The sequence below is a fragment of the Bacteroides sp. An51A genome (assembly GCF_002161565.1).
Lineage (GTDB): Bacteria > Bacteroidota > Bacteroidia > Bacteroidales > Bacteroidaceae > Phocaeicola > Phocaeicola intestinalis.
This window is the reverse complement of sequence record NZ_NFIC01000002.1, coordinates 403,700-519,042: the sequence shown is the minus strand read 5'-3', so window position 1 is coordinate 519,042 and position 115,343 is coordinate 403,700. Positions and strand designations below refer to the sequence as shown.

Annotated in this window: 85 protein-coding genes, 3 tRNA genes and 2 pseudogenes (2 of these 90 running past the window's edge); 54 read left to right on the top strand and 36 right to left on the bottom strand. The window is 48.7% G+C overall.

Annotated elements, in window-relative coordinates:
* Positions 1 to 1,406 carry the beginning of a TonB-dependent receptor gene (locus tag B5G04_RS05815; protein WP_087396239.1) on the bottom strand. 1,837 nt of this gene lie to the left of the window's left edge, so 1,406 of the gene's 3,243 nt are visible here — the first part of the coding sequence; its start codon is at positions 1,404 to 1,406; its stop codon lies beyond the left edge, outside the window.
* Positions 1,407 to 1,433: 27 nt separating this feature from the next.
* Positions 1,434 to 3,914: a glycoside hydrolase family 95 protein gene (locus B5G04_RS05810; protein ID WP_143270432.1), complete on the bottom strand. Its 2,481-nt coding sequence runs from the start codon at positions 3,912 to 3,914 to the stop codon at positions 1,434 to 1,436.
* A gap of 243 nt (positions 3,915 to 4,157) precedes the next feature.
* Here B5G04_RS05810 and B5G04_RS05805 point away from each other — a divergent pair, with 243 nt between their 5' ends.
* Entirely contained in the window at positions 4,158 to 5,261 is a 1,104-nt protein-coding gene (locus B5G04_RS05805) for a pectinesterase family protein (protein ID WP_087396236.1), read from the top strand.
* A gap of 10 nt (positions 5,262 to 5,271) precedes the next feature.
* Positions 5,272 to 6,657 carry a glycoside hydrolase family 28 protein gene (locus B5G04_RS05800; protein WP_087396233.1) on the top strand — a complete coding sequence of 462 codons (1,386 nt, stop codon included), beginning with the start codon at positions 5,272 to 5,274 and terminating at the stop codon, positions 6,655 to 6,657.
* A gap of 260 nt (positions 6,658 to 6,917) precedes the next feature.
* Here B5G04_RS05800 and B5G04_RS05795 read toward each other — a convergent pair whose 3' ends face one another.
* Both B5G04_RS05795 and B5G04_RS05790 read right to left on the bottom strand, forming a co-directional pair.
* Complete coding sequence (locus B5G04_RS05795; RefSeq protein WP_087396231.1) at positions 6,918 to 11,231, bottom strand: hybrid sensor histidine kinase/response regulator transcription factor; 4,314 nt, start codon at positions 11,229 to 11,231, stop codon at positions 6,918 to 6,920.
* An 84-nt stretch (positions 11,232 to 11,315) separates the two neighbouring features.
* A complete protein-coding gene (locus B5G04_RS05790; RefSeq protein ID WP_013618596.1) occupies positions 11,316 to 11,780 on the bottom strand; it encodes a MaoC family dehydratase in 465 nt (154 codons plus the stop codon).
* A 303-nt stretch (positions 11,781 to 12,083) separates the two neighbouring features.
* On the opposite strand from B5G04_RS05790, the gene B5G04_RS05785 reads away from it, so the two are divergent.
* The 6 genes from B5G04_RS05785 to B5G04_RS05760 all read left to right on the top strand — a co-directional run bounded on the left by B5G04_RS05785 (position 12,084) and on the right by B5G04_RS05760 (position 21,994).
* Complete coding sequence (locus B5G04_RS05785) at positions 12,084 to 14,585, top strand: heavy metal translocating P-type ATPase (protein ID WP_087248913.1); 2,502 nt, start codon at positions 12,084 to 12,086, stop codon at positions 14,583 to 14,585.
* 105 nt (positions 14,586 to 14,690) lie between these two features.
* A complete protein-coding gene (locus B5G04_RS05780) occupies positions 14,691 to 15,497 on the top strand; it encodes a hypothetical protein (protein WP_140406894.1) in 807 nt (268 codons plus the stop codon).
* A gap of 2 nt (positions 15,498 to 15,499) precedes the next feature.
* Positions 15,500 to 19,753 carry an AAA domain-containing protein gene (locus tag B5G04_RS05775; protein WP_087248909.1) on the top strand — a complete coding sequence of 1,418 codons (4,254 nt, stop codon included), beginning with the start codon at positions 15,500 to 15,502 and terminating at the stop codon, positions 19,751 to 19,753.
* The gene (locus tag B5G04_RS05770; protein WP_239414033.1) at positions 19,734 to 20,513 is read left to right on the top strand and encodes an SDR family NAD(P)-dependent oxidoreductase; all 780 of its coding nucleotides are present in this window, start codon (positions 19,734 to 19,736) and stop codon (positions 20,511 to 20,513) included. Before B5G04_RS05775 ends, B5G04_RS05770 begins: the two co-directional genes overlap by 20 nt.
* Positions 20,514 to 20,569: 56 nt before the next feature.
* Positions 20,570 to 20,734, top strand: a complete 165-nt coding sequence (locus B5G04_RS05765; RefSeq protein ID WP_158100059.1) for a hypothetical protein — start codon at positions 20,570 to 20,572, stop codon at positions 20,732 to 20,734.
* 102 nt (positions 20,735 to 20,836) lie between these two features.
* Positions 20,837 to 21,994: a glycosyltransferase gene (locus tag B5G04_RS05760; protein WP_087250471.1), complete on the top strand. Its 1,158-nt coding sequence runs from the start codon at positions 20,837 to 20,839 to the stop codon at positions 21,992 to 21,994.
* A 53-nt stretch (positions 21,995 to 22,047) separates the two neighbouring features.
* On the opposite strand, the gene B5G04_RS05755 is transcribed toward B5G04_RS05760, so the two are convergent.
* The gene (locus B5G04_RS05755; protein WP_087250470.1) at positions 22,048 to 24,249 is read right to left on the bottom strand and encodes a DUF5686 family protein; all 2,202 of its coding nucleotides are present in this window, start codon (positions 24,247 to 24,249) and stop codon (positions 22,048 to 22,050) included.
* A 118-nt stretch (positions 24,250 to 24,367) separates the two neighbouring features.
* Here B5G04_RS05755 and B5G04_RS05750 point away from each other — a divergent pair, with 118 nt between their 5' ends.
* Positions 24,368 to 25,069 carry a Crp/Fnr family transcriptional regulator gene (locus tag B5G04_RS05750; RefSeq protein ID WP_087207713.1) on the top strand — a complete coding sequence of 234 codons (702 nt, stop codon included), beginning with the start codon at positions 24,368 to 24,370 and terminating at the stop codon, positions 25,067 to 25,069.
* A 530-nt stretch (positions 25,070 to 25,599) separates the two neighbouring features.
* Here B5G04_RS05750 and B5G04_RS05745 read toward each other — a convergent pair.
* The 8 genes from B5G04_RS05745 to gltB form a co-directional block, all read right to left on the bottom strand.
* Positions 25,600 to 26,010 (bottom strand): DUF1893 domain-containing protein, encoded by a 411-nt coding sequence (locus B5G04_RS05745; RefSeq protein WP_087207715.1) that lies wholly within the window; start codon positions 26,008 to 26,010, stop codon positions 25,600 to 25,602.
* A 200-nt stretch (positions 26,011 to 26,210) separates the two neighbouring features.
* A complete protein-coding gene (locus B5G04_RS05740; RefSeq protein ID WP_087250466.1) occupies positions 26,211 to 27,587 on the bottom strand; it encodes an aldo/keto reductase in 1,377 nt (458 codons plus the stop codon).
* A 91-nt stretch (positions 27,588 to 27,678) separates the two neighbouring features.
* Entirely contained in the window at positions 27,679 to 29,184 is a 1,506-nt protein-coding gene (locus tag B5G04_RS05735) for a 4Fe-4S binding protein (RefSeq protein WP_087250464.1), read from the bottom strand.
* A gap of 371 nt (positions 29,185 to 29,555) precedes the next feature.
* Entirely contained in the window at positions 29,556 to 30,782 is a 1,227-nt protein-coding gene (locus B5G04_RS05730; RefSeq protein ID WP_087250462.1) for an LL-diaminopimelate aminotransferase, read from the bottom strand.
* A gap of 114 nt (positions 30,783 to 30,896) precedes the next feature.
* Entirely contained in the window at positions 30,897 to 31,697 is an 801-nt protein-coding gene (gene dapF / locus B5G04_RS05725; protein ID WP_022041060.1) for a diaminopimelate epimerase, read from the bottom strand.
* 145 nt (positions 31,698 to 31,842) lie between these two features.
* Positions 31,843 to 33,534: an asparagine synthase B gene (asnB, locus tag B5G04_RS05720; RefSeq protein WP_022041061.1), complete on the bottom strand. Its 1,692-nt coding sequence runs from the start codon at positions 33,532 to 33,534 to the stop codon at positions 31,843 to 31,845.
* A gap of 182 nt (positions 33,535 to 33,716) precedes the next feature.
* Positions 33,717 to 35,063: a glutamate synthase subunit beta gene (locus B5G04_RS05715; RefSeq protein ID WP_087396227.1), complete on the bottom strand. Its 1,347-nt coding sequence runs from the start codon at positions 35,061 to 35,063 to the stop codon at positions 33,717 to 33,719.
* 108 nt (positions 35,064 to 35,171) lie between these two features.
* Positions 35,172 to 39,689 carry a glutamate synthase large subunit gene (gene gltB / locus B5G04_RS05710; protein WP_022041063.1) on the bottom strand — a complete coding sequence of 1,506 codons (4,518 nt, stop codon included), beginning with the start codon at positions 39,687 to 39,689 and terminating at the stop codon, positions 35,172 to 35,174.
* Positions 39,690 to 40,275: 586 nt separating this feature from the next.
* Between gltB and B5G04_RS05705 the strand changes: the two genes are divergently transcribed.
* From B5G04_RS05705 to B5G04_RS05650, 12 genes are all read left to right on the top strand, one after another.
* Positions 40,276 to 40,695: a SoxR reducing system RseC family protein gene (locus B5G04_RS05705; RefSeq protein WP_087396225.1), complete on the top strand. Its 420-nt coding sequence runs from the start codon at positions 40,276 to 40,278 to the stop codon at positions 40,693 to 40,695.
* A 23-nt stretch (positions 40,696 to 40,718) separates the two neighbouring features.
* The gene (locus B5G04_RS05700; protein WP_022041065.1) at positions 40,719 to 41,591 is read left to right on the top strand and encodes a Fe-S cluster domain-containing protein; all 873 of its coding nucleotides are present in this window, start codon (positions 40,719 to 40,721) and stop codon (positions 41,589 to 41,591) included.
* 14 nt (positions 41,592 to 41,605) lie between these two features.
* Positions 41,606 to 42,943 carry an electron transport complex subunit RsxC gene (rsxC, locus tag B5G04_RS05695; RefSeq protein WP_087396223.1) on the top strand — a complete coding sequence of 446 codons (1,338 nt, stop codon included), beginning with the start codon at positions 41,606 to 41,608 and terminating at the stop codon, positions 42,941 to 42,943.
* A 35-nt stretch (positions 42,944 to 42,978) separates the two neighbouring features.
* Complete coding sequence (locus tag B5G04_RS05690; protein WP_087396220.1) at positions 42,979 to 43,986, top strand: RnfABCDGE type electron transport complex subunit D; 1,008 nt, start codon at positions 42,979 to 42,981, stop codon at positions 43,984 to 43,986.
* Positions 43,983 to 44,588: an RnfABCDGE type electron transport complex subunit G gene (locus tag B5G04_RS05685; RefSeq protein WP_022041068.1), complete on the top strand. Its 606-nt coding sequence runs from the start codon at positions 43,983 to 43,985 to the stop codon at positions 44,586 to 44,588. The genes B5G04_RS05690 and B5G04_RS05685 overlap by 4 nt, the downstream gene beginning before the upstream one ends.
* 17 nt (positions 44,589 to 44,605) lie before the next feature.
* Entirely contained in the window at positions 44,606 to 45,193 is a 588-nt protein-coding gene (locus B5G04_RS05680; RefSeq protein WP_022041069.1) for an electron transport complex subunit E, read from the top strand.
* Positions 45,194 to 45,277: 84 nt separating this feature from the next.
* Complete coding sequence (rsxA, locus tag B5G04_RS05675; RefSeq protein WP_022041070.1) at positions 45,278 to 45,877, top strand: electron transport complex subunit RsxA; 600 nt, start codon at positions 45,278 to 45,280, stop codon at positions 45,875 to 45,877.
* A 316-nt stretch (positions 45,878 to 46,193) separates the two neighbouring features.
* The gene (locus B5G04_RS05670) at positions 46,194 to 47,666 is read left to right on the top strand and encodes a TolC family protein (RefSeq protein WP_087396218.1); all 1,473 of its coding nucleotides are present in this window, start codon (positions 46,194 to 46,196) and stop codon (positions 47,664 to 47,666) included.
* A gap of 10 nt (positions 47,667 to 47,676) precedes the next feature.
* Complete coding sequence (locus B5G04_RS05665; RefSeq protein ID WP_022041072.1) at positions 47,677 to 48,669, top strand: HlyD family secretion protein; 993 nt, start codon at positions 47,677 to 47,679, stop codon at positions 48,667 to 48,669.
* A 97-nt stretch (positions 48,670 to 48,766) separates the two neighbouring features.
* Positions 48,767 to 49,945, top strand: coding sequence for an ABC transporter permease (locus tag B5G04_RS05660; RefSeq protein ID WP_087396216.1), 1,179 nt, complete (start codon positions 48,767 to 48,769; stop codon positions 49,943 to 49,945).
* A gap of 12 nt (positions 49,946 to 49,957) precedes the next feature.
* Complete coding sequence (locus tag B5G04_RS05655; RefSeq protein ID WP_087396214.1) at positions 49,958 to 51,208, top strand: ABC transporter permease; 1,251 nt, start codon at positions 49,958 to 49,960, stop codon at positions 51,206 to 51,208.
* A 124-nt stretch (positions 51,209 to 51,332) separates the two neighbouring features.
* Complete coding sequence (locus tag B5G04_RS05650) at positions 51,333 to 51,956, top strand: ORF6N domain-containing protein (protein ID WP_022041075.1); 624 nt, start codon at positions 51,333 to 51,335, stop codon at positions 51,954 to 51,956.
* 7 nt (positions 51,957 to 51,963) lie between these two features.
* On the opposite strand, the gene B5G04_RS05645 is transcribed toward B5G04_RS05650, so the two are convergent.
* Positions 51,964 to 53,856 carry an AAA domain-containing protein gene (locus tag B5G04_RS05645; RefSeq protein ID WP_087396331.1) on the bottom strand — a complete coding sequence of 631 codons (1,893 nt, stop codon included), beginning with the start codon at positions 53,854 to 53,856 and terminating at the stop codon, positions 51,964 to 51,966.
* Between the two features lie 117 nt (positions 53,857 to 53,973).
* Between B5G04_RS05645 and B5G04_RS05640 the strand changes: the two genes are divergently transcribed.
* Together B5G04_RS05640 and B5G04_RS05635 are read left to right on the top strand one after the other, a co-directional pair.
* Positions 53,974 to 54,798: an ATP-binding protein gene (locus tag B5G04_RS05640; RefSeq protein WP_022041077.1), complete on the top strand. Its 825-nt coding sequence runs from the start codon at positions 53,974 to 53,976 to the stop codon at positions 54,796 to 54,798.
* 12 nt (positions 54,799 to 54,810) lie between these two features.
* Positions 54,811 to 55,812 carry a DUF4435 domain-containing protein gene (locus B5G04_RS05635; protein WP_022041078.1) on the top strand — a complete coding sequence of 334 codons (1,002 nt, stop codon included), beginning with the start codon at positions 54,811 to 54,813 and terminating at the stop codon, positions 55,810 to 55,812.
* A 400-nt stretch (positions 55,813 to 56,212) separates the two neighbouring features.
* Here B5G04_RS05635 and B5G04_RS05630 read toward each other — a convergent pair whose 3' ends face one another.
* Both B5G04_RS05630 and B5G04_RS05625 read right to left on the bottom strand, forming a co-directional pair.
* Positions 56,213 to 57,670, bottom strand: a complete 1,458-nt coding sequence (locus tag B5G04_RS05630; protein ID WP_087207744.1) for an aminoacyl-histidine dipeptidase — start codon at positions 57,668 to 57,670, stop codon at positions 56,213 to 56,215.
* Between the two features lie 5 nt (positions 57,671 to 57,675).
* Entirely contained in the window at positions 57,676 to 58,677 is a 1,002-nt protein-coding gene (locus tag B5G04_RS05625; RefSeq protein WP_087207780.1) for a lysylphosphatidylglycerol synthase transmembrane domain-containing protein, read from the bottom strand.
* A 98-nt stretch (positions 58,678 to 58,775) separates the two neighbouring features.
* Here B5G04_RS05625 and rsmA point away from each other — a divergent pair, with 98 nt between their 5' ends.
* The 3 genes from rsmA (at position 58,776) to B5G04_RS05610 (ending at position 62,992) form a co-directional block, all read left to right on the top strand.
* Positions 58,776 to 59,591 (top strand): 16S rRNA (adenine(1518)-N(6)/adenine(1519)-N(6))-dimethyltransferase RsmA, encoded by an 816-nt coding sequence (gene rsmA, locus B5G04_RS05620; RefSeq protein WP_022041082.1) that lies wholly within the window; start codon positions 58,776 to 58,778, stop codon positions 59,589 to 59,591.
* 122 nt (positions 59,592 to 59,713) lie between these two features.
* On the top strand, positions 59,714 to 61,054 hold the full coding sequence (gene mgtE / locus B5G04_RS05615; RefSeq protein ID WP_022041083.1) for a magnesium transporter: 1,341 nt from the start codon (positions 59,714 to 59,716) through the stop codon (positions 61,052 to 61,054).
* Positions 61,055 to 61,180: 126 nt separating this feature from the next.
* Entirely contained in the window at positions 61,181 to 62,992 is a 1,812-nt protein-coding gene (locus B5G04_RS05610) for a DUF349 domain-containing protein (protein WP_087396212.1), read from the top strand.
* A gap of 82 nt (positions 62,993 to 63,074) precedes the next feature.
* Here the strand turns inward: B5G04_RS05610 and B5G04_RS05605 are convergent, their stop codons facing one another.
* From B5G04_RS05605 to B5G04_RS05595, 3 genes are all read right to left on the bottom strand, one after another.
* Positions 63,075 to 64,496, bottom strand: a complete 1,422-nt coding sequence (locus B5G04_RS05605) for a sialate O-acetylesterase (RefSeq protein WP_087396210.1) — start codon at positions 64,494 to 64,496, stop codon at positions 63,075 to 63,077.
* Between the two features lie 5 nt (positions 64,497 to 64,501).
* Positions 64,502 to 65,611, bottom strand: a complete 1,110-nt coding sequence (locus tag B5G04_RS05600; protein ID WP_087396208.1) for an SGNH/GDSL hydrolase family protein — start codon at positions 65,609 to 65,611, stop codon at positions 64,502 to 64,504.
* A 98-nt stretch (positions 65,612 to 65,709) separates the two neighbouring features.
* A complete protein-coding gene (locus tag B5G04_RS05595) occupies positions 65,710 to 65,997 on the bottom strand; it encodes a hypothetical protein (protein WP_087396206.1) in 288 nt (95 codons plus the stop codon).
* Positions 65,998 to 66,281: 284 nt separating this feature from the next.
* On the opposite strand from B5G04_RS05595, the gene B5G04_RS05590 reads away from it, so the two are divergent.
* The 4 genes from B5G04_RS05590 to B5G04_RS05575 all read left to right on the top strand — a co-directional run bounded on the left by B5G04_RS05590 (position 66,282) and on the right by B5G04_RS05575 (position 70,318).
* Positions 66,282 to 68,000, top strand: coding sequence for a hypothetical protein (locus B5G04_RS05590; RefSeq protein ID WP_087396204.1), 1,719 nt, complete (start codon positions 66,282 to 66,284; stop codon positions 67,998 to 68,000).
* 293 nt (positions 68,001 to 68,293) lie between these two features.
* The gene (locus B5G04_RS05585) at positions 68,294 to 68,530 is read left to right on the top strand and encodes a hypothetical protein (RefSeq protein ID WP_087396202.1); all 237 of its coding nucleotides are present in this window, start codon (positions 68,294 to 68,296) and stop codon (positions 68,528 to 68,530) included.
* Positions 68,531 to 68,609: 79 nt separating this feature from the next.
* Positions 68,610 to 69,650 carry an IS630 family transposase gene (locus B5G04_RS05580; protein WP_087213269.1) on the top strand — a complete coding sequence of 347 codons (1,041 nt, stop codon included), beginning with the start codon at positions 68,610 to 68,612 and terminating at the stop codon, positions 69,648 to 69,650.
* Between the two features lie 95 nt (positions 69,651 to 69,745).
* The gene (locus B5G04_RS05575) at positions 69,746 to 70,318 is read left to right on the top strand and encodes a hypothetical protein (RefSeq protein ID WP_087251344.1); all 573 of its coding nucleotides are present in this window, start codon (positions 69,746 to 69,748) and stop codon (positions 70,316 to 70,318) included.
* Between the two features lie 283 nt (positions 70,319 to 70,601).
* On the opposite strand, the gene B5G04_RS05570 is transcribed toward B5G04_RS05575, so the two are convergent.
* A complete protein-coding gene (locus B5G04_RS05570; protein ID WP_087251341.1) occupies positions 70,602 to 71,510 on the bottom strand; it encodes an IS982 family transposase in 909 nt (302 codons plus the stop codon).
* Positions 71,511 to 71,627: 117 nt separating this feature from the next.
* On the opposite strand from B5G04_RS05570, the gene B5G04_RS19700 reads away from it, so the two are divergent.
* The 8 genes and pseudogenes from B5G04_RS19700 to B5G04_RS05535 all read left to right on the top strand — a co-directional run bounded on the left by B5G04_RS19700 (position 71,628) and on the right by B5G04_RS05535 (position 79,024).
* On the top strand, positions 71,628 to 71,777 hold the full coding sequence (locus tag B5G04_RS19700; protein ID WP_158100058.1) for a hypothetical protein: 150 nt from the start codon (positions 71,628 to 71,630) through the stop codon (positions 71,775 to 71,777).
* Between the two features lie 285 nt (positions 71,778 to 72,062).
* Positions 72,063 to 74,333 carry an outer membrane beta-barrel family protein gene (locus B5G04_RS05565; protein ID WP_158100057.1) on the top strand — a complete coding sequence of 757 codons (2,271 nt, stop codon included), beginning with the start codon at positions 72,063 to 72,065 and terminating at the stop codon, positions 74,331 to 74,333.
* Positions 74,334 to 74,337: 4 nt separating this feature from the next.
* Positions 74,338 to 74,955, top strand: a pseudogene (locus tag B5G04_RS05560) (cysteine peptidase family C39 domain-containing protein); the annotation flags it as partial.
* Between the two features lie 169 nt (positions 74,956 to 75,124).
* A complete protein-coding gene (locus B5G04_RS05555) occupies positions 75,125 to 75,319 on the top strand; it encodes a hypothetical protein (RefSeq protein ID WP_087251337.1) in 195 nt (64 codons plus the stop codon).
* Positions 75,320 to 75,543: 224 nt separating this feature from the next.
* Positions 75,544 to 75,942 (top strand): DUF4870 domain-containing protein, encoded by a 399-nt coding sequence (locus tag B5G04_RS05550; RefSeq protein WP_087251336.1) that lies wholly within the window; start codon positions 75,544 to 75,546, stop codon positions 75,940 to 75,942.
* Between the two features lie 95 nt (positions 75,943 to 76,037).
* Positions 76,038 to 77,141, top strand: coding sequence for an aminoglycoside phosphotransferase family protein (locus B5G04_RS05545; protein WP_087251361.1), 1,104 nt, complete (start codon positions 76,038 to 76,040; stop codon positions 77,139 to 77,141).
* 95 nt (positions 77,142 to 77,236) lie between these two features.
* Positions 77,237 to 77,416 carry a hypothetical protein gene (locus B5G04_RS05540; protein ID WP_158100056.1) on the top strand — a complete coding sequence of 60 codons (180 nt, stop codon included), beginning with the start codon at positions 77,237 to 77,239 and terminating at the stop codon, positions 77,414 to 77,416.
* A gap of 87 nt (positions 77,417 to 77,503) precedes the next feature.
* Complete coding sequence (locus B5G04_RS05535; protein WP_087396198.1) at positions 77,504 to 79,024, top strand: Gfo/Idh/MocA family oxidoreductase; 1,521 nt, start codon at positions 77,504 to 77,506, stop codon at positions 79,022 to 79,024.
* A gap of 100 nt (positions 79,025 to 79,124) precedes the next feature.
* Here the strand turns inward: B5G04_RS05535 and B5G04_RS05530 are convergent, their stop codons facing one another.
* The gene (locus B5G04_RS05530; RefSeq protein ID WP_087396196.1) at positions 79,125 to 81,431 is read right to left on the bottom strand and encodes an outer membrane beta-barrel family protein; all 2,307 of its coding nucleotides are present in this window, start codon (positions 81,429 to 81,431) and stop codon (positions 79,125 to 79,127) included.
* A 457-nt stretch (positions 81,432 to 81,888) separates the two neighbouring features.
* Here B5G04_RS05530 and B5G04_RS05525 point away from each other — a divergent pair, with 457 nt between their 5' ends.
* The 5 genes from B5G04_RS05525 (at position 81,889) to B5G04_RS05505 (ending at position 86,289) form a co-directional block, all read left to right on the top strand.
* Positions 81,889 to 83,277, top strand: coding sequence for a HAMP domain-containing sensor histidine kinase (locus tag B5G04_RS05525; protein ID WP_087396195.1), 1,389 nt, complete (start codon positions 81,889 to 81,891; stop codon positions 83,275 to 83,277).
* The gene (locus B5G04_RS05520) at positions 83,274 to 83,966 is read left to right on the top strand and encodes a response regulator transcription factor (RefSeq protein ID WP_013617635.1); all 693 of its coding nucleotides are present in this window, start codon (positions 83,274 to 83,276) and stop codon (positions 83,964 to 83,966) included. The genes B5G04_RS05525 and B5G04_RS05520 overlap by 4 nt, the downstream gene beginning before the upstream one ends.
* A 168-nt stretch (positions 83,967 to 84,134) precedes the next feature.
* On the top strand, positions 84,135 to 84,635 hold the full coding sequence (locus B5G04_RS05515; protein WP_087210732.1) for an NUDIX domain-containing protein: 501 nt from the start codon (positions 84,135 to 84,137) through the stop codon (positions 84,633 to 84,635).
* A 79-nt stretch (positions 84,636 to 84,714) separates the two neighbouring features.
* On the top strand, positions 84,715 to 85,794 hold the full coding sequence (locus B5G04_RS05510; protein ID WP_087396193.1) for a TIGR04133 family radical SAM/SPASM protein: 1,080 nt from the start codon (positions 84,715 to 84,717) through the stop codon (positions 85,792 to 85,794).
* Positions 85,795 to 85,806: 12 nt separating this feature from the next.
* On the top strand, positions 85,807 to 86,289 hold the full coding sequence (locus B5G04_RS05505) for a radical SAM-associated putative lipoprotein (protein WP_087250872.1): 483 nt from the start codon (positions 85,807 to 85,809) through the stop codon (positions 86,287 to 86,289).
* Positions 86,290 to 86,654: 365 nt separating this feature from the next.
* Here B5G04_RS05505 and B5G04_RS05500 read toward each other — a convergent pair whose 3' ends face one another.
* The 7 genes from B5G04_RS05500 to B5G04_RS05470 all read right to left on the bottom strand — a co-directional run bounded on the left by B5G04_RS05500 (position 86,655) and on the right by B5G04_RS05470 (position 97,429).
* Positions 86,655 to 88,136: an MBOAT family protein gene (locus B5G04_RS05500; RefSeq protein ID WP_087250870.1), complete on the bottom strand. Its 1,482-nt coding sequence runs from the start codon at positions 88,134 to 88,136 to the stop codon at positions 86,655 to 86,657.
* Positions 88,114 to 89,064, bottom strand: coding sequence for a GDSL-type esterase/lipase family protein (locus B5G04_RS05495; RefSeq protein ID WP_087396191.1), 951 nt, complete (start codon positions 89,062 to 89,064; stop codon positions 88,114 to 88,116). The genes B5G04_RS05500 and B5G04_RS05495 overlap by 23 nt, the downstream gene beginning before the upstream one ends.
* Complete coding sequence (locus tag B5G04_RS05490) at positions 89,051 to 90,430, bottom strand: hypothetical protein (RefSeq protein WP_087396189.1); 1,380 nt, start codon at positions 90,428 to 90,430, stop codon at positions 89,051 to 89,053. The genes B5G04_RS05495 and B5G04_RS05490 overlap by 14 nt, the downstream gene beginning before the upstream one ends.
* Positions 90,431 to 90,564: 134 nt before the next feature.
* Positions 90,565 to 91,332 carry an acyl-ACP--UDP-N-acetylglucosamine O-acyltransferase gene (lpxA, locus tag B5G04_RS05485; RefSeq protein WP_013617643.1) on the bottom strand — a complete coding sequence of 256 codons (768 nt, stop codon included), beginning with the start codon at positions 91,330 to 91,332 and terminating at the stop codon, positions 90,565 to 90,567.
* Positions 91,333 to 91,360: 28 nt separating this feature from the next.
* On the bottom strand, positions 91,361 to 92,752 hold the full coding sequence (locus B5G04_RS05480; RefSeq protein WP_204246995.1) for a TolC family protein: 1,392 nt from the start codon (positions 92,750 to 92,752) through the stop codon (positions 91,361 to 91,363).
* Between the two features lies 1 nt (position 92,753).
* Positions 92,754 to 96,182, bottom strand: coding sequence for an efflux RND transporter permease subunit (locus B5G04_RS05475; RefSeq protein ID WP_087210748.1), 3,429 nt, complete (start codon positions 96,180 to 96,182; stop codon positions 92,754 to 92,756).
* Positions 96,183 to 96,223: 41 nt separating this feature from the next.
* Positions 96,224 to 97,429 carry an efflux RND transporter periplasmic adaptor subunit gene (locus B5G04_RS05470; protein ID WP_022041105.1) on the bottom strand — a complete coding sequence of 402 codons (1,206 nt, stop codon included), beginning with the start codon at positions 97,427 to 97,429 and terminating at the stop codon, positions 96,224 to 96,226.
* 301 nt (positions 97,430 to 97,730) lie between these two features.
* Here B5G04_RS05470 and B5G04_RS05465 point away from each other — a divergent pair, with 301 nt between their 5' ends.
* From B5G04_RS05465 to B5G04_RS19695, 6 genes are all read left to right on the top strand, one after another.
* On the top strand, positions 97,731 to 100,019 hold the full coding sequence (locus B5G04_RS05465; protein ID WP_087210751.1) for an NADP-dependent malic enzyme: 2,289 nt from the start codon (positions 97,731 to 97,733) through the stop codon (positions 100,017 to 100,019).
* 118 nt (positions 100,020 to 100,137) lie between these two features.
* The gene (locus tag B5G04_RS20395) at positions 100,138 to 100,320 is read left to right on the top strand and encodes a hypothetical protein (RefSeq protein ID WP_087250885.1); all 183 of its coding nucleotides are present in this window, start codon (positions 100,138 to 100,140) and stop codon (positions 100,318 to 100,320) included.
* Between the two features lie 152 nt (positions 100,321 to 100,472).
* A complete protein-coding gene (locus B5G04_RS05455; RefSeq protein WP_087396187.1) occupies positions 100,473 to 101,807 on the top strand; it encodes an NADP-specific glutamate dehydrogenase in 1,335 nt (444 codons plus the stop codon).
* A 160-nt stretch (positions 101,808 to 101,967) separates the two neighbouring features.
* Complete coding sequence (locus B5G04_RS05450; protein ID WP_087396185.1) at positions 101,968 to 103,092, top strand: PCMD domain-containing protein; 1,125 nt, start codon at positions 101,968 to 101,970, stop codon at positions 103,090 to 103,092.
* Positions 103,093 to 103,111: 19 nt separating this feature from the next.
* Positions 103,112 to 103,894 carry a porin family protein gene (locus B5G04_RS05445; RefSeq protein WP_022041109.1) on the top strand — a complete coding sequence of 261 codons (783 nt, stop codon included), beginning with the start codon at positions 103,112 to 103,114 and terminating at the stop codon, positions 103,892 to 103,894.
* An 81-nt stretch (positions 103,895 to 103,975) separates the two neighbouring features.
* Positions 103,976 to 104,119: a hypothetical protein gene (locus tag B5G04_RS19695; protein WP_158100055.1), complete on the top strand. Its 144-nt coding sequence runs from the start codon at positions 103,976 to 103,978 to the stop codon at positions 104,117 to 104,119.
* Here B5G04_RS19695 and B5G04_RS05440 read toward each other — a convergent pair.
* Positions 104,104 to 104,487 (bottom strand): L-rhamnose mutarotase, encoded by a 384-nt coding sequence (locus B5G04_RS05440; protein ID WP_087396183.1) that lies wholly within the window; start codon positions 104,485 to 104,487, stop codon positions 104,104 to 104,106. The two genes, B5G04_RS19695 and B5G04_RS05440, sit on opposite strands and share 16 nt — an antisense overlap.
* A gap of 104 nt (positions 104,488 to 104,591) precedes the next feature.
* Positions 104,592 to 106,226: an alpha-L-fucosidase gene (locus B5G04_RS05435; protein WP_162612715.1), complete on the bottom strand. Its 1,635-nt coding sequence runs from the start codon at positions 106,224 to 106,226 to the stop codon at positions 104,592 to 104,594.
* Between the two features lie 211 nt (positions 106,227 to 106,437).
* Between B5G04_RS05435 and B5G04_RS05430 the strand changes: the two genes are divergently transcribed.
* Positions 106,438 to 107,295, top strand: coding sequence for an AraC family transcriptional regulator (locus B5G04_RS05430; protein ID WP_087396179.1), 858 nt, complete (start codon positions 106,438 to 106,440; stop codon positions 107,293 to 107,295).
* 267 nt (positions 107,296 to 107,562) lie between these two features.
* On the opposite strand, the gene B5G04_RS05425 is transcribed toward B5G04_RS05430, so the two are convergent.
* Positions 107,563 to 107,859, bottom strand: a complete 297-nt coding sequence (locus tag B5G04_RS05425; RefSeq protein WP_087396177.1) for a hypothetical protein — start codon at positions 107,857 to 107,859, stop codon at positions 107,563 to 107,565.
* A 265-nt stretch (positions 107,860 to 108,124) separates the two neighbouring features.
* Between B5G04_RS05425 and B5G04_RS05420 the strand changes: the two genes are divergently transcribed.
* The 4 genes from B5G04_RS05420 (at position 108,125) to B5G04_RS05405 (ending at position 109,513) form a co-directional block, all read left to right on the top strand.
* Positions 108,125 to 108,198: transfer RNA gene (locus B5G04_RS05420), tRNA-Asn, on the top strand.
* A 26-nt stretch (positions 108,199 to 108,224) separates the two neighbouring features.
* Positions 108,225 to 108,298 (top strand) — tRNA-Asn (locus tag B5G04_RS05415).
* Between the two features lie 26 nt (positions 108,299 to 108,324).
* Positions 108,325 to 108,398: transfer RNA gene (locus tag B5G04_RS05410), tRNA-Asn, on the top strand.
* Between the two features lie 188 nt (positions 108,399 to 108,586).
* Positions 108,587 to 109,513, top strand: a complete 927-nt coding sequence (locus B5G04_RS05405; protein WP_087209546.1) for a magnesium transporter CorA family protein — start codon at positions 108,587 to 108,589, stop codon at positions 109,511 to 109,513.
* 82 nt (positions 109,514 to 109,595) lie between these two features.
* On the opposite strand, the gene B5G04_RS05400 is transcribed toward B5G04_RS05405, so the two are convergent.
* The 5 genes and pseudogenes from B5G04_RS05400 to B5G04_RS05380 form a co-directional block, all read right to left on the bottom strand.
* Positions 109,596 to 111,533, bottom strand: coding sequence for a protein-disulfide reductase DsbD domain-containing protein (locus B5G04_RS05400; RefSeq protein WP_225226266.1), 1,938 nt, complete (start codon positions 111,531 to 111,533; stop codon positions 109,596 to 109,598).
* Positions 111,534 to 111,560: 27 nt separating this feature from the next.
* Positions 111,561 to 111,974: pseudogene (locus B5G04_RS05395) on the bottom strand (TlpA disulfide reductase family protein); the annotation flags it as partial.
* A 132-nt stretch (positions 111,975 to 112,106) separates the two neighbouring features.
* On the bottom strand, positions 112,107 to 113,261 hold the full coding sequence (locus B5G04_RS05390; protein ID WP_087396174.1) for a TlpA disulfide reductase family protein: 1,155 nt from the start codon (positions 113,259 to 113,261) through the stop codon (positions 112,107 to 112,109).
* Between the two features lie 101 nt (positions 113,262 to 113,362).
* Positions 113,363 to 114,820 (bottom strand): RagB/SusD family nutrient uptake outer membrane protein, encoded by a 1,458-nt coding sequence (locus B5G04_RS05385; protein WP_087396171.1) that lies wholly within the window; start codon positions 114,818 to 114,820, stop codon positions 113,363 to 113,365.
* A gap of 39 nt (positions 114,821 to 114,859) precedes the next feature.
* A protein-coding gene (locus B5G04_RS05380; RefSeq protein ID WP_158100052.1) for a SusC/RagA family TonB-linked outer membrane protein crosses the window boundary here: on the bottom strand, positions 114,860 to 115,343 show its final stretch. The gene runs 3,041 nt beyond the window's last position; the window shows 484 of its 3,525 coding nt (coding positions 3,042-3,525); the start codon falls outside the window, past its right edge; the stop codon is at positions 114,860 to 114,862.

The window sequence follows — 115,343 nt, the reverse complement described above, 5'->3', positions numbered from 1 at the left end:
GTATATCCGTATGTTCCTTCTGCCCGCCATGACAAACCTTTAATAATATCCCATGTCAAAGCCACATTATAACTATTATTAAACTTCGTCTGTTTCTTATACTCATTGGTAATATTAAACCACGGGTCATTCAAGGTATTGATATTCTCCAATTCCAACGCATCGTCACCCGCCAAGTCTTCATCCGACAATTCGGTCAACGTCTTTACAGGAGGATATTTTACAGCATCACGCAACTTATTACCGCTTGACACACTCGGACCATCTATTACCCGGTGTGTCATCTTGGCATTAAAATCCAAACGCACTTTATCATTAAACAATTTCTTCGACAATTTCACATTCAAGTTATCACGCTTGAAATTGGAAGTCTGCATGATATAACTTTCATCATCATGTGTATAGCTGATGCTGTAAATCAAACTTTCACTACCTCCGTTAATGTTCAGGTTGTAGTTCTGCTTGATGCCTGTATCGCCAAACAACATGTCTTGCCAGTCAGTGCCTTGCTTCGCCTTATAGATATCGATATCTTCCCAACGTCCGAAACGGCTGAAAAAGCCCGCATTTTCCGAAGAATCAAGCTCGCGTTGCAAATATACATATTCATAAGGAGACAGCACTTCCGTTTCATTATAGAAGCGATTGAATCCGACCGATGCATTAAACGAAACTTCTGTCTTTCCTGAACGTCCGCTCTTTGTCGTCACTAAAATTACGCCATTAGCACCTTTTGCACCATAAATTGCGGTAGAAGAAGCGTCCTTCAACACGTCAATACTCTCAATATCAGTAGGAGGTATATCATCAATATTGCTAACCTCGAACCCGTCAACAATGAATAACGGGTCATTGCTCTGCGTGATAGAGCCTCCTCCACGTACACGGATACTTACCGATGCATCCGGCGAGCCTTGTGTCGTAACAACGCTTACACCCGCCAATCGACCGGTAATCGCACTCGAAGCCGAAGTGACCGGAATATTCTTCAGCGTACCTTCTCCTACCGATGAAATCGCACCCGTCAAGTCCCGTCTGCGTGCGTTTCCATAACCCACGGCTACCACTTCCACTTCATCCAGCACTTGCGAATCGTCTTCCAACGTGATTCTCATTGTGCGTCCCGCCACTGCATCCACTTCTTTTGTTTGCATTCCTACAAAAGAAACAACAATTTTTCCTGCTTTAGAAAGAGATAAAGAAAAACTTCCATCTAAATCAGTAATAATCGCATTCGTTTTACTGCTCTTTTCCGAAACAGTAGCACCGATTATCGGTTCTCCACTCGAATCCACTACGATACCCTTCACCGTAATGCCTTGTGCGAATACTTCTATCGGTATCATGCAACACAATACCCAAAAAAGAAGCAATCTGCCACTCATGTTTTTCATTTTCTTTTTCATGTAAATAAATTTTGGTTAAACATTAAGTTAATATATAGTAACAACTATTGTCTCTCCCGCTTTGGTCTCCACATCATACAAATAAGTATCCCGAAGCTCTATGCCTTTCAGCGGAGCTTTTTCGCTTATCATCGGACGGGAAACCTGCTGCACGCAGAACAAGGGATTCGGGTTTGGAGTCCCTTCCTCTACCGGACTTAATGACTTGCCTGACGCAACCAGCTTCGAATAGGAACGTAAGCGCAAGTTACCGCCGATAACGGAACGGATAACCGCTTTCTTCAGCTTTCCATTCTCCCATGACAACTCTTCCAACAAAAAGCCGCCACGCACACGCAACCCTTTTATCGTTCCGCTCTTCCATTCCGAAGGCAAAGCGGGAAGCAATTGCACCGCTCCGTCATGGCTTTGCACCAGCATTTCGGCTATGCCTGCCGTACATCCGAAATTACCGTCTATCTGGAAAGGCGGATGCGCATCGAACAAATTAGGATAGGTGCCTCCTCCCTGCCCTTTTTGACTTTCAGGGCTAACGTAAGTAAGCTGATTCTTTATCAACTTATAAGCATGGTCTCCGTCAAGCATACGTGCCCAAAAGCATACTTTCCAGCCCATTGACCAACCGGTGGACGGATCGCCACGCTGAATTAACGTATTGCGTGCCGCCTCAAACAATACCGGAGAACGATAAGGCGATATTTGATACCCCGGGAACAATCCCCATAGATGAGAAATGTGTCGATGATGGTCGTTCGGCTGGTCCCAATCCTCGAACCATTCTTGCAACTGACCGTATTGCCCGACTTGCATCGGGGGCAACTGGCGGCGCATTGAACGCAAAGTGTCACAAAACAACGTATCTTCATTCAACACAGAAGCCGCACGGCATGTATTCGAAAACAAATCGAAAACCAACTGATTGTCCATCGTGATTCCGGCAAACAAGTTCGCTTTCTTCTTAATCCAGCGGGGAGCGTTTTCCGGAGAATTAGAAGGGGTTACAACCAAATAGCCTGTATTGGGGTCACGCACCAAGAAATCGACAAAGAACTGAGACGCGCTTTTCATAATCGGATATACTTCTTTCAAGTATTGTTTGTCACCCGAATACAGATAACGGTCCCACAGGTGCTGGCACAACCAAGCATTACAAACAGGCCACGTGCCGCAATACGCATAATCTACGGCACCGGTCATGCGCCACAAATCGGTATTGTGATGAAGCACCCACCCACGGCAACCATACATTTTGCTTGCCGCTTCTTTTCCGTTTTCACTCAGTTCACGTATCATCTGAATCAACGGTTCATGCAATTCCGGCAAATTCGTAACCTCGGCGGGCCAATAATTCATCTCTGTATTGATATTGGTGGTATAATTGCAATTCCATGCCGGTTTGGTCTTTGCATTCCATTTCCCTTGCAAGTTAGCAGGCTGGCAACCGGGTTGCGAACTGGATATCAGCAGATAGCGCCCATACTGGAAATACAATGCAATCAAATGCGGATCGTATGAAGAAGCAAACTCCTTGATGCGCACATCCATCGGCTTATCGGCTTGCGAGGTAGTACCCATATCCAACGTCACACGGTCAAACTGTTCCCGATAAGCGGCAATATGAGCCGATTTGGCTTTCTCATACTCCTTGCCTGCATTTTTCAGATAAGCGCGGTTCCTGACGTATGGGTCGGCCGAAACGTCTTTATAATTCACAAAATTGGTGGCCATCGAAATATACAAAGTCAACTCGGTAGCCCCTTTCACACTCAATAACGTATCGTTGGAAGTTTCCGCCTTCCCTCCTTTCAGCTTCACTTGCAAATCCGCACAATAATGCACTTTTCCCGGGAAGAACGTTGTCCCGTCGGCCATGCCTTCCAAACGCAACCCTTTCTTCCCGATTACAGAACGTTGGGGACGTTTCATCGGCGTATCGAAAAACACGTCACAATCAATGGCTCCCGCTTTCGATGCCTTGATGTGTTTCACGATTAGCTGGTCGGTAAAGGAAGCGAATGTTTCTTCTGTATATTCCGTGCTTCCGACACGATACCGGGTAGTGGCAACCGCACGGCTTATATCCAAATCACGGTAATAATCGCTTACATTTTCATGATTCTTATAACGGATATTCAAGTTTCCTACCGTTTGATACGGCATCTCGTTCCCTACCTGCGAAATGATAGCCTTGCCTGCCAACAACTGCGCTTCTTCGTTTTTTCCTTCAAATATCAACCGCCGGATCTCGGGCAAGGCGGCTTTTGCCTTAGGATTGTAGTTCTGATAAGGAGAACCGGCAGATACGGTTTCCTCGTTCAACTGAAGACGTTCCATTTGCGCATTGCCGAAAACCATTGCGGCAATACGGCCGTTGCCGACCGGCAGTGCTTCTTCCCAATAAGCAGCCGGTTTGTCATACCATATTTTATATGACTCTTGCGCACATAAACCTGTTGCTTTACAAGCCAAGACACATACGCATCCCAACAATACTTTTAATGTTTTCATGTATATCAAATGCAATTAATTAATTCAAACATCCAAAATTACCACCATCACATGAATCATGTTTGCATTATTTCGCTAATAACGTACACATATTCGTCATTCGACAAAGATTCTATGGAGATTGTACACATTTTTCTCCCTTTCGTCAAATAATACACATGAACAACTAAAAAATACACTTATCTTTCCATTTCCCGGCGTAAGTTTGCAGAAAAGACATCATCTTATAAAATTAATCATTTTATGAAACACAATCTATTAACCTGTATTCTACTATGTGGTACAATGCTTACCGCCTGCGCGCAGCAAAAAGAAGCTGACGCATACCAAGCCATAGTCGCCCAAGACGGAAGCGGAGACTATACAAATGTACAAGCCGCCATTGATGCGGCTCCAGACAGTTGCCTACAACCCTGGCGCATCTTCGTGAAAAACGGCTCGTATGAAGAACAAGTCATCGTGCCCCAATCCAAACCATACATTCATCTCATCGGACAAGACAAAGACAGCACCGTCATCCACATGCGGCTTAACGTCGGCGGGAAACCGGAAAAGCCGGAAGATGACCCGTCCGGTTATTGGGCATGTTCGGTGCACAATCCGGATGCCCAGGCTTATCAGCATGAAGGTTCTGTCGTTTTGGTCAAAGGCGACCATTTCTATTCCGAAAACATTTCCTACATTAATGACTATGGCACAGAAGCGCACAATGGTCCGCAAGCGTTGGCAATGAAAATACAAGGCGATTGCGCCGCTTTTTACAATTGCAGCTTCCGTTCATTCCAAGATACATGGATGACATCCACCAAAGACGAGCACCGTCTGTACGTAAAAGATTGTTATATTGAAGGAGCCGTAGACTATTTCTATGGCGGAGGTGACGCATTATTGGAAAACTGCACGTTGTACAACGTCCGCGACGCTTCGGTCATTGTAGCTCCCTGCCATACTTCCCCCCGTTTCGGATATGTCTTCTTAAACTGCATTGTAGACGGAAACGCCGAAGCCGCCAAAGGCAATGTCAAGTTAGGGCGCCCCTGGCATAACTCTCCGCGTGCCGTCTACCTTCACACCACGATGCGCATCCCCATCGCCGAAGAAGGCTGGACCAACATGGGAGCCATTCCGGCACTGTTTGCCGAATATGATAGCCGTGACGCGGAAGGGAACATACTTGACTTAAGCCATCGCAAGACAGAATACGAAGGACGTGGCGATAATCCCGCCAAAGGCTCTTGCCCGGCAACCATCAGTGCCGAAGATGCCAAACGCTATACGTATGAAAACATCATCATGGCTGATGACGGCTGGAATCCGCGCGCATACATGACAGAACCCTCTAAATAAAACGAGAACGATGAAAACAAGGAGTATTTTCCCAGCCACTTTACTATTAGCCGCCTCTTTATTGGCATCGTGCCAATCCAAAGAAGCCAATCCTTGGGAAGAGATGAATGAAGCGCTCAGCCAGCTTACGATTCCCACCTTCCCCGACAAAACATTTATCATTACCGAATATTACAACGGTACAGACTCACTTTATACAGAAGCCATATCCCGCGCCATTGACACATGCTCCGCGCAAGGGGGAGGCACCGTCCTCATCCCCAACGGAACATACCGCACGGCACCTATCCGGTTAAAGTCGAATGTGAACCTACACTTATCAGACAGCACGGTCCTGCAATTCGTCACCGACCCTGCCTTGTTTCCGACGGTACTCACCCGCATCGAAGGCATCGACTGCCATAATGTCTCCCCGTTGATTTATGCATACGGCGAAACCAACATTGCCCTGACCGGAAAAGGGATTTTAGACGGACAAGCGGATACAAGCAACTGGTTCTCTCCGGCAAGGCTGAAGAGCATCGATGAAAACGGAAAGGAAATCAACGAAAAAACCTTGCTTTATCAAATGATGAAAGACTCCATACCTGCCAGCCGGCGCGTCTTTGCCGGCGAAAAAGGAATCCGCCCCCAGTTCATCAACTTGTACAAATGCAAGAATATCCTGCTGGAAGGCTTCACCCTGCACCGTTCTCCGTTCTGGCTCATCCATCCCTTGCTATCGGAAAACATTACGGTGAGAAAAGTCATCCTGCAAAGCCACGGAAGAAACAACGACGGATGCGATCCGGAATCGTGCAAAAACGTATTGATAGACAGCTGCTCCTTCGATACAGGCGACGATAGCATCGCCATCAAATCCGGACGGGATGAAGACGGACGTTATTGGAACATTCCCAGCGAAAACATCATCGTACGGAATTGCCTGATGAAAGACGGACACGCCGGTGTAGCCATAGGAAGCGAAATTACCGGAGGATGCCAAAATGTATGGGTGGAGAACTGCCGCATGGATAGTCCCGAACTCGACCGGATTATCCGCATCAAGTCGAACTCCGAACGTGGCGGAGAGGTGAAAAACATTTTTGTGCGCGACATCACCGTCGGCGAATGCAAAGAATCCATATTAGGCATAGAACTCAACTACTGGCACGTGGAAGACGGACCTTATCCTCCCTATTTCCACAACATACATCTGGAAAACATCACCAGCCAAAAAAGCAATTATCTTTTGCATATTGACGGTACCGAAGGCAAAATCCAGGCACGGGATATCTTTATCAAGAACTGCACGTTCAACGGAATCGCCCGACCCGCCATTAACTACGTTTCCGGTGCGGAAGGCATTCATTTCGAAAATGTCACAGCCAACGGAAAAGAGATAAAAAGCCGCTAAAAACGAACAGCCTATATTCATCACCCAACAAGGGTGTATCAAAATAGAAATCAGCTTTCATTTTGTCATCCTAAACGCAGTGAAGGATCTCGAAAACATAAGCTGTTGTATACGAGATTGACTTCGTCGAACGTTGTTTCTTCGCTTTGCTACCAATGACGAATTTACAATTGTCATAACCGAATGGATTTTCCGCAGGAAATGGGCACTCAGAATGACATTACTTTTTGATAGCCGTTTTTTATTTTGATACACCCTTATTAACGATCGTGTCCGCCCGCCTTTTCCTCCTGAACCATCTTTTCCTTATACTCTGTAGGGGTGCATCCTTTGGCCGACTTAAACACACGGCTAAAATACTGGGGAGAAGAAAATCCGCACATATACGCCACTTCCGACACCGTATACTCACTCATCTCCAAGAGCTGGACCGCACGCTTGACACGCATGTCTTTCACCAAATCAATCGGCGTGCATCCCAATATGGACTTCAGTTTCCGATAGAACATCGTGCGTCCCATTTTCATGAAATCCGCCAAATCATCTATCTTAAACTCCGGATTTTCCAAATTCTCTTCCACCTTTTGAAGCACTCCCCGGATAAACTCCTCATCAAAACGGGTGATTTTCGGAAGCGAAGGAGACAAACCGTCAGACAGCTTCTTTCCGGCCAACAAGAAATTCTTCAGATTCTCCTTTTGCCGCATCAATGACTTTATGCGTGCCAGCAGGTAAGCGGAACTGAAAGGTTTCGTAATGTATCCGTCCGCCCCATACTCCAGCCCCTTAATCCGGTCTTCCAACGATGCTTTTGCCGATAAAACAACAACCGGTATGTGACAAACAGAAGGGTTGTGCTTAATGATGTCCAACAATTCAATGCCATCCATTTCGGGCATCATCACATCACTGATGATAATGTCGGGGATTTCTTTCAAAGCCATATCCAAGCCGGCCCGTCCGTTTTCCGCTTCCAATACCCGATATTCGTGCCGCAAGACACGTCCCGTAAACTTGCGCAATTCCTCATTGTCCTCAACGAGCAATATCGTCACGCTTTTATCCTGAGCATCATCCTCCGCGCATTCTTCCTCTCCGGCAAGCTCTTTCGCCTGAAGAGCACAGTCATTCAATATAAACTCCGCCCCTTTATCGTTGCGGTAAACCTTATCTTCCGCCGGAAGAGAAACGGTAAATTCGCTTCCTTTCCCCAATTCGGCGGAGACGTCTACCGTCCCATGCAGCAAATCCACCAGTTCATGCACCAATGAAAGCCCGATGCCGGTAGAAAAAGACGCACGTTTGCTTCCCGCCGTTTCAAAGCGTTCAAACAGTTTGCTGATTTTCCCGATGTCTATTCCCTGCCCTTCGTCTTTCACCTTTATGACAAAACGATTGTCCTGCCCCTCTGCCGAAAGCGTAATACCTTTGCCTTTGGGCGTATATTTAAAGGCGTTCGAAAGCAAGTTAATCACAATCTTTTCCAACTTATCCACATCGGTAAACACGTTCAGTTCTTTTTCTTTCACCACATACCGGAAATCTATTTCCATGGCAGATGCCATCGCGAGAAAGTCATCGTATATCTTCCGCAATAATTCTACGGCATTTACCTGCTCGATGTACAGCTTCATCTTGTTGTTTTGAATCTTCCTGAAATCTAATATCTGATTGATCAGCGCCAACATCCGTTCCGTATTATGCCGGGCTATCCGCATATTGGCTTGCCCTTCCGGAGAAAGCGTTTCATGCCTCAGCACTTCTTCGATAGGAGCTTCTATCAAGGTAAGCGGCGTGCGCAATTCGTGAGAAATATCCGTAAAGAAACGCAACTTCATATTCGTCATCTCCTGCTCAAAGCCTATCTTCTTCCGAAGTCCCCAAATGTACGTGACAATCCCTGCAGCAAACGCCAACAACAAAAAAAACAGCAAAACGTAGAGCAAAACAGCCCAGCCCGTTTCCCAAAACTTAGGCTCCACATTTATGTATAACACACGCACATTATCAGTCCATACACCATCTCCATTTGTAGATTTCACCTCCAAGGCCAGCTTGCCGGCAGGAAGATTCGCAAAACTGACCGATCGGTTTTCGCCTAAACCGGTCCACCCTTCTCCCATGTCTTTAATCCGGTACGCATACTGAATATGCGACGGACGCATAAAGTCAATAGCTGCAAAAGAAACCGTCACGTTCCGTTCGTCTTTATCCAGCAAAAGCGTATCGTTCGCTATCATGACCGTTTGAGAAATTCCTTTATCCGACCGGATATCCGCTTCGACAAACACAAGATTAGGCACATAAAGGCTTTTCTTAAGCTGATCCAACTGAAGGCAAAGCGCCCCTTCGTTACATCCTACATACATTTTCCCTTCTGAATCAATGCACGGCGCAGCCTCTGTAAACACCAGGTTCGAATTCTGATTAAAATAATCATATACCTCAAAGCCTACTCCCAAAGGAAAGAAACGGCAAATCTTATTCTCTAAAACGACCCATAACCGATGGCTGCTATCTTCCGTCATAGACAAAACGAAATCAGACGGCAAACCGTTCTTCCGGTTATAATGCGAAAAAGCCACATTCTCTGACAGAAGATCGGAAGACAAGACTTTGCTGATTCCTCCGCTGAACATAGCAATATAAACCTCCTTACCGGAAGTTTCCAATATATCCATTACATCATTGTCGCTCAGACTATTTTCGCGGATCGTTTCACATCGGTTCACATAAAAACGAATTTGTCCGGGCTGGTCGAAACGAGAAGAAAAAGATATCAATCCACCCGTAGTCACCACCAAAATGACACCGTTCGAAAGCGGACACACAGTGCGCACACGCAGATATTCCTTGCCCGGATAATTCCGCCTCAACAGGTTCTCTACATTGATAAAACGCAAATCATCCGGATCACCTTCCGCCAAGTTCAACCCTCCGCCGTAAGTGGCAATCCACATTCTTCCAGAAGCGTCCTGCGCTATCTGATAAACAGCATTGCAATTCAGTCCGCTATTCTGCCCTTGCTTATAATGCTTGAAACGGTATTTCCCTCTCCCATCCGGCATGCCGATAAAAAGACCGTTCTCACGTGTACCCATCCACAGATTGCCTTTATTATCCTCGAAGAAAGCATAAACATTTTCACCGAACTTGACCGAATGGTCTTTCACCAATTTTCCGTCAGGACTCAAATTTCCGCAATAAACCCTCTCTTTATCATAGACTTGCACCACATTGCCTTTATCAGCTACCCAGAGCCTTTCCGAACGGTCAATATACAATCCCCTCACCACGCTTCGGTCAAGCGTATGGATATAATCAAAATTCCAATCTGAGAACATAATGCAGTCTATGCCCGAATCCTGACAAAGCCACACATTTTTATGATTATCGATGTAATAGTTCTTATTCACTCCATTATACACTTCCTTAATGGCATTGTTCACCACACAACCTTGCTCAAAGACATGCTTGTCCGGATGGTAATACGAAAGCACGCCATCGGGCGGGTAAGCCCAAATGCCTCCATGTTCATCTTCCAACATAAAACAAGGAACATTTTTCCCTTTCACATGAAGATAATCAATGTAAGAAAACCGCCCCGACGCAACATCGATATGCACAACATGCTTTCTTCCGCTTTGAAGCCAGATATCCCCTTTCGAGTCTTGAAAAGCGGTTATAGGATGCAGAATCTCCTGCGCTTCGTCTATAAAACGAGAAACGGTATTTCCTTTTTCCGGACCATAGACCGTAAATCCCCGCTGAGATATGATTCCCAAGTGTCCGCCGTCCAACAAAAGCAACCAATTCACCGCTCCTAAACGCTCCGGCAATTCCACATCACACATCGCCTGATCCGTGTCGGAATATGTCATCAACCGCTTTTCTTCATTAATAAAGAATAACTTGCCTCCTGCTTTTACAGTCTGAATGATTCCCACATTCCCTCTTATGGACGGATTTCCATAAACAAAATATCCTTTGTCGGTTAACACCCATTCATGTCCAGCGTCATCCGACAAGGCCTCAAAATAGCCTACATCCCCTGTACGGACAAAATGGTCAAAATAAGTGATGCCTCCTTTTTCCGCATAATGCTCGCAATCAATCCGCCAAAGCTCGTTCGTCTCACTTAACACCCAAACAATCCCATTCCCGACCGAACACATTTCAACTGCATTCTGGCAACGCTTCACCTCAGGATTACCCACATAAATATCTTCAAAACATTCCTTTTGAGTGTCAAACACATACAAACTATGGTCATAGCTTTGACACAAAAGGGTATGCTTCCCTCCCACTGCTGCGCAAAGCAAACGATTATGTTTGAGCCTCACTTTATCAGTCGGATAAGACTTATAATTCGTAAACGAATAACCATCGAATTTCTCCAAGCCGTTCCACGTTGCCATCCAAATAAACCCGTCCGCATCTTGCAACACGCTTTGCACCATGTTTTGCGACAAGCCGTCACGCGAAGAATAATGCTTGATACTCAATAAACCTTGCGCCCCGACAAACACAAACGTCAAACAGACAAACAACAAGAAGATCAAAAGCCTTTTCATAGTATTCAGAGAAAAAATAAGAAACGGGAACACAAAGGCATCCTTAAAGACGAAAAAGGATGTGCCTTCGTGTCCTCATTTTTTTCAACAGAAATAATACAAGAACGTGGCGATGCCTTCCAAGGCTTTCTTCTTCTGTCCCTCGATTTCGATGAAGAACTTAATTTCGGCCTTTGCCGTGCCGCGCAAGTTGACCAGCGAATGGAGTTCAGCCGTCATGCGGATGCGTTGCCCCGACAATACAGCCTGGCCGAAACGCATCTTGTCCATCCCATAGTTTACCATCATCTTCAGGTTGTTCACTTCGATAATCTGATTCCAGAAATACGGAAGCAGGGAAAGGGTCAGATAACCGTGTACAATGGTGCTCTTGAAAGGGCTTTCCGTTTTCGCACGTTCCACGTCCACATGAATCCATTGATGATCCAGCGTAGCGTCGGCAAACTGGTTGATACGCTCTTGCGTCACTTCCAGCCAATCGGACACGCCGATTTGCTGGCCTAACAATCTCTCAAATTCTTCGTACGAATTAATTACTACTTTGCTCATACACCTTATGTTTAAAAACTTGTTATGAAGAACAAAGGTAAATAAAAAAACAGATAAGATTGCATGAGTTTAGAAGTATTTTGCCGATAAATGTCGGATTTTGTGGGCTTTTTGTCTGTTTGTAGCAAATAGTTGCTTGTGCCGGATTTTATTGCGGAGTCAAGTCGTACATGACTCCGAATTTCCAGTCAAGAATTTTTCGCAAACCAATTTTGTTTTACTATAAAATATATCCATAATAATATAAAGGTATATCCGAAAGGCTTGTTAACTTTGTAACCAAACTATAAAATGCGAATTGATATGAGTCAATCTACAATCCATAAACAGACGTTTCCCGTATTGGGTATGAGTTGCGCTGCTTGTGCCGCACGGGTGGACAAGACCCTGAACCGCCAGCCTGGCGTATGTGAAGCAAGTGTGAATTATGCAGCGGCTACGGCCACCATAACTTATGATGAAACGCAATGTTCGCCCGGACAGTTGAAGAAAGCTGTGCAAGATGCGGGTTATGACCTGGTGACTGATACGGAAAAGAATAGTGTTGAAGTGGCTGAAAATGCTCATACCGAGCGTTACAAGCATTTGCGTTTCCGTACCTTGTGTGCCATAGCCCTGGCTTTGCCTGTTGCTGTTATCGGCATGTTCTTCATGGATATGCCCTATGCCAACTGGATTATGTGGATTCTTTCCACACCCGTGATTTTCTGGATGGGGAGTGAGTTCTACATCAATGCCTGGAAGCAATTGAAACATCGTTCTGCCAATATGGACACGCTGGTGGCAAACAGCACCGGCATCGCTTACCTGTTCAGCCTGTTCAATCTGTTCTTTCCTGATTTCTGGTTAGAGCGTGGCGTGATGCCTCACGTCTATTTTGAGGCGTCAAGCGTGATTATTGCCTTTATCTTGCTGGGACGTATGCTGGAGGAACGTGCCAAGGGACAGACGTCCAACTCTATTAAGAAGCTGATGGGCTTGCAACCCCGTACCGTGACCCTCGTCCATGCCGACGGGACGATGCAGGTGGTTGGTATTGATGAGGTGAAGGCAGGGGATATGCTGGTGGTAAAACCGGGCGAACGTATCGCTGTAGACGGAAAGGTGACCGAAGGAAACTCGTATGTTGACGAGAGTATGCTAAGCGGCGAACCCGTGCCGGTATGGAAAAAAGAAGCCGACAATGTCTATGCCGGAACCATCAATCAAAAGGGAAGTTTCCGTTTCCGTGCTGAAAAGGTGGGAGCCGATACGATGCTGGCACACATCATCCGTGCCGTGCAAGAGGCGCAGGGAAGCAAGGCACCGGTACAGAAGCTGGTTGATAAGATAGCTGGTATTTTTGTTCCTGCCATTATGGGGATAGCCCTGCTTACGTTTATTCTGTGGCTGGTATTGGGCGGGACAAATGGTTTTACCCACGGTTTGCTGTCTGCCGTAACGGTGCTGATTATCGCTTGTCCTTGTGCATTGGGGCTTGCCACTCCTACCGCCATTATGGTGGGTATAGGCAAGGGGGCTGAACAAGGCATTCTCATCAAAGATGCCGAGAGCCTGGAGGTAGCGAAAAAGATAGACACGATTGTGCTGGACAAGACCGGTACCATTACCGAAGGGAAACCCGTCGTAACCGATGCCGTATGGAATACGCAGGACAAATATCTGCAAGCCGTTTTCTATGCATTAGAAAGATGTTCCGAGCATCCGTTGGCAAATGCGGTTGTACAGTATGCGGAAAGTCTTGCTGATGCCGGAGCACGCATTGTTATCGAGCATGCGGAAAGTGTGACAGGGCAGGGCATTAAAGGTACATCGAACGGCAAAGCTTATTATGTGGGTAATTCCCGCTTGCTGGCAGAACATCATATCCGTATTGCTGATGAATTACAGAAACAGGCGGATGTCTTTGCTTCCGAAGCCAAAACGGTTGTATGGTTTGCCGACGCCGAAGTAGCGTTGGGGGTATTTGCCATAGCCGACCGTATCAAGCCCACTTCGAAAGCTGCCGTCGAAAACCTGCAACGCCAAGGCATATCGGTGATGATGCTTACCGGTGACAATCGGGTGACGGCGCAAAGTATAGCCCGCCAGGTAGGTATCAATGATTTCCGTGCAGAGATGCTTCCGCAAGACAAGGCAGAGGTTATCAGGCATCTTCAGGCAGAAGGCAGGCACGTGGCGATGGTGGGCGATGGCATCAATGATAGTTCGGCACTGGCACATGCCGACCTCAGCATTGCGATGGGGCAAGGAAGCGATCTGGCGATGGATGTGGCAAAGATGACTTTGATTTCGTCCGATTTAGGTAAGATAAGCGATGCCATCCGGCTTTCGGTCTTCACCACCCGTACCATCCGCGAGAACCTGTTCTGGGCATTTATTTATAACCTGATAGGTGTGCCCATTGCTGCCGGTATCCTTTATCCGATAAATGGTTTTCTGCTCAATCCCATGCTGGCTGGGGCGGCAATGGCTATGAGTAGTGTTAGTGTAGTGACTAATAGCCTGCGCCTGCACCGCAAGCGCATCGGAAAACCGGTAGAGGCTGTATCTGTGGAGCCTGTTCCCGGGCAGGTCGTTTCGCATGCCTTAAGCCGTACCTATCGTGTAGAGGGAATGATGTGCAATCATTGCCGCACGTATGTGGAAAAGGCGTTGAATTCGATAGCAGGAGTAGAAGCACAGGTGACACTGGAACCTCCTGTCGCTACTCTTACTTATGCTGATGGCAAAGCATTGCCATTGGATGCTTTGCAACAGGTAATTACCGAAAAGGCTGGAGACTATACCATTAGCGAGGAATGAAAAAGGAGTTAACGCCTTTTAACTCCTTTATCCCCTGCAGAGGAGTATTTTGGAAAAATAAAAATCGTATCTTTGTCTCATTGTATAACATTAGGAAATGAAGATATGAAAAAGACTCTTGTAAGAAGTTTATTATACATTGTCCTGCTGGCTGGAATTGTTTCGTTTGCTTCGTGTAAGGACGATGATTATGGAGCTATTTTTTTGTCGCTTTCATCAGAGGCAGACTTGGATTTTACCGACAGTGTCCTGACGCTCAGCCCGTACAGCGCAGGGGCTACGTTTCATATTTCGGGTGGTGACGGGATGTATGTCATTACCAATCCCGATACCACTGTTATCGACTATCGGTATGATGGGAATGTATTGACCGTGATACCTGTAGGACTGGGCAGTGCCGAACTGAACATTACCGACCGGGCATGGAACCGGTATACCCTGCAGGTTACCGTGGCTTATCCCGAAACAACCTATACGATAAGCCGCATTGAAGGCGTGGTGCAAGGTGCAGAGCTTACACAAAGCCAGACACTTGCCATTCAACGTGATATTGAGAGCGCCCCGTTGGTGCAGGCAGGTGGAAAATATGTGTTCACCTATACCGATAAGGAGGCTGCGTCGGGTATTGTCACCATCTATCCTTCGGCTTCGACCAGTAATATGTTGCATGGTATCTTTACGCAGACAGAGGATACGGATCAGACTCGGATACATATCGTACTGACCAACGGAAGTACTTATGAATTTATATTGGGTATGACTTCTGTACTATTACCCGGATATGATGACAGCCGGACGGAGACGAGTCCTGCGCGAGTCTTGATGCAGGATGTTACCGAGACCTACCGTTCACTGTATCCGGCATTGGAGAAAGCATATTGTGTGCAGCATATTCCTGGTGAAGCCCTCTGAACATGGCAGAACGCATCGAACTTCAGGCGTTTGATTTGTACCGGCGAATCGAACAGATACATCATAGACCTCCAGTTGCTCCCGAAAATATAAAGCCTAAATACGCCGCCCTTTACAAGGTGTTGGAGGAGGCTTGTTACGAGTTGACGCAAGGCATTACCCTTTCGTTTTCCAACTTGTTTTCCAGGCTGGACTATGTATGCAAGGAAAAGGGGATGACACCATCCGACCGTTATGCCGTCCAGACCATGCGCCGGAATGCTAAGGAAGCGATGCACAAGGGATTCTCTCCCGATAAAGAAACCTATCTTTCCGATTTGCGTGCACTTTGCCGTTTTGTGTCGGTGGCGTTCGGTGAAGATATTCCGGTATCACTGATAGCAGACCTTCCTCATCAGAACCGTCCGTATCACGTCTCTTCTTTGAAGCATGTACCGTATGTGCGTGCGGTGGTCTCCAGCTGGACCGATGAACGTATTTATGCAGCTACCGATAACGGAGAAGACCCGTTTATCATCATCAATTACAGGGAAGGCGGATATAACGGTGATATGGCTTATTTGTCCGGGCTTCTGACTGAAAACATGCAGCTCAATCTGCTGGATGTACGTATCGACGAACATCACGAGTATGTTCCGAAACTGATTGTGGTACACCCTGATTACCTGATAGATATCAGTTCACTTGCCGTTTGCTTCCGTGAGTACGGGCATCATCCGCTCAATTATTTCATCAACAAAATCAGGCCGAAAGCCAATACATACCATATCCTATTGGGAAACCTTGCCGGACAGTTTCTCGATGATTACATCAACGAGCAGGAGGATATTCCTGTCACTTATGCCCAAACGGTGAAGAAATTCTTCGCTACATCGGCATTGGAGTTCTGTACGTGTGAGATTCCCAATGATTTCCACTCCTTGGCACAGACACAGATGATGAACATACGTTCGTTTGTTCACGACCTTTTGCCGCATAACCTGGAAGCGTTCGAGCGGCGGGAGGCTTGGCTGGAAGCATCTTTCATTTGCGAAAGTCTCGGCCTTCAAGGGCGTGCCGACCTGTTGCAAAAGGACCTGAAGGTGCTTATCGAACAGAAATCGGGCAAACGGGATGAGTACAATCATCGTCATAAAGAAGACCATTATGTGCAGATGATGCTTTATCAGGGGGTACTGATGTACGGTTTCGGCAGGAGTGCCGATGATACGCAAACTCTTCTGTTGTATTCGAAATACCAGGACGGGCTGATGCTGGAACACTTTTCGGAAAGCTTGTTTCGCGAATGTATCCGTTTGCGCAATCAGATTGTGGCAAACGAAATGATATTGGCAAACGGGGGTATCGCTGCAATCATAGACCAACTGGATGTGGAGGTACTGAATGAGAAGAAAGACCACGGCAAGCTTTGGACCCGTTATCAGGAACCTGAATTGTGCAGTCTGATTCACCTCCTCAAGCAGGGAGACCCGTTGGAACAAGCTTATTTCCGCCGTTTTTTCACTTTTGTATCCAAGGAGCAATTATTGGGAAAGACGGGAGGGAATACCGGTTCATCGCAAGGGTTTGCCGGTTTGTGGCATACGCCCCTTGCCGAAAAAATAGAGGCGGGTAACATCCTGTTGGGCTTGAAGATTCTTTCCCGCCGTCAGAGTGCACCGGGTAAAGGATACGATCGGATAGAATTGAGTGTTCCTCGGCAGGGAGATGATTTCCTTCCTAATTTCCGTACGGGAGATATAGTCGTGCTGTATGCTTATCGTGGTCAACCTGATGTGCGCCGGCATATCCTGATGAAAGGTAATCTGGTAGAGATTTATCCCGACAGGATACTTGTCCAGTTACGTAACGGACAACAGAATCCCGACATCATCGGAACGGATACAGATACTTTTGCCATTGAGCACGATTTCTCGGATGCTTCTGCCGGCAATGCCATCCGTGGACTGTATGCTTTCCTTTCCGCTTCTACCGACCGAAAGGACTTATTGCTGGGCAGGCGTGTGCCCGGACGGGATACTTCACGTACATTGAACGGTTCGTACGGAAGGTTTGATGAACTGGTCTTGAAAGCAAAGCAATGCGATGATTATTTCCTGCTGGTTGGTCCACCGGGAACGGGCAAGACTTCGTGTGCCCTGCGCTATATGGTGGAAGAAGCATTGACCGACCCGGCGTGTTCTTTGTTGCTTTTGTCTTATACCAATCGTGCTGTAGATGAAATCTGCAATATGCTGACCAGTTCGGGCATTGCCGGACGGCATCCCTTTATCCGCATCGGGAACGAACTGGCCTGCGATAAGCGGTTTGTGCCTTATCTGTTGAATAATAGTCTTGCCGATTGTCCTAAACTGGCAGATATCCGTGGGAAGATACTCCGCACCCGTATTTTCGTGGGAACTACTACCGCCATTAACGGACGTCCTTACCTCTTCCAGTTAAAACGTTTCACCCTTGCTATCATCGATGAGGCTTCGCAGATATTGGAGCCCGACCTTATAGGCATTCTTTCTGCGCGTCACAAAGACGGGAATGCCATTGGCAAGTTTGTCCTGATAGGCGATTACAAGCAATTACCTGCCATTGCTTTGCAAAGCGAGGAAGAAGCCCGGGTGACCGACCCGTTGCTGCTGGAAATCGGATTGAATGATTGCCGTAATTCTTTGTTCGAGCGCTTGTACCGTGGGTGCAAACCAGAGTTTTGCAGTATTTTGCACAAGCAAGGACGGATGCATCCTTTAATTGCAGAGTTTCCTGACCATGCGTTTTATTCCCGCGAACAATTGGAACCGGTACCGCTTCCGCATCAGCAAGAAGCGTTGCCTTACGTCCTTCGTGAACCCGAAGACAACCTTGACCGGCTGATGTTGTACCGGCGTATGGTGTTCATTGCATCCGATACGCCGGCAGATACGGCTCATTCCGAAAAGAGTAATCTTTACGAAGCACGCATTGTCGCTACTTTGCTTTGTCGCATCTACCGGTTTATGGGAACGGCTTTTGATGCTGGCAAGACTGTAGGGGTTATTGTGCCTTATCGCAATCAGATAGCCATGATACGGCGGGAAGTGGCACACCTGGATATCCCTGAGCTGGAGAAAGTAACCATCGATACGGTAGAGCGTTATCAGGGAAGCCAGCGTGATGTCATTATCTATTCGTTTACCGTACGCGATTTCAATCAGCTAAACTTCTTGACTGCCAATACGTTTCGTGAAGGCGATGCGATAATCGACCGTAAGCTGAATGTGGCAATCACCCGTGCCCGTAAGCAACTTTTCCTGACCGGAAACCCACGAATATTGGGAGCCAGCCTTACGTTTTACAAGCTGATGGAGTATATCCGTATGCATAACGGTTATATCCACGTGCCACTCGACCGGTTTTGCCAAGGTGATTTCGAATTGCCTGACCTCAAATCGGGATGGGACTTGTGTTCTGATAATTATCCCTTGTCGCAGCCTTTTGGGCAAACATTCGATGCAGTAGTCGCAGATTTGTTTCCCAAGATACCTGTCAATGTCAACGATGATACACAGGTACGTGAACAGATAGCTTACGGACGTTGCGATTTTCAGTTTGCCGGGTATCCTGACCGGCTGGTACAACTGTATACCTATTATTATATGCGGCGCAGTTATTGTGCGGCCCGCGCTTTCTACGAACTGGTAGGAGGATGGCTTTTCCCTGCTGTCCGCAACGTGTCGGCAAGGGTGGTTTTTTGCGACCTTGCCTACGAGGGTGGAGCTTCGGGACTGGCATTTGCCGATGTGTGCAAACGTTTGCCGCACATCGACCTTGCCTATCTGGGGGTGTGTCCGGTAGAAGAAATGCTTGATATTGCGCGTCTGATGTTTCGTTCGGATGCTTACCGTCTGGTACAGACAAATTTCTATACTCAAGCAGAGAAAGTGCCTCCGGCTTTCTGGAAAATGCATGCAAAAGTATCGGAACTGATAGTTTTCAATGTGTCGAACCTGTTCGACCGCATTACGCCCGGAAAGGCACGCGGCTGGGCCGAATACCTGAACCGGTTGATTGCGGATTACCCGCTCAACCATTATGCCGTGTTTTATCGGGATGATACGGGTGAACGTGCCAACCGTCATTCTTACGATGTGTTCTGTGCACACCTTTCTCCGGCATTTGCCATGCTTAATGAACGTATGCCCCTGAATGGAGACTTTTATTATAACCGGCATGCCGGAAGTGTTCCTGCATCAGAATCTTTTATCTATGAAGTACGAACTACTTAACTTCTTGACTTTTATGAATCTACAGAATCAGAAACGTGCAGTCATTGTAGGAGCTACCTCCGGCATCGGATATGAAACCGCCTATCTTTTGCTGAAAGAAGGCTGGATACTGGGCATAGCCGGACGTCGTGAAGGGTTGTTGAAGGCATTTCAGCGTAAGGCTCCTGCGCGCATTTATTACCGTGTAATAGACATCCGGAAAGAAAATGCCCCTATCGAACTGGAGGCGTTGATAACTGATTTAGGTGGTATGGACTTGTATCTGCATTGTTCCGGTATCGGACATCAGAATTACAACCTCGATGCCGATATCGAGACTGATACGGTACAGACCAATGTAGTAGGGTTCACCCGTATGGTAGATGCGGCATTCCGTTATTTCGGAAACCGGGGCGAAGGGCACATTGCTGTAATCAGCTCCATTGCCGGCACCAAGGGACTGGGCATCGCTCCTGCTTATTCGGCAACCAAAAGATATCAGAATACCTACATCGACGCCCTTGAACAGCTTGCCTGCATGCATGGCTGGACAGGTATATGTTTTACCGATATCCGTCCAGGGTTTGTCCAGACAGATTTGTTGAACGACGGAAAACATTATCCGTTCCTGATGCGTCCCGGTAAGGTGGCACGTTGCATTGTCCGTGCTATTCACAGCAAGCAGCGTATGGTAGTCATCGACTGGCGTTACCGTCTGCTGGTAGGAGCCTGGCGTTTGCTTCCCCGCTGGTTATGGAAACGTCTGCCGGTTAAGAATTGAGAAACGGTTTTGAGAAGCTGTTTTGAATTTATCGTGCGCTGATTTGGGATGAGTTTTTGAGGCATTTTCGCTTCTGTGATGAGGAAGATAGCGGGCTATCTGACGAAGAACAGGAGCGAAAAGGACCAAAAAATCGCCCAAAGCACACACGAAAAAAGATACATCAAGCCAAGAAAAACTTTTTGGAGAAATTCAAAACAGCTTCTGAATTCAGTTTCTGAATACGGTTGCGTTCTTATAGATTATGTGGTGAAAAAATCAGCGTATGTTGCTATCGAATGAAGATTTGCCCTATTTTTGCACCGTTATTTAGAAGAGATGATATGATGACGATAGACTTTACTTCGATTGCTGCCCTGTTGGCGGGTATATGTGTCGTATTCTTTGTGGTTCAAATGAGTGTGATGTGCGGCTTTTACAGCAGGATTCACCGCCATTTCCGGAAAGATGCTGGAACGGATCCCGTAGAATATCCTCCGCTTTCGGTGATTGTCGTGACCAAAGATACGGGCGAGCTGCTGCACGATAGCCTGGCAGCTATTCTGGAACAGGACTATCCGGCATTTGAAGTGATTGTAGTGAACGATTTGTCGGCTGGTGAAGACGAACTGATATTGAAACGTCTGGCAAACATATATCCGAATTTGTATCATACGTTTATTCCAGAAACGGCACGTTATGTGAGCCGGAAGAAACTGGGAGTGGCGATGGGTATACGTGCCAGTCATTACGAATGGGTGGTAGTGACCAGTCCTTATGCCAGACCCGAAAGTAAGGAATGGCTGCGCAGCCTTGCCCGCGAGATGACACCCGAAACCGATATCGTGCTGGGTTACAGCAACTATGTGTACGGGAAAGGAATGTTTGCCTTGCGTGTCAGGACAGATGCTTTTTTCCGTTCGCTGCGTTACCTCGGCATGGCACTTGCCGGGCATCCTTATATGGGACTTGGGCATAATCTGGCATATCGCAAGCGTGCCTATCTGGAACACAAGGGCTTCAGCAGTCATTTGCAGTTGCAGCGTGGTGAAGACGATTTGCTGGTGAATGCCATTGCCGACAGGTATAACACACGGGTAGCACGGGGAAAGGAAAGCATTGTACGTCTGCCATTGCCTGTTTCCCGGAAAAGCTGGAGGGAAGAGATGTTGGGAAGCGTATTGACGGGACGTTTCTACCAGGGTGTGGCACCGTTGCTGAATGCGTTGGAAACGTGGACATGTTTCTTGTTTCATCTGGGATGTGCCGTTGCTTTTGCTGTAGGCCTGGTAAGCGGGCAATGGATATGGGCAGGTATGGCTGCAGGGCTGTGGCTGGTCCGTTTGCTGGCGGTGATGCATATATGGTATCATACAGCGTGGGATTTGGGCGAGAAGTTCGGCGTGTTTTTACCAATCTTCGATGTGCTGCGCCCGTGGTGGAGTCTGGCACACCATATCCGCTTCTGGTTTTGCCGGAAGGATGCTTTTCTCAGGAAATAGTTTTATTTTGAACACGGACCACACAGAATGTGCAGGGAGAGGCACTAGAATGATTAACGGTTGAATAGTTCGAAAGTGAATTTACATCCTACCGAAGTGAATTTGCCTTGCTCATTGCCTATGAAAATGCCGAAATCGAAGATGTGCGTGCCTATGCCATACCCTAATTCGATATAGGGGTTAAGGTGTGGCATAAAGAGGATGCCCCCATACAGCCGTTCTTTCTGGATGAAGGACAGCAGACTGCCTACCGGATAGAGTAGCAAGAACGGTGTTTCGTAAGTCATATTACCCCGGATGTAATGGCGTGAGGCATTGTACCAGCGTGAATCAAGCATCTGGAAGGTGCCGCCGATATCATCGTTCCAGCCTTGTGGCAGGTTGCGGTTGGCAAAATTGACATAATCTACAAAATACATGTCATCCTGGTTGGTAAAAAAACCTCCTCCTACGTGGTAGGCAATGGTATGCATACCACGTATCCGGATTTTCTGTTCGGCAGAGAACTCGAAACGTTCGTAGGCTCCAGAGTTGTTCAGTACTTTGATGCCCCGTTCATAGTCGATAAGGAAAGTAGGATAGCGTGAACCTATATTTACTTTGCGGTTGCCGTTGGTATAATAATGGTACATGCATGGGGTCCATTCGATGCGCAGCCGGGGGGCGAAGCTATTGTAGCGTAACCTTACCCGCTGTGCCACTTCGGGAGTGCCGTTGACAGCATGACGCCAATGCATCGATACACCAGTCCATAACGTCAGCCCGTTGATGATTTCGATGTTGTGCGAAACGTTGAGATACACATCCTTGAAGTAATCCAGTTCCAGTCCGTCAAAGCTGAATGTACTGTCGGGCTGAGCCTGAAGCTGGTCGAGCACGATACTGCTGTAGATGCGGTTACCGTTTCCTACACTTACAGAAATGGCTCCGTGTTTTCGGGGATTGTAGACATATTCTCCGTCAAGTTTGGCATAAAATTCTTTTTTCGTGAAGTTATAGCCGATTTGCGGCACCAGATGAAGCAGCCGTCCGTTATGAAACAGTTTGTTGTATTTGAATTCTTGCCGGTAAGAGATTCCGTTACGGTGGCTATAGCTGATTAACAACGGGTTGATAAGCGGCGAACAGGAGATATTTCCTATTTTGTTGATGTCAATGTTATAGCTGCTTATCAAGGCATCGCCCATCTGCCCCAGAAGTACCAGATTTTTGCGGAGTTTGGTAGGAGGAGCTTTCAGTGTATCTTCCGGACTTATTCTACGGCGTTCGTTATAAGCTTGGTAAAGGCTGTCTTCCATATCGCTGAGTGGTAGCGGACGGATACGTGCGAAAGAATCACGGTCGTGCATGAGCCGGGTGGTGTCGCAGGTTAGTGTGTACGAGTCGGTCAGGTTATATCGCTGTTGGTCTTTTGTCAACCATTTGTCGGGCAGGTCCGACTTTTTATGAAATTTTACCTCTTCGTAATTGAGCCAGCCAGTACAATTCATTTCCAGATCGTTGCGCAGGAACTTGAAGCGGATGTCGAGGTTCATCATGTGTGGCAGGTACTTGGTTTCTGGCGTGTCGCCCATATACATGGTGATGTGGAAGGTTATCAGGTCATATTTCCCTTGAAAATCGAGGTAGCGGATGGTCCAGTCACTGGAAGAAATCCAGCACGACCCTTCCAATAGCTGGGTACTGGGATAGCGTGGGATGATACGCAGCTTGTAGATTTTTCCGTTACGGCGGTAGGCGACCGAGTCGAGCAGGTAATTGTAATGGATGCTTGATTCCTTGCTGAGTGGGGAAAGTACTTTGTCTTCCATGATGGAAGGAGCATAGAGGTTGAACTTCAGGAAGTCGGCTATATCGAAGAAACGGCTTTCGCTTCCCGGAAACGTGCTCGATATCGACTGTACCTTCCGGTCGTAGATACTGGGAGCTGTATAGTGAAGCTTGCTGATGGACTCGTGGATGTATGAGTTCACTCCTTTCTCCAAACGGAACATCGAAGGGATGTACTTGATGATACGGTTTCGTTTGTGGATTTTCAGCAGGCCTTTCAAGTATAATTCAGCCTTGTATTCTTCCACTTCAGAGGCATAGAAGTTGGCGGCATTGAATATATGTGTCAGGATGGAATCGGGCACATCAGTCTTGTGAGGTAAAGATTTCTGAAACGAGCCTATCTCTCCCCGTGCCGGACATATTGCCAGTAAGAGCAGGACAATCCAGCATATAAAACCCTGTACAATTTTCATATTTGCCATTCTAAAGGCAAATATATAATAAATCCTCGTGTCACGGAGGCAATTTTTAGGGTTTGAAATAAAGATTTTCATTTTTTCTTACTACCTTTGTGCTCCACAACATCGTTTTATAGCACCTATGGTAAAGAAGGAACTGACAGAAGCCGAGATTGCCGAAAGTATCCCCGATTTATGGCAACCTCTTACAGAGGCGCAACGTGAATATCTTGCGCAGAACTTTACAATTCAAAAATACAAGAAAAATGAGGTTATTTATTGCGAAGGCGAAACTCCGCAGTATATGATGTGTCTGTTGAATGGCAAGGTAAAAATTTATAAGGACGGAGTAGGTGGGCGCAGCCAGATTATCCGGGTTGTGAAGAACAAGGAATATTTTGCCTATCGTGCCTATTTCGCGCATGAAAACTTTGTGACGGCGGCGGCGGCTTTCGAACCTTGTACGATGTGCCTGATTCCGATGGCTGTTATTGAAGAATTGGTGGTCCAAAATGCGGAGTTGGCGATGTATTTCATCCGTCAGCTGTCGAAAGATCTGGGTATTTCGGATGCGCGTACGGTAAACCTGACGCAAAAGCATATCCGTGGACGCCTTGCCGAATCGCTCTTGTTCCTGAAAGATACGTACGGATTGGAGGAAGACCAATGTACGCTGAGTATTTATCTTTCGCGTGAAGACCTTGCCAATTTGTCGAATATGACGACATCGAATGCTATCCGTACTCTGTCGAACTTTGCCGCCGAGAAACTGATTATCATCGACGGGCGTAAAATCAAGATTGTGGACGAAGAAAAACTGAAGAAAATCAGTAAAATCGGATAACTCTCTCTTTAGGGGCACGATTGCCTCAAAAAACTTTCCCGCCACAGATTACACCGATTCCCATTCCATCGAACCTCCATTCAGACCGGTGTAATCCGTGGCTTTTCTTTTTCCCTGTCCGGTTGGTCCGCGCAGGCATATAGCTTCATTGGGCGCATCAGCCGGAAGCCTTTGGCAAAGCAGCCTGGTTTCAGCCTGGTTTTATTATACTGAAACTATAGTTTATTTACATTGAAACTATAGTTTATATATCTTGAAACTTCAGTTTCAGTGCATTGAAACTGCTGATACTTATAATTCCTTCTGGAAAGGCAATGTAGCTGTCTTTCTCACTACGGAGGACACAGGTACACAGATTTAATGTGTCAATGAATAATAGGGCAATGTGCTAATTTATTTTCGCATTAGCATATTGTTTATTGACCTATTCTTCTGTGGCACTCTGTGGTGAATAGTTATGTTTCATTAAAATCATAAATCTATACCGCATATAGTATAAGAAACTTTTTGGAGAAATTCAAAACAGTTTCTCATTTGTGCGCCATAACGAAATCGGTGATAATCTGGTAAAGCCGTTGCAGGTCGGTTTCTTCTCCGCATGCTGTTTCCAATGGGCAATATCCGGTCTGCTGGCGGTTGATGATGTGAGGCACTTCCTGTGCGCAAGACACTTTTACTCCATATTGTTCGAATAACTTTCGTGCGGGGGTGCTTAACACATCGGCATAGACTTCCGTCATTCCGCCCAATATCATCAGGGCGGCGGCTCCCTTGCCGATGACTTTGTCGGCTATGGTGGCACCTTGCATAAAAGCAGGGTCATTATTATATAAGGTATAAAGATCGGCTACGCCACGTTGCGTAAACGTGCGCGTCTCACCACGGTTGGCAATGACGCACGAATAACCTCCTGCATGGAGGAGGGAGATAAGTTGGTTCATCTTTTTAATTTACGATTTTGCGATTTACTATTTACGGTTTATGCCAATCAGGAGTTAAGGAGTTAAAAGGAGTTATCACTCCGCTCCGCTTCGTTAGGAGTTAAGCCAATAGTTTTGTTGGTGGAAGCAGGAGTGAAGGTATTGGCTTAACTCCTTAACTCCTTAACTCCTTAACTTCTTAACTCCCTCTAACTCCTGATTCACAATGTTTCCTGCTTCAATTTTTCCACATACTGGTCGATGCGTTGCATTTCGCGTGGGATATCGATGTACTGCGGGCAATGCGGATTGCATTGCTCACACCCGATGCAGTGGGATGCCTGGCGCAACTTCGGCACGCTGCGGTCGTAGCCTATCAGGAAGGTGCGGCGTGCCTCGGCGTAGTTGGGGTCGAGCTTGCTTTGCGGCATATTGCCTTCGTTCACACATTTGTTGTAGTGGAGCAATACCCCCGGAATGTCGATGCCATAGGGGCAAGGCATGCAGTATTGGCAGTTGTTGCATGGGATGGTGGGGTATTTGAGCATCAGCTCGGCGGTATCGAGCAGGAATTGCTGTTCCTCCTGGGTGAGCGGTACCAGCGGCGAATAGGTGCGGATGTTGTCTTGCAGATGCTCCATGTAGGTCATGCCGCTCAGTACGGTGAGCACCATGGGCGGTGTGCCGGCAAAGCGGAATGCCCACGAAGCGACGCTGTTTTCGGGGTTGCGTGTCTTCAGACGTGCTACGATGTGTTCGGGCACTTTCGACAGGCGTCCTCCCTGCAGGGGTTCCATGATAACCATCGGAATGTTCCGCTTGGAGATTTCGGCATACAGGTAGTCAGCGTTGACGTTTCTGCCCGATGCGTGCTTCCAGTCGGAATAGTTCAGCTGGATTTGGATGAAATCCCAGTGCACCTGCTCGTGGTATGCCAGTATCTTGTCGAACTCTTCCTTGCTTCCGTGGAACGACCAGCCCAGGTGACGGATGCGTCCTGCCTCACGCTCCTTGATTAAGTAATCGAGCAGGCCGTTGTCGATGAAGCGGTTCTGGAAGCTGCGCTTGCCGGTGTTGCCCAGCGAGTGGAGCAGGTAGTAGTCGATGTAGTCCGTCTGGAGCTTCTTCATCGAGTCGTGGTACATTTCTACGCTCGACTTGAAGTCCGTAAGGTCGAAGTTCGACATCTTGGTGGCGATGAAGTATTTTTCTCTCGGGTGTCGTTTCAGGGCGATGCCTGTCGAGGTTTCCGACCAGCCCTGCACATATACGGGTGCCGTATCGAAGTAATTCACTCCGTGTTCGATGGCGTAGTCTATCAGGCGGTTCACCTCTTCCTGGTCGATGACGTTTCCGCCTTTCTCGGGTGCGGGGAGCGTAGGCCAGCGCATACATCCGTAGCCCAGAATGGAGACTTGGTCTTTTGAAGGCGGGAAGTTGCGGTAAGTCATCTTGCCCGTTGGCACAGGGCTTTGTGCAGATGTCTCGGCTGATTCTTTGGGGGAGCATCCCGTCAGGGCTGCGGCGGTACCGGCGGTGCTGATGCCTACTATTTTCAGGAAATCCCTGCGGTTCATGCGGTTATCTTGTTTGTTCATAATAGCAGTGTAATTTGTTGATGTAATTTTTCACCACAGATTACACGGATTTAAATAATTGATTTAATCTGTGTAATCTGTGGTGTATGTTTTAAATGATTCGGTGGACTTCGTGGCCTTCTACGTAGATGGCGCTGAGCGGGCGTGCCGGACACAGGTTCTCACAGGCTCCACATCCGATGCACTTCTCGGTGTCTATCGCCGGAATCTTGAGCGACTCGGGATCAGACGGGTCGGAAGGAATCATCAGAATAGCTCCTGTGGGGCAATGGCGTGCACAGTTTCCACATGCTTGTCCATCGGTGAGCGGGATGCAGCGTTCTTTCACCCATACGGCATGGCCTATCTGGATGGCAGACTTTTCGGCTTTATCTATCAGGTGAATGGCACCCGTCGGACAGACTTCCGAACATTTCGTGCATTCGGGGCGGCAATAACCGCGTTCGTACGATGCGGTAGGTTGCATGAACGTGTCAAGCGAAGAAGAAGGACGGAGCACTTCGTTGGGGCAGACCGATACGCAAAGCTGGCAAGCAGTGCAATGTTGCTGCATATTGCGTGCGCTTTGCGAACCCGGAGGAGTAATCGGAGTCTGGCGTTTCGGTGCCTGCTTGTCGATGATGTCAGCAAGCCCGCCGTCCAGTTTAACGATTTCGGCTTTCTTTACAGCCTGTGCCTTGGCTGCGGAGGCAAGGAGCAACAACGACCCTGCCAGTACCTCACGCCGTCCCTTATCCTTGGGTTGCGAAGTAGGTTGTGACGGAGTGGCTTCTTTCTTTCCGTAGGCAAAACGATAGTGGATGGCATCGTGCTTGCATTGCTTCAGGCAGTCGAAGCAAGTCACGCACCGGCTATGGTCTACAGCTGCGTTCGGAATATCAATGCAAGCCGCCTTGCAACGGCGTGCGCACAAGTTGCATTTCCTGCATTTCTCTTTATCGATTTCGATTCGGAACAACGAAAATTTAGAGATAACCCCCAACACGGTCCCTACAGGACAGATGGTGTTGCAATACGTACGTCCGTTCCGCCACGCCAATACACCTATTATTATAAAGGTAAGCAGGGCGATGAGGAATGTCGGAAGGCTCTTCAGCCACACCTCGGTTTCATAGAAAGCGTAGCTGTCGGCACGTTCTGCAAAATAGGCCAGCAGGTTGTTTCCCCATTGATAGACGGGAGCAAACAGGTTGTTGGCGATTCTTCCGTAGGCGCTATAAGGGGCAATCAGTGCGGCAATCGAAGTGAGTCCGCCTGCCATCAACGCCAAGAACACGACCAATACGCTATAACGCAACACGTTTTTCGCTTTCGAATACGTATAAGGAAGTTTTTTCTTCCCTCGTCCTATCCGCGCCACGATGTCTTGAAAGACTCCCAACGGGCAGATAACGGAACAGTAAATGCGTCCGCATACGAAAGTAAGCACTATAAGAAGGAGCACAACGCCGGCATTGAGTGCCAATACAGCCGGCAAGAACTGAATCTTAGCCATCCATCCGAACCATGCATGCAATGTCCCTGTAAAGTCGAGGAACAAAAGCGTGACGATGCAAAAGAATAGGAAAGCTATTACTTGTCTGATTTTTTGCAACATAATGAGTAGTCTTTTGTTATTTCATGTCACAAAATTAGAAGAAAATGTTTTTTATGGTATCAGGCAGATAACAAAACTTTCTTAATGCCGATAATTTATATCAGGTCTAAGTTTATTCTTAATTTGTCATGCTAGATTTTGTCACGCTGGATTTGTAATCCAGCGTAATGAAAGGCACAGAGGCACACAGAAAAAAAATAAAATTTGAATATCCGCATTTCACCCAATTGCCTTGTAGGGGCGTATCGCATACGCCCGAATACGTCAACTAATCCACGTGGATGTCTTCAGGGCGTATGCGATACGCCCCTACATGGGATGTTTGCGGATATTCAATAAATAAAAACTCTGTGTGCCTCTGTGGTGAAATATCAGAGCTTGCCGATACGCCGGATGGCTTCCTCGCAATCCTCGCGCTTGCCGAAGGCGGTGAGGCGCAGGTAGCCTTCGCCGCTGGGGCCGAAGCCTACGCCGGGCGTGCTGACGATGTGGGCACGGTAAAGCAGCTCGTCGAAGAACTTCCACGAGGTCATCCCTTCGGGAGCCTGCACCCACAGATAAGGCGCGTTTATGCCTCCGAACACCCGGTAGCCGGCACGGGTCAGACCTTCGCGCATCGTACGGGCGTTTTCCATATAGTAGGCGATGGTTTCCTTCACCTGTGCCCTGCCTTCGGGCGAATAGACCGCCTCGGCACCACGCTGGGTGATGTAGCTGGTGCCGTTGAACTTGGTGCACTGGCGCCGGTTCCACAAGGGATTGAGCGGGACGCGCTCGTCATCGAGGGTAGCGGCGGTCACTTCCTTGGGCACCACGGTATAGCCGCAACGCACGCCCGTAAAGCCGGCGGTTTTCGAGAAGCTGCGTATCTCGATGGCTACTTTTTTCGCCCCGCGTATCTCGTAGATGGAATGGGGAACATCGTCATCGTGGATGTAAGCCTCGTAGGCGGCATCGAAGATGATGAGCGTATCGTTAGCCAGCGCATAGTCGACCCATTGCTTCAGCTGGTCGCGCGTGAGCGTGGTGCCTGTAGGGTTATTGGGATAGCACAGGTAGATCAGGTCGATGCGGTGGTCGGGGATGGCTGGGACAAAGCCGTTTGCGGCGGTGCAGGGCAGGTAAGTAATGTTGCTCCAGCGTCCGTCTTCGCCCAGCGTACCTGCACGCCCGCACATCACGTTGCTGTCGATATAGGCAGGATAGACCGGATCGGTGATGCCCATACTGTTATCCCAACGCAAGAGTTCGCCGATATTGCCCGTGTCGCTCTTCGCCCCGTCGCTGATGAATACTTCGGAGGGGCTGAGCTGGATGCCGCGCGGCGCGAAGTCGTGCTTGATGATGGTTTCGATGAGGAAATCGTATCCCTGCTCGGGACCGTAGCCGTGGAAGGTCGCAGATGATGCCATTTCGTCCACGGCGCGGTGCATTGCCTCGATGGATGCCTGCGGCAGGGGACGGGTCACGTCGCCGATGCCCAGGCGGATGATTGGTTCGCCCGGATGGGTTACTTGATAAGCCTTTACTTTTTTCGCTATATCGGAGAAGAGGTAGCTCCCCTTCAGTTTCAGGAAATGTTCGTTGAGTAGTGCCATATTGAGTTTTTGAGTTTTCTCACCACAGATTACACAGATTATTAAAATAAATTCTTCTGTGTTTCTGTGGTTCTGTGTTCAATAAAAATCTGTGTAATCTGTGGTGAAGCAGATTCACACGGTTATCACACCGTCGAATACTTTCTCGGCGGGGCCGGTCATGAAGAGGCGGGTGCCTTCGCCTGCCCAGCGGATGCGGAGCGTGCCCCCGTCCATGATGATGTCCGATTCTCCGGGGCAACGGTGGGTGTATGCCGATGCCACGGCGGTGGCGCACGCTCCGGTGCCGCATGCCATCGTGATGCCCGAACCGCGTTCCCATACACGCATGCGGACACGGCCGGGAGCCAATACCTGCGCGAACTCCACGTTCACACGGTCGGGGAAGAGCGGATGATGTTCCAGTACCGGTCCCACACGGGGCAAATCCACCTGCTCCATATCGTCTACAAAAATCACCAGATGCGGGTTGCCCATCGATACGGCAATGCCTTCGCGATAAGGATACCCCTCGCCCAAATCGACGGGATGAATATCCGCCGGGATGCCCATATCCACCGTCACGGCGTCCACCTTGCCGTCTTCCACATGCAGGCGGAGGGTCTTGATGCCCGAAAGCGTGTCGAGAGTCACTTCGGTCTTACGGGTCAGACCGTACTCGTACACATACTTTCCGATGCAGCGGCTGGCGTTGCCGCACATCTTGGCTTCCGAACCGTCGGCGTTGAAGATGCGCATGCTGAAATCCGCCTTGCCAGACGAGCCTATCAGCACCAGCCCGTCGCTTCCGATGCCCGTATGGGGGCGGCTCCACGCCACCGCCAGCTCTTCGGGATTCGGCAGGGGATATATCAGGGTGTTGACGTAGATGTAGTCGTTGCCTGCCCCTTGCATTTTGGTAAATTCTATCTTCATCAGTTAATAATTAATAGTTAACAATTAATAATGCCAATCAGGAGTTAAAAGGGAGTTATCACTCCGCTACGCTCCGTTAGGAGTTAAGCCAATAGTTTTGTTGGTGGAAGCATTAGTAAAAGTATTGACTTAACTCCTTAACTTCTTAACTCCTTAATTCCTGTGAAACTTTGGCGTATGCCTCCTCGTGCACCCCTGCTACGGCGCGTCCGCTCGGCTCGTTCATGTTCTTGAAAGCCTCGTCCCAGGCAAGCGCCTCGGCGGTGGAGCAAGCCACGCTGGGCACGCTGGGCACGCTTCGGGCGGCACTCTCGCTGGGGAAATATTCCTCGAAGATGCTGCGGTAATAATACTCTTCCTTGTTCATCGGAGTGTTGACGGGGAAACGCTCGGCGGCATGTGCCATCTGTTCGTCGCTTACGGCTTGCGAAGTGACGGCTTTCAGCGTATCTATCCAGCTGTAGCCCACCCCGTCGCTGAACTGCTCTTTCTGGCGCCATGCCACTCCTTCCGGGAGCATATCCTGAAATGCCTCGCGCACGATTTTCTTTTCGATGGTCTTTCCGGGGCACATCTTGGCGGCAGGGTTGAGCCGCATCGCCACGTCGAGGAACTCCTTGTCGAGGAAAGGCACGCGCCCTTCCACGCCCCATGCCGCGAGCGACTTGTTGGCACGCAGGCAATCGTAAAGGTAGAGCTTGGAGAGCTTGCGGAGGGTTTCTTCGTGGAACGCACGCGCATCGGGTGCCTTGTGGAAGTAAAGGTATCCGCCGAACACTTCATCGGCTCCTTCGCCGCTCAGCACCATCTTGATGCCCATGCTCTTGATGACGCGTGCCAGAAGATACATCGGCGTAGAGGCGCGCACGGTGGTTACGTCGTAGGTCTCGATGAAATAAATCACATCGCGCACGGCGTCCAGCCCCTCCTGAATGGTGTAGTTGATTTCGTGGTGCACGGTGCCGATGTGGTCTGCCACCTCGCGTGCCTTCGCCAGGTCGGGCGCACCTTTCAGCCCCACGGCGAACGAGTGCAGCTGAGGCCACCATGCCTCCTGTTTCCCGTTGCTTTCCACGCGGCGGGAAGCGTATTTCTTGGCAACGGCGGAAATGACCGAGCTGTCCAGCCCTCCCGAAAGCAGCACACCGTAGGGCACGTCGCTCATCAGCTGGCGGCGTACGGCGGCTTCGAGTGCCTCACGCAGTTCTTCCACGGATGCCGGATTATCCTTTACGGCATCGTACGACATCCAGTCGCGGGTGTACCAGCGCGTCATCTTTCCCTCCTTGCTATCGTAATAGTGTCCGGGCAGGAAAGGTTCGTAGCGGTCGCAAAAACCTTCGAGTGCCTTCAGTTCGCTGGCACAATACACCTTGCCGTCGGCATCATAGCCGATGTAAAGGGGGATGACGCCGATGGGGTCACGGGCAATAAGGAAGGTGTCCTGCTCTTCGTCGTAGAGGGCGAAGGCGAAAATGCCGTTCAGTTCTTCCAGGAAATGGATGCCCTTGTCGCGGTAGAGGGCGAGAATCACCTCGCAATCACTTCCCGTCTGGAACTGGTACTTGCCCGCATACCGCTTGCGGATGTCCAGGTGGTTATAGATTTCGCCGTTTACGGCAAGTATTTGTTTATGGTCGGGCGAGAAAAGGGGTTGCTTTCCGCTTTGGGGGTCGACAATGGACAAACGCTCGTGGGCAAGGATAGCGGTCCGCCCGCAATAGATTCCGCTCCAGTCGGGTCCGCGGTGACGTATTTTCTTTGCCATGGCAAGTGCCTTGTCGCGGAGCGGTTTGGTTTGTTCCTTGATATTGAATATGCTGACTATTCCACACATAAGTTTGTGAGTTTTTAAGTTTATGAGTTTTTGGGGGTTGAGGTTGAAACACAGATTTTCGCAGATTAACACAGATTATTTTGATTTACTATTTTTCGATTTACGAAGTACGATTTAATGCCCAATAGTAGATAGTAAATTGTCAAATCGTAAATTAAAATAATCTGCGTTTCAATGCATCCTTAATTTTTAGGTGAAAGGAAACGGTCGATGCTTTCGGCGGCTTTCCGTCCTCCGGCGATGCATTTCACTACGAGGCTGGCGCCGGTAGCGGCATCCCCTGCCAGGAAAGCATTCGGGGGAAGCTGGGGAGCTTCCGGCTTCAGGAATCCCATGGCGAGCAATACCAAGTCTGCCTTGATGACTTCCTTCTTGCCGGTGGGTTTCATTACAGGGCGTCCTCCGCCTTCCGCAGGCACCCATTCCACTTCTTCCACTTCCACACCACACACGTGTCCGTTCTTCCCGATGAATTTAGTGGACGACAAACTCCAGCGGCGTGTGCATCCTTCTTCATGGCTGCTGCTGGTTTTCAGCACTACGGGCCATTGGGGCCAAGGCGTGGCTGGATTATCTCCTACGGGCGGCTTGGGCATAATCTCGATTTGTGTCACGCTTGCTGCTCCTTGGCGGTTGCTTGTGCCGATGCAATCACTTCCGGTATCGCCTCCGCCTATCACCAGCACGTGTTTGCCTCGGGCATCGATGCGCTCTTCTTTTGTGAAGGTCTGTCCGGCAAGTACCCGGTTTTGTTGTGCCAGCATCTCCATTGCGAAATGGATGCCTTTCAGGTCTCGTCCGGGGATGGCGAGGTCGCGTGCCTGGGGGGTGCCGGTGCATACGCAATAAGCGTCGAAGCCTTCGGGCAGCTTCTGCACGTTGATTTCAGTATTGGGCTTGAACGTCACCCCTTCTGCTTCCATCAGCCTGATGCGCCGGTCGATGATGTTCTTTCCCAGTTTGAAGTTGGGGATGCCGAAGCGTAGCAATCCGCCGATGTATTCCAACTTCTCGAATACGGTTACTTCATATCCTTTCTTGTTCAGCTGGTTGGCAGCGGCAAGCCCGGCAGGTCCCGACCCGATAACCGCCACTTTCTTCTCGTTGCGCGGATAGTGTTTCGGCTTGATGTAGCCTTCGCGGAACGCCGCTTCGATGATGGCGGCTTCATCTTCGCGGATGGTGACCGGCGCATGAATACTCAGTTGCAGCACGCAGCTCTTCTCGCACAAGGCGGGGCAGATGCGTCCGGTAAACTCCGGAAAGTCATTGGTGCGGCTCAGTATCTGGAAGGCTTCTTCCCACTTTCCTTTATACATTGCGTCTTGAAATTCGGGCGGACGGTTACCCAGCGGGCATGCCCAATGGCAGAAGGGTACGCCGCAATCCATACAGCGCGAGGCTTGCAATTTGCGGTCGCTGGTATTGAGTGTCTGTTCTACTTCACTGAAGTCAGTAATCCGTTCGTGTATCGGCCGGTAGCCGGCTTCCTGACGGGGTATGGTTAAGAATGCTTTAGGATTTCCCATAATATATTAAATGAAGAATTAAGAATGAGGAATGAAGAATCAGGAACGAGGAATGAAGAGTGACATCTGCCCATTCTTCATTCTTAATTCTTCATTCTTAATTTATATTTAGTAGTCTCTTTGCACTTCGGCAATCTTTTGCTGGAGTTTGCGCATCTGCTCTTCGGCAAGCACCTTCTTGTATTCAATCGGCGTCACCTGAATGAACTCGTCTACGTAACGGCTCCAGTTGTCGAGCATGGTGCGTGCCAATTGCGACCCCGTGTAGAGGTAATGCTGGCGTACCAGTTCGTGCAGTTCCTTGCGGGCGGTGGAGTCTTCCAGCAAGGAGAGTTCCACCATTTCCATGTTGCAGAAATAGTCGAAGTTGTGGTTCTTGTCCCACACGTAAGCCACGCCTCCGCTCATACCGGCGGCAAAGTTACGTCCGGTTTCTCCCAATACGACCACCCGACCGCCGGTCATGTATTCGCAACAATGGTCGCCTACGCCTTCTACTACGGCTATGGCACCCGAATTGCGCACCGCAAACCGCTCTCCGGCACGTCCGTTAATATACACTTCGCCGCTTGTAGCACCATAGAGCAGGGTATTGCCCACGATGGTATTCTTCTCGGCATCGAAATTGCTCCGTACAGGAGGCTGTACTGAAATGTGGCCTCCGCTCAAGCCCTTGCCCAAATAATCGTTGGCTTCCCCTTCCAGCTTGAAGCTGATGCCGTGGGTCAGGAAAGCGCCGAAACTCTGTCCTGCCGAGCCTTTGAACTTCACGTTGATGGTCTGGTCGGGCAAGCCTGCCTCACCATACTTCAACGCTACGGCTCCCGAGAGCATCGTGCCTACTGCACGGTCGGTATTGGCAATGGCATATTCCAGCGATACTTCTTTCTTGCTCTCCAACGCCTCACGGGCAGCGGCAAGCATCGCTACGTCTTTCACATTATCTATATCGTGCTTTTGTGTAGTGACATTGTGCAGTGCCGACCCGTTGTTCACCTGATGCAGGATGCGGCCGAAGTCGAGTAGGGCTGCCTTGCTTCCCATTTGACGGGGCTTGATTTCGATGAGGTCGGTACGTCCTACAATGTCATCGAGGTGCTTAAAGCCCATTTCGGCAAGATACTCGCGCACCTCCTGTGCCAGGAAGCGGAAGAAATTGACTACATATTCGTATTTCCCGCGGAAATGGTCGCGTAACTCCGGATTCTGGGTAGCTACGCCCACCGGGCACGTGTTGGCATGGCACTTACGCATCATCACACATCCCAAGACAATCAGTGCCGCCGTACCGAAACCGAACTCTTCGGCTCCCAGCAATGCCATGCTGATAACATCCCGTCCGGTCTTCAGTTGTCCGTCGGTCTGCAGGCGTACCTGTCCGCGCAAGCCGTTCAGCACCAGTGTCTGCTGAGTCTCGCTCAACCCTATTTCGGGCGGGATGCCCGCATAGCGCATTGATGAGGCGGGCGAAGCCCCTGTGCCTCCTTCGGCTCCCGAAATCACAATCAGGTCGGCTTTCGCCTTCGCTACGCCGGCGGCTATGGTTCCGATACCGCTCTCTGCCACCAGTTTCACGCTGATTTGGGCTTTCGGATTCACGTTCTTCAAGTCAAAGATGAGCTGAGCCAAATCCTCGATGGAGTAGATATCGTGATGGGGCGGAGGTGAAATCAATGAGATGCCCGGAATGGAATGGCGCGTACGGGCGATGACCTCGTTCACCTTGAAGCCCGGAAGCTGTCCGCCTTCACCGGGCTTGGCTCCCTGCGCCACCTTGATTTGTATCTCTTCGGCATTCACCAGGTATTCGGCGGTCACTCCGAAACGCCCCGATGCCACCTGCTTGGTCTTGCTACAGAGCGAGATGCCGTCGAACGTATCGTGAAAGCGGTCCGAATCCTCGCCTCCCTCGCCCGTATTGCTCCGTGTGCCCAGCTTGTTCATCGCAAGCGTCATTGCCTCGTGGGCTTCCTTGCTGATGGCGCCGAACGACATGGCTCCCGTCACGAAATGTTTCACTATATCCTCTACCGGCTCCACTTCTTCTACCGGAATGGGGTTGCGCTTGAAGGAGAAGAAGTCGCGCAAGAAAATGGGATGCTCTTTCTCGTCCGCCTTGCGGGTGTATTCCTTGAACTTGGCATAGCTTCCCGTGCGTGTGGCGAGCTGAAGGGCACTGATGGTTTCAGGGTTCCAGGCATGTTTCTCTCCGTCTTTCCGGTAAGAGAACTGTCCGATATGCGGCAATAAAGGCTCTACTTCATCCGGCATGAACCCGTTGTCGTGGAACGTGATATAGTCTTTGGCTATCTCTTCCAGCCGGATGCCTCCCACCGAAGACGTTCCGGTGCCGAAATAAGCCTTCAGCAATTCTTCACTCAGCCCGACGGCTTCGAATATCTTGGCGCCGCGGTACGAACGGATGGTACTGATGCCCATCTTGCTCATCACCTTATACAATCCCTTGCAGATAGCCTTGATGTAGTTCTTTTCCGCGGTTTCATAGTTCATTTGGATTTCGTTGCGTTTCACCAGTTCGTCCAATACCGCAAATGCCATGTACGGATTGAAGGCACTTGCCCCGTATCCCAGAAGCAGGGCGGCATGCATCACCTCGCGCACCTCTCCGCTTTCTACAATCAGCGCGGTCTGTACACGTTTCTGCACGCTGATAAGGTGATGGTGCACGGCACTTACGGCAAGCAGGGACGGGATGGCGGCGTGTTCCGTATCGATGCCTCTATCCGACAGGATGATATAGTTTACGCCATCATCTACCGATTGTTCGGCTTTCTTGCACAACTGGGTCAGGGCTTCCTGCAATCCTGCCTTCCCTTTGCTGACTTCGAAGAGCGCAGGAAGCTTCACGGTATTGAAGCCCTTATAGCGGATGTTGCAGAGAATGTCCAGTTCGGTATTGGTAAGGATGGGATGCGGAAGGCGTACCATCTTGCAATGGCTTTCGCTGGGCAAGAGGATGTTGGTGCCCACCGCCCCGATGTATTCAGTGAGCGACATCACCAGTTCCTCGCGTATCGGGTCGATAGCAGGGTTGGTCACTTGTGCGAACTGCTGGCGGAAATAGTTGAATAGCAACTGAGGCATGTCGCTCAGCACCGCCAGCGGGGTATCGTTTCCCATGGATGCCGTAGGTTCGGCACCGTTGGTGCACATCGGTGTCAGCGTGCGTTCGATGTCCTCGCGCGTGAAACCGAAGGCACGGAGCTTACGCTCGAAGTCGGGCACGGTATTTTCCACCTTCCGCCCGCTCTTCAGGGTGTTCAGCTCGATGCGGTTGGCAGAAAGCCATTGGCGGTACGGGCGTGCCGATGCAAGCTGTTCTTTCAATTCCCCGTCGTAATAGATTTTGCCTTCCTGGGTATCGATAAGCAATATCTTTCCCGGCTGGAGGCGTCCTTTTTCCTTGATGGTCTCCGGCTCGAAGCTGATGACACCAGCCTCGCTTGCCACCACCATCATGTCATTTTTCGTAATGAGGTAGCGTGCCGGACGCAAGCCGTTACGGTCCAACATACCTCCGGCATACCTTCCGTCGCTGAAAAGCAGGGCGGCAGGCCCGTCCCACGGTTCCATCAAGATGGAATGGTATTCGTAGAATGCCTTCAGGTCTTCGCTGATAGGATTCTTGTCGTTGAACGATTCGGGCACCAGCATCGCCATGGCATGAGGCAGGCTCAAGCCCGACATCACGAAAAACTCCAATACATTGTCCAGCGAGGCGCTATCGCTCATGCCCGGCTGGATGATGGGACGGATATCCTTTACATTGCCCAGAGTAGGCGTAGAAAGCACACTTTCCCGGGCTTCCATCCATGCACGGTTTCCCCGGATGGTATTGATTTCGCCGTTATGCGCCAAGAGGCGGAAAGGCTGGGCAAGGCTCCACGTGGGGAAGGTGTTGGTGCTGAAGCGGGAATGCACGATGGCAAGCCCGCTGGTGAAGTAAGGTTGTGTCAGGTCCTGGAAATACTCGCGTACTTGCACCGACGAGAGCATACCTTTATAAATAATGTTCTTGCTGGACAATGACACTATGTAGAAGTCTTTGTGTTGTATCCGCTTCTCGATTTTCTTGCGTATGATATACAAGGTACGTTCCAGGTTTTCCACGTCCGTGGCACCGGTGATGAACACTTGCTTGATAGCCGGCTCCGTCTCCTGTGCGCTTTGCCCCAGGATGGAAGAGTTGACCGGTACGCTCCGCAGGTGCATCAGGGTAAGCCCTTCACGCTCTATTTCCTCTATCATGATGCTCAGGATGCGTGCCTGTTCCTGCTCGTCCTTGGGCAGGAAGACCAACCCTGTGCCGTACTTTCCTTTTTCAGGCACCGGTATGCCTTGCAACAAGATAAACTCATGAGGAATCTGTACCATGATGCCGGCACCGTCTCCGGTCTTGTTGTCGGCACCTTCCGCCCCGCGGTGTTTCATATTCTCCAGCACTTTCAGTGCCGAGTCCACCAGTTCGTGCGACTTGTTGCCATGAATGTCTACAATCATTCCCACACCGCAAGCATCGTGCTCGTATGCAGCATCGTATAATCCCGTTTGTTGTACGTCTGTAGCTGCGCTGCTCTCCATTCTGATAAAAGTTTCCTCTTTCATTGGTGTTTGCTTTCTTTTTACTACTGTTTAGTCGTTTGTATCTATCTCTTTGCTCGCAAAGATACAGATACTACGTTCATCGTGTACACCTACAGGCCGTTTTTGTTTCAAGAAATATCAAGTGCCCGCCGCTGCACTTTCAATCTGCTCGAATAACCCTTGCCAATCAAACATATCATAAGCAAAACAAATTGTTTTAATTACAATATAAAAGAATAAGGCTTTTTATAGCTCAACATTCCATCGGCTTCTATTGCCACAGACATACTGTCAATAAGACAGTCCACATGACTGCATTGCTTGTAAGATTATTAATCTTCAAGCCGAAAGATTATTAATCTTCACGCTGTAAGATTAATAATCTTACAAACGATGCAGCATATGGCGGAGAGATACAGATACACCGGCACTACTTATCCACCGAGGTCATCCCCTAATCGTCTATGCATTCTGATGCAATCAGAGGGAGAAAGACACATATCCGTTGGATTTTGCTTTTTTTAGCAGATAAATTCACCGTTAACGTTACCAGCGACTGAAAATTTATAGTATTTTTGCCTCGTATTGCAAAGTACAGATTACAAATATGCCAAGTAACATTAAACATCTAGGTATTGTGGAAAGCATCAACGGAACTCGCCTGAAGGTGAGAATCGAACAAACATCAGCTTGCGCGGCATGTAGCGTCAAGCAACATTGCCACGTGCCTGAATCAAAAGAAAAGATAATCGATGTGTGTAACCCACAAGGAGTGGTGTGTGCCGTCGGACAAAAGGTATTGATTTCGGGCACCACCGCGATGGGCATGAAAGCCGTCCTGCTGGCTTTTGTCTTTCCTTTTTTGGTTTTACTCTTGGCACTTGCTTCCGTCCTTCACCTTACGCACAATGAGTTGGTTTCCGCCCTTGCCGCACTAGGTGCACTGGTTCCTTATTACCTTATTATATATATTTGCCGTAAGCGACTGAACCGTTCGTTTATCTTCCGGCTGGAAAATGTAGTCTAATCAAATAAACTAACTTTATACGTATGAATATGATTTTAATTGCGGTCGTTTCATTGGGAGCCATCGGACTGGTATCTGCCATCGTCTTGTATGTGGCTTCGAAGAAATTTGCCGTGTACGAAGATCCACGTATTGCCCAGGTAGCCGAAGTGCTTCCACAGGCAAATTGCGGTGGATGCGGATTTCCGGGATGTTCGGGCTTTGCCGCAGCATGTGTCAAGGCAGGCTCGCTCGAAGGGAAACTCTGTCCCGTAGGTGGACAACCCACGATGGAGAAGGTAGCTGCCATCTTGGGGCTGAAGGCAGAAGCCTCCGAGCCTAAAGTGGCTGTAGTAAGATGCAACGGCACATGCGACAATCGTCCCCGGCTCACGCAATACGACGGTGTGCGCTCGTGCGTAGTGGCAAACGCCACCGGAGGTGGAGAGACGGGATGTTTCTTCGGATGCCTGGGTTATGGTGATTGCGCCAATGCCTGCCAGTTCGGGGCCATCCGCATCAATCCTCAGACTGGACTGCCCGAAGTGGACGAGACAAAATGTACCGCGTGTGGAGCCTGTGCGAAAGCCTGCCCACGAAACATCATCGAAATCCGCCCACGTGGAAAGAACAACCGCCGTGTGTATGTGCAATGCGTCAACAAAGACAAAGGTGCCCTTGCCCGTAAGGTGTGCGATGCCGCCTGCATCGGATGTGGCAAATGCGTGAAAACTTGTCCATTCGAAGCCATTACACTCGAAAACAACCTTGCCTACATCGACCCTGCCAAATGCAAGGCGTGCCGCAAGTGCGAAATGGAATGTCCGCAAGGAGCCATCGTGGCGGTCAACTTCCCTCCCCGTAAGCAACGGGAAACCGTTTCAGCCGAAATAGAACAACCCGAAGTAAAACCTTAAAAACAACAGATAAAGTGAAGACATTCAGAATTGGTGGAGTACATCCAGCAGCTAATAAATTGTCGGCGGGCAAAGCCATTGAACCCCTTGCCCTCCCCCGGCAGGCGGTGTTCCCTTTGTCACAACACATCGGCGCACCTGCTACCCCCCTCGTAAAAAAAGGTGATACGGTAAAGGTGGGCACCCGGATAGCAGAAGCAGGAGGATTTGTCTCAGCCCCCATCTTCTCGTCCGTATCTGGCAAGGTGAACAAGATAGATAGCGTCATTGATGCCAGCGGCTATCGTAAGCCCGCCATCTATATCGATGTGGAAGGTGATGAATGGGAGCCGGACATCGACCGCAGCACCACTCTCCTAAAAACATGCGACCTCAGCCCCGAGGAAATCGTGTCACGTATTAAAGAAGCCGGCATCGTAGGCATGGGCGGTGCCTGTTTTCCCACACACGTCAAGCTCAGCCCTCCGGCAGGATGCAAGGCAACGTGCGTCATTATCAACGGCGTGGAATGTGAACCTTATCTGACCGCCGACCACCGGCTGATGCTGGAAAAGCCCGATGAAATATTGGTAGGCATCTGCATCCTGATGAAGGCCGCCAAGGTAAATCGTGCTTACATCGCCATCGAAAACAACAAGCCAGATGCCATCCGCCTGCTTTCCGAAAAAGCCAAGGCTTATGCAGGTATCGAAGTGGTTCCTCTGCAAGTAAAATATCCCCAAGGGGGCGAAAAGCAATTGATTGACGCTGTTATCCGCCGGCAAGTGCCAGCTCCTCCTGCATTGCCCATCCATGTAGGTGCCATCGTGCAAAACGTAGGCACGGTATTTGCCATCTACGAAGCAGTACAAAAACATAAGCCCCTCTTCGAACGCATTGTAACCGTCACAGGTAAGTCGCTCAAGACTCCTTCCAATTTTCTTACCCGACTGGGCACTCCGATGAGCCAGTTGATAGAAGCAGCCGGAGGTATGCCCGAAGATACCGGCAAGGTAATCGGAGGAGGTCCGATGATGGGAAAAGCACTGATGAGCACCGACATACCTATATGCAAAGGAAGTTCGGGCGTACTGCTGATGAACGAACATGAAGCACGCCGTGCAACTCCTCAACCTTGTATCCGTTGCGCCAAATGTGTAAGTGTATGCCCAATGGGACTGGAACCTTACCTGCTTGCCACCTGTTCGGCACATGGCGATTGGGACCACGTGGAACACGAACAGATTATGTCGTGCATCGAATGCGGATCGTGCCAGTTCACCTGTCCCTCACACCGCCCGATACTCGATAATATCCGGTTGGGAAAAGGCAAAGTCGGCGCCATCATCCGCGCACGCAACACCAAAAAGTGAATTATAAGTTGAAAATGATAAATTGTAAAATATAAATGGAAAATAAACTCATCGTATCTTTATCGCCTCACGTGCATAGCGGCGACAGCATCCAACGCAATATGTATGGCGTGCTGATAGCGCTCATCCCCGCCTTGCTCGTATCGTTCTTCGTGTTCGGACTAGGGGCTATCATTGTCACGCTCACTTCGGTAGCAGCCTGCCTCTTCTTCGAATGGGCCATCACAAAATACATCCTGAAGCGCGATGGAAACACCCTTTGGGATGGTTCCGCCGCCATCACCGGCATCTTACTGGCATTCAATCTACCTTCCAACCTGCCTGTATGGATTGTCGTCATCGGTGCCCTCGTGGCTATCGGTATCGGCAAGATGACTTTTGGCGGACTAGGGTGCAATCCGTTCAATCCGGCACTCATCGGTCGTGTATTCCTGCTCATCTCTTTCCCCGTACAAATGACCTCGTGGCCTCAAGCCGGACAATGGGGAGCTTACCTTGATGCCGAAACCGGAGCAACTCCGCTTGCCCTGATGAAGCAAGCCATCAAGTCGGGCGACCCTTCCGTATTGAACGACCTGCCCAGCAGCCTGCTCCTGTTAATAGGTTTTCCTGAAAATTGTCAGGCAGGAGCCGGATGTCTGGGAGAAATCTGTGCCCTTGCCCTGCTTCTCGGACTGGCTTATATGTTGTGGAAAAAAATCATCTCGTGGCACATACCGATATCCATCCTTGCTACCGTATTCGTTTTTTCGGGACTGATGCACCTGGCGAATCCCGTCTATGCCTCGCCCGTACAACATCTGCTCACCGGAGGATTGATGTTGGGAGCCATTTTTATGGCAACCGATTACGTAACCTCGCCGATGAGCCATAAAGGAATGCTCGTCTACGGCGTGTGCATCGGTTTCCTTACGGTAGTCATCCGCACCTTCGGAGCATATCCCGAAGGCATGTCATTCGCCATCCTGATTATGAATGCATTCACTCCGTTAATCAACACTTATTGTAAACCCAAACGCTATGGGGAGGTAGCAAAAAAATGAAAAAACTGGAATCGTCATTGAAAAATATGATCCTGTCGCTGACTGGATTTTCTATTGTAGCCGGTGGATTGCTGGGCTGGGTCAATGCAGCTACTGCCGAGCCTATTGCCCAGGCCAATGCCAAAGCTCTGAGCGATGCCATAGCCGTGGTGATACCGGGATTTGACAACAATCCTGCCGAAGAAGCGGAAACAGTAGAAGTAGAAGGCACCACCTACAAGATATATCCTGCCACGCAAGGGGGCAAGCCCATCGGAGCAGCCGTAGAAGCTTCGGCAAATGGATTCGGCGGTACCCTCACCGTACTGGTAGGTTTCGATACCGAAGGCAACATCATCGACTATTCCCTGCTCAGCCATGCAGAAACTCCGGGACTAGGTTCGAAAGCCTCCGACTGGTTTAAGAAAGGAGCCAAAGGAGACATTACCGGTAAAAACCCCGGCACCCAATCCCTCACAGTAAGCAAGGATGGAGGCGAAATAGATGCCATTACCGCTTCCACCATCACTTCACGTGCCTTCCTGCAGGCAGTAAACAATGCCTGGTCTGCCTATATGAACGGCCAAGTAGATGCCACCAGTGGAGCTTCCCAACAACATTAACAAGAAAGGAGAACATTATGAACAATTTTAAGATACTGATAAACGGAATCGTCAAGGAAAACCCCACGTTCGTGCTCCTGCTAGGCATGTGTCCTACGCTGGGAACAACCTCATCCGCCCTCAATGGAATGGGTATGGGACTCGCCACAATGTTCGTGCTCATCTGTTCCAACTTTGCTATCTCCGGCATCAAAAACCTTGTGCCCGACATGGTACGCATTCCCATCTTTGTCGTGGTTATTGCTTCCTTCGTTACCATCTTGCAAATGCTGATGCAGGCTTATGTACCCGCACTCTACGCCACACTGGGACTGTTCATTCCCCTTATCGTAGTCAACTGTATCCTGCTGGGACGCGCCGAAGCTTTTGCCTGCAAGCATACTCCGATAGCCTCTCTTTTCGATGGACTGGGCATCGGCCTGGGCTTCACCATTGCACTTACCTTACTAGGCGGTGTGCGTGAATTTTTAGGCACAGGCAAACTGTTCGGCATTTCCATCCTGCCCGAACAATATGGCATGCTGGTCTTCGTTCTGGCTCCGGGTGCTTTCATCGCCTTGGGATATCTCATTGCGATTGTAAACAGATTAAAAAAGAATAATTAAAGAGTTCAGAGAGCCCATACTCCGCAGATGCAGCTCGACCATCGGCATTAACTTCTTAAACTCTAAAATAAAAAACAACAAACCATGGAATATATCCTTATATTTATCACCGCTATCTTTGTGAACAACATCGTGTTGTCGCAATTCCTCGGAATTTGTCCTTTCCTGGGTGTATCGAAGAAAGTAGAAACAGCAATGGGTATGGGAGCTGCCGTAGCCTTTGTGCTCACGCTTTCCACCATCGTCACTTACGTCATCCAGAAATTCGTACTCGACCCATTCGGACTAGCTTATCTGCAAACCATTGCTTTTATCCTTGTCATCGCCGCGCTGGTACAGATGGTCGAAATCATCTTGAAAAAAGTGTCACCGGCACTCTATCAGGCATTGGGCGTGTTTCTGCCGCTTATCACCACCAACTGTTGCATCCTGGGTGTAGCCATTCTGGTCATCCAAAAAGATTTCGACCTGCTGACAGGCGTGGTCTATGCTTTCTCTACAGCCTTGGGATTTGCCCTTGCCCTGATAGTTTTTGCCGGCATCCGCGAACAGCTTAGTCTGGTCAATATCCCGAAAGGAATGCAAGGAATGTCTATTGCGCTGATTACTGCCGGCCTGCTGGCAATGGCATTTATGGGTTTTTCGGGTGTCGACAAAGGACTTGCTGCCCTGATGGGACTCTGACACAGGTTTTACATATAAGCTAATTGTCCCTATTACAAAATACAATGTCTACCATTTGTCTGCCCAAGCAGAATCAAAATGAAAGGCACTTCCTTTGCCTGCATATCATATATTCATCGGTCATTGCAAATATATGCAACGGCCGGTGAATATACCTTCGTTTTGAGAATAAGCCTCCTGACCAAATGAGAACATTTTACAAGACCAAACAAAAAAAGCTAAGGTTTTTTTAAACCAAATCGTTTGCCTGTTTGTTTTATTGTCAGTACATTTGTTCTGCTTGCACAAGTAAGCAGAAAACCTAAACAAATTGGCAATGAAAAAAATTCTGACCATCATCCTGCTGGGCACACTTGTCACAGTGGCACAAGCCCAACGCATACTCACACTGGACAGCTGCAGAAACCTTGCCCTAGCAAACAACAAGGAGCTGCGCATCGCACAGGAAAAAATAAACGCGGCACATTATCAACAAAAAGCCGCTTTCACCAATTTCCTGCCCAAAATAAACGTGACGGGCACTTATATGCGCACGCAAAAGGAAATCTCCCTGCTCAGCAATGAACAACAGCAAGCCATCGGAAACATGGGAACAGCTCTTGTCCCTCAACTCCAACAACTGGGTGCACAGATGCAACAGATAGCAGCCACACATCCCGAACTGCTCCCCTTGCTCACCCCCCTTTCGGGCGTAATGGGGCAGATACCCGATGCACTGAATGGCGTAGGTGGAAGCATCGTAGACGCGTTCCGCACAGACACACGTAACCTCTATGCTGGTGCTGCCACCCTGACCCAACCCCTCTTCATGGGCGGAAAAATCATTGCATACAACAAAATCACCCGCTATGCCGAACAGCTTGCCGCCTCGCAACACGCCACAGGAATGCAAGACGTCATCCTGAATACTGACCAGGCTTACTGGCAAGTAGTCTCGCTGGCAAATAAAAAGCATCTCGCTGAAAGTTTTGTGAAACTGGTTCAAAGGCTCGACTCGGATGTAACAAAAATGGTAGAGCAAGGCGTTGCCACTACTGCTGATGCTTTAAGCGTCAGAGTAAAAGTGAACGAAGCAGAAATGACACTGACTCAAGTAGAAGACGGACTTGCCCTGGCAAAAATGGTACTTTGCCAATTGTGCGGAGTTCCGCTCGACACCGATATCCGTCTGGCGGACGAGGATATGAAAGACCTTGCCTTACCAACCACCTATACCGAAAGCAACGTGGGTACAGCACTTGCCAACCGCGAAGAATTGAAAAGTCTGGAACTTGCCGAGAAAATCTACCGGCAAAAGGTAAACGTGGCACGAGCCGAATTTCTACCCTCCATAGGACTAACCGCCAACTACCTGTTTACCAACCCTTCATTAGTAAATGGATTCGAGAACCGCTTTCGCGGCATGTGGGGCATAGGTGTAGTGGTCAGTATACCGGTATTCCATTGGGGAGAAGGTATTTACAAAGTACGTGCCGCCAAAGCTGAAGCCAACATTGCCCGCTACCGGCTGGACGATGCAAAAGAAAAAATCGAATTACAGGTCACTCAAAGTTCATACAAGGTAAACGAAGCCACCAAGAAACTGGTTATGGCAGAAAAGAATATGGAAAAGGCAGAAGAGAACCTGCGCTACGCCAATTTGGGTTTCCGTGAAGGAGTCATCCCCACCAGCAACGTACTGGAAGCACAGACCGCCTGGCTCTCGGCACAATCGGGAAAGATTGACGCACAAATCGACCTGAAAATGAGCGAAATCTATTTGAACAAATCAATGGGAACACTAAAATAAGACAAACAATATGGCAGAAAGAACGCAACGCAACAACATCATGCTGGCATTCATTACACTCGTAGCAGTGGTATTGATTGTAAGCATTATCGGCTTCATCACTTTCCGGAAAGGTACTGAAATCATACAAGGACAAGCCGAAGCCAACGAATATCGTGTATCGAGCAAAGTGCCCGGACGTATCCTGAAAATTTTCGTAGACGAGGGAGATGCAGTGAAAGCTGGTGATACCCTTGCTATCCTCGAGGCGCCCGATGTAATGGCGAAACTCTCGCAAGCGGAAGCCTTGGAACAGGCTGCCCAAGCGCTGAATGAAAAAGCCGAACGTGGCACCCGTGCCGAACAATTGCAAGCCGCCTACGAAATGTGGCAAAAAGCCAAAGCAGGCCTGGAAATCGCCGAAAAATCATACCAACGGGTAAACCGCCTGTACGAAGAAGGAGTGATGTCGGCACAAAAGCGCGATGAAACCAAAGCACAATATGACGCAATGGTAGCCACCGAACGTGCTGCCAAAGCTCAATATACAATGGCAAAAAACGGAGCACAACGGGAAGACAAGTTGATGACTGCCGCCAAGGTGCGCCAAGCGGAAGGTGCTGTGGCTGAAGTAAATTCATATGTCAGCGAAACGTATCTCACGGCATCTGCCGATGGAGAAGTGACGGAGATATTCCCTAAGGTAGGCGAACTGGTCGGCACCGGAGCACCCATCATGAATGTAGCCCAACTGGATGACATGTGGGTGACGTTTAACGTGCGTGAAGACTATCTGAAAGATTTCCATGTAGGGGGCGAGATTTCGGCGTTTATCCCGGCATTGGAAAAAGACGCCACATTTAAAGTGACCTATATGAAAGACTTAGGAACTTATGCCGCATGGAAGGCGACCAAGACCACCGGCGGTTTCGACCTGAAGACATTCGAAATTAAAGCCAAGCCCGTACAGCCGGTGGAGAACCTGCGGCCGGGCATGTCGGCGATAGTCAAAGGGTTGGAATGAGTGTTTTTTCACCACAGATTACACAGATTATTTTATTTAATCAATTATGAAAATCTGTGTAATCTGTGGTGAAAAAAGGAACAAGAAAGGAAGGATTATGCAATACACAACCATTCATAAACGCCTGTACCGTATAGCCGTACGCGAACTGCGGCACATCGCGACCCGGCCGATTTACCTCTTCTGCATGGTAATAGCACCGGTATTCTGCTACGTGTTCTTTACCACGCTGATGGCAAACGGCTTGCCTACAAACATGCCCGCAGGTGTTGTGGATATGGACAATACGGCGACTACGCGAAGCATCATCCGCAATTTGGATGCATTCCAGCAAACGCATGTCACGGCTCGTTATGCAAATTTCCACGAAGCACGCAAGGCGGTCCAGCGTGGCGAGATTTATGCTTTTTATTACATACCCGAAGGCACCACCGAGGAAGCTATCTCCGGAAGGCAGCCCCGCGTGTCGTTTTACATCAATTACGCGTACCTCATCGCAGGGTCGTTGCTGTACCGCGACCAGCGCACGATGTCGGAACTTGCTTCGGGTGCCATCGGGCAGAGCACGCTTTTAGCCAAGGGGGCTACCGAAGAGCAGGCAATGGCGTTTCTCCAGCCCGTCGTTATTGACACCCATGCGTTGAACAATCCGTGGCTGAATTATTCGGTGTATTTGTGCAATACCTTATTGCCGGGCATCCTGATGTTGCTCATTTTCCTGACCACCTCGTATGCGTTAGGCATGGAGCTGAAGGAAAATACGGCACACGTCCTGATGCGTCTGGCAGACAATTCCATCAGCACGGCATTGGTGGGGAAACTCTTGCCGCATACGGTTATCTTCTTTATCGTGACCGTATTCTATAATGTCTATCTGTACGGGTTCTTGCATTATCCTTGCAATAGCGGCATTTTCCCGATGCTTCTTGCGGGATTGTTGCTGGTGCTGGCTTCGCAGGCGGTCGGCATCTTTTTCTTTGGCATGTTCGGCACCCTCCGCCTTGCCTTGAGTGCGGCTTCGTTATGGGGAGTCATTTCATTTTCCATCTCCGGCTTTACCTTTCCGGTCATGGCGATGCATCCCGTCTTGCAAGGGCTGGCGGTTTTATTCCCCTTACGGCATTATTTCCTGATTTATGTAAACCTTGCCTTAAACGGTTATCCGCTCGTCTACGTATGGCAACCCATAGTGGCGCTTTTGCTTTTCTTGCTTCTTCCGTTCTTTGTGCTGAAGAAGTTGCGCACGGAAATGTTGCACTATGTATATATCCCCTAAAACCGATGGATTATGAAAAAATATTCGTTCAGACATACTATAAAGCAGGGCATCGCCGGATTGTTCCATATCTGTAAGGAAGAGCTGAAGATGACCGTCAAAGACCAGGGCGTAGTGATTTTTTTCCTCCTTGTGCCTTTGGCGTATCCGCTGGTCTATGCATTCATCTATACCAATGAAGTGGTGCGTGAAGTGCCCGTGGCTGTGGTCGATGCCGACCGTTCTTCCGTGAGCCGCGAATACCTCCGCCGGGTAGACGGAGGTCCGGATGTCCGTATCGTGTCTTATTGTTCCGATATGGAAGAAGCCCGGCTTTTGCTGAAAAAGCAAAAAATATACGGCGTGGTTTATGTTCCCGAAGATTTTAGCCGCGACTTGGCTTCGGGAGAGCAGGCGCATGTTTCCATCTTTGCCGACATGAGCGGCATGCTTTATTATAAGGCGCTTTTGCTTGCCAATACCGAGGCTTCGCTGGAGATGAACAAGGATATCCAAATCCGGCGTGCGGGCAATACCACCGGGCGGCAGGATGAGATTACGGTCCGCCCGATAGATTACGAAGCGGTATCGCTCTATAATCCGCAGGACGGATTCGCCAGCTTTCTTATCCCTGCCGTGCTTATCCTGATTATCCAGCAGACCTTATTGCTCGGGATAGGTCTGTCGGCGGGTACGGCGCGCGAGAACAACCGTTTCCGGGATTTGGTGCCCATGGTACGCCATTATCAGGGTGCCATCCGCATTATTTTCGGGAAGTCCTTGGCTTATCTTTTGGTCTATCTTGCCGTGGCGGCATATATCCTTTGTGCGGTGCCCAAGATGTTCCGGCTGGTCTTTCTTGCTTCGCCGGATACATTGGCAGCCTTTGTCCTGCCCTACCTGCTGGCATGCATTTTCTTTGCCATGGCATGTTCATGTCTCATCCGGAGGCGTGAAGACTGCATGATGATATTCGTGTTCACATCGTTGCCTTTGTTGTTCATCTCAGGCATTTCATGGCCTGGAGCGGCAATCCCGGATTTCTGGAAAGCGGTGTCGTGGATATTCCCTTCTACTTTCGGCATCAACGGATATATCCGCATACAGACGATGGGAGCCACACTGAACGATGTCTTGCCCGAATACCGGGCATTATGGATGCAGGCAGGCATTTATTTCCTTCTTACATTCTTCCTCTACCGGAGGGAAATCCTGTTGAGCCGGAAACATGCCTTAAAACGCTTGCATGAGTTCCGGAAGAAGCGGCAGGCGGTGTTGCGGTAAGGTTTATCCTATTTTAATGGGGCACAGATTTTTTTATTTATTCCGTTTGTGTTTTGTGATGTACTTATGATACGGTTTGCGTTATTGTCTATAAAGAACTTCAATAAATGACATAAACTTTATCATGGATAAAAACAACGGTTTAAACGAAAGGGCAGAACGCATCCCTCAGCGTACAGTCAATCTATTTGAACAGGTACGGCAAAAAATCATCCTGATTAGAGATTGTCAGGTGATATTAGATGTGGATGTTGCCGAATTATATGGGGTGGAAACAAAACGGGTGAATGAAGCGGTCAGAAATAATCCGGATAAATTTCCTCAAGGTTACGTATTCCAATTATCGGATGAAGAGATGGAATATTTGCGGTCGAAAAATTCGACCGCAAATCTATCACCCAAGACCCGTGTTCTCCCCAAAGCGTTCACGGAGAAAGGATTGTATATGCTTGCCACTATCCTGAAAAGTCCGCAAGCTACGCAAGCCACCCTTGCTATCATAGAGACATTTGCCTCTGTGCGCCAGCTCAAGCGTGAATTGCACGCCTTACACGGTGAAACGGATGGCAAATCGCAGCAATCCAAGATGCAACACATTGGAGAAATGCTTTCAAGCATAGTCATGCCTGACCTGGAAACATCCGAAACAGAATCAAGCCTTGAACTCAATTTCCTGATAGGCAAAATCAAGCATACGGTAAAACGGGTGAAAAGGCAAAATGATGCAGACCATACCGAAGTGGAATGACCACTTGTCATGCTTCATGCAGCCCCTTGATATACTCATACAGCTTCCGGTAGAAGGCGTGGCGCGTCAGGGTGGAGGCATCGCCCAAGATGATGAGCTTCATGCGGGCACGGGTGATGGCTACGTTCATCCGGCGCAAGTCGTTGAGAAACCCGATCTGGCCGTCCTCGTTGGCACGCACCAGACTGATGAGGATTACATCACGCTCCTGTCCCTGGAAACCGTCGACCGTATTGACCGTTATCGAGGAACGGAAGGGCTTGAAGAACGCGTCGCGCCGGAGCAGCTGGCGGAGGTATTGCACTTGTGCCTTGTAAGGGGAAATCAATCCGACATCGATGCGTTCTTCGAGGAACCGTTCCCTGCCGATGCGGGTGATGTAGGATTTCAGCTGGCCGATGGAGAGTTCAGCTTCGGCTTTGTTGATGCGCCCGTAGCTTTCGCCTACAAACTCTTCGCCGGCATCCATTCCTTCTGTGTTTATCCATTCGATGGGTGTATCGAAATCGAGTATGCTGCGGTATTTCACTTCGGGAGCCGACTGGAGCATGCCTCCGTAGAACCATTCGGACGAGAAACGCATAATCTCGTCATTCATCCGGTACTGCACTTTCAGGAGCGAAACCGTTTCAGGTTTTTGACGCACGATACATTGCATCAGCGTGTCACCCAAACCTCCACGCAAAGCGTCCAAACATTTCACTGTAGGCGGAAGCTGACAATGGTCGCCTGCCAGAATGACGCGGTCTGCCTTACGGATAGCTATCCAGCAGGCAGCCTCCAGTGCCTGCGCTGCCTCATCAATGAACAAAGTACCAAATTTCTGCCCCATCAGCAAACGATTAGCACTACCTACAAGCGTACAAGCTATCACCCGTGCCTCAGAAAAAAGAGCGGTATTGATACGCACCTCCAGTTCAGTAGCACGGTCTTTCAACGAATTAATTTTCGTACGGACATCTTCACGATTGCTTGCCTTACGTATCCGGGCATAGAGATCACGAATAGCACGACGGATACCCCACAGTTGCGGATAGTCAGGATGTGACTCAAAACGGTGTTCATAAGTGAATGAAAGCATTTTGTCGTTTACGCGGGTCGGGTTTCCGATACGCAACACGTTCACGCCCCGGTCTACCAGCTTTTCGCTAATCCAATCCACCGCCATATTGCTCTGTGCACACACCAGCACCTGATTTTCGCGGTGCAGAGTTTCGTAAATTGCCTCAACCAGCGTAGTGGTCTTTCCCGTCCCTGGAGGGCCGTGCACGATAGCAACATCCTTGGCATGCAGCACCTTATTGACGGCTTCTTCCTGCGTACGATTCAGCCACGGGAAGCGCACAGGCTGGAAGGTAAAAGCAGAAGCAGGAACAGAACCGTGGAAGATGTCGCGCAACTCCGCCAAACGGTTGTTCTTCGCACCTATCACTTGCTTCAAAGCTTCGAACATCAGGCGGTAACTGGTTTCATCGAAATAAAGCTGTACACCCAGCACATCTTTGCCCTGCAATGCAGCCCAAGCATCGGCATTAGGAAGTGCCACTACCATTCGGTCCTCGTCAACATAACTCACCGTCGCCACAAAGTTGAGGTACGCAAGTTTCCCCGTCATGTCCTGCGTAAAAAAGCACACTGGACGCCCATACTCGAACAAGTGTTCTATCTCCTTATCTTCCTTCCGTTCCACTTCCACTACCAACTGATTCAAGGCATTGTAATAATTTCGTCCGATGCTGACGGGATACCAACACATCCCGCGTTTCACCTTCCTGCCTACGCCCATCAATTCAGTCTGTTGGCGAAACTGTTCTTTCTCGTATTCGTACTCCATCCGCAACAAGTCGTATTGATGCTGCAGATACAATATTGGAGAGTGTATCGTAGATTGTTCTTTCATATCCGTAAATGATTTCAAGATACAAAGGTACGAGTTCTCTGAAAAAGAAAGGCTGAATTGTTGATAAATTCCATTATTATCTGTATTTTTACCTGCCAACCAAAAAACATAGAAGTTATGAAAAAGCAGGCAGATTACATCAAACGCATTGATATTAAAAGGATGTGGGGACGCAAAGACATTTCATGGAACCTGCGCCCCGATGTCAATATCCTAAGCGGTGTGAACGGCATCGGCAAGAGTACTATTCTGAACAACTCCGTCCGAAGTCTGACCGCACTGGAAGGAGGAGCCTTGACTAACGGATTTCAAGAAGGGGTATCATTCAGTTTCTCGCCCGAAGATGCCACATACATCAATTTCGATGTCATCCGCAGCTTCGACCGCCCACTCATCAGCTCGGGCTTACTTGAAAAAATAGGCAACCAAAACGTAAAAACCGAACTCGACTGGCAACTCTACCAATTACAACGCCGTTACTTGGACTATCAGGTAAACATCGGCAACCGCATCATCGAAATGCTGACCAGTGGCGACCCCGCCCAACAAGCCCAGGCACCTGAAATGTCGAAAGCAAAAACACTGTTCCAGGACCTGATAGATGACCTGTTCAGCGACACGGGCAAGAAAATCAACCGCAAAAGCAACGAAATCCTGTTCGAACAAGACGGCGATGAGCTCACCCCTTATCAGCTCTCATCAGGCGAAAAGCAGATGCTGGTTATCCTACTCACCGTATTAGTACAGGACAAACAGCCCTATGCCTTGTTTATGGACGAACCTGAAATATCACTGCATGTAGAATGGCAACAACGCCTCATCACCCTCATCCGTCAACTGAACCCGAACGCACAAATCATCCTGACCACCCACTCGCCAGCTGTCATCATGAACGGCTGGATAGATGCCGTAACCGAAGTGAGCGACATTACCACTCATTAAAAAACAAACACCATGGGAAAAAGACTGACCGACAACTTGTCCTCGATGTATCTGGGCGCAGCCAACAGCCTGAAGCCTAAACACGCGCGGAGAAAAATCGTAGCTTATGTAGAGAGCTATGACGATGTGTCTTTTTGGCGCTCCCTATTGGCTGAGTACGAAAACGAAAACCGTTATTTCGAAGTGATGCTTCCTTCACGAACTTCGCTGGCAAAAGGAAAGAAAAGCGTATTGATGAACCAGTTGGGAAAACAATTAGGAGAAAATATGATAGCCTGTGTAGACAGCGATTACGACTACCTGCTGCAAGGACGCACCCAGACCTCACGTTATATGATAGAAAACCCCTACGTGCTGCAAACCTATGCCTACGCCATCGAAAACTACCATTGCTATGCCGAAGGGCTGCACGAAGTATGCGTCACGGCAACACTGAACGACCATGTCCTGATAGACTTTCCGGCATACCTGAAACTCTACTCACAGATAGCCTATCCGCTTTTCGTATGGTCGGTATGGTTCTACCGCCGGCACAATTTGTCAGAGTTCTCTCTGATGGATTTCTGTTCGTATGTCAAAATAGACCAAGTAGGCATACATCATCCCGAATACAGCCTTGCAGTTATGGCCAAAAAGGTTAACCGCAAACTACGTGACTTGGAGCACCGCCATCCCGAAGGCATTCCCGAAGTGGAAGCGATGAAGGAAGAGTTTAAGCACTTAGGAGTATATCCCGAAAACACCTACATGTTTATCCAAGGACATCACATCCTCGACAATGTAGTGATGCGCCTCCTGACACCGGTATGCACTTATCTGCGGCGCGAACGCGAGCAACAAATCAACGACCTCGCCCTGCATGAAACCCAACGGCGCAACGAACTGACCGCCTACCAGCGCAGCCAGGTCGATGTGGCATTAGTCATACATAAAAACACCAACTATAAAGAGTCGCCCACTTACCAGATGATACGGCGGGACGTAGAAAAATTCCTGCGGATAATCAAGGCATAAGCCGTACTATCACCTACGAGGGTCGGTATCACATGCCCCTTAAATCAAATATAAAAATAGGAATATCCGCATTTTGCCCAATTGTTCGTAAGGGCGTATCGCATACGCCTTGAAAATGTCCGTGTGGATAAGTTGCTACATTCGGGTATATGCAATATGCCCGAATGCGAATATCCATAAAACATTAAAAAAGCATACAGAATTCTTTTCTCATATTATACCATACCACGATATGGATTTGTGCATTTTTCTGAACCTTTTGCACCATTTCCGTAGAGATGATGTGCACATCGTCTTTATCATGTGACATATACAAAATACACAATTTAATGCCGCAGGAAGTATTAAAAAGAGATGTGCCAATTACGGCACACCTCTTTTTCTATGCTTATCGTACACGTCACTTCTCCGGTGTATTGGCAAGCGTAGCCGTCAGGAAGTCGTAGAATTTAGATACGGATGCAATTTCACACTTCTCATCGGGCGTATGCGGACCTACCAGTGTGGGACCGAAAGAAATCATGTCCAAACCTGGGATCACCGCACCTATAATGCCACATTCCAGCCCTGCATGGATGACCTTCACTTCGGGAGCTGTACCAAACTGAGCCTGATAAGCCTCTTTCATCGCGTGAAGAATGGGTGAATTGACATTCGGCTCCCAACCCGAATAGCCGCCAGAACGTTCCACCCGCATACCTGCCATCGAGAAGCAGCTTTCGAGTGCCGTATTGCGGTAATCTTTCATCGACTCACGTGCACTGCGGGTCAATATCTTGACAGAAGCCTTCCCGCCTTTAACGTCTACGATAGCCAGATTGGATGAAGTCTCTACCGTATCGGGAATGGTCGGGATATATCGTTCCACACCGTTAGGGCAAGCATAAATAGCATCAACCAGATTATCGCGGATTTCTTCGGGAACCATGTATTCGGGCAAATCCACACGTTCTGCCTTAAACGACAAGCCATCCTCGATGGTGGCATATTCATCACGCCACACCTGTTCACACTCGCCCACATATGCCATCACATCATCTACCTCCTCTTCAGGCACCGTAATCACCACCTCACACTCACGCGGAATGGCATTACGCATATTTCCACCTTCCCACGACACAAGGCAAGCCTCATCATAGGCTATGACCTGATTCAGGAAACGAGCCATCAGTTTATTGGCATTGGCATGTCCCCAACCTATCTGAATGCCCGAATGTCCTCCGCGCAATCCTTTCAATGTCACTTTCAGAGCCACATCTGCAGGATCGGTCTTTTCTTCCTTATATTCCAAGGTTGCGGTCAGGTCCTCCCCTCCGGCGCATCCGATATACAATTCACCTTCTTCTTCCGAGTCCAGATTCAGCAAGATATCCCCTTCAATAGTTCCCGGCTTCAAGCCGAAAGCACCATACATGCCCGTTTCTTCATCTGCCGTAATCAAGGCAACCAGCGGACCGTGCTTCAAGGTTTTGTCTTCCATAACCGCCATGATAGCAGCCACCCCCATACCGTCATCAGCACCCAGCGTCGTACCTTTGGCACGCACCCAACCGTCTTCCACGTATGCCTGAATCGGGTCTTTCTCGAAATCGTGTTCGGTGTCCTTGTTCTTTTGAGGAACCATATCCATGTGTGCCTGCAAAATTACGGTCTTCCGGTTTTCCATACCTGGAGTGGCAGGCTTGCGATATATGATATTTCCAGCCTCATCCTGAAAAGATTCCACACCCACACTCTTGCCAAATTCCAACAAGAATGCCTGAATTTTCTCCAAATGTCCTGACGGACGAGGAACTTGTGTCAACGAATAGAAGTGCTTCCACACATTCTGTGGAGCAAGCGAAAGAATGTCACTCATAGATTTTAAGTTTTATGTTTATTTGTAAGCGGCAAAGCCACCAATCCGTAAATACCTAACAAAATTAATAAAAAGGTTTGAATTCCGTGTACCAGCAAAGCAAATATTCCGGCATCTTCCTTACTGACGCCATACATCATCATCATTGTTATCACAGCAAAATGCCACGGACCGGCACCGTTGGGCGTAGGGACAATCACGGCAATACTCCCCACTACAAACAATACCAGTCCTGCCATCCAACCCAAATGTGCCGAAAAGCCGAAACAATAAAAAGTCAAGTAAAAATGCAGGAAATAACATGCCCAAATGGCAACTGTATACAGAATATAAAGCCACGGACGATGTACGTTGCGGATAGAAAGACATCCCACCCATACATTCTGTATCAATCCTTTCATCCGGGCAAACACAGCCAAGTTACGCACCAGCCAATATGCCAACACAAGAGCAGCCGCTATGCAGAGCAAGGTAATATAAAAGTTGGTCGAAGTAAACAGATGGAGAAAAAAAGCCCCGTCGGTCCCAGTTATCCGGAAAAAACGGGCAAAGATACCTGACTGTAAAATCAAAGTCACCACCGTTATCAACACCACACACACCGAGTCGATAAGACGTTCGGATACGACTGTACCCAAAGATTTAGAGAAAGACACCTGGTCGAATTTCGACAAGATACCACAACGGGACACTTCTCCCACACGGGGAATCACCAGATTGGCAGCATACGATACGAATATGGCATACACACTGTTTGATGCTTTCGGATATTCGCCCAAAGGTGCCAAAGCCAAGTTCCATCTCCATCCGCGAAACACATGCGACAGCACTCCAAACACCAGCGAAAACAACATCCAACCATAATTCATACCATGCCCCAACACATAAGACACCTTCCGGAAGTCGAACCCATGATACGTCCATACCAAGATAGCCGCACCCAGAACCAAAGGCAAAACAATTTGCAAGACCTTATTTATAAGTTTTTTTATACCACTCTGTTCAATTTTACTCATGTATTTAAGATTAATGCTTAACTTTGCAATATGCAAAGATAATATCTTGCTCGAATAAAATCGTTATTTATAAAGAAAATACATACAGAATGAAGTCAGTCAGGCCAAAAAAATTTTTAGGGCAGCATTTTTTAAAAGATTTACAGATTGCCAGCGATATTGCCGACACGGTGGACACCTGTCCAGAATTGCCAATCCTGGAGGTAGGACCCGGCATGGGCGTATTAACCCAGTTCCTTGTCAGGAAAGGCAGACCGCTGAAAGTAGTAGAACTTGATTTCGAATCGGTCGCCTATTTACACAACAACTTCGCAGAGTTGGGCGACAATATCATCGAACAGGATTTTTTACAGATGGACTTGTCTAAACTGTTCGACGGGAAACCCTTTGTCCTGACGGGCAATTACCCTTACAACATATCCAGCCAGATATTCTTTAAGATGCTGGACAACAAAGACCTCATCCCCTGCTGTACCGGAATGATACAAAAAGAAGTGGCAGAACGCATCGCTGCATCACCAGGCAACAAGACATATGGCATCTTGAGTGTCCTGATTCAGGCATGGTACAAGGTAGAATACCTGTTCACGGTCCACGAACATGTGTTCAATCCGCCCCCCAAAGTGAAAAGCGCCGTCATACGCATGACACGTAATGACACGACACACCTGGGATGCAATGAAAAGCTGTTCAAACAAATCGTTAAGACGACATTCAATCAGCGGAGAAAGACATTGCGCAATTCCATCTCTACCATTTTAGACAAAAGTCATCCGCTCAGTGCCGATACAATATTCAACAAACGTCCCGAACAACTTTCGGTACAAGATTTTATCAGTCTGACCAACCGGGTGGAAGAAGCACTGGTTTCAATTGACAATCAACAATCAACAATCAACAATTAATAATTAACAATTAACAATTAATAATTGGCAATTGAAAGAATCTGTGGTAACCCCAAAAACTTAAGAACCCCAAAAACTTAAGAACTCAAAAACTTAAGAACCACCTCTAATATATATAAGGTATGGAAAACGAAGAAATAAAAAAAGTATCCGAACTGATTGAAAACAAAGAATCAGACAAGCTGAAAGAGCTCCTGAACGATTTGCACCCTGCCGATATTGCCGAATTGTGTGACGAACTGGATGCAGAAGAGGCACGTTCCATATACTTGTTATTAGACAATGAAAAGGCAGCCGACGTATTGATTGAAATGGATGAGGACGCCCGTAAACGTTTCCTCGAAATCCTGCCTTCAGAAACCATTGCCAAAAGGTTTGTCGACTATATGGACTCGGATGATGCAGTAGACATCATCCGTGATATGGACGAAGACAAACAGGAAGAAGTCCTTTCGCATATCGAAGACATCGAACAGGCAGGCGACATTGTCGATTTGCTGAAATACGATGAAGATACTGCCGGTGGTCTGATGGGTACCGAAATGGTCATCGTAAACGAAAACCTGAGTATGCCCGAATGCCTGCGCGAAATGCGCATTCAGGCAGAAGACATGGACGAAATCTATTATGTATATGTAGTAGACGACGATGAGCGCCTGCGCGGCGTATTCCCGCTGAAGAAAATGATTACCAGCCCTTCGGTGTCGAAAGTAAAACATGTGATGAAAAAAGATCCCATTTCGGTACATGTAGACACCCCCTTGGAAGAAGTGGTACAAGTCATTGAAAAATACGACCTGGTGGCTCTTCCGGTAGTCGACAGCATCGGCAGACTGGTAGGACGCATCACGGTCGATGACGTAATGGACGAGGTACGCGAACAAGCCGAACGTGACTACCAGTTGGCTTCCGGTCTGTCACAAGATGTCGAGTCACACGACAATGTATTTCGCCAAACCACAGCACGCCTGCCCTGGCTGCTGATTGGAATGTTGGGAGGAATCGGAAACTCAATGATTCTCGGCAACTTCGACACGACCTTTGCCGCCCATCCCGAAATGGCACTCTACATTCCATTGATAGGTGGTACAGGCGGAAATGTCGGTACCCAATCGTCCGCACTGGTCGTGCAAGGACTGGCAAACAGCTCTTTAGATGCAGGCAATACCTTCAAGCAAGTACTTAAAGAATCGGTAGTGGCACTCATCAACGCCACCATCATCTCCATGCTGGTATATATCTACAACTTCATCCGTTTCGGTGCCAGTGCCACGGTCAGCTATTCGGTATCCATCAGCCTGTTTGCCGTTGTGATGTTTGCTTCCATCTTCGGCACTCTGGTTCCCATGACTCTGGAAAAGCTGAAAATCGACCCTGCCATTGCTACCGGACCGTTTATTTCCATTACCAACGACATCATCGGAATGCTGATGTATATGGGTATCACCGTGCTTCTGGCATAAGAAAAAAGAAAAAAGTGAGGGTACACTTAAAAATAATTATCAAAAAAATATGAAAATCAGATTTTATTCTTTTAATTTGTAATTGGTGAAGAATTAAAACCAGATATTCTCTAAAATCTACATACGATGGAAGTAAACGAAACAAACCGCCCACTAACTGAAGTTCAGGAAAACAACGTACCTGAAACTTCGGTTCCCACTGTTGAATCTGTTGAATCAACCGACAAACCGGTGTATGCACCTAAGCAAACACAGGAAGAAGTGGTAGAACGTCTGACAGAAATCAACAAAGACGCCTGCAATGCAGACAAACAAGAAATCGATTTTTTAAAACAAACTTTTTACAAACTGCACAAAGCTGAACAAGACGCAGCGCGTAAAGCCTTTATTGATGAAGGCGGTAATGCGGATGACTTTGTCCCTGCCCCCGACCCGTGGGAAACAAGGTTCAAGGAAATCATGAGCTCCATCAAAGAAAAGCGAAGTGTTATGGCAGCCGAACTGGAACAGGAAAAAGAAGAAAACTTGCAGAAAAAGCTTGCCATCCTCGATAAGATGAAAGCACTGATTGAAACAACAGAAGACACCAGCAAGATATACAACGAGTTCAAGCAGCTTCAGCAGGAATGGAATGACATCAAGCAAGTACCCGTCGGCAAGGTGAACGAACTATGGAAATCATACCAACTCTATACCGAAAAGTTCTACGACATGGTGAAGCTGAATAACGAATTCCGTGAATACGACTTCAAGAAAAACCTGGAACAGAAAACCCACTTGTGCGAAGCTGCTGAGAAACTGGCAGAAGAGCCCGATGTAGTATCTGCTTTCCATCAGCTTCAGAAGTTGCATCAGGAGTTCCGCAACATCGGTCCCGTGGCAAAAGACTTGCGCGAAAGCATCTGGGCACGCTTCAAAGCTGCTTCTACTGCCGTAAACCGCCGTCATCAGCAACACTTCGAAATGCTGAAAGAAAAGGAGCAGAACAACCTCGACCAGAAGACGGTCATCTGCGAAATCGCTGAAGCGATGGAATACGACAAGTTGAAGACTTTTGCCGACTGGGAGAACAAAACACAAGAGATTCTTGCCTTGCAGGCAAAATGGAAAACCATCGGCTATGCACCGCAGAAAATGAACGTCAAAATATTCGAACGTTTCCGCGCTGCATGCGATGAGTTCTTCAAACGGAAAGCCGCCTTCTTCAAACAGATTAAGGAAAACATGGCAGAAAATCTGGAAAAGAAAAAAGCACTGTGCGAAAAGGCGGAAGCCTTGAAAGACAGTACCGACTGGAAACAGACCGCCGAAATCCTCACTCAATTGCAAAAGGAATGGAAAACCATCGGTCCGGTGGCAAAAAAACATTCGGATGCAGTATGGAAACGCTTCATCGGTGCCTGCGACTACTTCTTTGCACAGAAGAACAAAGCAACTTCTTCGCAACGCTCGGTAGAGATAGAAAACATGACAAAGAAAGAAGAAATCATCAAGCAGCTGGCTGCTCTTGATGCTTCGGGTACTACCGATGACAATACGGCTGAACAGACACGCAGCCTGGTGAAAGAATGGAACTCCATCGGTCATGTACCTTTCAAGGAAAAAGACCGCCTGTACAACGAATTCCACAAGCTGGCTGATAAACTGTTTGACAAGCTGAACATCTCGGCATCCGAACGGAAACTGAGCGACTTCAAGTCGGGATTAGGCAAAGGGGATAACCTCTACCGCGACCGTGAAAAGCTGGTACGTACCTACGAAGGATTGAAAAGCGACATTCAAACCTACGAGAACAACCTGGGCTTCCTCTCTTCTGCATCAAAGAAGGGCAATACACTGGTAGCCGAGGTAACCCGAAAGATTGAACGCCTCAAAGGAGACATGGAACTGGTGCTGAAGAAAATCGAAGCCATTGACGAAAAGCTGAAAGAAGCGTAATATATTTGTAGTTCACCACAGATTACACAGATTAAAAAAAATTATTTTATCAATCCGTGTAATCTGTGGTGAATTATTGTTATCACCAGTTATCCGTACGGAACGGGAACAAAGGCAATTCACGGGTACCTGCCACATTTCCCGGTTGGAAATCACGGAAACAATAACGTACGGCTACCGGATTAGCCACCTTGTCGCAAGTTACTTTTATCTGAAGGTTGTTGTATACTTCCGCCTTGGCAGGATAAAACACCTTGTCGCTGCCTGCCACTTCAAAACCTTCCATATCACTCAGCCGGCTGAACCCGTCGGGCGCATCATTGAACGAAAGAATCACACTGCCGTCCTTCACCTCCATCGACTTATACGAAGGACCTGCCGACACAATACCTTTTACACCATACGTCTTTGCCAAAGCCATATAGGCAAGACGTTTTCCCACATCGATCTTGTTTTTCGGATGGATATTCTTTGCCTCATAAGGTTCCACCAGGTCATTGGTCGAAATCAATGCACTGTTCGGGATAATGGATTGCGCCTTAAACTGCTGTTCGCGCAGGAAAGCACTGCCCGTACCTTCGTAGGATCCGAACGGAGCAATCTCCACGAAATAGAACGGCAATTCGCCCAGTCCCCATTCGTTACGCCACAAGTCCACCATTGTCTTCAGGCGTTCGGCATAGTCGGGATGACCTACGTTCGATTCGCCCTGGTACCATAAGAATCCCTTGATGGTATAGTTCTGCAAGGGCTTCAACATCCCGTTGTACATAATAGTCGGGCTCATATAATGCCACCAGTCGTGCGGCTCCTCCTTGCGGATGTCCCGCTTCAGGTCGATGTCGGAATAATTCTTCACGATACTTGCCGGAAGCCACCCCTCCACCGTCGAGCCTCCCCAACTGCAATTGATGATACCGACAGGTACGTCAAGTACCCTGTTCATCATCATTGCAAAGTGGAATGCCGTAGCACTGAAAAAAGGCGCATTCTCCGGGTTGCTCACCTTCCATTTGCCCGGACAGGTCTCTACAGGTTCCAGTTGTCCGTTCTTTTCAACGGTTGCCACCCGTATGCCCTTCCATTGTGCCGCAGTGGCAATAGTCTCGTTCGCACCTTCTATAGGGCAGTTCCAGAAGCCGTTCAGCGGCATCTCCATATTCGATTGCCCCGAACAGAACCACACCTCACCTATCAGCACATTGTCCAGCTTCGTTTCTTCGCCATCCGAAAAAGTAATGATCTGCGCCTCATACGTAGCGGCAGGCGTCTGCACCTTGGCAAGCCATTTGCCGGCTGCATCGCTCTTTACCTTATATACCCGCTCACTCCACGATACCCGCACGCTTACCTCCGTATTCGGATTCGCCTTTCCCCATAACTTCACTTCAGTCTGTTGCTGAAGCACCATGTTGTCACTCATTATGTCGGGCAACGTAACTTTTGCCCACGTGCTTGCCTGCATAGCTGCCAGCAGACAAGCCATTACAATCCTTTTTCTCATATTTATTACCAATTCATTAGTTCCTTCAGGTAAGCCGTAAGCTCGTTCGCCATTTTCTGTTGCTGGCGCATCGACGGATGCCAGTTGGCTCCATATCCCAACGAACCGGTCTGCGGAGACATGTCGAAACGGTACACCTCCGTATCGCCAGCTTCTTTGCGCTCTGCCACAACCTTGTCCATCGCCCGCTTCACGTCTGCTAACGGTTTTCCGCTCAGCATCGAGCCACTCAGCAGCACGAGCTTCGCCTCCGGATAGATATCTCGCAGATGTGCTACGAACTTCCGGTATCCATCGGTCAGCAATGCGAAATCATACTTCCCGTCACCGGCATCATTGGTTCCCAAATTGATGCAGACCACATCGGGCGTGTACAGGCTATGGTCCCATAACTCTGTCGGGTCGGTAAACATCACCTGTTCGTACATCGCCGGCAGGCAATCCTTGCTTCCCGACACAGGTGCTCCGAAATTACGGTAAATGCCGATGCCCGAACGTGCCACTACCAAGTGCTGTGCATTCAATGCACGCGCCGTGCGTGCCGCATACGTATAGAAATGGTTTTCCGTCTCGTAGGTGAAAGGGTCGTTCCGGTCGTCCGACTCTACGCCATAGCCGCACGTAATGGAATTGCCGATAAACTCAATGCGCCGTTCGGGCAAGGCGGGAGCCTCAGCCAGCGTACATCCCTTGTCCAGGTAAAAGCCCTTGAAGACCGGCTTCAGCTCGTACCCTTCCAAAACATACATGATGCGTGCCCGGTGCGTCCCTTCGGGCAAACCCTCGACAAGAGTCACAATAGAATCGTTCTTCGTAAAACCGATGCGGTAAGGCAACCCGTCGTCTATCTCCACCATAAAGTCCCCACTGCCCGGCTTTGCCTTCATCTGCAACGAAGTGCCCTCGAAATCGGCATAGATGCTTACACCCGGATAAGTGAACGTGACCGCCTGCGGAATGCGGTGGCTGACACGTCCCATATAGACAATGCGTGCGTCATCGGCAGACACAAAAGTCTCATCCTCCTTGGGTATACCGGCAAAAGCGGAAAAGCCGGAAAAGAAAGCCGGAATCATCCAGCCTAAAGCATAAATCATTCGTCTGTGTGTTTTCATCTTTCATGTATTTTTGCAAAGATAGCGAAGATTATCCACACACGCTAATAGAATCTTATCCAAATCTGCTCAAATCGTATCAAAAAGCTTCCGGTCCTTCATTTGTGCATTTTCTCACCACACAGATTAAAATAAACGAATATCCGCATTTTACCCAATTGCCATGTAGGGGCAAGATTTGCCTGCTCCTCGTACCATGCCATTTCCATAGAGACGGTGTGCACATCATCCTTGCATTTGATGGCATATCGGTAAGGAACATTTGGCTTTGCATGTAGCCTATATCTTTGTTTCAGACGGCATACTTTTACGTTCTCGATATGGAAACCGTACGTTCTCGATATGGAAACCGTACGTTCTTGATATGGAAACCGTACGGTTTTCATATGAAAACCATAAAAGGAAGCCGCTTGAAACGATAATGTAATCCAAATGCGGAAACAATTGTTCCGGGAAAAATGCACAAACTTATGCCGTGCATGGTATAATCAAATATGAATGTACGCATTTCACCAATAAGAAGTTATTTCAGGAACCTTTTCATACCATTGGCATTTTGCGGACATTCATTAATCAAAAAATGACAGGTTTATGACCGCGCAAAATATAGAACCCTTTCGATTGTCCATCGAAATGCGTATCTTTGCCTCCCGTAAGGAAACAAAGCGGCATGAAGAAATTGCTTTATTGGGCGATATGGCTGATAGGAATCACCGCCTGCGTGAATCCCAAAGGCAAGGAGGTGCTGGCGGAAGCCGAAAGGCTGGTGCAGGCATCTCCCGACTCGGCTTTGCTTGTATTGGAACAGGCGGAAAAAGAAACCGCAACCTATCCGCACCGCAACCGCATGCGCTACCTGCTGCTTCGAGCCGAGGCGATGAACAAGGCTTACCTTCCGTTGGATAGCATTACGTATATGGATGAAGTGCTCGACTATTACCTCTCGCATGGCAATCGGGACGAGCGGATGCGTGCCTGCTACCTGATGGGAAGCGTCTGGCGCGACCGGGGAAACAGCCCGCTTGCCTTGCACTATTTCCGCGATGCCATCAGCGAAGCGGATACTACCGCAACCGATTGCGACTATGCGCAGGTAAGCCGCATCTATGCCCAAATGGCATCGTTATTCGACAGGCAACGTTATCCGCAGATGGAATTGGAGCAATGGAAACAAGCCATGCGTTATGCCCTGTTGGCAAAAGATACGCTGATGTATATCCAGTGTCAAGATTATATAAGTGGCGCTTATTTCCTTTTAAGCAAAGAAGATTCGGTCGTGTATTTTACTCAACAAGCTTACCGTAATTATTCGAAATATGGCAGGAAGGATTGGGCTGCCGCCACTCAAATCGTTATGGCAGACTATTACTTGAGGTATGACAGCCTTGATAAAGCCAAACAGGCATTGGACGAATACCGGAACAACTCGGGCTTTTTTGAGAGCGACGGAAATGTCTCTTCGGGATATGAAATCTTCTATTATTACATAGGAGAATATTACGAGAAGATGGCACGATTGGATTCGGCTGTTTTCTATTATCGGAAACTGCTGAATTATCCGGCTGATATAATGAATGCGGAAAGCGGGTATAAGGGTTTGATGTCGGTCTATACCCGGATGCATGAGGTCGATTCGGTGGCTAAATATGCTCATCTGTTTGCCAATGCCAACGATACGGCAAATCTTCGCAACTCAGCCCATGAAATCAGCCGTACGCAAGCCTTGTACGATTATTCCGAAAGCCAGCGGATAGCGGTAGAGAAATCGGAGGAAAACCAAAGGCTATGGCTGGGGCTTTGTGCCTGCTTTGTGATGTTGTCGTTTGGAGGAACTGGAATTTATTTGTATGAGCGGAAACAAAAAACGACCCGTATGCTTGCAAACCGGAAGTACACCGACCTGATGATGCAATACCATCAGGCTACGGAAGAATTGCAAAGTATCCGTTCCAACAAACAACAATTCCAGCAACAGAAAGAACAGGAAATCGAAAAGCTCCAGCAGATGCTTGCCGTTTACCAGGAACATACCCATGCCGGTCAATGGGAATTGGAGCAAAGCCTCTTGCAACATGACATTGTCAAGCGTATGCACCAACATGCTTACAAGCTGGCAGTACCTTCGGATGCCGAATGGAATGACTTGCAAGGCGTGGTGGAAAAATCCTTGCCGGAGTTTTATGCCAAGCTGAGTGCTAACGAAGCTCAACTGACTGACCAAGAGTGGAAAGTCTGCCTGTTGGTAAAGCTGAACTTTATTCCTTCCGAACTTACCGTTTTGCTTAATCTCAGTAAGCAACGTGTCACCAATATCCGCACACGTCTGAATCAAAAATTGTTCGGCGAAAGCGGAAGCCGGACTTTCGATGCCAATCTTCATAAGCTATAGTGCAGAAGAGTACTAAATGTACTTTTATTCAATCATCTTATATTCAATTGTTTAAACTTTCCTATCATCGGTTGTGTACTAAGTGTACTCATTTTCTTTGACAGGTTTCTGTTTTATTCTTATGTTTGCGGTGTAATTTTAAAAACGTAAAGAATATGAATAGATTTTCTTTCTTTTTGTTATTAATGCTACTGCTTTCTTCACAAAGCATAAACGCTGGTAGCACATCAGGTGGGATGCCGATAGAAATTTATGCAAGTTTTACGAAACCTCATTCAGCTAAAGGTCATATCATGAGGTCTCCTGCTAAAGTTCCTGATGTATATTTAAAGGATTACCTTGTAACGTTTGATGCTTTCAGCAGTGCTTGTACGTTAGAATTGGTAGATACTGAAACGAATGAAACCGTTTACAACCAGGTTATCCCTGCCGGAGGTACATCTTGCCTGTTGCCTTCTACGCTGAAAGGACGTTACCTTATCCGATTCGTCTCTGAAAGCGTAGCTTATTGGGGATACATTGATTTATAAAAAGAACATAATAAAGTCGACTTATAGTCAAAAGTAAGTGAAATGCGAATAATTCGTTTAAAAGTTGTATCTTTACGGCATGGAAATGCAGTTGTCGACATCAGAAATAGAAAATTTACGTAAACTTCAACGGAATCTAGCCGGAAGTTCCGACTATGCCCGTGTGACTTGCATTCTGATGTTGGGCATGGGCAATTCTCCTTCCTTCGTGGCTTCATGCCTTGGAATAGACGTTTCCACCGTATACCGTTACCGTTCCGCTTATTTGCACGGCGGTGCCGATGAACTTCTGGAAAACCGCCACAAAGGTTATTGGGGGCTTCTTGACAGCAGACAGTTGTCCGCCTTGCGCAAGGAACTTCGTGAGCATATCTATACGGATGCCAAGAGTGTGGCAGAGTGGATAAAGTCCACATTCGGCGTGGAGTACACGCCCCAGGGGGTTGTAGACCTGCTGAACCGCATTGGTTTCACCTATAAGAAGACATCGGAAGTCCCTTGCGAGGCTGATGCCTCCAAGCAGGCAGCCTTTGTCGGAGAACTTTCCGAAATCCTTTCCGGTATGCCGGAAGATGCCGTGGTTTATTATGCCGACGGTGTTCATCCGACCCACAACAGCCGTTCCACTTATGCGTGGATAGAGAAAGGCGAAAAGTTGGAACAACCGACCGTCAGCGGTCGTGACAGGGTGAACATCAACGGGTTGCTTAACGCGCATGACGTGACGGACGTGATAGCCCATGATTGCGAAAGCGTCAATGCCGAATCCACAAAAGAAGTTTATCAGGCGGCCTTGGACAGGCATCCGGAGGCCCCGTTCATCTATATCATTTCCGACAATGCCCGTTATTATCACAACAAAAAGCTCAAGGAATGGGTGGACGGGACAAAAATCAGGCAGATATTCCTGCCGCCCTACTCGCCGAACCTCAATCTGATTGAGAGGCTTTGGAAATTCCTCCGCAAGAAGGTCATCAATACCGGTTTCTACAGGACAAAAGAGAAATTCAGGCAGGCCGTTAAGGATTTCTTCGACAATATCGGAAACTATAAAGAAGAGTTGGAGTCACTTCTGACTCTTAAATTCCGTTTGTCTAATTCGCAAACCATTTCTTTTTGACTATATTATATTCCAGACCAAACTGGTAAAAAGGAGCGGAAACCGAAAAGCTTATAGAGTAGGCAAACAAATACACTCAAAAAACTAAATGAAATATGAAAATTAAATTAGTATTTTTATGTATAGTAGTAATTATGTTAAATGCTTGTTCTGTAGAGGATAGTGCAAATGAAAATTATAATCAAGGATTTCCAGAAGCCCAAGCATTTATATCGGAAATGACAGTTGATGAAAACGATGCGAGTCGAAGTAACGATGTTAAGTCTTTTAAAATCAGTTTCCGAGATTCTATTTCGGGATTTTCCTACGGTTACAATCTTTTATGCTATGACACAGATAAATATGGTGCAGATTTTAATGACGATAATATTCCTGAATTAATAATGGTGTCCCAAGGCAATAAGATTGTCGGACAAATGAATGGTTATACAAATGTCCTGCATATTACCCGAGAAAATAAAGATGGATATATTCTTTATTCATTTCAAGAAGAAACTCCTCAAACTCGTGTAACATACACTCATCTTTCTTGGTGGGGATGTGTCACTCGTTTGGTCTCAACACCTGAAGTATCTTTTACAGGAATGTTTACTAGCAGCATTGCTATGGCTGGGGCTTTAGCCATCATATGTTTAGATGATAACAATCGTTGGGATGTAATCGAATGAGTAAAAGCAAAATGATAGGCTGGAGCATATTGGTGCTATATGGAATCTCATTATTTGTCCTATTCCATTGCCATTTACTGACGGAAAAGATGAAAGACTTATTTACTATATATGTCTTTAGTATTCCTACTATAGCGTGGTATCTGATAGGAAGAAGTAAACACAAAGAATAATACAGTCAACTTATTATATTCCAGACCAGACTGGTAAAAAGGAGCGGAAACCGAAAAGCTTATAGAGTAGGTACATTTTGTGAATTATCATAACGTGAGTTCGATATAATTCAAAACATCGTAAGCTGCCCGTCTTTGACAAAATACAGGTCAATGGCGGGCTTCTTTTCAAAAAAGCAGTATGCTGCAATAGCAGAAAGTGAATTGGCAATGAAGTTGTTGAAGGAGCGGTGTCTGGAGTGTTCAATCTGTGCAATATTTTTCAACTCATCATTGACCGTTTCTATTAAAGCCCGCTTTCTCAACAGGATTTTGTCCGCTACACTACTCATCAGAGAATTCTTCATATTGTTCTTCACTTTGGTTATCAGCTGTATTCCGTTAAGGAAAAGGTTCTCGAACAAAGCCTGCCCGATGTATCCTTTGTCCGCACACAGTTTGCCCTTTATGTTTTTCAGGAACTTTTCCTGTTTCAACGGCTCACGGTCATCCACATTTCCCGGCGTGAACATGAAATTGAGGATTTCCCCTTTGTCGTTGATAATCAAATGCAGTTTGAAGCCGAAAAACCATCCCATGGAACATTTCCCACGCTCCGCAAGACCCTCAAATGTCTTGTGAATCAATATGCGCTGGTTCCGGCATACACGCAGCGGAGCGGAATCCACAAAACTGATGCCAGTACAGGTACCCAGCAGGACCTCCTTGATGAAGACGGTAAGCAGCAACAGGACTTCTTTCTCCAGTTCCACAAAACGGTTATAGGACACACATTGGGGGAAGAGGTGTATCAGATGTTTGCAGATATATTCCTTGTAATAATGCTTGAAACACCGGAAACCTCCTGAGTGGAACAGAATCAGGATGACCATGATTCCCGCATCGTTCATCCGGTTCGGCTTGTTCCGATGCCTGTGATTCTTGTCTTCAACCATATATTTTTCCTGAACTTTGGCAAATTCCTTGCAAAAATCATCCGCCATACAATAAATCTCCGTAACTTTAGCCGCTGAGAACATAGTGGTAATCGTTTAAATGTTATAACTTGATACTTTAAATTTAATGATTTTACCGCTATGTTCCTAATTTTCAAATGAATAATTTTATTCCTTATATCGAACTCACGTTATCATATTATGGATAAAGAAACTAAAATCCCAAAATTATCAAAGGATGAAGCAGGCAAACTGCGTGGCGGCTTTTCAATTGAATCTGCCAAAGTAGAAACAATGCTTGAGTTGTCGGATGCTGCCTGTTTGTACGATATGCTTTCAACAACGAAGTGAATCGGTGAACGGTTCTTGCCCAATCCCTCGTGTTTATGAAAATGCTACAATCAATATCCGTAAATATTTTTACGACGTGATTGCATTGAAGCATCAAGCAGCAACATAATCATTTTGACAAAACAGAAGTATATAGTCGTTTTTCTCTAACAAAAGGACGTGTAAAATCAAGAAAAAGATTAAATTTGCAGATAAAAGCATCTGAAAATAATTTGTTGCATGAAGCGGTATTTATTACTAATTTTATTATGTGTTTGTTCGATGTGCCGGATGATGGCACAAGATATGATTTCAGGGAAGGTAGTAGACGAAAATAGGAATCCGTTGCCTTATGTGAGCGTTGTCCTTCAGCATGTACAAGATTCATCGTATGTCTGTGGAGTCACCTCGGATACGGAAGGGGTGTTCCGTTTACCGGTTCAGCCAGATAGGGAATATGCATTATTGGTATCCTATATCGGTTATACCACAGTCCGTAAAACCTGCAAGGCGGGCAACCTCGGAACGATTATGATGAAGAAAGATGCCTTGATGCTGGAGGAAGTGAATGTCATCGCTTCAAGAATCCGCCACAATGCGAATGGCTATACCGTTAATCTCCGTTCTTCGGATATAGTGAAAGGCAAGCAGTCTGCCGATGCTTTGGCATTTCTTCCAGGGATAACCAAAGAAGATAACAGTTATAAAATCAACGGGCTTCCTGTAAGTGAGATTTATGTGGACGGTATAAAACTTGCCAATATGGATGAACTGAAAAATCTCCCGGCGGATATGATTGAGCGGGTGAAAGTGAACTATCTGGCAGGGAGCAATCAGAATGCGGCTTTGACAGGAGGAACGATTGATATTTCCCTCCGCCAGCCGCCACAAGGAGGATATTACGGCTCTCTGAGCGGAGGAGCCACATTTTATCCCGACTACGGATTCAGTAATGAGAACGTAGGCGGTGTAATCCGTTACCGTTATAAGAATCTGAATGTTTATGATAACCTTTCCTTGAATTTCAATCAGCAGGAAGAAACAGCTGACCAAACCGTATGGAACCAGTCGACCGATTTGCGTACGCAAATTGATGAAGAGACAAAATACCGGGGACACAACATCAACAACCGTTTAAGCCTTACCCAACAGATAAACGGGAACCACTCTCTTGGCGCCAGCTACTATGTGGCGACAAACCGGCTTAAGGCATCTTCACTTACCATTGGCAGCCAGGAAAACGCCATCCGCCCGGCTATCGAAAGTAAAGACAATTACCTTGATCAGGAAGCGACCTTAAAACATACTGCCAAACTTAGCCGGAGAGGAACAACACTGGATATAACAGGCGACTATTTTAACCGCCAGTCGGATAACCGTACAGGCTATTCGTATGGCGACAACACATCAGATGTGTCGGAGGATGAATCTTCACTGGATATGTATAAACTTTCGGTTGACGTGACCGACCCTCGCAGCCAGAAGCTGGTATGGAAATATGGTGCGTCCGTGCACTATATTGTCTCTGATTATCATCCTGCTATCGGTGTTTCTAATCAAACAGACCGTTTCCAGACAAGCCAAACCGCAACAACGACAAAAGGGCTGACTCCGTTGGCGTATGTGTCCGCCATGGGGCAAATCTGGAAAATCAATTACAGTATAGGCGTGAACTGGCAATTGAATGAAATCAAATATAAAACGTCGGATGATGGAATAGAGTCATCGGATACACAATGGGGGATTAATCCGACCGTACAGCTGATGATGCCGTTGGATAAGAAAGGTGAGTATATGTTGATGCTGAATTATAAGCGTACCCTTGACGACATCCCGTATGCGGCGATTTCATCTACAGTCCGCTGGAGTGACCCGTACAATTATACGGTTGGCAATCCCGACTTGAAAGCCCCTACGGCGGATATGCTTATCGCCGGTGCCTCTTTGTTCCGCAATTTGCTGAACCTGACAGCGGTGTATTCGCATACGAAGGACAACATTTATTGGGAAACCAGACAAAGTCCGGGCGCATCTGATGTGTTTTATACAATTCCGGTGAATCTTCCATCGGCAGATTTCTATGGCACAGGAGCGGAACTGAATCTGAATCCGGTCAAGCCGTGGAGGATGAAAGCATCCGGTCGTCTGGAAATCCATCCGGAAGATATTACATTAAACGGTGTCTACTATGGGAAAACAAGACTTCGCCAGTATTATGCCATATACAACACCTTTGCCTTCAATCACGGCTGGGGCGGCATGTTGAACCTGATATGCGAGCCGACTTTCAAGACATACGACCGTACTTACCATACTATCTATAATATCGGCGGGCAGGTTTATAAAACGATGTGTAAAGATAAGCTGCAATTGACTTTCATGTTCAATGCTCTTGGCGACCGCCGCAAATATGACCGCTATGCCAACGGCAATAAGGTGACCTACGATTTTACTACGCCTGTGCAGTATGTAGGCGTTTCGCTTATATGGAGATTTTCAGGAGGCAAGCAGGTGAATGTAAATGCGATAGAAAGCGGTTCGCAGAACTTTAAGGAAATAAAGGACGTTATTAGATAGAGTAATGGCTCGGTTTCACTTTATAAAACAACATGATGCCATGCAATGTGGAGTAGCATGCCTCCAAATGATTTGTAGGTATTATAAAAAGATATATTCCACTGATACATTGCATCAATATTGTTTTGCAACCAATGAAGGCGTATCTTTATTGGGTATCAGTGAAGCTGCCAAGAAATTAGGGTTACGTACTGTTTGTGGACGTATTACTGTGAATCAGTTGAATGCCTCATCGCTTCCCTGCATCCTCCACTGGAACCAGAACCATTTCGTGGTATTATATAAAATAAGGAGAGGGAAAACCTTCTATATCGCCGACCCTGGCAAAGGGAAAATCAAATACAACCGGGAGGAGTTCAGGCGGCACTGGATAAGCACTACCTCGCAAGGGGAAGAAAAAGGAGTCGCCATGTTCCTGGAACCTACCCCGGAATTTGGCAAGCTGAAAGGGGAAGAGGCGGAAGGCATACACTCGTTCCGCTTCCTGCTGGGGTACGTGAATCAATATCGCCGGTGCTTCGTGCAGATTGCCTTGGGACTGCTGGTAGGGAGCCTGCTGCAACTCATCCTGCCTTTCCTTACGCAAGCGATCGTTGACTTGGGCATCAAGCACCAAGATATCAAGTTGATTTTAGGGACTAGGTACTAGTTGACTAGGTACTAGGGACTAGGGACTAGGTTTCAAATAGCTTTGTTAACGGAAACCTTAGTATTTGAAACCTAGTCAACTAGTCCCCTAGTCCCTAGTCACCTAAAAAACTTAAAAACTCAAAAACTTAAAAACTCAAAACATGACCGACAAACGCATTGAACTCCGCTCGGAAAAAGTACGCCGCATCATCGGCACCATCCCTCCGGCATTGGTACGCTGGAACATCACTGTATTGATTGTCATTCTGTCCGTTCTGATTGCGGCAGTATGCTGCATACCTTATCCCTACGGGGAAGGAGAAAGCATCCTGCGGCATATACTCGGTTGCTTATAAGCCATTTCAGGAAGGAAAGGAAATATCAACAGAAATACTTGCTTTTATAGAATAACCCAAGCATGATGTTTCAATTCTTTTTCTCTATGTTACATCCAATAAACCCCATGTAACAAATGCATACATTATGCTTCCTTGTGTACTAAATGTACTTGGTTTCCTTCAGTGTATTTACGTATTTGTTATATATTTGCGGTATCAATCACCAATAAAACTTATCTATTATGGAAAATCATAACATTCATAACATTTTATTCTGCTTTCATCTGTGCATACTGATAGGTGCCCTATTGCCTATCCCGTTCGGCAACATCTTACTTCCCTGGTTCTACTGGCTGTATAAAGGCGGCAGAAAGAACAGAGAAATATCAGGACAAGCATGCAGGGCATTGAATTTCCAATTCCTGTGCGGATGTCTCGTTTTCGTTTATGCCATCATTGCCTGGACGAGCTTCATCAATATGATGGCAAGCGGGAATAAGCCCGATTATGTCTGGCTGGCACCCATCGTATGTTTCTACACCGCTGCAAGCGTGTTGTATCCTTTCTTCATTCTGGTTTATATGAACATCACTAGAAAAAGCAGACAGTTTTATCCGAAAACAATCTATTTGTTCAAATAACCGGCTGATGACCAGATAATGAAAGATTTCTGACTAGAGCCTGCTACAAATCCACGGGAATGTCTATCTTTGCAAAAAAACGTGCGACAATGAACATGACCGAACTGCAAAATGTTACCTCCCGATTTCCTCAGATAAAAGAGATAAAAGGCATCCAGGCTTTACAATCCGGACTGATTAACCGGACTTACCTTGTCGAGACAAATGGTCCGGACAACTATATACTTCAGCAGATCAATCACCACGTATTCACCAATGTGGAATTGCTGCAACACAACATCGAATGTGTGACCCGGCATATCCGAGCCAAACTGATAGCACGCGGAGAACCGGACATCGAACGGAAAGTATTGCATTTCCTGCCTACCACGGAAGGAAAGACCTATCACTTCGACGGGACGCACTACTGGCGAACCTGTGTGTATATCCGCGATTCGTACACACAAACCAAGGTGACACCGGATACAGCCTATCTGGTAGGGCTGAAATTCGGAGAGTTCGAAGCGATGCTTGCCGACCTGCCCGAGAAGCTGGAAGAAACCATCCCCGACTTCCACAATATGGAATTCCGGATGCAGCAGTTAAGAGAAGCCATAAGAACGGACCAGGCAGGACGGAAGGGAAAAGTGCAGGATTTGATAGACGCACTGGAACGGGATGCCGATGACATGTGTGCTGCCGAACGGCTGTACCGTGCCGGCAAATTGCCTAAACGGATTTGCCATTGCGATACGAAGGTAAGCAATATGCTGTTCGATGCGGAAGGCAAGGTGCTCTGCATCATCGACCTGGACACGGTGATGCCCTCATTCGTGTTTTCCGACTTCGGCGACTTCCTGCGCACTGCCGCCAGCACGGCTGCCGAAGATGAACCAGACACGGAGAAAATACATTTCAACATGAATATTTTCCGGACTTTCACCCGCGGATATCTTGAATCGGCAAGCGCATTCCTCACACCGCTCGAAATAGAAATGCTGCCCTATGCCGTCCGCCTCTTCCCCTATATGCAGGCGGTACGGTTCCTGACCGATTACCTCAACGGGGACACGTATTACCAAACTGCCTGTCCTGAACACAATTACGTCCGCACACGGGCGCAATACAAGCTGTACCAAGAAACATGCAAGGCTGTTCCCGATATGCAACAATACATCTCACAGCAAATGAAAAACCCTTTAAGAGAAAACGCAGATTAACACGGATTTCCGCAGATTATTTTTACAGACTATTATCAGACTTACGATTTGATTTCAGCCGCATTTCTCAGAAGCTGTTTTGAATTTATCGTGCGATGATTTGGGATGAGTTTTTGAGACATTTTCGCTTCTGTGATGAGGAAGATAGCGGGCTATCTGACGAAGAACAGGAGCGAAAAGGACCAAAAAATCGCCCAAAGCACACACGAAAACGGATACATCAAGCCAAGAAAAACTTTTTGGAGAAATTCAAAACAGCTTCTCAAATCGACTGATTGCAAAGCATTCAAATCTGCGTCAATCCGCGAAAATCTGCGTTTCAAACAAAAACATCCATTATAAAAACCATAAACAAAAGAAGTATGAAAACCATCAAGACATTGGCTTTGGGGCTGTGCTTAGCCCTTGGAGCCTGCACTACACAACCCGACCCGGCGGTGCAGACAAACGATAAAGGCACGCAATGGGAATGGAAACAAGGAACCATCGTAGTGAAAACACCCGAACGCCCTGCCGGACAGAAAAGCGTATTGGGGCTTGCCCTTCCCAAAATGGAAGTGGTACGTGTCGGATTCGTAGGGTTAGGCATGCGAGGTCCGGGTGCCGTGGAACGTTTCACCTACATTCCGGGTACACAAATCGTAGCTTTATGCGATTACGAACAAGAGCGTGCCGAAGCCTGCCAGAAATTGTTGCAGAAAGCTTCGCTGCCCAAAGCCGCCATCTACTCCGGCGAGAAGGGATACGAAGAGTTGTGCAAACGCGACGACATCGACTTAGTGTACATCGCCGCCGACTGGCTACACCACTTCCCCATCGCCAAATGCGCACTGGAGAACGGCAAGAACGTAGCTATCGAAGTACCTTCGGCGATGAACCTGAAAGAGTGCTGGGAACTGATTGACCTGAGCGAAAAGAACCGCAAGCACTGCATGATTCTGGAGAACTGTTGCTATGACTGGTTCGAAATGAACACGCTGAACATGGCACAGCAAGGCGTATTCGGCGAAATCATCCGTGCACAGGGAGCTTATATCCACAACCTGAACGAGTTTTGGGACCATTACTGGAAGAACGGCGAGGACGACAAGTTAGGCTGGCGCTTGGACTACAATATGCGTCATCGCGGCGATGTATATGCTACCCACGGTTTAGGTCCCGTGGCGCAAGCCTTGAACATCCACCGCGGCGACCGTATGGAGACGCTGGTAGCGATGGACACCAAGTCGGTAGTAGGCAAAGCCTTGGTAGAAGCGCGCACCGACTCCGCCTGCACGAACTTCCGCAACGGCGACCATACCACCACCCTTATCCGCACGGCGAACGGCAAGGTGATTGAAATCCAGCACGACGTGATGACACCCCAGCCCTACAGCCGCCTGTACCAACTGACCGGCACGAAAGGATTCGCCAACAAATATCCGGTAGAAGGCTATGCGCTCGACAGCGAGCAGCTTTCGGCTTCGGGCGTACAACCGAAAGTGGATGACCTCAGCGCACACGGCTTCCTTCCGAAAGCTGAACAGGAAGCCTTGGTTGCCAAATACCAGCACCCGATTCTGAAGAAATACGGCGAGATGGCAAAAGAAGTAGGCGGACACGGAGGCATGGACTTCATCATGGACAGCCGCCTGGTATATTGCCTGCAGAACGGATTGCCGCTGGACATGGACGTGTATGACCTTGCCGAATGGTGCTGCCTTGCCGAACTGGGCGAGCTGTCGATGGACAACGGTTGCGCACCGGTTGCTTTCCCCGACTTCACCCGCGGTGAATGGAACGTGATAAAAGGATACAAGCATGCCTATGCCTCTCCCGAAGAGGAAGCTGCCACACTGGAAAAAGCCAAGGCATTCACGGCAAAACTGAAATCAGGTAACTAGGTAACCAGGTGACCAGGGACTAGGTTTCAAATAGTCCTGCTGATGTAAACCAAGCTATTCAGAACCTAGTACCTAGTACCTTGTCACCTAATACCTTTCGTCACATCCGCTCCATATCGCTTGCCGAAGAGTTCTTGCCGCGGTACGTGTTCTTCAACTGATTGAAACGGAAGGCCAGACTGACGGAGAAATTCCACAGCTGGTAGTCTTCGGTCTGGGTGAAACGGAGGTTTCCCTCACGCTGCTCTTCGCGGAACTTCATCGTGCGCAGCAGGTCGTAAGCCTTCAGGCTGACACTGAAACGCTTCTCGAAGAAATCTTTTTCCACTTCCAGATTCAGCATTTGGTAAGGACGAATGGATACACTCCCCAAATCGCCTCCGGAATAGAAGGCGTAATACACGTTCAGCAAATAGTCTTTCCGGAACGTGAACTGCTGGTTGAGCGCGGCGGTGCAGTTGGGCGAATGGTAGGCAAGCGGCTCGCCCCGGTACATCACTTCGAAAAAGGGCTGGCTGATACCTAACGTGAGAGAAGGATGCCAGATGCCGAACGTCTTCTGAATGTTCAGCGTCGCCTTCAGGTACTGGATGCGCCGGTAATTGCAGAAGGTGCTGATGATGCGGTTTTCCGCTTCTTCCTGCTGGCAGGTGGACAGGTGGTTCTTCTCGTACGTATAGCTTGCGCTGAAATAAAAAGGCTTGCGGCCGATGCTCCACTCCAGCTTGTACGCCGTGGCAGGCAGCAGCAGCGGATTGCCCCGCTGGTACATAAACTCGTTGCTGTAATAGACGGCGTTGCTCAGCTGGCGGAACGAAGGGCGCGTGGTGCGCGACGAGAAAGAAAGCGTCTGGCTCCAGCCGTTATGCTTGTAGCTGACGCTTGCCGAAGGATAGACGTTGTGGAAGCGGCGGGTCAGGTTGCCCGAAGCGTCCAGCCGGTCGCGGAACTTCATCTGCATATATTCGTAACGCACGCCTGCCCGGAAAGAGAAGCTGCCCGCCTCCGCCGACACGTCCGCAAACGCCGCCGCACGCACCTCGTCTTCATCGTAGAGCGAAGCCGCCACATTGTCTGCCGTGCTCTGCAGTTCGTTGTGCGTATGCACCCGGCTCACATCGCTTCCAAAGCCTACCTGCACATCCGTGGCAGGGCGGTAATCGAACGCCAGCTGTCCCGAGGCAATCGACAGATTCCCTTTCCCCCTACTCTCCGTTTCCAGCCGTTCGCCCAGGCTTGTTTCCGCCGTCGCCTGCCGGTAGCGGTTCCGGTTGTACACAAAGTCGAGGTTAAGAGCGGACGAAAGCCGGTCGCTCCAGTCGGCGTTATGGAACAGGTTGGCGTGATACATGTCGGTACGGTTCAGGTAATCGTTGTCGATATTCTTTTCCGCCAGCGGCTCATGGCTCCACCCGTATGCCAGGCTCCCGGTGCGGAACGTATAGTCACGTGTATGCGTGCCTTCCACCTTCGCCCCTATCACGTGACGGGCGGTAAGCTCATAATCTGCATTGGCGTACCACGTATGCTGCTTCGTGTCGCGCCGGTCGCCCTGGTCGGGATTCCGGTACAGATACAGGCTGTCGCCCAATGCCAGGTCATGCGTTTGAGGCTGGTTCACCACCGAACGGTAATCGGCATACTGATAATACGCCGACACATGGAGCTTCCGGTTCCAGTAATCGTAGCGCAGCGTCTCGTAATCGGAATACCGCCTGCCCTGCTCCGACACGTGCTCCGCCAGCAAAGCGTGCCCGTCTTCCCGCTTCACGGTCGATACCTTCAGCACCGCCTTCCCCTCGGCGTCGTAGCGTGCGCCCGGATTGGTAATCAGTTCCACCGAACGGATGTCTTGCGGCGTGAGCTGCTGCAGCTCGTCGGCACGCGCCTTGCGGTTGTTGATATAAATCACCGGAGCGCCCAAGCCGAACACTTCCACCCCGCCCGACACGGTGAAGGTCATCCCCGGCAACACCGCCAGCATATCGTTGATGCGGTGGTATTGGCTCAACGCCGTGCCTTCCACGCGGGTCAGCAGCGCGCCGTCTTTCTGCTGATGAACGGGACGTTCCGCCACCACCTCTACGCCCTGCAGGCGGACGCTCTCTTCGCGCAGCGTCACTTCACCCGTAAACTCGCTTGCCGGCACCGTGCACGAGCGGTAGCCCAAGCACGAGAACCGCAGCAAGCCTTCGCCCGGAGCCGAAGCCTCCAGCGTGAAACATCCGTCGGCATCGCTCACCGTGCCGGTCACAAAAACCGAATCGGGTAGCGCGAGCAACACCACATTGGCGTACGCCACTCCCCGATGCGCCTCATCCGTCACTTTTCCCGTCAGGCTGTCCGCCCCGATGCCTGCACAGACGCAGTGCAGCAACATCGCTGTAAAAATCATTCTTTTCATCATCGTATGGTTTTGTTTTCGTTAAGATTTATCATTCCGTCCGCAGTCGGCAGCACGTATCCTGTAGGATTGGCATCGCCGATTCAATCGACAGCACTTATCCGGCAGGATTGGCATCGTCGATTCAGTCGACAGCGCTTATCCTGTAGGATTGGCATCGCCGATTCAGTCGACAGCGCTTATCCTGTAGGATTGGCATCGCCGATTCAGTCGACAGCACGAATCCTGTAGGATTGGCATCGTCCGAGCCTCCGACAGCACGAATCCTGTAGGATTAGCATCATCCGAGCCTCCGACAATGCTTATCCGGCTGGAACTCGCTGCAAAGTAACGGCAAAACTTTCCGGCGGCGAAAAATAATCCTTACCCGTGGGTTACGCCTATATTACTATTTTATTACTCCGCGCCGCAGTTCCGTTTTTTTCCGCTATCTTTGTCGTGCACAATCAAACATACGCTTATGAAGAAATCCGTCCCTTGGATAAACCTCGTCACCATCGTCGCCTCGCTGTCCATTCTGATAGTGCAGGCAATCGGCTTCCGCCTGCAGTGCCGGCACGCGCTGGAGCAGGCGGTCGACGAACAGAAACGGCTGGCAGGACAATGCTGCGGCGACTTCTTCCGGCAGCAAATGGAGGTGCCGTCCGACAAGGCTTTCGTCATCTACCTCTTTACCGCCGAAACCCACAAGCTGCTGGAGACCTATACCTCGGTGCCCCACTCGTACGTCGAAAATGGCGTCGTGCGGTGGGACACAGACCTGACGCTGCAGACCGACACGTTCTACCTGCCCGCTTCCGTCTCGTACAACGACTGGAGCACCTTGGCGACACGCTACGTGGTGGCCGAACGCGGGCTTGCCTCTCCGCAAGCACTGGAAGCCTTCTTGCGCGAACGGCTGGACGAACCGGCACTGAAAGTCACCCCTTCCGCCGACCGGCACCTGCTGGCGGACATCGAGACCGTGTCGGCAGGCAGTTTCTTCCGCCCCACGTACCGCCTGCAGTTCGGCATCAATCCCCTGAACCGCGAAAGCGTCTTCATCGAAGGCAGCCTCGAAACCGGCACGCTGCTGAAAGAGATATACTGGACGCTGGCGGCTTCCGCCGTATGGGCCATCCTCCTGATGCTCTGCCTCATCTATCAGGCGCGCACCATCCATGGCGAGCGGAAGCTGAACCGCCTGCGCAACGACTTCCTGCACGCGATGATTCACGAGCTGAAACGTCCCGTTCAGTCGCTGAAAATCCTGATGTCGGTGCTCAAGGACAAAGAGATGAGCCGCGACGAAACGCTGCGCCGGGAAGCGGTAGACGACGCGCAAGCGGAGCTGGACAACCTCTCCGCCTACTTCTCGAAGCTGCGCGACATGACTTACGGCGACTTCAAGGAAATCCCGCTCAACCGCACCGTGTTCAGCCTCAACGCCCTCCTCCGTCCGCTGGCTGAAAAAGCCGAAAGGCAGGGCGTGAGCGTCCGCATCGACTCCGACCCGCAAGACATCCTCGTGAAAGCCGACCGGATGCACATCAGCAACATCTTCAGCAACCTGCTGGAGAACGCCGTGAAATACGCGCGGGGCGAAGCCGCCGTCACCATCACCCTCCGCCAGACGGGCAACCGGACAGACATCGAAGTGAGCGACAACGGAAGGGGCATCCCAGCCGATGAACTGAAACACATCTTCGAGAAATTCTACCGCAGCCCGGCGGTGCGCCGCGAGAACATTCCGGGACTGGGACTGGGGCTGAGCTACGTGAAAAGCTTGGTGGAAGCCCACCGCGGGCACATCCGCGTAGAGAGCGAACCAAACCGAGGTACCACCTTTCATATATCTATACCGCAATGAACGATTCACCCTTAAAAATCCTGTTTGCCGACGACGACGCCACGTATTCGTTGTTCTTGAAACGCTTCCTCGAAAAAGCAGGCTACGAAGTCGTACACGTGCCCGACGGGAAGCAGGCGTTGGAGCAGTTCCGCCTCTGCCGCCCCGACCTGGTATTGCTGGACATCAATATGCCGGAGATAAACGGATTCGAGGTGGCACGGCAAATCCGCAGCTGGGACAAGAAAGTGCTGCTGTTCTTCCTGTCCGACCGCACCGAAATCTCCGACCGCCTGAAAGGATTCAGCCTGAAAGGGAACGACTACATCCCCAAGCCCTTCTATCCCGAAGAACTATTGGCAAAGATAGAAGAACGTTTCGCGGACAGTACCGGCGAAGACAACCCGCACTACCAAGCTAGCCATACCCTCTTCTCGCCCGAAACCAACGAGCTGACCGTATGCGGCACGGCGCACACCGTCACCTCGCGTCAGGCGGAAATACTGACCCTGCTGTTCCAAAACATCAACCAGACCGTCTACCGCGAAGACATCCTGACCCACGTATGGGGAAACGACTCGTACGCCAACTCGCTTGCGCTGAACGTGCAGATTTCCTACCTGCGCCACTACCTGAAAGACGATTCGGGCATACGCATCGAGTCCATCAAGAAAAAAGGCTACGTGCTGCGGACGGTTTCTCCCGAATAAACCGGCAGACGATGCCGGATAAATCCGATGAAATGCTTATTTTTGTGACGATAAAACAAGCAATATTTCACCACAGAGGCCACAGAGGCACACAGAGTCTTTAAATTTTCCTCTGTGATACTCTGTGTCCCCTGTGGTGATTTTTTCATCCGATAAACGAATCAAGATATGACAAGCGACAACGAAAAAGAAATGTTTCCCCTCGTAGACGAAGAGGGAAACATAACGGGAGCAGCCACGCGGGGCGAATGCCACAACGGGAGCAAACTGCTGCATCCAGTGGTACACTTGCACGTATTCAACAGCCGGGGTGAACTGTTCCTGCAACGCCGTCCGGCGTGGAAAGACATCCAGCCCGGCAAATGGGACACATCGGTAGGCGGACACATCGACCTGGGCGAGAGTGTAGAAATGGCACTGGTACGGGAAGCACGCGAAGAATTAGGCATTACCGGCTTCACGCCCCAACTCCTCACGCATTACGTCTTCGAATCCGACCGTGAAAAAGAACTGGTGTTCAGTCACCGCACTACCTACGACGGCACTATCACCCCCAGCGACGAACTGGACGGCGGACGCTTCTGGACTTTAGAGGACATCCGGAAAGCATTAGGCACAGGCATCTTCACGCCTAACTTCGAAAACGAATTCAAACGGTTGGGCTTCTGAACATAAAAAAACAGGACATGACATGCAGTATTCGAAGTTTTCTTTCATTTACTTAATAAAAATGTGAAAAACATTGTTTATGAAAGAATCACTTACACTACGCAAACGCCTGGGGTTGGAAATCAACCGGAAGCTGACCGACAACCTTATCAAGGAACATCCGTTGCGGCAATTGTTCTGGGAATGCACGCTGCGCTGTAACCTGCATTGCCGCCATTGCGGAAGCGATTGCAAAAAGATAGCCGGCTACCAGGACATGCCGAAAGAAGATTTCCTGCGGGTGCTGGACAATGTAGCCGCACACACCGACCCGCACAAGGTATTCGTCATCCTGACCGGAGGCGAACCGCTGGTGCGCGAAGATTTGGAAGAATGCGGACGAGCCATTTACGAAAAAGGATTCCCTTGGGGCATGGTGACAAACGGATTGTTCCTTACTCCCGAACGGTTGGAAAGCCTCATCCGTGCCGGCATGCACTCGGCTACCGTCAGTCTGGACGGATTCAAGGAAGAGCACAACTGGATGCGCAGACATCCGGAAAGCTTCGACCGTGCCATCAAAGCCATCCGTATGCTGGCAGCCTTACCCGGCTTCGTGTTCGATGTAGTGACCTGCGTGAACAAGCACAATTACCCTTACCTGGAAGAACTGAAACAATACCTCATCGGCATCGGACTGAAACGCTGGCGGCTCTTCACCGTGTTCCCCATAGGAAGGGCGGCGCACGATGCCGAACTGCAACTCTCTCCCGAAGAGTTCCGGGGGATGCTGGACTTCATCAAACGCACGCGCCAATCCGGAGACATCCGCATCAGTTACGGATGCGAAGGCTTCTTGGGCAACTACGAAGGAGACGTACGCGACCACCTGTTCAGCTGCCAGGCAGGCATCACCGTCGGCTCGGTACTGATAGACGGTTCCATTTCATCGTGCCCCAGCATCCGCGCCGATTATCACCAAGGCAACATCTATCAGGACGAGTTCATGGAAGTATGGGAAAACCGCTTCCTCCCCTATCGCGACCGCGAATGGATGCGCACCGGCGAATGTGCCTCGTGCGACTATTTCCGCTATTGCCGGGGTAACGGCATGCACCTGCGCAACGAGAAAGGCGAACTGTTAGTATGTCATTTGCACAAATTATTCACCAAATCATAAATCAAAACGTATATGAAAACAAACAAATGGATGACGCGCCTCCTGTCGGGCGCACTGGTCGCATTAGGATTTACCGCCTGCGACGATGAAAACAATGGTGATTACCCTGATGATTATCCATTAGAATACGGAAGCCCTTCTGTAGAATATCGGGTAAAAGGCACCGTGACCGATGAAGCCGGAAACCCGATTGAGAACATTCGGGTCATTATCCGAAATGCGTGGGACAACACGCCCAATCCGTATATGGACGATACGGTCTACACCGACAAGCAAGGGGCATTTGCCAACGAAATGAACACTACCGGAGGTATCGGCAAGCAGAAAGTCTACTTCGATGACATCGACGGAGAAGCGAATGGAGGGCTATTCCAACCAGACAGTACAAACATCGCTGATATGGAAGCGACACTCGTCGAAGAAGGGCACGGAAGCTGGTACCAAGGGCAATACGAGTTCACCGTCGAAAAGAAGCTGAAGAAAGATACGGAATAAACGACAGACGCATTCGGCTGCGAAAACCAACACGCCCTATTATCCTGCCAGTCCTGTCCTGTCAGGACTGCAGTCCTGGCTACAAGGACTGAGGGAAGAAGCTATATGCATCGGGCCATGCAGCAATATCCCTTCACAATATCAACCTATTAAAAGGAATGGAACGCAAAGACGCAGAAGCGCTGAGTTTTTATCTTTGAGAGAGCCAAGAGTACAAAGGCCGGCATTGGGCTTCGCAACCTTTTACCTTCTCCAAATTATCCTTTCGCGCCTTTGCGCCTTTGCGTTCAATATAAGGAATCACCGGACTTTTCGCATTTCATTTCTGTTTGACCATAAAGCCTCTACGGTGAAAGACGTTTCCCTTAGAACTGGAAGTAAATGAAAGGCTGGATGTCGCTGCTCTTTACCTGAATCACGATAAATATCAACACAATGACCAGCAACGCCTGCCCTACCAGCGGAAGGCGGACCACGCCCCGGCTGCACGCATCCTGCCAGCTATCGGGCAACCAATGAAGCACGTAACCCAACGCCATCAGCGCAAAAACTTTCCAATAACCCGTAATCAACTGCACGAACAATTCGGGATGGAACGAAGTAAAGATTTGGCGGATCATCGTCTGCGAACCTTCGAACGTGGTGTTGCGGAAGAATATCCAGCAGAAGCAGACGAAATGGAACGTAATCACCACCGCAAAGAAACGCCGAATCCCCGTACTGCGATAGGTCTTGGGACGGTGCAACAGGCTGCGCAAGAACTTATGCACCGCCAACGCCGCTCCATGAAGCCCTCCCCACACAATGAAATTCCAAGAAGCTCCGTGCCACAAGCCTCCCAAAAGCATCGTTACAATCAAGTTGATGTACGTGCGGACCTTCCCCTTGCGGTTCCCTCCCATCGAAATGTACAGATAATCGCGGAGCCACGTAGAAAGGGATATGTGCCAGCGATGCCAGAAATCGGTCACGCTGTCCGACTTGTATGGCGAATTGAAGTTGATGGGGAAACGGAAGCCCAACAGCAGGGCAAGCCCAATTGCCATATCGCTGTACCCCGAAAAGTCGCAATAAATCTGCAGCGCATAGCCATATACCCCGAACAAGTTTTCCAATCCCGAATACAAACCGGGATTATCGAAGATGCGCTCCACGAAATTGATGCTGATGTAATCGGATATGACCGCCTTCTTGAACAGACCGCTCACGATAAAGAAGATACCCTGCCCGAACATCTCGTTGGTAACCCTAAGCGGCTGGCGTATCTGAGGCACGAAATCGCGGGCACGCACAATGGGACCCGCCACCAGCTGGGGAAAGAACGATACATAAAAAGCATAATCGAGCAGGCTGGAAAGCGGTTTCAGGTCGCCCCTATACACATCGAGGGTGTAGCTGAGCGACTGGAAGGTAAAGAAGGAAATGCCTACCGGCAGGAAGATGTCGAGCGGTTCAAAACTTCCGTTCCACAAAGGGTAGAGCATTTCGTAAAAGAAGTTGGTGTATTTGAAGTAACACAACAAGCCCAGGTTAATGCACAGGCTGACAACTACCAGAAACTTCCTTTTCCAATGAGCGACCGTATGCACCATCTGCCGGGCAAGCAGGAAGTCGCTCACCGTCACAATTCCCAACAGGAAAAAATAAATGCCGCTGCTTTTGTAATAGAAATAATACGAAAATGCCGTGACGAACAGCAGGCGTGCCGTCGTCTTTTTCTGCAACAGCGCATAAACCAGGCTGAACCCTAAAAAAAGAAACAGAAACAGTCCGCTGTTGAATATCATCGGCTGGCTGGGGTCATAAGTCAGGACCTCTGCCAGTTTACTCCAATCCAGTTGCCACATAATCGTTGTAAGCCTTTATGAATGCTTCGTGAAGCAATAAACCTTGTACTATATATCCTTCTCTCGTAAAATGAATCTTGTCACGCTGATAGAAATGTGCCGCATTCCAGTTCAGGCAGGCACGCTCCTTTCCTCCCACAATATCGTATAAGTCCCAAACGGCAAGCCCGTTCTCGCGTGCGAAACGCAATTCGGTACTTACCACCGAAGGTGTCCGCGGATTGATGACACGCGGTCCGCGCCGTCCGTTCCTAACGTAAGCACCGGGCGGAGTTGTCCATAAAAAAGCCACATCGGGACATTGCTGTTTCAATACAGCCAGCATGGTTCTCATAGCTTCTGTATGTTCGGAAGCAGAATAACGCCTCCCGTGCGCCTCGTTTGTTCCAAATGACACGATTACCAAATCGGGATGCAAGTCTGCCACCTTTTGCAAACGTTCGGGCGTGGAATACGAAGCGCAAGTAGCTCCATTTACCCCCAAGATATGATACACCACTCCTTCCCTGCCTGTTTCCACCGCCAATCCCGAAGTCTGATAAGACACCGGAAGGTCTTCTACTGCCCTCATTCCGAAATCATCTTCCAGACAACGGCGCATCACATACGGAAAGACGTGTCCACGTACATGCGAATCGCCGATATGCACAATGCGTACCGGACGGTCCAACCGTTTTAACTTTGCAAAGAAAGGCGCTAAAGAAGCCGTCGGGTCTGTCAGAACATTATCTTCAGTCTGCAAGAACTTATCCGGCATCGGACTGTCTACGGCAATGAATTCCATAAGCCGGGTCATCTCCTCGCTGGAATATATCGGCTCCGAATGCCTGTCCGGCATGGGCTGGACGGGTATAGTATCTTGCGCGTATACCCATTGTCCCATCAGAAAGAGCAATGCTAAAGCGTATCGTAACCTATTCATTTTCATAAGCTTTCCGTTTCTCATGCTGTTCTTTGCCGTACATCAATGTCTCAAATAACAATTCAGCCAAGTGTTTCCCTCCCCTGAAATTAATATGGGTATAATCGTAGTTTGCCATCTGAGGCTTGCTTTCCACCATTTTCACGATGCTGCCTTCTCCCCCCATCGCTTCGTAAAGATTCCAAAAAGCGATATGCGTCTCGGCAGCCAGTGCCTGCTGATAGCGCACCAGGTTCTTGACACCCGGCATCGTACGCAACTTGCCTGTCTCATCCTTCGACTCACGGTCTCCGATGCTGACCAGCAAGAAGGAAGCTTGCGGGAATGCCTCTTTCAAACGGTTGATTACCTTCACCATTTCGGAAGTGTAATAGCGGTAATTCGTTATACCTTCCGATGCCACATTCAAACCGTATTGCAAGACAATCAAATCGTATGTACGGAGCCGGTTATACGCCCGCAACATCGGCATCGGCACACCGCCCAACTGCTGCCCGCTGCTGCCCCGGGTACTGAAGTTGTCAACCACAATGCCCGAAGACGGATCCATGGTCACACCGTAACAGATAGCAGTAGAATCTGTATGTTCCACTCTCCATTCGACACTACGTATATCCTCCTGCACCGTAGCTGCCTGTAACAGGCTGTCGCCGGCAAAAGCATACGAAACCGTATCCGCTCCCTGATTGAGTACAGCCGAAAGCCGGATGGAGTCGAGCGAAACAAAATAGAAGGAAGACGTCTCGCACGCTCCCAGATGGTCAGCGTATGTACCCAAACCTTTCAACGTAACACGGGCACCCGGCGAAGGATAATAATAATGATTGGACAAATCCTGCAAACGGCGGTTAAAGCCCACCGAATCAGTAACCGAATGGGTCTTCCAACCGCTGAACGTATGTTTAACCGTGGGGCGGAATCCTGCCACACGGGAAGTAACCGGGACATAACCGACACCACAACCGCCGAAACGCGACTGAAGCATGGCACGCAAATCGGCAGTGAGAATGTCTCCTTCGATAAACGAATCTCCGAAATAAGCAATACGCACGGGACGGTGAAGCGTCGGACAAGCCGACAAGGCTTCGTAGAAATGCGACATCCCCCGCATCGTAGAATCGGCATAGTCTTCGATGCAAGTCATTCCGGTCTTGCACGTATCGACAAAGGCAGGCTTCACCACCGGAGGCAACACCAAAGAATCAGAGTCTGCCAGCACCTCCTCCACAGGGTCGGGGCGCAAGTCGGACAGTAAATCAACTTTGCGCAACGTATATCCCCCAACCTTCAAGACAGGCAGGAAATGCATTGCCAACAAACCTCCTGCAACCAGCAAAGCAAAGAGAAACGTGGATGTAACTTTATTTTTCATCGTTCTCACACTAAAAAAACGGCACAAAGATAACAGATTTTCGACATACGCCACACACGTACCAAATAAAAAAACTTCCAAAGCTCCTTACGGGCTTTGGAAGTTTTTATGCTTATCTCAACAAGAGATACAAATCAATGAATGATACCCAGCTTGGAAGATTCCACAAACTTGATGATGTTCTCAATTTCAGGACTATTCGGAATCTGCTCCCTGATACGGATCAGCGCATCGTGCTGTGAGGTATTTGCCTTGTACAAAATACGGTATGCCTGCGCAATGTGCTTGACTAAGGTCTCAGAGAATCCTGCACGCTCCAGCACAAGCGTACTGATGCTGTAGAACTCAATCGGTTCGTGCGCTGCCACAATATAAGGAGGTATATCCTTTACGAAACGGCAGCCTCCTTGCACCACCGAATAACTTCCCAGCCGCGTATTTCCTTGCATCAGCACATTCGATGTCAAGATAGAGCAATCGAAAACGATGCAGTTTCCCGAAATTTGCGAACCGTTTCCGATAATGCACCGGTTGCCCACTGTCACGTCGTGCGACAAACGTGCACCGGTCATGATAAAATTACCATTACCCACCGATGTTTCATGGTCGGCATGTGTAGCACGGATAATCACGGCATTCTCACGAATCACATTATTGTCTCCGATGCGTGCAATGGTATCTTCTCCTGTATAGGCAAAGTCTTGCGGAACAGCTGCAATCACTGCTCCTTGACAGACCTTGTTACCGTTACCCATACGTGTACCACTCATCAGGCTTGCGTAAGGCATAATCTCATTGTCATCCCCTATCTCGACATTCTTATCGATATAGGCAAACGGATGAACCGTAACATTGTTGCCAATCTTTGCAGACGGGTCAACATAAGCTAAAGGACTGATCATAGTTGCTCTATTTTAAGGTTAATAAATCTCATTCTCTACCTCCGCCCAATGCACTATACAAAGAAACGACTGCCTGTATGCGCTGCATATTGTCCGAAACTTCGGTCAATTGAGCGCTCAGCAGGTTCTGCTGTGCCGTCAGGATTTCCAGGTATGTGGCATCACCACTTTGGAACAATGCTTTGGTATAAGTAACCGCCTTGTCCAACTGGTCTACCTGCTGACGATCGTGTTGCAGCTTCTTGTCCTGTGTATCATAGAGACGCAAGGCATTGCTGACTTCCTCTCCGGCTTCCAGAATGGTCTGCTGGTAATTCATACGTGCAATCTCTTCTTCAGCTTTCGAAACCTTTAAGTTAGCCACTAATTTGCCATTGTTAAAGATAGGTTGTGCCAATGAAGCCAATGCCTGAAACATGAACTCAGCCGGATTGGCAACCGAAATGTTCGACCCGTTCGTCCAACCTGCCGTAGCCGTAATGTTCAATCCCGGATAAAACGCAGCACGCGCCTGATTGGTTGTATAATATGCACTTGCCAAAGTCATCTCGGCAATCTTTACATCGGGACGGTTTTCCAACAATTGCAAAGGAACACCGACCGTCAAATCTTCCGGCATCACCTGCTCATCCAAAGTATTGCGGTCAATCGGCTGAGGAGTCTTTGCCAACAGCACGCAAAGCGAGTTCTCAGTTTCACGCACCTGACGCTGCAAGTCCAGCAACGAAGCCTGTACCTGATGGTAAGCGGCACGCATCTGGGCTACAGCAGCCTCGGTAGTCATTCCGGCAATTTTCATCGCTTCCATCGTGCGTACGTTTTCCTTATAGATGTCTACAGTCTGGCTTGTAATCTCTACCTGACGGTCGAGCATCAACAAAGAATAATACGTATTCGCAATGCCGCAAATGATTTGCGAACGTGTAGCTTGTTCAGAATATTGGCTCTGAAGATAAGCCACCTTCTGCCCGCGTTTCGTATTCAGAATCTTACCGAAGAAATCAAGTTCCCAACTGGCTGCAACCGGCAGCGTATAAGCCTTTACATAATTTCCTCCATCCATGCTGGTTGCAGTACCTTGAGGAGCCAGATTGATGGAAGGGAGATAAGACAACTTGGCAGCAGTCAGCATGACTTTCGCTTCTTCCACCCGAAGGGCGGCAGCCTGCAAATCCACATTGTTCGCCAATCCCTCTTCAATAAGCGCCTGCAGCTTGGCATCGCGGAAAACTTCTTGCCAAGGCAGGTTTCCCATATTTGTCGTATCGGTTGTTGCCAACGTATCCGTAGGCGAAACCGGGTCACGGTAGATGCCCGAAGCATCTATCGTTTCCGGACGGTCATACGATTTATAAATGTGGCAGCTGCTCATCATAGTAGCTACGCACACAATTCCTATTATTTGTTTCTTCATTATCATCTTATCGTTTAGTAGGAGTATACTGTTCAATTTCAGATTCCACTTCGCTTTCGTCCAAGCTATCCCATTCCATCGGTTTAACTTTTTCTTGCAACCATTGGAACGTCACGAACAAAATCGGAACGATGAAAATCTGGAAAATCATACCAATCAACATACCGCCGATAGCCGAAGCACCCAATGTACGGTTACCGTGGGCACCTACACCGAAGGCGAACATCAACGGGAGCAAACCGATAATCATTGCCAAAGAAGTCATCAGAATCGGTCGCAGACGGGCGGAAGCACCCAAGACAGCTGCCCAAGATATACTCATACCCTGCTTACGACGGTCGAGCGCGAACTCTACAATCAAAATGGCATTCTTTGCCAACAGACCCATCAACATAATCAACGCAATCTGCATATAAATATCGTTCGACATCGTTCCCAATACCATCTTCAATGCCGGAATACTGCCCAATGCCGAGAAACCGTTGACAAACAGGAAGCTTCCCAACAAACCGCAAGGTATTGACAACAATACTGCCAAAGGCAACAGGTAGCTTTCATACTGTGCACTCAGCAACAAGTAAACGAATACCAGACAGAGCACAAAGATAATTCCTGTCGTATTGGTGGTCTGTGCCTCTTCACGCGCCATACCTCCCAATTCGTAACCGAAACCGGCAGGCAAGTTATCGTTTGCTACTTCAGCAATCGCTTGCAATGCCTGACCTGAAGAATAACCGGCAGCCGGAGAAACCATCACCTGAATAGAAGTATACAGGTTGAAACGGCTGATGACATCCGGACCGTAAATCTTCTTCAGCGATACGAACTGCGAAATAGGAGCCATCTCGCCGTCACTGCCACGCACCTTGATTCCGTTCAACGACTCCAAGTTCTTTGTAGCATCGGGTTCTGCTTGAATCATCACACGGTACATCTTACCGAAGCTGTTGAAGTTAGAAGCATAGATACCACCAAAGTAACCTTGCATGGTTGTCAAGATGTCGCTCGGGCTGATACCTGCTTTCTTACAAGCTGCCGCATCAATATCCAACTGATATTGCGGGAAGCTCGGGTTAAAGTTGGTAGAAGCCGAATTGATTTCCGGACGCTCCTGCAAAGCGGCAATATAGTCGTTTACCACCTGGAAGAAGTGGTCCAGACTACCACCGGTCTTATCCTGCATGTTCAACTCAATATCAGTTGAAATAGAATAACCCGGAATCATCGGGGGCGCAAAGAACAATACCTGCGCATCCTTGAAGAGTTTCTGTGAACGCATGAACAACGTAGCGACCACAATATCTGAACTTTGCTGCGTACTCCGTTCCTCCCAGTCTTTCAGCTTGATGATAATAGAACCGTAAGAAGGTCCCTGACCGCTACCGATAAAGCTGAAACCGGAAATCACCGTACGTGACTGAACGGCAGGTTCGGCAGCTATCAGGCTGTCCACCTGTGCCAATACTTCACGTGCACGTTCCTGAGAAGTGCCGGGAGGCAAAGTCACAGAACCCATAATGGTACCCGTATCTTCATTCGGCACCATACCGGTAGGTGTAATGCTCATGAATACAACCAAAAGCACAATCGCTCCGGCAACCATACCCATTGACAGCCAACGTTTGTGAATAAAGAATACGACACGTTTCTTATATTTTGCCAGCAACGAATTATACGACTTGTTGAACGAGTTCTTGAACTTGTCGGTAGTCATACCGGCAAAAGCCAAGACACTGATAATAATCATCACGATACAGAGCACCGGATGTTCTTCGAAACTGAACAAGCCGAAAATCATACCCAGAATGGCAACAACCGTAAAGAGAATGACAATCTTCGGGTTCATCCACTTACCGAGAGCGTCTGTGTACCGTGCCACGAGAATCTTACGAGACTCCTTATAAGCCGTACCCATACGTTCTTTCAACGTAGCTTCCGAATTATGCGGTTTCAAGAACAAGGCACACAATGCCGGAGAAAGCGTCAAGGCGTTCAGAGCCGAGAAACCGATAGAAATCGCCATGGTCAGACCGAACTGCTGGTAGAAGGTACCTGCCGTACCACTCATGAAACTTACCGGAATGAACACAGACATCATCACCAACGTAATGGAAACGATGGCGCTGCCCAATTCGCTCATGGCATCGATAGAAGCCTCACGCGTTGACTTATATCCCTGGTCCAACTTGGCGTGGACACCCTCGACGACGACTATGGCATCGTCGACGACTATCGCAATCGCAAGCACCATAGCCGACAAGGTCAGCAAGTTGATACTGAAGCCGATAATCTTCAAGGCAAAGAAGGTGGCAATCAAAGCTACCGGAATGGCAATCGCCGGAATCAACGTAGAACGCATATCCTGCAAGAAGATATATACTACGATAAACACCAGGATAAATGCTTCAATCAACGTCTTGACAACCTCATGAATAGAAGCGAACAAGAAGTCGTTGGCACTCTGTGCAATGTTGATACCCAAGCCTTCGGGAAGATTCTTTTCATATTCGGCAAGCACTTTTTCCAAGTTAGCAATGGTTTCCGTCGCATTGGTTCCTGCCATCTGATAGATGATACAAGATACCGCCTTATGACCGTTTACCGTATTGTTGAAGTTGTAAGTCAAACGGCCCAATTCCATTTCGGCTACATCTTTCAAGCGAAGCAATTCACCGTTCGGCAAAGACTTGATGACAATATCGCCGAATTCTGTTTCGCTCGACAAACGTCCTTTATAACGGATGGTATATTGGAACGACTGGTTACCGCGTTCACCGAACTGTCCCGGAGCAGCTTCCACGTTCTGTTCTGCCAATACTCCCGTAATATCACTCGGCACCAACTTATACTGCGCCATCACATCCGGTTTCAACCAAATACGCATAGAATAGTCGGTACCCATCACATTGGCATCACCCACACCGCTTACACGCTTGATTTCCGGAATCAAGTTGATACTTGCGTAGTTTTCGAGGAACTCGATGTTGTATTTGTCTTCCTTATCATAGATAGAGAAAATCATCAACATAGAGGTCTGACGCTTCATGGTGGTCACACCGACCTGCGTTACTTCAGCAGGCAACAGACCTTGAGCCTGAGTCACACGGTTCTGCACATTGACCTGCGCCATATCGGGGTCAGTTCCTTGATTAAAATACACTGTGATACGTGCCGAGCCGTTATTGGTAGCGGTAGACTGCATGTACATCATGTTTTCCACACCATTGATCTGGTCCTCCAACGGAGAAATCACAGAGTTCAATACAGCCTGTGCATTGGCACCTGTATAGGTCGCACTAACCGAAACGGTAGGCGGCGCGATGTCCGGATATTGGGTAATTGGCAAAGTTGCCAAACCGATAAAACCCAAGATTACCAACAAAATTGAGATAACGGTTGATAATACCGGACGGTTAATAAATTTATCTAGTTTCATTCTATACCTTATATATTATATAACGATATTTACGTATTGAATCAATTAAAAGCTGTAGCCAGATTGCCTTCTCTCTGGTCTTTCAAAGCCTGCTGATACTTGGCTTCTCTTTGGGCAGGGGTAATCGGAGTAATCTTCATACCGTCGCTCAAACGGGTTACACCTTCTACGGCAATCTTGTCGCCCGACTTCAAACCGTCAAGCACAATGTAGTTCTTGCCATCGTTCAAGTTCGAGATTTGGATTTCCGTATACTTCACTGTGCTGTCCGGTTGCAATACGTAAACGAACTTCTTGTCCTGGATGTCTACCGTAGCCGACTGCGGAACCAACAATACATTTTCCATTGTATAAGGGAAGATAATGTTCGCCATACCTCCGCTTCGCAAGACATTCTGCTTATTGGGGAAAATGGCACGCATGCTTACCGAACCGGTTTCCTGGTCGATAACACCGCTCACGGCATCAATCTTTCCTTTTTCCGCATAAACGCTTCCATCAGAAAGTTCCAGCTGCACTTCCGGCATCTTCTCCAATTGCTCTTTCAGTGTACCACCTGCCTTGGTCAGGTTCAACAGTTCCTTTTCGGTCAATGAGAAATACACATACATGTCCCCGATTTGAGAAACCGTTGTCAAAGGATCAGCTACCGACGGGCTTACCAGTGCACCTATACGGTAGGGGAACGTACCGATAACGCCGTCCGAAGGGCTGGTCACCGTACAGAATCCCAGATTCTGCTTGGCAGCAGTGTACGAAGCTTCAGCCTGTGCCAGGCTTGCCTTAGCTGTCAACAGGTTGTTGACGGCAGTCTGATATTCAAAATCACTGATGATTTTCTGTTCGTGAAGCATCTTTTTGTTCACTTCCGTTTCCGAAACAGTCTTCAGATTTGCTTTCGCAGACTCAACTCCTGCCTTAGCCTGGTCAAACGCCGCCTGATATTGTGTGGGGTCAATTTGGAACAACGCTTGTCCCTTATGAACGGTAGCACCTTCGTCTACACACAATTTCACGATAAATCCCGACACTTGCGGACGGATTTCAATATCCTGCAAACCTTTGATTGTTGCCGGATACTTTGTCACCTGATTACTGGAAGTAGAAGTCACTTCCTGTACTGTGAACTCGTCATCACCCATTTTACCGCCTTGGCTGCTACATGCAGTCAACGCCGATATGCCCAATGCCAAAAGGGCTATCCGGCTAGAAGAAAAACTTCTGTTTTTTTTCATGCTCATATTCATAAATATAACTGTTAGTGTTTCCTTGATTTGTTAATTGCCTATGAAAACTTACCCAAATGCATTCGTTTGAGCTTTGCAAAGATAGGAAAAAAGTGTCTATATAAAATAGGTGTTTAACTAAGAATAACCATAAAACAAAGAAGTTATTACATATAGTCCTAATAATCCGACCAAATGACAAATCTTATCGACAAAAAATGTGACGATTCCTGCAATTTAGAGTTTTTAAAGCCTAAATATCGTCCATTTGTTATTTTATTCTTACTTTTGCACAACACATTAACGATAAATCTAAAAGAAGATGGTGAAAATAACAAAAGAAGCTGCCCTGCTTTATCACTCGCAAGGCAAGCCTGGAAAAATTGAGGTCGTACCGACCAAGCCTTATCAAACCCAACGTGATTTGTCTTTAGCTTATTCTCCCGGTGTAGCGGAACCGTGTCTGGAAATCCAAAAGAACCCCGACACTGCATACGACTACACAGACAAAGGAAACTTGGTAGCGGTTATTTCGAACGGAACCGCCGTATTGGGATTGGGAGACATCGGTGCCATGAGCGGCAAACCGGTTATGGAAGGAAAAGGATTACTGTTCAAGATTTACGCAGGCATTGATGTATTCGACATTGAAGTCAACGAAAAAGATCCCGACAAATTCATCGAAGCTGTAAAGGCGATTGCCCCGACATTCGGAGGCATCAACCTAGAAGACATCAAAGCACCTGAGTGCTTCAAAATCGAACAACGGCTGAAAGAAGAACTGGACATCCCAGTCATGCACGATGACCAGCACGGAACTGCCATTATTTCAAGTGCAGGACTGCTGAATGCGCTGGAGGTAGCAGGCAAGAAGATAGAAGAAGTAAAGATTGTGGTAAATGGAGCCGGAGCTTCTGCCGTATCATGCACCAAACTTTACATCTCATTGGGAGCACGACTGGAAAACATTCTGATGCTGGACAGCAAAGGGGTCATAACCAAAGAACGTACCGACCTGAACGAACAGAAGAAATTCTTTGCGACAGACCGCACCGATGTACACACATTAGCCGAAGCCATCAAAGGTGCCGATGTATTCCTGGGACTTTCCAAAGGGAACGTCCTGACACAAGACATGGTACGCAGCATGGCTTCTCACCCGATTGTTTTCGCATTGGCAAACCCGACACCCGAAATTTCGTACGAAGACGCCATGGCATCACGCCCGGATGTATTAATGTCGACCGGACGTTCTGATTACCCGAACCAAATCAACAACGTTATCGGATTCCCCTACATCTTCCGCGGCGCACTCGACACCCGTGCCACAGCCATCAACGAAGAAATGAAACTGGCAGCCGTACGCGCCATTGCCGGACTGGCAAAGAAACCGGTACCCGATGTAGTAAACAACGCATACCACGTAAACAACCTCACATTCGGTCCGGATTATTTCATTCCGAAACCCGTAGACCCACGCTTGATAACCGAAGTGTCTATGGCTGTAGCCAAGGCTGCTATGGATTCGGGAGTAGCACGCAAGCACATCACAGACTGGGAAGGTTATAAGAACCATTTGCGTGAATTGATGGGACAAGAAAACAAACTGACCCGCCAGCTGTACGAAACCGCACGCCAAGACCCGCAGCGTGTCGTATTTGCTGAAGGCATCCACCCCAACATGTTGAGAGCTGCGGTAGAAGCAAAAGCCGAAGGCATCTGCCACCCGATTCTATTGGGCAACGAAGAACGCATCGAAAAACTTGCCAAAGAACTGGATTTAAGCCTGGAAGGTATCGAAATCGTCAACTTGCGTCATGACCGTGAAGCAGAGCGCCGTGAACGCTATGCACGCATCTTGAGCGAGAAACGTGCCCGTGAAGGAGCAAACTATCAAGAGGCAAACGACAAGATGTTCGAACGCAACTACTTCGGCATGATGATGGTAGAAACCGGTGAAGCAGACGCTTTCGTTACAGGTCTGTATACCAAATATACCAACACCATTAAGGTTGCAAAAGAAGTTATCGGCATCCAGCCGGGATACAAACACTTCGGCACCATGCATATCCTGAACTCCAAGAAAGGCACTTATTTCATTGCCGATACACTGATCAACCACCATCCCGACACGGAAACCCTGATTGACATCGCCAAATTGTCTGCCAAAGCAGTACGTTTCTTCAACCAAGAACCGGTAATGGCAATGCTTGCTTACTCCAACTTCGGTTCCGACCAGGAAGGAAGCCCGGCTAAAGTGCACGAAGCCTTAGCCTACATGCAGCAAGAATTCCCCGATCTGGCTATCGATGGAGAAATGCAGGCAAGATTTGCCCTCAACAACGAGTTGCGTGACGAGAAATATCCGTTCACCCGCCTGAAAGGTAAAGAAGTCAATACACTGGTATTCCCGAACCTGAACTCTGCCAACGCTACTTACCAGCTTATCCAAAGCATGAGCGAAACAGAAGTAATCGGCCCGATTCAGATGGGACTGAACAAACCGATTCACTTTACCGACATTGAAAGCTCGGTGCGCGATATCGTCAACATCACCGCTATCGCCTGCATCGATGCGATCGTAGCCAAGAAGTTGCATAACCAAAAATAAATTTATGTCTCTGTTTGAAACGCAGATTTACACAGATTTTCGCAGATTAAGAAACTGCGAGAATCTTCGTGAATCTGCGTTTCTTCTGTCACCATACACCTTTTCATACCCTGACCTTATGCGAAAACCACTCACCTCTTCACAATGTGTCGTGTTAGCCTTGGCTTGGGCAGCACTTTGTTTCATTGTTCTTACTTCCAGCCCACAAATTGACGGCATACTTATCCTGACAATACTCATTTCAGGTGCCCTGGTGTTCATTCCGATTGTCAAAGCGTTAAAAAAGAAACAGCAGAAGTAGTCATTTCCACACAAAAACGAAACAAAAACAACTTTTTGATGTTTTTACTCTGATTTTCTTACTAAATTGTTGCATAAATAAAAAATAATCTATACTTTTACCACATCAAACAATGAGAAGAATATTTAATAACCAATAACAAGATTAGAAGAATGAATGCAGCAAAAGTCCTGGAAGATCTGAAAAGAAGATTTCCCAATGAACCTGAGTACCATCAGGCAGTAGAAGAAGTATTAGGTACAATCGAAGAAGAATACAACAAGCATCCTGAATTCGACAAAGTGAATCTGATTGAACGCTTGTGTATTCCAGACCGTGTTTACCAGTTCCGCGTAACGTGGATGGACGATAAAGGCAACATCCAGACCAACATGGGATACCGTGTACAGCATAACAACGCCATTGGGCCGTATAAAGGCGGTATCCGTTTCCACAGTTCTGTAAACCTCGGTATCCTGAAGTTCCTGGCTTTCGAACAAACATTCAAGAACTCATTGACTACGCTTCCGATGGGTGGAGGCAAAGGTGGTTCAGACTTCTCTCCACGTGGCAAATCAAACGCTGAGGTAATGCGTTTCTGCCAGGCTTTCATGCTGGAATTGTGGCGTCACATTGGCCCTGAAATCGATGTACCTGCCGGTGACATCGGTGTAGGCGGACGTGAAGTAGGCTACATGTTCGGCATGTACAAGAAACTGACCCGTGAATTCAGCGGTGTGCTCACCGGTAAAGGACGCGAATTCGGCGGTTCATTGATTCGCCCCGAAGCAACAGGTTACGGAAATATCTACTTCCTGCTCGAAATGCTGAAGACCCGCAACATTGATATCAAAGGCAAGACCTGTCTGGTATCAGGTGCAGGAAACGTAGCACAATATACAGTAGAAAAACTGATTCAGTTGGGTGCGAAAGTAGTTACGATGTCCGACTCAGACGGTTATATCTACGATCCGGACGGAATCGACCGCGAAAAACTGGATTACATCATGGAACTGAAGAACCTGTACCGTGGACGTATCCGCGAATATGCAGAGAAATACGGCTGCAAATACGTAGCCGGAGCACGTCCTTGGAACGAGAAAGGCGACATTGCCCTTCCTTCTGCCACACAGAATGAAATCAACGGCGATGATGCCAAAGCTTTGGTTGCCAACGGTGTATTCGCTGTATCCGAAGGTGCCAACATGCCTTCTACCCCCGAAGCAATCCGTGTATTCCAGGAAGCGAAGATTCTCTATGCACCAGGTAAGGCAGCTAACGCCGGCGGTGTATCTGTATCAGGTCTGGAAATGACTCAGAACTCCATCAAGCTGAGCTGGAGCCAGGAAGAAGTGGACGAAAAGCTGAAGAGCATCATGAAGAACATCCACGAAGCTTGCGTGAAATACGGAACAGAACCCGACGGTTACATCAACTACGTAAAGGGTGCCAACGTAGCCGGATTCATGAAAGTGGCAAATGCCATGATGGCTCAAGGCATCGTATAATTTATACAGGTGCGACAAATTTCAATCCGGCTCCCTGTGACGGGAGCCGGATTTTTTATGCTTATCCTTCCCTGCCATTCCTATTTTAACACTCACTTTATCAATAGTTACACTTATTTCATTATCTTTGCCGAGTTATTATGCTAAAGCCGATAATGTTATGAATATCCGAAAAATCTTTGCAGGGTTACTTCTTACCCTGGCGGTGTCTTCGTGCATTCAAGACGAAGCCCTGAACGTGGAAGCAGCCATCGATGACTGCACAGGCGAAAACATCCAACTGGCAAGCATAGATGCCACCCACAAAGAAATAGAAATTTATGTGCTCGACGGTACAGATGTATCACAGCAGGAACTGAACTTCACGCTTGCCGACGGCGCAACCATTCAAGCCGATGAAACAGAAGCAGGCGACCAGCCTCCGTATTACGATTTCAGCCAACGCACATTGCGCCGGTTCACCGTGACATCGGAAGACGGAAACACAACCGCCACGTATGTAGTCCGCATCAACAAAATGGAACTTCCCACTTATTATTCGTTCGAAAACCTGCGCGCCACTACGCCCTATCATATTTTCTATCTCACCAATGAGTCGGGCATCATGCAGTGGGCAAGCGGAAACCCAGGCTACGAACTGAGCGGCATGGCACTCGACGAGACGCAATACCCTACCGTACAGGATCCAATAGGCCACAGCGGCAAATGCGTACGTCTTACTACACGTAGCACCGGCTCTTTCGGACTCCCGTTAGGAATGCCCATAGCTTGTGGCAACTTGTTTGTTGGCTCGTTCGACGTACAAAATGCCGTCACAGCTCCACGACAGGCTACCCACTTCGGTTTCCCATTTACCAAAATACCCCAACGCATAACCGGATGGTATAAATACCAAAAAGGTGAGACATTCACCGATGAAAACAATGAAGTACTAAGCGGACAAACCGATATAGGCGACATCTATGCAGTGCTTTACGAAGCTGAGACCAGCGACTATACACTGGATGGCGACCTCTTCCCACTGACCGGAGGCATCAACCCGAATATTGTACTGATGGCACGTATTGGTGAACAAGGCCAACAAGAAATGCAAGAAACCGATGAATGGACTTACTTCGACTTATCATTCGAGGCACAAAACGGCAAGACCGTCGACCCTGAAGGACTGGCAAACGGCAAATACAAACTTGCAATCGCTTTCGCCTCCAGCAGAGGAGGAGGTTATTTCCGAGGAGCGGTAGGAAGCGAACTGTACATAGACGAAGTGGAAATAATCTGCGAATAACCCTTAACACGTAAACAACATGAAAAAATACATATTAACTTTAGCAGTAGCCCTGGCATTCGGCACAGGCATCGCACAGGCACAATGGTCGGAACACAAAGGCTTGCTTTGGTCATCCCTGCACGGATTGGAATACGAATTCAAGGCAGGTGTAAACTTTGGAGGCACTTCCCCACTCCCACTTCCACACGAAATCAGAAGCATCGACAGTTATCGCCCCGGGCTTGCCATCACTATCGAAGGAAACGCTACCAAATGGATAGACGAAGCCAAGAAATGGGGCGTAAGCGTAGGGTTACGCCTCGACAGCAAGAGCATGACCACCCAAGCCACGGTGAAAAACTATGGCATGGAAATCTTCAGTGAGACAGGTGGAAAAATACAAGGACTTTGGACAGGTGGCGTAGAAACAAAAGTAAGGATGTCGCTCCTTACCATCCCCATCCTTGCCAACTATAAGATAGGTGAACGCTGGAAACTGGTATTCGGCCCCTACCTGTCATATATGATGAGCGGTGACTTCGATGGGAACGTCTACGAAGGCCATCTGCGCACTCCCGATGCTACAGGAAGCCGTGTCAACTTTACAGGTGACAACGTCGCTACCTATGACTTTTCCGAAGACCTCCGCCGTTTCCAATGGGGATTGCAAGTGGGTGGTTCATGGCGTGCCTATAAGCACCTTACCGTACACGCCGACCTGACCTGGGGACTGAACGACATCTTTCAGAAAGATTTCGAAACCATTACATTCGCCATGTATCCCATCTACCTGAACCTCGGGTTCGGATATGTATTCTGAAAATCCGCCCAATAAGAAGCAGTTTTGAATTTATCGTGCGATGATTTTGAGATGAGTTTTTGAGGCATTTTCGCTTCTGTGATGAGGAAAGATAGTGGGCTATCTGACGAAGAACAGGAGCGAAAAGGACCAAAAAATCGCCCAAAGCACACACGAAAACGGATACATCAAGCCAAGAAAAACTTTTTGGAGAAATTCAAAACAGCTTCTCAGTCATACAAGTAAAACATCCGGTCCATCAGATGCCATTTCTCTGCCGATGTGCTTCCGGGAAGACACTCTTGAAAACGTGTCACACATTCTTCCCACTCCGCCTGCCGTGGCAAAGAAGCGAGCCGTTTCATAGCTACATTCCAATCAAAGTCAAGCGGAGTTTCTACTATCATGAACAACTTATTGCCATAAATGTAGATTTCCATCTCCAAGATACCCACCTCACGGATTCCCCTCCGTATCTCAGGCCATGCATATTCACGGCTGTGCAACTTGCGGTATTCGGCAATAAGCGCGCGATTGTCCTTCAAGTCAAGCGTCTGGCAATAACGTTTGACCGGAATATCGTATGTCTTTGTTTGATATCCTTCGTAATCCATTGTCTTCTGTACATTTTAGTTAAACCTGCCAGTGAACGTATCTTCACCGACGACTGCATATACTTTCATGAAAAGCCGTATCTATGTAGACTCCCAACCCGTCTTTATCTGATGCGGAAAACCGGAGCTATTTGGTTGAGCGGTTCAGCAGGCAAGGTGATGGCAAGCCCCCCGGCGGTACGTTCCGCCTGCACCTTTCCATATCCTAGCAAAGTCACTTCGTGTATCTCTTCGGGATACAATTCCGAACCTGCCGCCAGTGACTTGATGATTACGGTATGGCTTTCGGGCCATCCAAGTGCAGTGGCATATAATACATCACCTTTTTGCGTGAAACGGATTTCTTTCGAGTCTGCCTTGTTATACGAACCTTCGTTGAAACCCTGCGCGTTGAGCGGAATATCCTCTTCAGCTATCGGTCCTTCGCCAAACACTTTCCACGGACGGGTATCATAAACGGCTTCCTTGTTGATGTCCATCCAGGCACCGAACTCGTTCAGGATTTTTTCTTCCTTCTCGTCAAACGTCCCGTCGGCACGGAGCGGCACGCTCAGCAACAGGTTTCCGTTCTTGCTCACGATGTCCATCAAAAGCTTTACGACATACGAAGCCGACTTGTAGCCATTGTTCTCATAAATGGAGGTATTGTAGTGCCAGCCTCCGATACACGAACAGGATTGCCACGGCTCCGGAATCGCCTTGTTGGGAGCTCCGCGTTCCACATCCCAAACCAATGCCTTACGCTGGTCTTCGTTCAGAATCTTACCAAACATTACGGCTTCCAATTTGCCATTGTGCGTAGCCATGCTATGGTTATAAAAATGTGCGGCAATCTTCAATCCCGCATCGCTTACCGGATAAAAAGGCAATACCGTCACATCGAAATACAACAAATCGGGGTTGTAACGGTTGATGACATCCAGCGTGCGGTTATAGAAATTGGTTGCAAATTCTTGCGAAGGAGGACATGCACCGTTCTCCCATCCCCACTGGCGATGAATCATGCCATTATCCCAGCTGTTCTCGCTCAGCGGATGGTTCTGTGCATAGAGGTCTTGCGGGTCATAGCCTTCCCACCACTTGCCTTTCCCGTCCGCCTTGGTCAGCTTCCCGTCATAAGGGATGCCTTTCTTGGGACCGATGGTGTCATGCCGCTGGGCTACTTCGTACCACGTCCACGCATGGTCGGCATGCAAACTGACTCCGAAATACAATCCGTATTTGCGGGCTGCCTTCTCCCAACCGGCAAGGATATTCTTTTTCGGTCCCATATTGATGGAGTTCCAAGGCTGGTATTTGCTATCCCATAAATCAAAATTATCATGATGATTTCCCAACACAAAGAAATACTGCGCCCCTATCTTCTTATAAAACGCCACCAGTTTGTCCGGATCCCAGCGTTCTGCCTTAAAGAGAGGAATAACATCCTTGAAACCAAACTCCGAGGGATGCCCGTAATGCTTTACATGATATTCATATTCAGGAGAGCCCTCTATATACATTGAACGTGCCATCCAGTCGCCCGATCCTTCTACACACTGCGGTCCCCAGTGTGCCCAGATACCGAACTTGGCATTGCGGAACCACTCCGGCACCTGATATTGTTTCAACGACTCCCACGTAGGCTCGAACTTTCCTTTCATCATCGGTTCATCTCTTTCCGATACAGGCACCTGATAAGTCTGGGCATACAGCCCCGCAGATAAAAATAAAGATGCAATCAAGAGTTTTGTTTTCATACGTATAAGTGTTTAGTGTTTTTCTGATAACAAAGATACGAACATACGGCAAACCACAATAGGACAAAGCAGGAAGTTTATGGATAAAATCGACATACCGTTATTTTTATATCTTCAAACGAAAACAAAAACGATTTATATTTCATAAATTTGCACCAAAAAAAAGAAAAAAGTTAACTTTAAAAAGCCATATAAAAACACCTATTAATATATGAGTTTACAAGTAGACCAATTGCATCCCTTAGTATTGAATGTGGGCTTAGCCATACAAAATGCTGACTGGAACTGGAAGAACGTGAGCAGCCCTTTCAGCCGTTTATATTATGTTACTGAAGGTGAGGCTAAAATACAATTTGCAGACGGTATATATACATTACACCCCAACCATTTATACTTCATCCCTGCTTTTACACGACATACCTATATCTGCAATTCGCGTTTCGTGCATTACTACTTGCATATTTACGACGACCATAAATCAGATGAGGACTGGCTGGAATTATGGAACTTTCCGTTCGAGATACCAACAGGGAAATGGGAATTGCAGTTATTTGAACGCTTATGCGAAATAAACCCGCACATGAGCTTGCAGAAGTCCGATCCATCCACCTACGACAACAATCCTACCCTGATGAAAAGCCTGATGAAAAACAGGCAACGCGCTTTTTGCGACAAAGTGGAATCGAGAGGCATTGTGCTCCAGCTGCTCGCCCGCCTGTTCAAACAAGCGAAATCGAAAATAGAGACCAAAGACAACCGCATCGTAAAAGCCGTCTTATACATACACAGGCACATCGGTGAAACAATCAGCCTGAACACACTGGTGGAAAACGCCTGCCTGTCGAAAGACCATTTCATCCGTCTTTTCAAAAGTGAAATGAACATGACCCCGCTCCAGTACATCAACCAGAAAAAAATAGAAAAGGCACAACTGCTCCTGATTACGGAAGCATTATCTGTAAAAGAAATTTCTTTCCGACTGGCTTTTGATGATTATTCCTACTTCAATCGCTTGTTTAAAAAACTGACCGGCATGACACCACAAGAGTACAGACATATTTACCGATAATAATCGGTGCCAAGGAGCTTCCACTTCATATGTCCATCAGTTGCTTTTCCAAGCCAAGCCAGAACATTTGCTTAGTCCGACAATCCCATTCGCATGGCTGCCTTGCCTGTAAGATTATTAATCTTCATGCCGAAAGATTATTAATCTTCACGCTGTAAGATTATTAATCTTACAACCGATGCTGCTATATGCTTCAAGTTCTTATTGACATTAATGTCGTTTTGCGGAATCAGGAAATAGCGGTTATGAGGAGACCAAGTACGTGTTTCAAACTGATAGTACACCGATGCCAATCCGGCAATCGCTTGCGCCGTACTCATGACCGGGCTTGCCGGCAAGTTCATCGGCAGTAACAACCGACACGGCACCAGTCAAATTCACTCTTTTCAGCGTACCGTAGCCTACCACCACCACTTCATCCAACACTTCTGTATCTTCTTCCAGAATGATCCGCATCTGCTTTCCCAAAGCAACCGGAATTTCTTGAATGGCATAACCTACATAGCTGACGCGCAACACGTCGACTTCACAATTGTCCACAATAGACTTTCCGTCAGTACACATATATAATGAATACCCCACTCAACTGCTTACAAACGCAACCTCATACAGACAGCCCGACATGCTTTAGAATGATGAAATGAAAAGCTAACACATCATCCCGATAAACATATACAACTGGACACAATTTAACCGTGTTGCTAGCACAATTATATACCATCAATTCCCTAAAATGCAAAAAAAGCCCTCCTTTATAATATTTTTTCGGCCAAGTTGTTGCATAATTCAAAATAACCTTGTACCTTTGCCACGCAATTAAGGAAAACACTCTTCAGTAGCTCAGTCGGTTAGAGCATCTGACTGTTAATCAGAGGGTCGTTGGTTCAAGTCCAACCTGAAGAGCAAAAACAAAAGAAGACAACATTCATTCTTCAGTAGCTCAGTCGGTTAGAGCATCTGACTGTTAATCAGAGGGTCGTTGGTTCAAGTCCAACCTGAAGAGCAAAAACAAAAGAAGACAACATTCATTCTTCAGTAGCTCAGTCGGTTAGAGCATCTGACTGTTAATCAGAGGGTCGTTGGTTCAAGTCCAACCTGAAGAGCAAAAAAGTTCGTTCGAAAGACGAACTTTTTTTATAACCATTAACAACAAATCATTATGGACGATTCAAACTCGCGAACATATACCGAAATTATTAACCGCTTCTTTGCAGAAGCAAGCGGAGAATGAACGCTCTGATGATTCATGCTTGCTCCTGTATGAAAGCCAAACAAGAAAGGAGTAAAGCACATGAGAAAATACCTTTACTGCGAAGCTGGATTTGTAGAAAAGAAAAACTGGCTTCCCGGATGCTGGGTAAATGTAGAATGCCCTACCGATGATGATTTCAAATTCCTGACAGAAACTCTGAAAGTTCCAACTGCCTTCCTACATGATATCGCCGACACTGACGAACGGCCACGTACAGATACAGAAGGCAACTGGCAGCTCATTATCGTACGTATTCCGATACAGACACAAAGCAGCAAAGTGCCTTACAGCACTATTCCCATCGGCATCATCACCAACGATGAAATCACCGTATCTGTGTGCTACCACTCCAGCGAGATGATTCCAGACTTCATCCAGCATACACGCCGCAAGCAAATTCAGGTTCCCAATAAATATGAATTGATTCTACGGCTTATCTATTCTTCGGCTGTATGGTTCCTGAAATACCTGAAACAAATCAATAATGAGGTAAGCAGTGCCGAAAAAGAACTGGAGCGAAGCATCCGTAACGAAGATTTGCTACGACTGATGAATCTACAAAAAAGCCTGGTGTATTTCAATACCTCCATCCGGGGCAACGAAGTCATGATTAGCAAATTCCAGAACATTTTCGAGACCAAAGACCGTGAAAACAAGGAACTGACCGAAGACGTACTGATTGAACTGAAGCAAGCACGCAACATGGTAAATATCTACAGCGACATCCTTACCGGTACAATGGATGCCTTTGCCTCTATCATATCAAATAACGTAAACACGATTATGAGGCGCATGACTACGCTGTCTATTGTCTTGATGGTGCCTACATTAATAGCCAGCTTTTACGGCATGAATGTCGACATTCATTTAGAACATGTCCCACATGCGTTCTCCCTCATCATATGCCTGTCGGTTGTGCTTTCGGCAATGGCATTTATCATTTTCCGGAAAATAAAATGGTTTTAGGACTTATATGGAACACAGAGGCACAGAGACACGGAGAATAATATGCTAATCTGTCTTCGTGCCTCCGTGTTTTCTTCATTTTTTATAATTGAGCTGTCAATGTTTTCTTGGCGGGCGGGAAACAGATTGAATTATCGCAGCATTGATAGCTGACCGTACACTTCACTTCCCCTTTGCCCGTACCGCTTATTTTCTGACGGAAAAGGCAATCACCCGTATAAATGGTTGTTTTCGTGGCACCCAGCTGCGTAAAGGCAGGCGTTATCAAGTCGCCTTCCAGCTTACAGCCTTCGGGTAACGAAAACTCCAGTTCTGTCGGAAGGAACGGGTCTTCTTCCGATACCTGTGCATAGGTATGATATCCGGTATGCACTTTCATCCGGACCACCAGCTCGCGGCTGCCATCTGCCAAGGTCTCCACGTCCATCGACAAAGCCACAGGATTCTTCTCGTCCGTATCTTGCGCCAATGCCGGTTTCTTCGCTTCGTCCTGCCCGGCAGCTTTCAACACGCTGTAATCGTTTCCGGGAACAGAACGGTCTTGCGTGTCGACCAGCCACAACCAGCCGCCGGCTTCGGTAAAGAAGAGTTTGTCCCGATAGGTGTCATACCAGTCACGCCATTCGGCAGGAGCAGCGAAACGGCACAACGTATAGCGGTGCAACACGCGAGTCGCCAGTTCGGGTTCCACTCCTTTTTCGAGCATCGTGATGCAAGAATCCAACAGATGCTTGTCATTGTTGGCAATGCCCAAGGTGCGCACGTCTTCATCGATATCCAGGTCGTAACCCTCGGCAGTGGGATGGAACCAGTCGCGGTTCTTGTCGAAATAGCGCTGATATTCCGTGGCATCGTCCCCGAACACGTGATAAAGGGCAGGGAAACGCTGCTTCATGTACTCGGCATACGTCGGTTCCTTCGGTTGCCGGGAGTCCATGGACAAGTATATCTTCTCCGTGGCATCCAGTTCCTGGCCCTGTTCCTGTTTCGCTAAAGCCACTTTCTTGACACTGTCCACCGACTGATAGAACCGCCGGTGTGCTTCGTTTGATTCCTGCCAAGCCTTGCGCGACGCCGAGAACTTGCTGCGGTCGACAGACTTGCGCGTGGCGATGGTCTCGTCCAGCTTGCGGGCGATGATGTGCTGGCCGGAGAACTTCGATATGTAGACGATGGCATTCGCCAAGGCCGCCTTTCCCGCCTCGGTCAGGTAATCAGGCGAAGCGGAAAATCCCCAATGGAAGAAGTTGCCGTGACGGCCGATGGCCACGGCGTCGATGCTCTTGGCACATGCGCCGCTGGAGATGACTTCCGCTTCCGGCGAGTCGAGGAAACCTTCGGGACGGCTCACCATGCCGATGCGGTAGGAGCGGTCGGTGGTGTACGACTTGGTCTGCACCGTCCACATCTCCGTCTCGGCGGGCAACGTGTAGCCGTCCATCTCGGCATACTCGAAAGCCATCGGGGGCGTGGGCTTCATCTCGGGTTGAATCTTCACCTTGAAAGGTCCCTGGAAAATCGGATGGTCCTTCTTCCAGCCCAAGGCGTCCGCATCCAGGCAGAGGCAGAACCAGTCACACTTGGTGCCGATGCTGCGCCCGATGTCCTCGCTGGCGTTGGCGATGCAGAGGGCGGCACGGTCGAAGTCGTCCGGCAGGTAGGCCACAGGCTCATACTTGGTGATTCTGCCCTGGGCGTCAAACTCGCGCACTTCGGGACGAATCGGGCGGGGCCTGCCGTCGAACACCGTCACATCGTATGCATCGGACATCGACGGGAGATACTCCTTGGCGTCAATCACCTTCACCTTGCGGAAGCGCGACTTCAGGAACTTGGCGAAAGAGGCCATGCGGGCTTGTGCCGACCGGGCCAACGTCGCGCTGTCCACTTCCACGCCGCCGACAACATCCAGCTCGGGGGAACCGCCCACATACAACACACTCACAGGCTGCTTGCCCTGGGCAAGCACGCATTGCATCGCGAACACGCAAAGCAATGCCGACAAAATAATCCGTTTCATATTCATCCTACGTCTTTTCGTTTCATCTCACTTGAACAATTCCTCCAAATAGGTGTAAAACTCGGGGCTCTCGCCTACCACCACCTTCAGGATTTTCCCCTCGGGGCTGATGACGACCTTCGTCGGATAGCCCTCGACGGCATACAGCGCGCTCACGTCCACGTTGCCTTCGTTCAGCACGTTGAGCCACGGCAGCTGGTGTTTCTCCACCGCCGCCTTCCAGCGCTTCTCCGTGTCGCGGCAGGCGATGCCGACAATCTCCATCTTGTCCTTGTACTTGGCGTAGGCCTCCTTCATCTCGGGGAAACCCTTGATGCACCACGCGCACCAGCTGCCCCAGAAGTCGAGCACCACATACTTGCCCCGCAGCGAAGAAAGCGCCAGGGGCTTGCCATGCAAGTCATTCAACGTGAAGTCCGGGGCATCGGCGCCCGTCTGGAGCGTCGCTCCATGTGCCATCCGGACGTCCATCCCGGAGGCAACGTCGCCGGCCGGCCGCGCAAAGGCGCACGCACACACCAGCATCAAGCCGAAAAACAATTCTTTTCTCATCGTGTTTGATAGTTTGTTTGGTTAATTTCCGAAAATTTCCTTCAATTTGGCATCCAACGCCTCATCTTCGAACTTGCCGATGATGTTGCCATCTTTGTCTATCAGGTACTTGGTCGGCAAATAATGAATGGCATAGAGGTCGCTAATGTCGTTGGTATGATCCATGCCATCCACGCCTTTGCTGCGGTCCCATTTCAAACCGCGCAACACATGATAGAAATCCTGAATGCCGTCTTTCTCTATCACTTCTTTCCACGTGTCGGGCTTGCTGTCATCGTCTGCCACACAGAACACCTCCAATCCCTTCGCGTGATATTTCTTGTAGAGTTCCTTCACATGGGGGAAACTCTTACGACACGGCACGCACCACGTCGCCCAAAAGTCAAGCAGAACGTATTTACCCTTGAGGTCGGCAATGCCGATGGAATCACCCTTCCAGGTCACGGCACGGAAAAGAGGAGCAGGCCTACCTGGCTGCACACGTTCCAATGCCGCCAATCCGTCACGGACACTCCCGACATTCCCGTATTGTTTCACTTCGGGAGCCATGTTGTCATAAATCGACTTCAGTTCATCATACGTCATGTTTCCCATCAGGAAAGGCAAATAGCTGAGAGCCACAAACGAATGCGGACGAGACTTGACAAAAGACAGCTGAATGCCTTTCGCACTGTCGGCATACATCTCCTGTTGTTTCTGGAAATAAGCCTTCCGCTCGGCAGATGCATTTCCTGAAACCGAATCGCGCATTGCCTGAACATAGGCGTAAAGCGGGTCGAGGACAGTATTCAGGCTGTCGCTTTCCGCCTGCGCCGCAGAGCCTGTTACTTCCGGCTTCGAGAAATTGGCCGTATCGATAGCAACGGTCAGTTCGCCCGACTCAATGAACAGCCCGGCATATTTCACATTGCGGTAATCCATCGGATTGCCGATGTACAGCGTGGCTTGCGCCACAGGGACTTCCATCGGTCGCGAGAAGCGGAACGCACCGTTGGCTATGCGTGTGCTATCGGTCACTTGCACGGTATCGCGCACGGTATAGGCGAGGTGAATCCACTCGCCTTCGTACCCATTGATGGTTCCATCCAGTTTCAACTGATTGTCGGGCTGCGAAGCGCAACCCGCCATCAGCGTGCAACCCACCAGGGCTGCCGCCCAAAAAGGTTTTGTTTTCATGTTACAATTATTTTTTATGTTTTTTCTCTTGTCTTTACCGCCAACAATCGTTGGCAAATCGTCTGCCCCTCAGAAATGGAGCCTAAGAGCGACAGAACGGCTTATTTATAATTCTGCGTGATATTCGGATTGTTTGCCAGCACATTCTGCCCAAAGGGGAATATCCACAATGGCGAGTCGGGTGTCAGCGTGTAGGTGTTTCCTGCCAGCGTTTTGGTGAAAGTTTCCTCCCAACCGCTCACCTGGTTCCAGCGCTTGCGATGGATGAAGTTGTAGACCGAATAGATGTTCTCGCCGTGCGACACCTGCTTGAGGTGACGGATGGCGTCGGCCTCGGTGGTCACCGTGCCTTCCAGCGGCTGGTAAGTCTCCGGCGCGAGGCGGTTGACGCGGATGGCGTCGAGGGCATGCATCGCCTCGGCGTAGTTGCCCTTGTGGATTTCCGCCTCGGCCACGATGAGGTACATCTGCGTGGTCCTCAGCCCCGCCATGTTCCAGCCCGAGTTCAAGTCCATGGTCATGATGTAACGGTCGTCCAGTCCCAGCATGGAAGTCGCCATGCCTGGCATAGTGCCGGCATACATCTTTTTATCGGTGTCTATCAGTTCCAGCGTGGCATATCCCGGCTCGAAGCGCTCCATCGACTCAGGGGTCAGGGCTTCGAAGTACTCCATGTAATAGGTGAAGAACATGTCTTCCTGGCACTCCAGTTGCGGACGGAGCAACACGTTGTAGGGATTGCCGGTCGCGTCGGCGGAAGTGGTCAGCATCTCGTAGTAGTTGTCCACCGCGCCGTTGAGGGCAAGAGCCTGGCGTGCCGCCTCTTCGGCTTCGTCGAACCGCTGCATGCTCAGCAGCGCCAGTGCCTTGACGGCATAGGCGCAAGGCTTGCTCATGCGCATGCGGTTCACCGCCACGGTGGGCATCCCGTCGAGGTCGATGGCCTCCTGCACGTCGGCGAGGATGTGGTCGTACACCTCCTGCACGGTCATCTTCACCGTGGGCTGCGCCACGTCCTGCGTCTCGAGCACGTAGGGCACGCCCGGGTCTTCGGCCGCCGTGGCGGGATTGTATGCCTTGGCAAACTTGTTCACCACGAGGTAGTGGAAATAGGCGCGCAGGGTCAACGCCTCGCAGCGCAACTGGTTTTTCACCGCCGGGTCGCCCGTGGCGGCGTCGATGTGCGAGAGGATGGGGTTCGCCACCTGGCCGATGACGCCATAATACGAGTCATATTCATCATCACTGGCGGTCAGTTCCGCCAGCTTGTCCTGCAGCGATGCGTCCCACTCGAGGATGATGGAAGTGCGCGTCGGCGTGGGCTGGCTCAGCAGGTTCGGGACGTTGTTCAACGTCGTGATGAGATCGCCCAGGAATTGCGGTCCGTCGCCCGAACTCATATAAAATTCACGGTTGAGCAGCATTTCGAGCTGCGTGGTGGTAGAAAGCAGGTTCTTTCCTTTGGGCTGCACGTCGGTAAAATCGGAGCAGGAGCTGACGAGCATCGCCCCTCCCAGCAGGCAGCCATAGAGTATGTGTTTCGTTTTCATCTTTTTCATTGTCTTTTTATGGTTTCACAAGCTGTTTGTCACAAGTTGTCACAGGTTCACGTTCAGTCCGAAGATAAACGAGCTCGGCTGGCGGATGCCCAAGGTCTCGGGGTCGACGCCCACCTTGTTCTTCACCCACAGGTAGTGGGGATTGTCTATCTGGAAGCTGAGGGCAAGGCGGTTGATGCCCAGGTGGCGCATCCACGAAGCCGGGAACTCGTAGCCGAACACGATGTTGCGGATTTTCAAGAAATCGGCATCGCGCACGGAGATGTCGCTATACGAAGGTTCTGAGCCCAAAGCAGTAGAGCTATAACGTCCGATGCCCGGTGTGTTGGTGGGATTTTCCGGTGTCCAGGCATTGGCGAAATAGCTGGCAAGGGCCTGATAAGGCATGCCGAAGGTTTCGGTTTCTGCCAAGGCACGCATCTTGTGTCCGCCGTAGTAAGCCATCAGCACGCTCAGGCTGAAGCCGTTCCATGTAAAGCGGTTTTCCATGCCCATGATGGTCTTCGGCTCGGTCTGCCCGGAA

Coding starts and splice junctions, on each gene's coding strand:
- B5G04_RS05810 (WP_143270432.1), bottom strand. CDS start 3,914: ATGAAAACATTAAAAGTATTGTTGGGATGCGTATGTGTCTTGGCTTGT.
- B5G04_RS05805 (WP_087396236.1), top strand. CDS start 4,158: ATGAAACACAATCTATTAACCTGTATTCTACTATGTGGTACAATGCTT.
- B5G04_RS05800 (WP_087396233.1), top strand. CDS start 5,272: ATGAAAACAAGGAGTATTTTCCCAGCCACTTTACTATTAGCCGCCTCT.
- B5G04_RS05795 (WP_087396231.1), bottom strand. CDS start 11,231: ATGAAAAGGCTTTTGATCTTCTTGTTGTTTGTCTGTTTGACGTTTGTG.
- B5G04_RS05790 (WP_013618596.1), bottom strand. CDS start 11,780: ATGAGCAAAGTAGTAATTAATTCGTACGAAGAATTTGAGAGATTGTTA.
- B5G04_RS05785 (WP_087248913.1), top strand. CDS start 12,084: ATGAGTCAATCTACAATCCATAAACAGACGTTTCCCGTATTGGGTATG.
- B5G04_RS05780 (WP_140406894.1), top strand. CDS start 14,691: ATGAAAAAGACTCTTGTAAGAAGTTTATTATACATTGTCCTGCTGGCT.
- B5G04_RS05775 (WP_087248909.1), top strand. CDS start 15,500: ATGGCAGAACGCATCGAACTTCAGGCGTTTGATTTGTACCGGCGAATC.
- B5G04_RS05770 (WP_239414033.1), top strand. CDS start 19,734: ATGAAGTACGAACTACTTAACTTCTTGACTTTTATGAATCTACAGAAT.
- B5G04_RS05760 (WP_087250471.1), top strand. CDS start 20,837: ATGATGACGATAGACTTTACTTCGATTGCTGCCCTGTTGGCGGGTATA.
- B5G04_RS05755 (WP_087250470.1), bottom strand. CDS start 24,249: ATGGCAAATATGAAAATTGTACAGGGTTTTATATGCTGGATTGTCCTG.
- B5G04_RS05750 (WP_087207713.1), top strand. CDS start 24,368: ATGGTAAAGAAGGAACTGACAGAAGCCGAGATTGCCGAAAGTATCCCC.
- B5G04_RS05745 (WP_087207715.1), bottom strand. CDS start 26,010: ATGAACCAACTTATCTCCCTCCTCCATGCAGGAGGTTATTCGTGCGTC.
- B5G04_RS05740 (WP_087250466.1), bottom strand. CDS start 27,587: ATGAACAAACAAGATAACCGCATGAACCGCAGGGATTTCCTGAAAATA.
- B5G04_RS05735 (WP_087250464.1), bottom strand. CDS start 29,184: ATGTTGCAAAAAATCAGACAAGTAATAGCTTTCCTATTCTTTTGCATC.
- B5G04_RS05730 (WP_087250462.1), bottom strand. CDS start 30,782: ATGGCACTACTCAACGAACATTTCCTGAAACTGAAGGGGAGCTACCTC.
- dapF (WP_022041060.1), bottom strand. CDS start 31,697: ATGAAGATAGAATTTACCAAAATGCAAGGGGCAGGCAACGACTACATC.
- asnB (WP_022041061.1), bottom strand. CDS start 33,534: ATGTGTGGAATAGTCAGCATATTCAATATCAAGGAACAAACCAAACCG.
- B5G04_RS05715 (WP_087396227.1), bottom strand. CDS start 35,063: ATGGGAAATCCTAAAGCATTCTTAACCATACCCCGTCAGGAAGCCGGC.
- gltB (WP_022041063.1), bottom strand. CDS start 39,689: ATGAAAGAGGAAACTTTTATCAGAATGGAGAGCAGCGCAGCTACAGAC.
- B5G04_RS05705 (WP_087396225.1), top strand. CDS start 40,276: ATGCCAAGTAACATTAAACATCTAGGTATTGTGGAAAGCATCAACGGA.
- B5G04_RS05700 (WP_022041065.1), top strand. CDS start 40,719: ATGAATATGATTTTAATTGCGGTCGTTTCATTGGGAGCCATCGGACTG.
- B5G04_RS05690 (WP_087396220.1), top strand. CDS start 42,979: ATGGAAAATAAACTCATCGTATCTTTATCGCCTCACGTGCATAGCGGC.
- B5G04_RS05685 (WP_022041068.1), top strand. CDS start 43,983: ATGAAAAAACTGGAATCGTCATTGAAAAATATGATCCTGTCGCTGACT.
- B5G04_RS05680 (WP_022041069.1), top strand. CDS start 44,606: ATGAACAATTTTAAGATACTGATAAACGGAATCGTCAAGGAAAACCCC.
- rsxA (WP_022041070.1), top strand. CDS start 45,278: ATGGAATATATCCTTATATTTATCACCGCTATCTTTGTGAACAACATC.
- B5G04_RS05670 (WP_087396218.1), top strand. CDS start 46,194: ATGAAAAAAATTCTGACCATCATCCTGCTGGGCACACTTGTCACAGTG.
- B5G04_RS05665 (WP_022041072.1), top strand. CDS start 47,677: ATGGCAGAAAGAACGCAACGCAACAACATCATGCTGGCATTCATTACA.
- B5G04_RS05660 (WP_087396216.1), top strand. CDS start 48,767: ATGCAATACACAACCATTCATAAACGCCTGTACCGTATAGCCGTACGC.
- B5G04_RS05655 (WP_087396214.1), top strand. CDS start 49,958: ATGAAAAAATATTCGTTCAGACATACTATAAAGCAGGGCATCGCCGGA.
- B5G04_RS05650 (WP_022041075.1), top strand. CDS start 51,333: ATGGATAAAAACAACGGTTTAAACGAAAGGGCAGAACGCATCCCTCAG.
- B5G04_RS05645 (WP_087396331.1), bottom strand. CDS start 53,856: ATGAAAGAACAATCTACGATACACTCTCCAATATTGTATCTGCAGCAT.
- B5G04_RS05640 (WP_022041077.1), top strand. CDS start 53,974: ATGAAAAAGCAGGCAGATTACATCAAACGCATTGATATTAAAAGGATG.
- B5G04_RS05635 (WP_022041078.1), top strand. CDS start 54,811: ATGGGAAAAAGACTGACCGACAACTTGTCCTCGATGTATCTGGGCGCA.
- B5G04_RS05630 (WP_087207744.1), bottom strand. CDS start 57,670: ATGAGTGACATTCTTTCGCTTGCTCCACAGAATGTGTGGAAGCACTTC.
- rsmA (WP_022041082.1), top strand. CDS start 58,776: ATGAAGTCAGTCAGGCCAAAAAAATTTTTAGGGCAGCATTTTTTAAAA.
- mgtE (WP_022041083.1), top strand. CDS start 59,714: ATGGAAAACGAAGAAATAAAAAAAGTATCCGAACTGATTGAAAACAAA.
- B5G04_RS05610 (WP_087396212.1), top strand. CDS start 61,181: ATGGAAGTAAACGAAACAAACCGCCCACTAACTGAAGTTCAGGAAAAC.
- B5G04_RS05605 (WP_087396210.1), bottom strand. CDS start 64,496: ATGAGAAAAAGGATTGTAATGGCTTGTCTGCTGGCAGCTATGCAGGCA.
- B5G04_RS05600 (WP_087396208.1), bottom strand. CDS start 65,611: ATGAAAACACACAGACGAATGATTTATGCTTTAGGCTGGATGATTCCG.
- B5G04_RS05595 (WP_087396206.1), bottom strand. CDS start 65,997: ATGAAAACCGTACGGTTTCCATATCAAGAACGTACGGTTTCCATATCG.
- B5G04_RS05590 (WP_087396204.1), top strand. CDS start 66,282: ATGAAGAAATTGCTTTATTGGGCGATATGGCTGATAGGAATCACCGCC.
- B5G04_RS05585 (WP_087396202.1), top strand. CDS start 68,294: ATGAGGTCTCCTGCTAAAGTTCCTGATGTATATTTAAAGGATTACCTT.
- B5G04_RS05580 (WP_087213269.1), top strand. CDS start 68,610: ATGGAAATGCAGTTGTCGACATCAGAAATAGAAAATTTACGTAAACTT.
- B5G04_RS05575 (WP_087251344.1), top strand. CDS start 69,746: ATGAAAATTAAATTAGTATTTTTATGTATAGTAGTAATTATGTTAAAT.
- B5G04_RS05570 (WP_087251341.1), bottom strand. CDS start 71,510: ATGTTCTCAGCGGCTAAAGTTACGGAGATTTATTGTATGGCGGATGAT.
- B5G04_RS19700 (WP_158100058.1), top strand. CDS start 71,628: ATGGATAAAGAAACTAAAATCCCAAAATTATCAAAGGATGAAGCAGGC.
- B5G04_RS05565 (WP_158100057.1), top strand. CDS start 72,063: ATGATTTCAGGGAAGGTAGTAGACGAAAATAGGAATCCGTTGCCTTAT.
- B5G04_RS05555 (WP_087251337.1), top strand. CDS start 75,125: ATGACCGACAAACGCATTGAACTCCGCTCGGAAAAAGTACGCCGCATC.
- B5G04_RS05550 (WP_087251336.1), top strand. CDS start 75,544: ATGGAAAATCATAACATTCATAACATTTTATTCTGCTTTCATCTGTGC.
- B5G04_RS05545 (WP_087251361.1), top strand. CDS start 76,038: ATGACCGAACTGCAAAATGTTACCTCCCGATTTCCTCAGATAAAAGAG.
- B5G04_RS05540 (WP_158100056.1), top strand. CDS start 77,237: ATGATTTGGGATGAGTTTTTGAGACATTTTCGCTTCTGTGATGAGGAA.
- B5G04_RS05535 (WP_087396198.1), top strand. CDS start 77,504: ATGAAAACCATCAAGACATTGGCTTTGGGGCTGTGCTTAGCCCTTGGA.
- B5G04_RS05530 (WP_087396196.1), bottom strand. CDS start 81,431: ATGATGAAAAGAATGATTTTTACAGCGATGTTGCTGCACTGCGTCTGT.
- B5G04_RS05525 (WP_087396195.1), top strand. CDS start 81,889: ATGAAGAAATCCGTCCCTTGGATAAACCTCGTCACCATCGTCGCCTCG.
- B5G04_RS05520 (WP_013617635.1), top strand. CDS start 83,274: ATGAACGATTCACCCTTAAAAATCCTGTTTGCCGACGACGACGCCACG.
- B5G04_RS05515 (WP_087210732.1), top strand. CDS start 84,135: ATGACAAGCGACAACGAAAAAGAAATGTTTCCCCTCGTAGACGAAGAG.
- B5G04_RS05510 (WP_087396193.1), top strand. CDS start 84,715: ATGAAAGAATCACTTACACTACGCAAACGCCTGGGGTTGGAAATCAAC.
- B5G04_RS05505 (WP_087250872.1), top strand. CDS start 85,807: ATGAAAACAAACAAATGGATGACGCGCCTCCTGTCGGGCGCACTGGTC.
- B5G04_RS05500 (WP_087250870.1), bottom strand. CDS start 88,136: ATGTGGCAACTGGATTGGAGTAAACTGGCAGAGGTCCTGACTTATGAC.
- B5G04_RS05495 (WP_087396191.1), bottom strand. CDS start 89,064: ATGAAAATGAATAGGTTACGATACGCTTTAGCATTGCTCTTTCTGATG.
- B5G04_RS05490 (WP_087396189.1), bottom strand. CDS start 90,430: ATGAAAAATAAAGTTACATCCACGTTTCTCTTTGCTTTGCTGGTTGCA.
- lpxA (WP_013617643.1), bottom strand. CDS start 91,332: ATGATCAGTCCTTTAGCTTATGTTGACCCGTCTGCAAAGATTGGCAAC.
- B5G04_RS05480 (WP_204246995.1), bottom strand. CDS start 92,752: ATGATAATGAAGAAACAAATAATAGGAATTGTGTGCGTAGCTACTATG.
- B5G04_RS05475 (WP_087210748.1), bottom strand. CDS start 96,182: ATGAAACTAGATAAATTTATTAACCGTCCGGTATTATCAACCGTTATC.
- B5G04_RS05470 (WP_022041105.1), bottom strand. CDS start 97,429: ATGAATATGAGCATGAAAAAAAACAGAAGTTTTTCTTCTAGCCGGATA.
- B5G04_RS05465 (WP_087210751.1), top strand. CDS start 97,731: ATGGTGAAAATAACAAAAGAAGCTGCCCTGCTTTATCACTCGCAAGGC.
- B5G04_RS20395 (WP_087250885.1), top strand. CDS start 100,138: ATGCGAAAACCACTCACCTCTTCACAATGTGTCGTGTTAGCCTTGGCT.
- B5G04_RS05455 (WP_087396187.1), top strand. CDS start 100,473: ATGAATGCAGCAAAAGTCCTGGAAGATCTGAAAAGAAGATTTCCCAAT.
- B5G04_RS05450 (WP_087396185.1), top strand. CDS start 101,968: ATGAATATCCGAAAAATCTTTGCAGGGTTACTTCTTACCCTGGCGGTG.
- B5G04_RS05445 (WP_022041109.1), top strand. CDS start 103,112: ATGAAAAAATACATATTAACTTTAGCAGTAGCCCTGGCATTCGGCACA.
- B5G04_RS19695 (WP_158100055.1), top strand. CDS start 103,976: ATGAGGAAAGATAGTGGGCTATCTGACGAAGAACAGGAGCGAAAAGGA.
- B5G04_RS05440 (WP_087396183.1), bottom strand. CDS start 104,487: ATGGATTACGAAGGATATCAAACAAAGACATACGATATTCCGGTCAAA.
- B5G04_RS05435 (WP_162612715.1), bottom strand. CDS start 106,226: ATGAAAACAAAACTCTTGATTGCATCTTTATTTTTATCTGCGGGGCTG.
- B5G04_RS05430 (WP_087396179.1), top strand. CDS start 106,438: ATGAGTTTACAAGTAGACCAATTGCATCCCTTAGTATTGAATGTGGGC.
- B5G04_RS05425 (WP_087396177.1), bottom strand. CDS start 107,859: ATGTGTACTGACGGAAAGTCTATTGTGGACAATTGTGAAGTCGACGTG.
- B5G04_RS05405 (WP_087209546.1), top strand. CDS start 108,587: ATGAGAAAATACCTTTACTGCGAAGCTGGATTTGTAGAAAAGAAAAAC.
- B5G04_RS05400 (WP_225226266.1), bottom strand. CDS start 111,533: ATGAAACGGATTATTTTGTCGGCATTGCTTTGCGTGTTCGCGATGCAA.
- B5G04_RS05390 (WP_087396174.1), bottom strand. CDS start 113,261: ATGAAAACAAAACCTTTTTGGGCGGCAGCCCTGGTGGGTTGCACGCTG.
- B5G04_RS05385 (WP_087396171.1), bottom strand. CDS start 114,820: ATGAAAAAGATGAAAACGAAACACATACTCTATGGCTGCCTGCTGGGA.